Raw genomic sequence first — 112557 nt, forward strand, 5'->3', positions numbered from 1 at the left:
GTCCAGGTAGAACACCTTGTTGACGACCGTCTCGACCAGGTCGACGTCGTGGCTGATGACGATGAAGCCGCCGCGGTAGGTCTTGAGGTAGTCCCGCAGCCAGACGATCGAGTCGGCGTCGAGGTGGTTCGTCGGCTCGTCGAGCAGCAGGGTGTCCGCGTCGGAGAACAGGATGCGGGCCAGTTCGACACGGCGGCGCTGACCGCCGGAGAGCGTGTGCAGGGGCTGGCCGAGCACCCGGTCGGGCAGGTTGAGCGCGGCGGCGATGGTCGCGGCCTCGGCCTCGGCGGCGTACCCGCCCTTGGTGAGGAATTCCGTCTCCTGGCGCTCGTACTGGCGCATCGCCTTGTCACGGGTGGCGCCGGAGCCGTTGGCGATCCGCTGTTCGTTCTCGCGCATCTTGCGGATCAGCGTGTCCAGGCCGCGCGCGGAGAGGATGCGGTCGCGGGCGAGGACGTCGAGGTCGCCGGTGCGGGGGTCCTGCGGGAGGTAGCCGACCTCGCCGGAGCGGGTGACCTGGCCGCCGGCCGGGATGCCCTCACCGGCCAGGACCTTGGTCAGCGTGGTCTTGCCGGCGCCGTTGCGCCCGACCAGGCCGATGCGGTCGCCCTTGGCTACGCGGAAGGAGGCGTTCTCGATGAGGATGCGGGCACCGGCGCGCAGCTCGATGCCGGAGGCGGAGATCACGGACAGACTCCAGTGCGGGGTCGTTGGCGGGATGGGCGGCTGAGGACGTTCCCGCCGTCTAATGCGCGAGGAGAATGGCCATGGGGTCATTCTAACGGGACCGTGCAAGCACTTTTTCTGTGTTCGGGTGTTCGATCCGCGCCCGGACCCTTGCCGAGGGCCGTTGTCAGTGGTCGCTGCGAGACTTGACCGCGCATGGCATTTCCGGCAGTGATCACAAGGGAGTGAGCGGTATGGCAGGCACGAACAGCGGGCGCGCGAGCATCTATCCGACGGTGTTGTACGCCGACGCGAAGGCCGCGATCCGCCAGCTCACGGAGGCCCTGGGGTTCACGGAGCTGTCCGTGTACGAGGGGGAGGACGGCGTGGTGATGCACGCCGAGCTGGTGCAGGGCAACGGCGCGGTGATGCTCGGCTCGAAGGGCCGCGGCGGCGTCTTCGACGCGGCGATGAAGGGCGCCGGCCCGGCCGGGGTGTACGTCGTGGTGGACGACGTGGACGCACACCACCGGCGGGCCGTGGAGCACGGCGCGGAGATCCTGATGCCCCCGACGGACCAGGACTACGGCTCCCGGGACTACATGGCCCGGGACATCGAGGGCAACCTCTGGAGCTTCGGCACGTACGCGCCCGAGATACAGGGCTGAGAGGCCCTTCGGGGCCGGGCCAGGGGCCGCCGGGGGCTCAGCTGCCCCCGGTGTGCACCTGGAAGGCGGCCCTGCGGACGGCCTTGGCCAGCGCCGGGTCGGGGTGCGCGGCGGCGAGCGCCACCAGCACCTGCACGGTGCGCGGGTGTCCCACGGCCCGCACCTCGGTCAGCAGGGCGGGCACGGTCGGCTGCAGCGCGGACTCCAGGTGGCGTACGAGCATCGGCGCCTCGCCGTGGTCGGCGACGGCCGCGGCGGTGTCGACCCACAGCCAGGTGGCCTCCTCCCGGGTGAGCACCTCGTGGGCGTCCTCCGGGTCGATGCCGTCGTGCTCGGCGAGCCACAGCAGCGCGTACGGCCGCAGCGCCGGCTCGTCGACGACCGCGCGGACGTCGGGCTCGGCGGGGGCGCCGACGACGCGCAGCGCCTCGAAGGCGAGGCCGCGCAGCAGGGCGTCGTCCCCGCGGGCGGCGAGCAGCAGCTCGGTGACGGCGCTGCCGACGGTCCGGGCGGCGAGCCAGGCGCGGTACTCGGCGCGGGCCGCGTTCGGGCGGAGCTGGGCGCAGCCGCGGAGCATGCCCTCGGCCGACTGCTCGATGTTCCCGGCCGGGCTCTGCGCGGCGACGCAGATCTGCTCCAGCTTGACCCAGACCGCCCAGCTGCCCAGCGGGGTGAGCGTGGCCTGTCCGGCGCCGTAGGTGAGGGCGCCGACGGAGGCGAGGGCGTGCAGGGCCCAGTCGAGGAGGGGGGCGAGCTCGGCGTCCTGCGCGGGCTCCGCCGGGTCGGCCTCGGCGGAGGGGACCGGGGCGAGGGGCGTCGCGGGTTCGGAGCCGGCGCCGTAGGGGACCTCGCAGCGCTCGGTGCGCAGTTCGGTGACGCGCTGGCGCAGCAGGTCCAGGAGCTGCTCGACGGGGACGGGCCCGGCGGACAGCTGGAGGAAGGAGAGCACCTGCGGCATGGCCGAGACGACCTCGGCGACGGCGGCGGCCTCCTGCTCCTCGGGTTCCGGGGAGGCGAGCGACCAGGCGTCGAACAGGGCGACCCAGCCGCGCAGGACGGCGCTGTCGTCGCGGTCCCAGGCGCGCAGCCGCCAGCCGGGGCGGGCGCTGTCGCCGTGCACCTCGACGAGGCCGGCGAGGCGGGCGGTGTCCCAGTCGGCGCGGATCCGGTCCGTGGTCAGGCCCAGATCGCCGGCCGCCCGTTCGGCGGTCGTGTCGGAGAGGGTGGCCTTGCCGTCGGTGGTCGCGGCGTCTCGGCCGGGTCCGAGGGCGTTGTCGGCCCAGCGGGCGACGCGGGCCGCGGCGGCCAGTCCGGAGCGCGCCATTCTGGCCAGCTCCGCGGGGGCCGGGGTGCCCTCCGGCGGGCGGGGTGCGGGGCGGCGCGGGCGCCGCTCGTTCACAGCTGAGGGGGCGGCGGCCAGGGGTCGCGGGCGGACGAGTCGAAGCCTGGAGTCGCGCGGGATACGGGACGTCACGGGTGCAGTCTTCCGGTTGACGGTCCGAAAACCCAAACGGAATGTCACGGCGGGCTACGGGACTGGCCAACGCACGGGGTTCCGCGAAGGGTGGGGAGACGTGTTCAGGCCAGTGGTACGGGCTTAAACGGAACGGTCGCGACCGGTCCGGGCGGGCTCTGCCGCGGGCTCACATGAGGGGGGTGAGGAAGCGGCGCAGGGCCTCCTCGTAGGCCGCCGGGTCGACATTCCACATGGCGCCGTGCGGGGCCTGCGGGACGGTGTGCAGGGCCACGAGGTCGGGCCGGCGGGCGGCGAGGCGGCGGGAGGCGCCCCAGGGGGCGACGGTGTCGTCGGGACCGTGCAGGATCAGGGTCGGGACCGTCAGCCGGGCCGGGTCGGCGGCCGCGTCGCCGTCGCCGGGACCGCCGTGCAGACCGGTGCGGCCCTCGGCGGCGCGGACGGCGAGCGGCAGCAGCGGGCCGGGGGTGTGCCGGGCGGCGGCGAGGGCGCGCAGGGTCGTCCGCCAGTCCAGGACCGGGGAGTCCAGCACGAGCCCCGAGACGAGGTCGCGCAGCCCCGAGTCGGCGGCGGCGCGCAGGGCCATGGTGGCGCCGGTGGACCAGCCGAGCAGGACGACGCGTTCGGCGCCGTAGCGCACGGCGTACCGCATCGCCGCGTCCAGGTCGCGCCACTCGGTCGCGCCGAGGTGGTTCAGCCCGTCCGGGGAGCGGGGTGCGCCGAGGTCGCCGCGGTAGGCGAGGGCGAGCACGGGGAAGCGGCGGCGGTGCAGGAAACCCATGACGTTCAGGGCGTGTTCCCGGGTGGTGCCCAGGCCGTGCACGGCGATCACCCAGGTGCGCCGGGCGCCGGGGACGAACCAGGCGGGCAGGCCGCCCAGTTCGCCGGGGACGTCGATGTCGGCGTGGTCGAGGCCGAGGGCGCTGCCTGGGTCACCGACGTACAGATTCGGGGTGAGCCAGACCGCGTCGCCGGGGTTCAGCGTGCCGTGGGTGACGCGTTCCAGGCGGCGTACGACGGTGTCGGCGGAGTGCGCGGCGGTGGGCAGGACGGCGCCGACGACCGCGTGGGAGCCGTTGCCGGTCAGGCCGTGGGTGCCGGGGCGCAGGGCGGCCAGGTCGCGGGTGAGGGTGATCTGGCCGGCGGCCGTGCGGTGCACCGTGAGCCGGGGTTCGGTGGGCAGGGGCCGGCCGGGCGGCGCCTTCAGCGCGGCGTCGCTGGCGAACCGGCCGACGGCGACACTGGCGGCGCCGGCGGCCAGGGCTGCGGTGACGGCGGCGGCCGTCGCTTTGACAGTGCGCACCCGTCCAGTGTCCTGGCCATCGTCGCGACCGGCCAGTGGAGCTCATCCCCGACGTGAAGGAGGCCGTTGCCCGTACGTCCGCAGCCGTTCCCCCGCCTCCGCGACCTGTTCCTCCGTCAGGAGGGTGGGGTTGCGGCCGGGCAGCGACGAGGCCGTCAGCCACAGCCGGCACATCCACTCCAGCTGGGCCGTGCGGTCGTAGGCCTGGTCGAGGGTGGTGCCGTAGGTGAGGGTGCCGTGGTTCTGCAGGAGGCAGCCGGTGCGGTCGGCGAGGGCCGCGAGCATGTTCTCGGCCAGCGCCTCGGTGCCGTACGTCGCATAGGGGGCGACCCGGACGGCGCCGCCGAGCGCGCCCGCCATGTAGTGGACGAGGGGAAGCTCGCCGACGAGGGTGGAGACGGCCGTGGCGTGCACGGCGTGGGTGTGGACGACCGCACCGGCGTCGGTGGCGCGGTAGACGGCGAGGTGCATGGGCAGCTCGCTCGTCGGGACCAGGGCGCCGAGCACCTGCCGGCCGGTGAGGTCGACGCCCGTGACGTCGTCCGGGGTGAGCCGGTCGTAGGGCACGCCCGACGGGGTGACCAGCACGGTGTCGCCGACGCGCACGGAGACGTTGCCGGAGGTGCCGACGACCAGGCCGTCGCTCACCGTGCGGCGGGCCGTCGCCACGAGCGTCTCCCAGGCGCGCGCCTGGGCCGCACTCCCCATGCCGTCCCGCGCGTCCCGGGACCCCCGCCCGTCGCGCCGCTGCCCAGTCATGCCCCGATCCTGCCGGGTGAGCAGAATCTCTTCAACGGCTGCGCGACCCGGCCGGAGCGGCTCGCGGGCGGCAAGCCGCCGTACGGACCGCACAGTCACCCCGACATCGGACACCCCGAAGCCCCCCTCAGTTCATCTTCCGTTCACTCAGGTTTCCTACGGTCAACCGACCGATGACTTCGAACGATTGCCTGGGTAAATGGAAAACTTCTCGCTGATCCTCGCGATTGTGGTGGTAACCGCACTCGCGTTTGATTTCACGAACGGTTTTCATGACACCGCCAACGCGATGGCCACGACCATCTCGACCGGTGCACTCAAGCCCAAGGTCGCGGTGGCCATGTCCGCCGCGCTCAACCTGGTGGGCGCTTTCCTCTCCGTGGAGGTCGCCAACACGATCTCCAAGGGTCTCGTCGACGAGACCGGCATCCGTCCCGAGGTCATCTTCGCCGCGTTGGTCGGCGCGATCCTCTGGAACCTGCTGACCTGGCTGGTGGGCCTGCCCTCCAGCTCCTCCCACGCCCTGATGGGCGGTCTGATCGGCGCCACCATCGCCTCGGCCGGCTTCGACGCGGTGCACGGCGACGCGCTGGTCACCAAGGTCCTCATCCCGGCGATCGCGGCGCCGATCGTCGCGGGCGTCGCCGCGATGCTCGCGACCCGCCTCTCCTACACCGTCGGCAAGAAGGCCGACGGCAAGGCCGCCGAGAAGGGCTACCGCGCCGGCCAGATCGCCTCGGCCGGCCTGGTCTCCCTCGCCCACGGCACCAACGACGCGCAGAAGACGATGGGCATCATCACCCTCGCCCTGGTCGCCGGGGGCGCCGTGGCCCCCGACTCCGACCCGCCGGTCTGGGTCATCCTCTCCGCGGGCCTGGCCATCGCGCTGGGCACCTACCTCGGCGGCTGGCGCATCATCCGCACCATGGGCAAGGGCCTGACCGACCTTCAGCCGCAGCAGGGCTTCGCCGCCCAGACCAGCGCGGCCACGGTCATCCTGGCCTCCTCCCACCTCGGCTTCTCCCTCTCCACCACCCACTCGGTCTCCGGCGCGGTGATGGGCGCGGGCCTGGGCCGCAAGGGCGGCGTGGTCCGCTGGTCGACGGCGACCCGCATGTTCGTGGCGTGGGGCCTGACGCTGCCGGCGGCGGCGCTGGTGGGCGCGCTGGCCGAGTCGGTCACGGACCTCGGCGACTGGGGCACGGCGGTCGTGGCCGTCTTCCTGGTGGCCTCCAGCGCGGCGATCTGGAAGATCTCGCGACGCGAGGTCGTCGACGCGTCCAATGTCAACGAGCCCGAGGAGTCGCCGGGCGTGATCACCACGGCGATCGCGGCGGTGACCCCGCCTCCGACGAGCACGGTGACCGAGGACCTGACGGCCACGATCCCGTCCCCGGCGACCGCGACCACCGAGCCCGCCACTCCCCCGGCCGCGGCCGTCTGAGCCCGCGCACCCGGTACGAAGGAAGAGAACCAGCATGAAGATCGACTGGGCAGCCCTGGGCTCCGTCTTCGGTGTCAGCCTCGCGGTCACCGTGGGCCTCGTCACCCTGTTCACCCTGGGCGTCATGGGCCTGTCCCGCCAGGAACGCGCCACGACGGAGGGCGGCTCGGCCACTCTCGCGGTGACGGGCGCGTACGCCTGCTTCGCGGCGTGCGCGGCGGCGGTGGCCTACGGGATCTCCCTGATCGTGGCCTGAGGCGTACAGGTTTCTCACCCGGCCCTGCCCGCGGTCGCCCTCATGGGCGGCGGCGGGCAGGGCCGAGTCGTGCTCTGCGCGCCGTGGGACCAGGCCGATGTGGGGTTCTGCACACTCTCCCCGTGCAGGTCAACAGCAAGTTGACGGCTCTTCCGGGCCCGTGGTGGACTGCCCGAGCCATGTACGGCGGCAGAAGAGGAAGCCGGTGCGAATCCGGCGCGGTCCCGCCACTGTCACCGGGGTAGTAAGCCCCGGGAGCCAGGAACTCTCGCCGCCGGTCTCGTCGAACCAGGGCGTGGACACCCTGAGTGAGGACATATCGCCATGCCCGCTTGGCCGTTGAGGCACACCACCAGGTCGCTGCCCGACCCCACGGCCGGCTGAGCCCGTGCATGCCGATCGCGTTCACGCGTACGGCGCCGCCGCCGGCCTCTTCGGTGACCTGCTCCTCGGCGATCCCCGCCGGGGGCATCCGGTCGCCGTGTTCGGGCGGACGGCCGCAGCCGTGGAACGGCTGCTCTGGCGCGACCACCGCGGCTGGGGCACCGTCCACACCGTCGTGTGCGCCGGTGGGGTCGTGGCCCTGGGAGCGGTCGCCCGCAAGGCCGTACGTCCCTCTTCGGCCGCTTCTGTCGGCCTCACCGCCGCCGCCACCTGGGCCGTCGTCGGCGGAACCTCTCTCGTTGGGGAGGCCCGTGCCATCGGGCGGGCCCTCGAAGCGGGGGACGTCGAGGCCGCCCGGGAACGGCTGCCGCATCTGTGCGGGCGGGATCCGCAGGCGCTGGACGCGGACGGGATGGCGCGGGCCGTCGTGGAGTCGGTCGCCGAGAACACCTCCGACGCCGTCGTGGGGGCGCTCGTGTGGGGGGCCGTCGGCGGGGTGCCGGGGCTGCTCGGATTCCGGGCCGTCAACACCCTCGACGCCATGGTCGGGCACAGGTCGGCCCGGTACCGGCGGTTCGGGTGGGCCTCCGCGCGGCTCGACGACCTCGCCGGGTGGCCGGGGGCGCGGCTGACCGCCGTACTGGCCGCCGTCGCGGGGGATGATCCGCGGGCCGCGCTGCGGGCCTGGCGGGCGGACGCCGGCCGGCATCCCAGCCCCAACGCCGGGCCCGTCGAGGCCTCCTTCGCGGGCGCGCTCGGCGTGCGGCTGGGCGGGACGCTGTCGTACGGCGGCCGGGTGGAGCACCGGCCGGTGCTGAACGGGGCGGCCGGGCGGCCCGTCGCCGTCCACGACATCGAACGCGCCGCACGGCTCTCGCGCCGCGTCGGCCTGCTGGCGCTCGGCGTCACCGTCGCCGCGCGCGCCATCGTCACGACAGTGAAGGGGCGGACGACATGAGCGGGGGACTTCTCGTCGCCGGCACCACCTCCGACGCCGGCAAGAGCGTCGTCACGGCCGGGATCTGCCGGTGGCTGGTGCGGCAGGGCGTCAAGGTCGCGCCGTTCAAGGCGCAGAACATGTCCCTCAACTCGTTCGTGACGCGCGAGGGCGCCGAGATCGGGCGGGCGCAGGCCATGCAGGCGCAGGCGTGCCGGGTCGAGCCGACCGCCCTGATGAATCCCGTGCTGCTCAAGCCCGGCGGAGAGCAGAGCAGTCAGGTCGTGCTGATGGGCAAGCCCGTCGGCGAGCTCAGTGCCCGCGGGTACCACGGCGGGCGGCAGCAGAAGTTGCTCGGGACCGTGCTCGACTGTCTCGCCGAGTTGCGGGGCACGTATGACGCCGTGATCTGTGAGGGGGCGGGTTCTCCCGCCGAGATCAATCTGCGGCGGACCGACATCGTGAACATGGGGATCGCCCGTAACGCGCGGCTTCCCGTGCTCGTGGTCGGTGACATCGACCGCGGCGGGGTCTTCGCCTCCTTCTTCGGGACCGTCGCCCTGCTCTCGCCCGAGGACCAGGAACTCGTCGCCGGGTTCCTCGTCAACAAGTTCCGGGGCGATGTCAGCCTCCTGGAGCCCGGGCTCGACATGCTGCACGGCCTCACCGGGCGGCGGACGTACGGCGTCCTGCCTTTCCAGCACGGGCTGGGCATCGACGAGGAGGACGGACTGCGGGTCTCCCTGCGGGGGACCGTGCGGGAGTCGAACGTCGCGCCGCCCGCGGGTGAGGACGTGCTGCGGGTCGCTGTCTGTGCCGTCCCTCTCATGTCCAACTTCACCGACGTGGACGCGCTGGCCGCCGAACCGGGCGTCGTCGTGCGGTTCGTGGACCGGCCGGAGGAGCTCGCCGACGCCGACCTCGTCGTCGTTCCGGGGACCCGGGGGACCGTGAAGGCCCTGGAGTGGCTGCGCGAGCGGGGACTTGCGGACGCCCTCGTCCGCAGGGCCGCCGAGCAGCGGCCCGTCCTCGGCATCTGCGGTGGCTTCCAGGTCCTCGGCGAGCACATCGAGGACGAGGTCGAGAGCCGGCGCGGGCATGTGCAAGCGCTCGGAGTGCTGCCCGTGCGGGTGCGGTTCGCCCGCGAGAAGACCCTCACCCGGCCGGTCGGGGAAGCCCTCGGGGAGCACGTCGAGGGGTACGAGATCCACCACGGGGTCGCCGACATACGCGAAGGGGAACCCTTCCTGGACGGCATCCGGGTCGGCCAGACCTGGGGCACGCACTGGCACGGCTCGCTGGAGTCGGACGGGTTCCGGCGGGCGTTCCTGCGCGAGGTGGCGGCCACCGCGGGCCGTCGTTTCGTGCCGGCGCCCGACACCTCGTTCGCCGCGCTGCGCGAGGAGCAGCTCGACCGGCTCGGCGACCTGATCGAACAGCACGCGGACACCGACGCGCTCTGGCGGCTCATCGAGTCGGGCGCGCCGCAAGGACTGCCTTTCATTCCACCGGGAGCGCCCGCATGAGCACAGTGTTGTTGTTGTCGACCGCCGACACCGATCTGCTGGCGGCCCGGGCCGCTTCCGGCGCCGACTACCGGATCGGCAACCCGACCCGGGTGGATGTGGCGCGGGAGCTGCCCGGTCTGCTGGACGGCGCCGACCTCGCCGTCGTCCGGCTGCTCGGCGGGAAGCGGGCCTGGGAGGACGGGCTCGCCGCGCTGAAGGCGTCCGGTGTGCCGACCGTGCTGCTGGGCGGCGAGACCGTGCCGGACGCCGAGCTGATGGCCGAGTCGTCGGTGCCGGCCGGTGTGGTGGCCGAGGCCCTCAAGTACCTCGTCGAGGGCGGGCCCGCCAACCTCACCGAACTCGCCCGGTTCCTCTCCGACACCGTGCTGCTGACCGGCGAGGGGTTCCTCGAACCGCAGAAGATGCCCGAGTACGGCGTCCACGGCGAGCGGGCGTTCGTCGAGGGCCGGCCGACCGTCGGCGTGCTCTTCTACCGGGCCCACGAGCTGAGCGGCAACACCGCGTTCGTGGACACCCTGTGCGACGCGATCGAAGCCCGCGGCGCCAACGCCCTTGCCGTGTACTGCGGTTCGCTGCGCGGGGCGGACCCCGGGCTGTACGAGATCCTGGGGAGGACCGACACGCTCGTCGCCACCGTCCTCGCCGCCGGCGGCACCCACGCCTCGGAGGCCTCGGCGGGCGGGGACGAGGAGGCCTGGGACATCGGGGCGCTCGCCGACCTCGACGTGCCGGTCCTGCAAGGACTGTGCCTGACGTCGTCGAAGAGCACCTGGGACGGGTCCGACGCCGCCCTCTCCCCCATGGACGCGGCGATGCAGGTCGCCATCCCGGAGTTCGACGGGCGGATCATCACCGTCCCCTTCTCCTTCAAGGAGCAGGGCCCCGACGACGTCCCGGTGTACGTCGCCGACCCCGAGCGGGCCGGACGCGTCGCCGGAATCGCCGTACGGCACGCCCGGTTGAAGCACAAGGCGAACGCCGACAAAAAGCTCGCGCTCGTCTTCACCGCCTACCCGACGAAGCACTCGCGGGTCGGCAACGCGGTCGGCCTGGACACCCCCGCCTCGGCGGTGAAGGTGCTGGACGCGCTGCGGGACGCCGGGTACGGCGTCACCGAACACCCCGACAACGGCGACGAGTTGATCCACCGGCTCATCAACGCCGGCGGCCACGACGTCGAATGGCTCACCGAGGAGCAGCTGGCCACCGCGCCCGCCCGGGTGCCGCTGGCCGACTACCGGGCCTGGTTCGACAAGCTCGATGCGAAGCTTCGGGACGCCATGGTTCAGGCGTGGGGCGAGCCGCCGGGCTCGCTGTACGTCGACGGCGACGACGTCGTGCTCGCCTCCCTGCAGTTCGGGAACGTCGTCGTGATGATCCAGCCGCCGCGCGGTTTCGGCGAGAACCCGATCGCGATCTACCACGACCCCGACATGCCGCCCTCCCACCACTACATGGCCGCGTACAGGTGGCTGGAGAACTCGTTCGGCGCGGACGCGATCGTGCACATGGGCAAGCACGGCACGATGGAGTGGCTGCCGGGCAAGGGGCTCGGGCTGAGCGGCGGGTGCGCGCCGGACGCCGTCCTCGGTGACCTGCCCCTGATCTACCCGTTCATCGTCAACGACCCCGGCGAGGGCACGCAGGCCAAGCGGCGCGGACACGCCACCGTCGTCGACCATCTCGTCCCGCCGATGGCCCGCGCCGACACCTACGGCGACCTGGCCAAGCTGGAGCAGCTCCTCGACGAGTACGCGCTCGTCTCCGATCTGGACCCGACGAAGGCGCCGGCGGTGCGCGCGCAGATCTGGACGCTGGTGAAGGCGGCCGAGCTGCACCACGACCTGCACGTCGACGACCAGCCGGACGACGACGCGTTCGACGAGTTCGTCATGCACATCGACGGCTATCTGTGCGAGATCAAGGATGTGCAGATCCGCGACGGTCTGCACATCCTCGGCGGCGGGCCGGTGGGCGAGGCGCGCGTGAACCTCGTGCTCGCCGTGCTGCGCGCCTCGCAGGTGTGGGGCGGACAGGCGAACGCCCTGCCGGGTCTGCGGGCGTCGTTCGCGGCCCATTTCGGGCTCAGCGAGAAGGAGTTGCTGGCCGAGCCGGGCGCGCCCGTGAAGGCGCCGGTCGAGCTGACGGACCTCGTCGAGGGTCCGTCGCGGTCGGCCGCCGACGCCATCGACCTGCTGGAGCAGCTGTGCCGGCGGGTCGCGGAGGGCATGGAGGAGCGCGGATGGGCGGTCGCCGAGAGCCGCGCCCTGGTGCGTGCGGTGCTGGGCACCGCACTCCCGGACGCCGTCGCGGTGTTGGAGTTCGCTTGCACCGAGGTCGTGCCCCGGCTGGAGAAGACCACCGACGAGATCGGCCACATCCTCAAGGCACTCGACGGCGGATACGTCCCCGCCGGTCCGTCCGGTTCGCCGACGCGCGGACTGGTCAACGTCCTGCCGACCGGCCGCAACTTCTACTCGGTCGACCCCAAGGCCATTCCGTCCCGGCTGAGTTGGGAGGTCGGGCAGGCCCTCGCGGACTCCCTCGTGCAGCGCTACCTCCAGGACACCGGCGCATACCCGAAGTCCGTCGGCCTGACGGTCTGGGGCACGTCCGCGATGCGCACCCAGGGCGACGACATCGCCGAGATCCTGGCGCTGCTGGGCTGCCGTCCGGTGTGGGACGACGCCTCGCGCCGCGTGACCGGGTTCGAGGTGGTCCCGCTGGAGGAGCTGGGCCGGCCGCGCATCGACGTGACCGTCCGCATCTCCGGGTTCTTCCGGGACGCGTTCCCGCACGTGGTCGGGCTGATCGACGACGCGGTGCGGGCGGTGGCGGAGCTGGCGGAGCCCGCCGAGTCCAACTTCGTGCGCGCGCACGTCGACGAGGACGCCGCCGAGCACGGCGACCGGCGGCGGGCGAGCGCCCGGATCTTCGGCTCCAAGCCGGGTGCGTACGGGGCGGGGCTGCTGCCGCTGATCGACGCCCGCAACTGGCGCTCCGACGCGGACCTCGCCGAGGTGTACGCCGTCTGGGGCGGCTACGCCTACGGGCGCGGACTCGACGGGCGGGCGGCGCGCGGCGACATGGAGACGGCGTTCAAGCGGATCGCCGTCGCCGCGAAGAACGTCGACACCCGCGAGCACGACCTCGTCGACGCCGACGACTACTTCCAGTACCACGGCGGCATGGTCGCCATGGTGCGGCACCTGACCGGCGCCAACCCCGAGGCGTACGTGGGCGATTCGGCCGTCCCGGACCAGGTGAAGACGCGGACGCTCGGCGAGGAGACGCACCGGGTGTTCCGCGCCCGGGTGGTCAACCCGCGGTGGATGGCTGCCATGCGGCGGCACGGCTACAAGGGCGCCTTCGAGATGGCGGCGACCGTCGACTACCTCTTCGGCTACGACGCCACGGCGGGCGTCGTCGACGACTGGATGTACGAGAAGCTCAGCGCGGAGTACGTCTTCGACCCGGAGAACCGGGACTTCATGAAGAAGTCCAACCCGTGGGCGCTGCGCGGGATCACCGAGCGGCTCCTGGAGGCCGCCGACCGCGGGCTGTGGGCCGAGCCGGACGCCGACACGATCGAGCGGCTGCGCGCCACCTATCTGGAGCTCGAAGGCGACTTGGAGGGCGACGAGAAGTGAGTACTCCTTTCCCGTTCACGGCCGTCGTCGGCCAGGACGACCTGCGGCTCGCGCTGCTGCTGAACGCCGTGTCGCCGGCGGTGGGCGGTGTGCTGGTCCGCGGTGAGAAGGGCACCGCCAAGTCGACGGCGGTGCGGGCGCTTTCGGCGCTGCTGCCCGAGCTGGACGTCGTCTCCGGCTGCCGGTTCTCCTGCGACCCCGGCTCCCCCGACCCCGCCTGCCCGGACGGGCCGCACGAGCCGGGGGCGTTCGCGACCCGGCCCGCGCGGATGGTCGAGCTGCCGGTGGGCGCCTCCGAGGACCGGCTCGTCGGCGCGCTGGACATCGAGCGGGCGCTCGCCGAGGGCGTCAAGGCCTTCGAGCCGGGGCTCCTCGCCGACGCGCACCGCGGCATCCTCTACGTCGACGAGGTCAACCTCCTCCACGACCACCTCGTCGACCTGCTGCTGGACGCGGCGGCGATGGGCGCCTCGTACGTCGAGCGCGAGGGCGTCTCCGTACGGCACGCCTCGAAGTTCCTGCTCGTCGGGACGATGAACCCCGAAGAGGGCGAACTGCGGCCGCAGTTGCTCGACCGGTTCGGGCTGACGGTGGAGGTGGCCGCCTCACGCGAGCCCGACCAGCGGGTGGAGGTCGTACGGCGGCGGCTCGCCTACGACGACGATCCGCAGGGGTTCGCCGCGCGGTGGGCGGACGAGGAGACCGCCGTACGCGCCCGGATCGCGGCGGCGCGTGCGCTGTTGCCGTCGGTGCGGCTGGGCGACGGGGCGCTGCGGCAGATCGCGGCCACCTGCGCCGCCTTCGAGGTGGACGGCATGCGGGCCGACATCGTCATGGCGCGGACCGCCACGGCGCTGGCCGCCTGGGCCGGGCGGACGGACGTGCTCGCGGAGGACGTGCGGCAGGCGGCGCTGCTCGCGCTGCCGCACCGCCGACGCCGTAATCCCTTTGACGCGCCCGGACTCGACGAGGACAAGCTCGACGAGACGCTGGAGGAGTTCTCCGGCGAGAGCGAGGGCGACGGCGACGAGGATCCCGATCCGGACGGGCCCGGCGGGGGCGGCGGACAGCCGCCGTCCGAGGGGCCGCAGGCCGACGGCGGCTCCGGTGCGCGGCCCGAGGCCGGGGAGGGCGGCGAGCCGCAGACGTCGGGGGCTGCGGAGCAGTCCGCCGTACGCTCCTCCGAGCCGTTCCGGACGAAGGTGCTGAGCGTGCCCGGGATCGGCGAGGGCGCCGCCGGGCGGCGTTCGCGGGCGCGGACCGAGCACGGCAGGACGACAGGTGCGCGGCGGCCTCGGGGGGCCCTGACCAAGCTGCACCTGGCCGCGACCGTGCAGGCAGCCGCGCCGCACCAGCGGGCGCGGGGGCGCTCCGGGCGGGGGCTGGTGGTGCGGCGTGACGATCTGCGGCAGGCGACCCGGGAGGGGCGTGAGGGCAACCTCGTGCTGTTCGTGGTCGACGCCTCGGGGTCCATGGCCGCCCGGCAGCGGATGAGCGCGGTGAAGGGCGCCGTGCTGTCACTGCTGCTGGACGCCTACCAGCGGCGGGACAAGGTGGGGCTCGTGACGTTCCGGGGGGCGGCGGCCGAGGTGGCGTTGCCGCCGACGTCCTCGGTGGACGCGGCGGCGGTCCGGCTGGAGTCGCTGCCCACCGGTGGGCGGACGCCGCTCGCCGCCGGGCTGCTCAAGGCGCACGCCGTGCTGCGGGTGGAACGGCTGCGGGATCCGGCGCGGCGCGCGCTGGTCGTGGTGGTGACGGACGGACGGGCCACCGGGGGGCCGGAGCCCGTGGCGCTGGCCGGGCGGGCGGCTCGGTTGTTCGCGGCCGAGGGCGTCGCCTCCGTGGTCGTGGACTGCGAGTCGGGGCCGGTGCGGCTGGGGCTGGCCGGGCAGCTCGCGGGTGAACTCGGCGGTACGGCGGTGACATTGGACGAGCTACGGGCGGACAGCATCGCCGGGCTGGTGAAGGACGTACAGAGGAGGGCCGCGTAATGCCGCAGGGACAGCCGAGTGTCGTACCGGACGACGGGCTGACGACCCGTCAGCGTCGGAACCGTCCGCTGGTCGTCGTCCACACCGGGATCGGGAAGGGGAAGTCGACCGCCGCGTTCGGGCTCGCGCTGCGCGCCTGGAACCAGGGGTGGCCGATCGGGGTGTTCCAGTTCGTCAAGTCCGCGAAGTGGAAGGTCGGCGAGGAGAACGCGCTGCGGGTGCTGGACGCCAGCGGTGAGGGCGGGACCGTCGACTGGCACAAGATGGGCGAGGGGTGGTCCTGGGTTCAGCGGGATGCCCAGATGGACAACGAGGAGAAGGCCCGCGAGGGCTGGGAGCAGGTCAAGCGGGACCTCGCGGCCGAGACGTACCGGCTGTACGTGCTCGACGAGTTCGCGTACCCCATGCACTGGGGGTGGGTCGACACCGATGAGGTGATCGATGTACTGCGCGACCGGCCCGGGACCCAGCATGTCGTGATCACCGGGCGGAACGCGCCCGAGAAGCTGGTCGGCTTCGCCGATCTCGTCACCGACATGTCCAAGGTCAAGCACCCGATGGACGCGGGGCAGAAGGGGCAGAAGGGCATCGAGTGGTGAGTGCCGTTCCCCGGTTGGTCATCGCCGCGCCCTCCTCGGGCAGCGGCAAGACCACCGTCGCCACGGGGCTGATGGCCGCGTTCGCCGCGCGGGGGCTCGCCGTGTCCGCGCACAAGGTCGGGCCGGACTACATCGACCCCGGGTACCACGCGCTCGCCACCGGGCGGGTGGGGCGCAATCTCGACGCGTATCTGTGCGGGCCGGAGTTGGTCGGGCCGCTGTTCGCGCACGGTGCGCGCGGGTGCGATCTGGCGATCGTCGAGGGCGTGATGGGGATGTACGACGGGGCCGCGGGGGAGGGCGAACTGGCGTCCACCGCGCAGGTGGCGAAGTTGCTGCGGGCGCCGGTGGTGCTGGTGGTGGACGCCTCGTCGCAGTCACGGTCGGTGGCGGCGTTGGTGCACGGGTTCGCTTCCTGGGATCCGCAGGTGCGGGTCGGGGGCGTGATCCTCAACAAGGTCGCCTCGGACCGGCACGAGGAGCTGTTGCGGGAGGCGTTGGAGTCGGCCGGGGTGCCCGTGCTGGGCGTCTTGCGGCGGGCGCCGCAGGTGGACACGCCTTCCCGGCATCTCGGGCTGGTTCCGGTCGCCGAACGGCAGGCCGCCGCAGTTGACTCCGTCAGGGCGATGGCAGCGCAGGTCTCTGACGGATGTGACCTGGGCGCGCTGGAGGCACTCGCCCGTGCTGCCGGGGCCGTCCCAGGGGGCTCTGCCCCCTGGACCCCCGTCTCGCCCACCCACGACCACCCGCCTCGGTTGGACAGGAAGCGGGCGCCCGTGGTTGCCGTCGCCGGTGGGGCCGCGTTCACCTTCTCCTATGCCGAGCACACCGAACTGCTCGCCGCCGCCGGCGCGGAAGTGGTCACGTTCGATCCGCTGCGGGACGAGTCCCTCCCCGAGGGGAGTGCCGGGGTCGTCATCGGGGGCGGTTTCCCCGAGGTGTACGCCGCCGAGCTGTCCGCCAACGAGCGGCTGCGCAAGGAGGTCGCCGCCCTCGCGGAGCGAGGCGCGCCGGTGGCCGCCGAGTGCGCCGGGCTGCTGTACCTGTGCCGGGAGCTGGACGGGCAGCCCATGTGCGGCGTGCTCGACGTCACCGCCCAGATGTCCGACCGGCTCACCCTCGGCTACCGGGACGCCGTCGCCGTGAGCGACAGTGTGCTGGCGCCGGCCGGGACGCGGATGCGGGGGCACGAGTTCCATCGCACGGTCGTGGATCCGGGGTCGGGAGCGGTCCCCGCGTGGGGTGTGCGGACCCCCGAGCGGCGCGTCGAAGGCTTCGTACAACAAGGTGTGCACGCGAGTTATCTGCACACGCACTGGGCGTCCGAGCCCGGTGTGGCCCGTCGGTTCGTGGAGAGGTGCCGGACGTCATGAGCAGCAAGCTGGTCGGAGTCGGGGTGGGTCCCGGGGATCCGGAGCTGGTGACCGTCAAGGGCGTCAACGCGCTCCGGGCCGCCGAGGTCGTCGTCGTGCCCGTGATGGACAGCGGTGAGCGGGGGCGGGCCGAAGCCACCGTGCTGCACTACGTGCCCGAGGACAAGGTCGTACGGGTCGTGTTCGCGTTGAACGAGCGGACCGACCGGGCGCGGCGGGAGGCCGCCTGGGACGCCGCCGGGGAGCGGGTCGCCGAGCTGCTGCGAGGGCACGGCCAGGTCGCCTTCGCGACCATCGGCGATCCCAACGTGTACTCCACCTTCACCTACCTCGCGCAGACCGTCGTGGAGCTGGTGCCGGGGACCCGTGTCGAGACCGTGCCGGGCATCACCGCGATGCAGGATCTCGCCGCCCGGTCGGGGGCGGTGCTGACCGAGGGCACCGAACCCCTGACCCTGGTGCCGGTGACCGCCGGTTCCGCCGTGCTGAAGGACGCGCTCGCCGGGCCCGGGACGGTCGTCGCGTACAAGTTCGGGCGGCAGGCCGCCGAGGTCGCCGAGGCGCTCAGGGAGACCGGGCGGATCGGGGACGCCGTGTGGGGGTCGGCGCTCGGGCTGGCGGAGGAATCCATCCGGCCCGCCGCCGAGCTCGACGGCGAGCCGCTGCCCTACCTGTCGACGCTCATCGCTCCCGCGCGACGCGAGAGCGGGCGGGGCGGCAAGCTGTGAGACCCGCCCTCCGGGCAGACGGCGCTGCTTTGCGGACACGACCTGGCCGCGGGTCAGCTCGCGAGGCCCACCACCAGCCAGATGAAGGCCGCGCCGGCGATCGTGCACAGCACGGTCGAGCGGGCGGGGTGTTCGTGGTGGGCCTCGGGCAGGATCTCGGCGGCCGCCAGGTAGAGCAGCGCGCCGCCGAAGAAGCCGAGATAGCCGCCGAGCAGTTGCTCCGGGATGGTGACGAAGGACGTCGAGGCCGCGCCCGCCACCGGTGCCGCCGCGTCCGCGAACAGCATGAACAGGGCCCTGCGGCGGGCGTTCCCGTACAGGCTGGTGATCGTGTACGTGTTGAAGCCGTCGGCGAAGTCGTGGGCGATCACCGCCAGCGCCACGGCGGCGCCCATGCCGCCGCCGACCTGGAAGGCCGCGCCGATCGCCACGCCGTCCATGGCGCTGTGGCCGACCATCGCCGCGGCCGCCGTCAGACCGACCTCGGGGGCTCTGCCGTTGTGCTCCTCGGCGCCGTGCGCGGCCTGGCGCACCGCGAGCAGGCGCTCCACCAGATGGGCCAGCAGGAAGCCCGCCACGAACAGCAGGAGTGCGGCGGGGACGCCGAAGACCTCCGTGCCGGCCGCCTCCAGGGCCTCCGGCAGCAGGTCCAGACCGACCACGCCCAGCATCAGGCCGCCGGCCAGGCCCAGCACCAGGTGACGGCGGTCGGTCACGCGTTGCGCCGTCCAGCCGCCGGCCAGCGTCATGAGGAACGCGCCGAGCGCGACGAAGACCGCCATACGCCCTTGGTATCCGATCGACCCCCGGCCGCGCACATCCGGCCACTGCCCTGACCTCCGTCACGCCCCGTTACGACCCGCTTTGAGAGGAATCGAACCCATGGCCGATGCCCCCACCGGCAAGGTGACCTTCGTCGGTGCCGGCCCCGGCGCCGCCGATCTGCTGACGTTTCGTGCCGCACGCGCCATCGCCGAGGCCGACGTCGTGATCTGGGCCGCGAGCCTGGTCCAGGCGGAGGTTCTCGAGCACGCGCGCGAGGGTGCGGAGATCCTCGACTCGGCGACGATGTCCCTGGAGGACGTGGTCGCCGTCTACGAGCGGGCCCGGGCCGAGGGTCTGCGCGTGGCCCGTATCCACTCCGGCGATCCCGCCCTGTGGGGCGGTACGCAGGAGCAGCTCGACCGGTGCGACGAGATCGGCATCGACACCGAGATCGTGCCCGGCGTCTCCTCCTTCTCCGCCGTCGCCGCGCTCGCCCGGCGCGAGCTGACGATCCCCGAGGTCGCGCAGTCCGTGGTGCTGACCCGGCTCGGCGGCGGCAAGACGCCGATGCCGCCCGGCGAGGAGGTGCGCGAGTTCGCCAAGCACGGCACGACGATGGCGATCTTCCTGTCGGCGGCCCGCAGCGGGCAGCTGGTGCGGGAGCTGCTGGAGGGCGGCTATCCGACGGGCACCCCGGTCGTCATCGCCCACCAGGCGACCTGGCCGGAGGAGCTGGTCGTGAAGTGCACGATCGAGACGCTGGAGGAGACGGTCAAGGAGCACAAGCTCTGGAAGCACACCCTGTTCCTGGTCGGCCCGGCCCTCGACGCGCACGGCACCCGCTCGCACCTGTACCACCCGGGGCATTTCCACGGCTACCGCAAGGCCGACCCGGAGGCCCGCCGGGCCCTGCGCGAGCGGGGTGCCCGTACATGAGTCCCTCGAGTCGCCTGATCACGGTGATCGGTACCGGGACGGGCCAGGGGACGGGGACGGGTGCGCCGGTCGCCTCCGACGTGGTGTCCGGCGCCGAGCTCGTCGTCGGCGGGCGGCGGCACCTCGACGCCGTGCCGCTGCCCGCGACCGCCGACCGGATCGTCCTCGGACCACTCGCGCCGGCCCTGGACGCCATCGAGGAGTACGTCGGCAAGGACCGGCGGGTGGTCGTGCTGGCCTCCGGCGATCCCGGGTTCTTCGGGATCGTGCGGGCGCTGGCCGAGCGGTTCGGGCCGGACCGGCTGGACGTGCGGCCCGGGGTGTCCTCGGTCGCCGCGGCCTTCGCCCGCCTCGGGCTGACCTGGGACGACGCCGTCGTCGTCAGCGCGCACGGGCGGGATCCGCGGACGGCCGTCAACGCCTGCCGGGCACATCCGAAGGTCGCCGTGCTCACCGGGCCCGGCGCCGGACCCGCCGAGCTGGGGGCCGCGCTCGCGCGCAGTGCGCCCGGGCGGGTGCTCGTCGTCGCCTCCGCGCTCGGCGACCCCGGGCACGAGCGCGTGGAGCGGGTCTCCCCCGCCGAGGCCGCGCGACGGGACTGGGGGACGGCGGTCAGCGTCGTCCTGTGTCTGGACGAGACCCGGGTGCTCTCTCCCGTGCGGACGCTCGCGGGCGGCGGGCGTCCGGTGGGATGGGCGCTGGCCGAGGGCGACTTCACGCACCGCGACTCGATGATCACCAAGTTCGAGGTGCGGGCGCTGGCCCTGGCCCGGCTCGGTCCGCGCCCCGGCGACCTGGTCTGGGACGTGGGCTCCGGGTCGGGGTCCGTGGCCGTGGAGTGCGCGCGGCTCGGGGCCGCCGTCAGCGCGGTCGAGAAGGCGGCGGACGGGGTGGAACGCATCCGCGCCAACGCCGGTGCGCACGGCGTCGACGTGCACGTCGTGCACGGCAGCGCGCCCGCCGCGCTGGCCGGACTCGACACCCCCGACGCGGTGTTCGTCGGCGGGGGCGGGCGTGAGCTGCCGGAGATCGTCGGCGTGTGCGCGCGGCGGGCCCGGCGGACCGTGGTCGTCGCGATGGCCGCCCTGGACCGGGTGCCGGCGGTGCGGAGCGCGCTGACGGACGCCGGGTTCGACGTCGACGGGGTGCTGCTGCAGTCCTCGCGGCTGGCGCCGCTGCCGGGGGACGTCACCCGGCTCGCGGCGACCAACCCCGTCTTCCTGCTGTGGGGGACCCGAACCCCCGTCGGCTCAAACACCCTTGATCGAGAAGGAGTTGCTCTGTGATCGGCCTCATTTCCGCCACCGCGGCGGGGGCGGCGGCACGCGACCGGCTGGCCGCGGCGTGGCCGGAGCGCACGCGCGCCTACGACGGACCCGTCGGGGACGCCGTACGGCGGGCGTTCGCGGAGTGCGAGCAGCTCGTGTGCTTCCTGGCGACGGGAGCCGTCGTCCGGCTCGTCGCGCCGCTGCTCGGCGACAAGGCCTTCGACCCGGGTGTGGTGTGCGTCGACGAGGCCGGGCGGTTCGCCGTGTCGCTGGTCGGCGGGCACGGCGGCGGCGCCAATGAACTCGCCCGCGAGGTGGGTGAGTTGCTGGGCGCCGAGCCGGTGGTGACCACGGCCACGGACGCCGTCGGCATCCCCGGCCTGGACATCCTCGGCCTGCCCGTGGAGGGCGATGTGGCCGGCGTGACACGGGCCCTGCTCGACGGGGAGCCGGTCGCGCTGAACGCCGAGGTGGCGTGGCCGCTGCCGCCGCTGCCGTTCGCCGAGCGGGGCACGCGCGCCGTCCGGCTGACGGACCGTGCGCTCGAACCCGCCGACGGCGAGGTGCTGTTGCGTCCGCCGTCCCTCGTCGTAGGCGTCGGCGCCTCCAGGGGCGCGCCGGTCGAGGAGGTGCTCGCGCTGGTCGAGGGCGCGTTGCGGGACGCCGGGCTGTCCCCTCGCAGCGTCGCCGCGCTCGCCACGGTGGACGCCAAGCGCGACGAGCCCGGCATCGTCGGGGCCGCCGCGCGGCTCGGGGCGCCCGTGGTGACGTACTCCGCCGAGGAGTTGGCCGCCGTCGAGGTCCCGAACCCCTCCGACGCGCCGCTTGCCGCCGTCGGCACGCCCTCCGTCGCCGAGGCGGCCGCGCTGGCCGGCGGGGGTGAACTCCTCGTGCCCAAGCGGAAGTCGGAGCGCCCGGACGGCCAGCCCGCGAGGGCGACCTGCGCCGTCGTACGGCGGCCGGGACGCGGGCGGCTCGCGGTGGTGGGGCTCGGTCCCGGTGCGCGGGACCTGCTCACCCCGCGCGCGAAGGCGGAGCTGCGGCGGGCCGCGGTGCTCGTGGGGCTCGACCAGTACGTCGACCAGATCCGCGACCTGCTGCGGCCCGGCACCCGGATCCTCGCGTCGGGGCTCGGCGCCGAGGAGGAGCGGGCCCGCACGGCCGTCGCCGAGGCCCGGCGCGGGCAGGCCGTCGCGCTGATCGGCAGCGGAGACGCCGGCGTGTACGCCATGGCCTCCCCCGCGCTCGCCGAGGCGTCCGACGACATCGACGTGGTCGGGGTGCCCGGTGTGACCGCCGCGCTCGCGGCCGCAGCGATCCTCGGTGCGCCGCTCGGCCACGACCATGTGTCGATCAGCCTGTCCGACCTGCACACTCCGTGGGAGGTCATCGAGCGGCGGGTACGGGCGGCGGCCGAGGCGGACATCGTCGTCACGTTCTACAACCCCCGTTCCCGGGGCCGCGACTGGCAGCTGCCCAAGGCGCTGTCGATCCTCGCCGAGCACCGGGAGCCGACGACGCCGGTGGGCGTCGTCCGCAACGCGTCACGGCCGGACGGCAGCAGCCGGCTGACCACGCTCGCGGAGCTCGACCCGGCGTGGGTGGACATGATGACGGTCGTGACCGTCGGCAACACGGCGACCCGGGACATCGCGGGGCGCATGGTGACGCCGCGCGGCTACCGCTGGCAGGAGAGCCCGCAGCACACGCAGGAGCAGCAGGAGCAGCAGCAGGGGGCGGCACGGTGAATCCCGCGGCCCGGGTGGTCCACCCGATCGAGCAGGAGTCCTACCGGCGGCTGCGCACCCGCCTGGACACCTCGCACCTCCCGCCGCTGACCCGGGCGGTGGTGGAGCGGGTCGTCCACTCCGCCGCCGATCTCGACTACGCGAGCGATCTCGTCATGGACGAGGGTGAGTTGGCGACGGCGCACGCGGCGCTGCACGCCGGGGCGCCCGTCGTCGTGGACGTGGCGATGGTCGCGGCCGGGATCACCCGCCGCGACACCGTCTGCCGGCTCGGGGACGCCGAGTCCGGGCCGGGGCTGACCCGTTCGGCGCACGCGATTCGGCTCGCGTACGAGCAGGTCGGCCCGGGCGCCCTCTGGGTGATCGGCAACGCGCCGACCGCGCTGGAGGAGCTGCTGACCCTGGACGCCGACCCGGTGCTCGTCATCGGCCTGCCCGTCGGCTTCGTCGGCGCGGTCGAGTCCAAGGCCGCGCTCCGCGAGAGCGGGCTGCCCGCGGTCAGCAACGTGTCCGAGAAGGGCGGGTCGGCGGTCGCCTCGGCCGCGCTCAACGCCCTGCTGTACCACCCTGTTTCACAGCCCCTTGCACCACACCTTGCACCCCACGTTCCACCGTCCGTTCCGCAGTCCGAGGAGACATCGTGACCACCGCGCCGCCCGCCCTGCTCATCGCCGGCCATGGCACCCGGGACGATGCCGGAGCCGAGGCGTTCCGCGACTTCGTACGGGAGTTGGGGCGCCGCCACCCCGAACTGCCCGTCGCGGGCGGCTTCATCGAGCTGTCCCCGCCGCCCCTGGGCGACGCGGTCACGGAACTGGTGGAGCGCGGCGTACGCCGATTCGCCGCCGTGCCGCTGATGCTGGTGTCCGCCGGGCACGCCAAGGGCGACATCCCGGCGGCCCTGTCCCGCGAGAAGGAACGCCACCCGGGGATCTCCTACACGTACGGGCGTCCGCTGGGCCCGCACCCGGCGCTGCTGAACGTGCTGGAGCGGCGACTGGAGGAGGCCCTCGGCACCACGGGGCGTACCCCCGAGGACCTGGCCGACGTCACCGTGCTGCTGGTCGGCCGCGGCTCGACGGACCCGGACGCCAACGCCGAGGTGTACAAGGCGGCCCGGCTGCTGTGGGAGGGCCGCGGGTACGCGGGCGTGGAGACGGCGTTCGTGTCGCTGGCCGCGCCGGACGTGCCCAGCGGCCTCGACCGGTGCGTGAAGCTCGGCGCCAGGCGGATCGTCGTCCTGCCGTACTTCCTGTTCACCGGGATCCTGCCGGACCGGGTGCGGCACCAGAGCGAGGGCTGGGCGGCCGCGCACCCCGAGGTCGACGTGCGCGCGGCGGACGTCATCGGCCCCGAGCCGGAGCTGCTCGACCTGGTGATGGAGCGCTACGAGGAGGCCGTCAAGGGCGATCTGCGGATGAACTGCGACTCGTGCGTGTACCGGATCGCGCTGCCGGGGTTCGAGGACAAGGTGGGGCTGCCGCAGCAGCCGCACTTCCACCCGGACGACGACGACCACCACCACGACGGACACGGGCACCCTCATCACGGAGGGCACACGCACTCCCATGCACACTGACGGGCACGGGCACGATCTGCGCCACCACGGGGACGCGGAGGTACGCGACGACGGCTCGGCGCTCGTCGACCTCGCCGTGAACGTCCGCGCGAACACGCCGCCCAGCTGGCTGCGGGAGCGCATCGCCGCGTCCCTGACGGGCCTCGCGGCCTACCCGGACGGGCGGGCCGCCCGGGCGGCGGTCGCGGCCCGGCACGGGCTGCCGGTGGAGCGGGTGCTGCTGACGGCGGGCGCGGCGGAGGCGTTCGTCCTCCTCGCACGGGCCCTGAAGGTCCGTCACGCCGTCGTCGTGCACCCGCAGTTCACGGAGCCGGAGGCGGCGCTGCGGGACGCCGGGCACGGCGTGCACCGGGTGCTGCTGCGTGCTCGGGACGGCTTCCGGCTGGATCCGGCGGCCGTTCCCGAGGATGCCGACCTGGTGGTGATCGGCAATCCGACGAACCCGACGTCGGTGCTGCACCCGGCCGAGACGCTCGCCGGGCTGGCGCGGGCCGGACGGACGCTGGTGGTCGACGAGGCGTTCATGGACGCGGTGCCCGGCGAGCGGGAGGCGCTCGCCGGGCGCACGGACGTGCCCGGCCTGGTGGTGCTGCGCAGTCTGACGAAGACATGGGGGCTGGCCGGGCTCCGGATCGGCTACGTCCTCGCCGCCCCCGAGACGATCGCCGACCTGGAGCGGGCGCAGCCGCTGTGGCCGGTGTCCACGCCGGCGCTGGCGGCGGCGCAGGCGTGCATGGGCGCCCAGGCGCTGGCGGAGGCCGCGCACGCCGCCCATCGCATCGCCGCGGACCGCGCCCATCTCGTCGCCGGGCTCGAGGAGTTCGCCGCCGACGGAGTAAGCGTCGTGGGGCCCGCCCACGGTCCCTTCGTCCTCGTACGAATGCCCCGGGCCGCCGCCGTCCGCGGGCGGCTGCGCACCCTGGGGTTCGCGGTCCGGCGCGGGGACACCTTCCCGGGGCTGGACGCGCAGTGGCTGCGTCTTGCGGTACGGGACCGGGCGACGGTGAACCGTTTCCTCCAGGCACTGGACCAGGCCCTGGCACTGACCCGGGAATGAGGGCGGGGCGCGGACACCCGGGGGACGTCCGGGTCCGTGTCCGTGCCTTCGCCCGTCCGGTCAGCCGCGGCGGCGGGCCAGCGCCACCGCTCCCCCGCCCGCGAGCAGCAGCGCCACGGCGCCGCCCGCGAGGTACGGGATCGTCGAACTGCCCCCGGTCTGCGCAAGGTCCGCCTGTGCGGGCGCGCCCTGCGCCTTCACGTCACCGGCCGGGGCGCGGCTCGACCCGACGGACTGGTCCTGCCCCTGTCCCTCTTGCTGTCCCTGTCCCTGTCCCTGTCCCTCCCCCTGCTCCTGCTCCTGCCCCTGTTGCGGTGCGGCGGGTGTCTCGCAGGTGGCCTCGGCGAGGGTCAGGGTGCCGGTGACGTGGGCGACGTTGAGGTTCAACGGGTTGATGGAGACGGTGAGTTCGAGGGCGGTGGCGGCTGCCGTGCGGGACGTCGTCTCACGCTTGGACAGGTCCAGGCGGACCTCGCCCACGCCCGGCACCTTCACGTCCGTCGTGCCGCCCGTGCTCACCGACACCTTCTTGCCCAGGACCGTCACCGAGCCGAGCAGGTTGGCGGCGGCGACCGGGGCCTTGCCGGCCGCGCAGGTCGCCTTCGAGGTGATGGCGCCGACCTCGATGAGGGAGAGCAGCGGGAGCCCGGGAACGTGCAGCTCGGCGTGGGCGAGGCGGGTGGAGGCCTCGGCCGACGCGCCGTCGACCGTCGCCTTGGCCTCGGCGACGTCCGCGCGCAGAACGCTGAAGGGCTTTGTGCCGTCGACGCCGTTCAACTCGGCGGTGAGCGCGGTCTTCTCGGCGCTCTGCGGGGCCCGCACCTCGTTGAGGGAGACGGCGAGGGGGACGGCGGCGGTCTTGTCGAGCAGGGCCACGTCGAGGCCGGTGCGCAGGACCGCCGCGCTCGCCCGGCCCTGGTCGCCCCTCGCGTGGGCGGGGCCCGCGCCGGTCAGGGCCGCGGGACCTGCGGCCAGGGCCGTGGCCGCCACGACGGTGGCGACGCGACGGGCGCGTGCGGGCATGCGGAAGGTGTTGCCGTTCAAGGGTGGGACCCCCAGAAGAGACGCTTCGGGACCCCGCAAGAATTACGTACGAAGGGTGAACGGTCAGCAGGCTGACGCGAGTTCACTCCAACGTGAGTTTTCCGTGCGCATCTTCGAATCCATCGGCACGTACGTTCTCCACAACCCCCCGCGCACCGCGCTCAGCTCACCACCGTCCCGTTCAGCACCACCCGGCGCGGCGCCGCCAGCACCTGCACGTCCGCGCGCGGGTCCGTGTCGTAGACGACGAGGTCCGCCGGGGCGCCCTCGTCCAGGCCGGGGCGTCCGAGCCACGCGCGTGCGCCCCAGGTCGTCGCCGAGAGCGCCTGGACCGGCGGGATGCCCGCCGTGACCAGTTCGGCGACCTCCGCGGCCACCAGACCGTGCGGCAGGGTGCCGCCGGCGTCCGTGCCGACGAAGACCGGGATGCCGGCGTCGTAGGCGTCGCGCACGGTGTCGTAGCGGCGTTCGTGGAGGCCGCGCAGATGGGCCGCCCAGCGCGGGAACTTGGCCTCGCCACCGGAGGCGAGCTGCGGGAACGTCGCGATGTTCACGAGCGTGGGGACGATCGCCACGCCGCGCTCCACGAACAGCGGGATCAGCTCCTGGGTGAGGCCCGTCGCGTGCTCGATGCAGTCGATGCCCGACTCGACCAGGTCGCGCAGCGAGCTCTCGGCGAAGCAGTGGGCCGTGACCCGCGCGCCCAGCCGATGGGCCTCGGCGATGGCCGCCTCGGCCGCGTCCCGGGGCCAGCTGGGGGCGAGATCGCCCACCTCACGGTCGATCCAGTCGCCGACCAGCTTGACCCAGCCGTCGCCGCGCCGGGCCTCCTGGGCGACGTACGCGACCAGGTCGTCGGGCTCGATCTCGTGGGCGTAGCCGCGGATGTAGCGGCGGGTGCGGGCGATGTGCCGGCCCGCCCGGACGATCTTCGGGAGGTCCTCGCGGTCGTCGACCCAGCGGGTGTCGGAGGGCGAGCCGGCGTCACGGATCAGCAGGGTGCCCGCCTCGCGGTCGGTCAGCGCCTGTTTCTCGGCGACGTCCGGCTCGACCGGCCCGTGCGGGCCCAGGCCCACATGGCAGTGCGCGTCGACGAGGCCGGGCAGCGCCCAGCCCTCGACGGTGCGGATGTCGCGGGCGCCGGCGGGACGGTCGTAGGAGATCCGGCCGCCCACCACCCACACCTCGTCACGGACCTGGTCCTCGTCCCGGCCGACGAGGACTCGGCCCTTCACGTGCAGCACCGCGCGATCGCTCATGTACAGCACCCTAGGGCGCTACTTCTCCGGGCCGCCCACCTGGTCCGAGGTCTCCTCCTCCACCTGCGCCATCGCCGGGTCGAGGAGGCGGGAGAGGAAGTGGCGGGTGCGCTCGTGGCTCGGGTTGCCGATGACGTCGGCCGGGGCGCCGTCCTCGACGATCACACCGCCGTCCATGAAGACGACCCGGTCGGCGACCTCGCGGGCGAAGGTCATCTCGTGGGTCACCACCATCATCGTCATGCCCTCGTTCGCGAGCATGCGCATGACGGCGAGGACGTCCCCCACGAGCTCCGGGTCGAGCGCCGACGTCGGCTCGTCGAACAGCATCACCTCGGGGCCCATGGCGAGGGCGCGGGCGATCGCGACGCGCTGCTGCTGGCCGCCGGAGAGGGAGGCGGGGTAGGCCGTCGCCTTCTCCGACAGCCCCACCCGCTCCAGGTTCTCGGCGGCCACCTTCGCCGCCTCCGCCTTGCCGCGCCGGAGCACGCGGCGCTGCGGCAGCGTGAGGTTCTCGGTCACCGACAGGTGCGGGAAGAGGTTGAACTGCTGGAAGACCATGCCGATACGACGGCGTACGGCGTCGATGTCGACATCGGGGTCGGTGAGCTCGGTGCCGCCGACGAAGACCTGACCCTTGGTCGGCTCCTCCAGCAGGTTCACGCAGCGCAGGAGCGTCGACTTGCCCGAGCCGGACGGGCCGATCACGCAGACGACGTCGCCCTGGCCGATCTCCAAATCGATGCCGCGCAGCACCTCGTTGTCGCCGAAGGACTTGTGCAGCCCGCGTACGTCGATCTCGGTCCGGCTCATTTCACGGCCTCCTGGGCCTTCGCCTCCATACGGCGCACGACGAAGCCGAGCGGGATGGTCACCAGCAGATAGCAGAGGCCGGCGACCAGGATCGGCGTGGAGTTGGCCTTCTCGCTGGCGAGGTCACGGCCGAACTTGGACAGTTCGCGTTCCTCCAGGGTCACCCCGAGGAGCAGGACCAGGGAGGAGTCCTTGAAGAGGATCACGAGCTCGTTGGTGAGCGGCGGCAGGATGATGCGGAACGCCTGCGGGATGATGATGGAGATCATGGCCCGCCCGGGCGAGAAGCCCAGCGACCGGGCCGCCTCCAGCTGCCCCTTGGGCACCGCCTGGATGCCCGCCCGGAAGGTCTCCGCCATGTACGCGGCTCCCACCAGGCCGAGCGCGAGGGCGGCCTTGCCGTAGGTGCCGCCGATGATCTCCGTGCCGGGGAAGGCCAGCGGTACGGCCACGCCGATGAAGACGAAGATCAGCAGGGCGGGCAGCCCACGGAAGATCTCGATGTAGACGCCGGCGACCCACCGGTAGGGGCCGACCGACGACAACCGCATCAGGGCGATGACGAGACCGAGCACGAGCCCGAGCGCGAACCCGGACAGCGTGTACAGCACGGTGTTCTTCAGCGCGAGCGTGATGACGTCGGGGAACATCTCCTTCGCGATGTCCCACTGGGCGAACTGGTTCTTCAGCCGGCCCCAGTCGGCGGTGACCGCGAAGACGATCACCGCCGCGACGAACACCGCGTACTGCACGCCACGCGACAGACTGCGCTTCTGGCGCCGGGTCAGGCCCTTTTTCCTCGGCTGGAGTCGTACGTCCGTATCAGCCATGGGTCAGGAGGCCGAGGCCGAAGGCGAGGCCGGGGCTGCGGTGGACGCGGCGGGGGACGCGGCCGACGCGTCGTAGGGGCCGATCCACTGCTCGTACAGTTTCTTGTAGGTGCCGTCGGCCTTCGCGTCCGCCAGCGCCTTGTTGACGGCGGCCAGCAGCTTGGCGTTGCCCTTCTTCACCGTGAAGCCGTACTGCTCACCGGTGTTGAGGTTGTCGACGACCTTGAAGGCGTCGGCGTTGGCCTTGTCCTTCAGCCAGCCCTACACGACCGGGTAGTCGATGATGACGGCCTTGACCTGGCCGGTGCGCAGACCGTTGAGGACGGCGTCGGAGGACTCGAAGGAGACCGGGTCGAAGCCCTGCTTCTGGGCGTAGTCCTCGCCGGTGGTCTGCGCCTGCGCGCCGAGCTTGAGGCCCTTGGCCTTGACGTCGGCGAGCGAGGTGACGCCCGCGCCCTTGTCGACCAGGACGGCCTGGGTGGCGTCGAAGTAGGGGTCGGAGAAGTCGACGTTCTTCTTGCGCTCCTCGGTGATCGTCATGCCGGCCGCGGCCAGGTCGCACTGGCCGGAGTTCAGGAAGGCGCCGGTCTTGAAGTTCTCGAACGGCGTGTCGACGATCTTCTGCTTCACGCTCAGGTCCTTGGCGACCAGGTCGATCAGGGACACGTCGAAGCCCTGCACCTTGCCGTCGATCTCCGACTGGAAGGGCGGGTAGGGCAGGTGGGTGCAGGTGGTGAGCTGGCCCGCCTTGACGAGCTCGACTCCGCCGGCGGCGGTCTTGGAGCCGCTGCCACCGTCGTCGGTGGAGGTGCAGGCAGCTACGAGCATCAGCCCGGCCGTCGCGGTGACGGCGGCCTGGAGGCGGATCCGGCGCCGGGGGAGGGTGATCACGGCGGGCCTTCCTGTAAGAGAACTATGGGTTCCGATTATAAGGAGAAGTTTGGGTGCCTCAAATCAAACCGATGGTTACAGGGCCGCCCGACCTAAGAACTCGGCAGCGAGGAGGGCGAGTCGGGTGCCGGTTACCCTCGTCACCTCTACCCCGTGAGTGAAGAGAGCACCCCCGTGACCCACCCGTTCCTGGATCTCGCCCCGCTGAGCGCCGCACGCTTCGCCTCGATCGAGGACCGGGTGGCCCGGCTGCTGGACACCCGGCAGGACGTCGTGATCATGCAGGGCGAGGCGCTGCTGCCGCTGGAGGGCGCGATCCGCGCCACGGCCGGCCCGGGCACCACGGCCCTCAACGTGATCACCGGCCCGTATGGGCAGACCTTCGGCGACTGGCTGCGGGACTGCGGCGCGAGGGTGATCGACCTGGCGGTGCCCTTCCACACGGCGGTGACGGCCGCGCAGATCCGGGAGGCGCTCGCCGAGCACCCGGAGATCGACTTCGTCTCCCTGGTGCACGCGGAGGCGGCGACCGGCAACACCAACCCGGTCGCGGAGATCGGCGAGGTGGTGCGGGAGCACGGCGCGCTGTTCTACCTGGACGCGGTCGCCTCGATCGGCGCGGAGCCGGTGCTGCCGGACGCGTGGGGTGTGGACCTGTGCGTGATCGGCGCGCAGAAGGCGATGGGCGGCCCGGCGGGCGTGTCGGCGGTGTCGGTGAGCGAGCGGGCGTGGGCCCGGATGTCCGCGAACCCGAAGGCCCCGCGCCGCTCCTACCTGTCCCTGCTGGACTGGAAGCAGCGCTGGATCGACGGCGGCCGCAAGACCCTGCTGCACGCCCCGGCCCAGCTGGAGATGCTGGCCCTGGAGGCCTGTGTCGAACGGATCGAGACGGAGGGCCTGACGACGGTGATGGCCCGCCACGCCTTCGCCGCGTCGGCCACCCGCGCGGGCGTGCTGGCGCTGGGCGGCGGCCTCGAGCCGTATGTGTACGACGCGACGCAGGCGGCCCCGGTCGCCACGACGCTGCGCGTCCCGCCGGGCGTGGTGGCGTCGGAACTGGTGACCCGGGCCCTGGAGAGCGACCCGGCGCTCCCGCTGGCCGCGGGCGGCGGCGCCCTGGCCAAGGAGATGATCCGGGTCAACCACTACGGGGGCGACGCGACCGTGGACGTGGTGCGGGCGTGCCTGACGGCACTGGGCACCGCGCTGGCGGAGAAGGGGCTGACCGTGGATCCGGCAGGGGCCCGGCGGGGCGCCGAGGCCGCCTGGCGGTAGGCACGGGTCCCTCCCCCGCGGGGGAGGCCCGACACCCCGCTCGCCGGCCGGGCGTTGTCAGTGGCCGCCTGACACACTCGCCGCATGACTGCCGACACGCCCCGGACCCTCCCCGACGGCCGCCCCGTCCCGCTCCTGACCGGTGATGAACTCCCCATGCTGGAGAGCTGGCTGGCGTTTCACCGGGCCACGCTCGAGTTGAAGTGCGCGGGACTGGACGACGCGCAGGTGCGGCAGCAGGCCGCCGCGCCGTCCGAGTTGACCTTGCTCGGACTGGTTCAGCATCTCGCCGAGGTCGAACGGAACTGGTTCCAGCGGGCGTTCGCCGGGCTGGACGTGCCGCCGGTCTTCGAGGAGGGGAGCGGGTACGCCCTCGATGCCTCGCGGGGGCTCGACGAGGCGCTGGCGCTCTGGCGGCGGGAGATCGCGCGGGGGCGCGAGCTGATCGCCGGACGGTCGCTGGAGGACACCGGGCGGATCCCCGACGGCCCGATGGCCGGCCTCGAGATCAGCCTGCGCTGGGCGATCATCCACATGATCGAGGAGTACGCCCGGCACAACGGCCACGCGGACATTCTCCGGGAGCGTATCGACGGGGTGACCGGAGCCTGAATCCAACAGCGACGAAGCGGCGATTCGGGAATTCAGCCCGAGTTGTGCGGGAGTTTCATTGCGAGGATAGCTTTCCTGAGTCTTCTGCCCGGATTCCCTGCGGCTAAACGCAGGGAATTTCCGGCCGGTTACGAACGCGTGACACATCGCACAACAGGTGCGATATGTGCGTTTTACGGGGGTGGATAAGGGACGTATCGGTCAACTGTCCATGCAGCATCACGGAATCACCACGGCCCCTCCATGCGTTATTGAATTTCCCTGGGTAAGTTCAATCCGCATGACTGCCGCACAAGCAGACCTACGTATCGACCGTCCGTCGGTGGCGGACGGGGCCGCGCTCTGGCGTATCGCAAAGGAATCCGGAACGCTCGATCTGAACTCCTCCTACAGCTATCTGCTGTGGTGCCGCGACTTCGCCGCCACCTCGGCGGTGGTGCGGGCGGAGGGCGGGGACGGCGGCGAACCGGTCGGGTTCGTCACCGGGTACGTACGGCCGGAGGACCCGGGGACCCTGCTGGTCTGGCAGGTCGCGGTCGACGCCGCGTACCGCGGTCACGGACTCGCCGCCGCGCTGCTCGACGGGCTGACCGCGCGGGTCGCCGCCGAACGGCCGCTCACCACCGTCGAGACCACGATCACGCCCGGCAACACCGCGTCCGAGCGGCTGTTCACCTCGTTCGCCGACCGGCACGGTGCGGCCGTCACCCGCGAGGTGCTGTTCGGCGCCGGGCTGTTCCCCGACGGCCCGCACGACCCCGAAGTGCTGTACCGCATCGGGCCCCTCTCCCTCAGCGCCCTGTGACCGACCCCTCCCCCACCCCCCCCACGGCTTTCCCCCACCTCTTTTCCCCCCCACTTTCCCCCCGCGCCCTCTCTCCTTCTCACCCCACACCAAGGAGTGTTTCGTCGTGACCATCACCCAGCCCGACCTCAGCGTCTTCGAGACCCTCGAGTCCGAGGTACGCAGCTACTGCCGCGGCTGGCCCGCCGTCTTCGACCGTGCGCAGGGCAGCCGCATGTACGACGAGGACGGCCACCGGTACCTGGACTTCTTCGCCGGCGCCGGGTCACTGAACTACGGCCATAACAACCCCGTACTGAAACGGGCGTTGGTCGACTATCTGATGCGGGACGGCGTCACGCACGGGCTCGACATGTCCACCGTCGCCAAGCGGACCTTCCTGCAGACCTTCCAGGATCTGGTGCTGCGCCCGCGCGACCTGCACTACAAGGTGATGTTCCCGGGCCCGACCGGCACCAACGCCGTGGAGTCCGCGCTGAAGCTGGCGCGGAAGGTGAAGGGACGCGAGGCCATCGTCTCGTTCACGAACGCCTTCCACGGGATGTCGCTCGGCTCGCTCGCCGTGACCGGCAACGCCTTCAAGCGGGCCGGGGCCGGGATCCCGCTGGTGCACGGCACGCCCATGCCGTTCGACAACTACTTCGAGGGGACCGTCCCGGACTTCCTCTGGTTCGAGCGGCTTCTCGAGGACCAGGGGTCCGGGCTGAACAAGCCCGCCGCCGTGATCGTCGAGACCGTGCAGGGCGAGGGCGGCATCAACGTCGCGCGTCCGGAGTGGCTGCGGGCGCTGAAGGAGCTGTGCGAACGGCAGGACATGCTGCTGATCGTCGACGACATCCAGATGGGATGCGGGCGCACCGGGGCCTTCTTCTCCTTCGAGGAGGCCGGGGTCACGCCCGACATCGTCACCCTGTCCAAGTCCATCAGCGGATACGGGCTGCCGATGTCGCTGTGCCTGTTCAGGCCCGAGTTGGACATCTGGGAGCCGGGCGAGCACAACGGCACCTTCCGCGGCAACAACCCGGCGTTCGTCACCGCCACGGCGGCCCTGGAGACGTACTGGGCCGACGGGTCCGCGATGGAGAAGCAGACCCGGGCGCGGGGCGAGCAGATCGAGCAGGCACTCATCTCGATCACCGAGGAGAACCTCGCCGACATCAGGGAGTACCGGGGCCGTGGACTCGTGTGGGGCCTGGAGTTCCACGAGAAGGCGCGGGCCGGGCGGGTCGCGCGACGCGCCTTCGAGCTCGGGCTGCTGATCGAGACGTCGGGCCCGGAGAGCGAGGTGGTCAAGCTGCTGCCGGCCCTGACCATCACCCCCGAGGAGCTGGACGAGGGCATGAGCGTCGTCGCCCGCGCCGTCCGGGAAACCGCCTGACGTATACGGAAACCGTCTGGCACCCGCGCGAACCCACCAACCCCGCACACCCACGATCTCCCCGTTTCACCTACCTAGGAGGCATCGCACCACCGTGATCGTCCGTTCGTTCAAGGACATCGAAGGCACCGACCGGCATGTACGGGCGGCGTCCGGCACCTGGGAGAGCAAACGCATCGTCCTCGCCCGGGAACGGGTCGGGTTCTCGCTGCACGAAACGATTCTGTACGCGGGCACCGAGACGTCGATGTGGTACGCGAACCACATCGAGGCCGTCGTCTGCGTCGAGGGCGAGGCCGAGCTGACCGACCACGAGACCGGGCGGACGCACAGCATCACGCCCGGAACCATGTACCTCCTCGACGGACATGAGCGGCACACGCTGCGCGTCAAGGAGGACTTCCGCTGCCTCTGCGTGTTCAACCCGCCCGTGACCGGACGGGAGGACCACGACGAGAACGGCGTCTACCCCCTGCTGACCGAGCCCGAGGAGGTGTGAGCACCGTGACCACGCTCACCGATCTGTATCCCACCCGTGGCACCACCGAGGTGTCCGTGCCCCGCCAGGACCCCGTCGTCTGGGGCTCCCCCGACGCCCCCGGCCCGATCGCGACGGCCGACCTCCAGGCGTACGAGCGCGACGGCTTCCTCTCCGTCGACCAGCTGATCAGCGACGACGAGGCGGCCGTCTGCCGGCGGGAGCTGGAGCGGCTCGTCGCCGACCCGGAGATCCGCGCCGACGAGCGGTCCATCGTCGAGCCGCGGTCCAAGGAGATCCGGTCCGTCTTCGAGGTGCACAGGCTGAGCCCGGTGTTCGCCGCCCTGGTGCGCGACGAGCGGGTCGTCGGGCGGGCGCGGCAGATCCTCGGCTCGGACGTGTACGTCCACCAGTCGCGGATCAACGTCAAGCCGGGCTTCGGGGCCGGGGGCTTCTACTGGCACTCGGACTTCGAGACCTGGCACGCCGAGGACGGTCTGCCGAACATGCGGACGGTGTCCGTCTCGATCGCGCTGACCGAGAACTACGCCACCAACGGCGGGCTCATGATCATGCCGGGCTCGCACCGGACGTTCCTCGGCTGTGCCGGGGCCACGCCCGAGGACAACTACAAGAAGTCGCTGCAGATGCAGGACGCGGGCACGCCGTCCGACGAGGCGCTGACCGCGATGGCGAGCGACTACGGCATCAAGCTGTTCACCGGGAAGGCCGGTTCGGCGACCTGGTTCGACTGCAATGCCATGCACGGGTCCGGCGACAACATCACGCCGTTCCCGCGCAGCAACGTGTTCATCGTGTTCAACAGCGTGGAGAACACGGCCGTGGAGCCGTTCGCGGCTCCGATACGGCGGCCGGAGTTCATCGGAGCAAGGGATTTCACTCCGGTCCGCTGACGACCTCTGCCGACGCCCCGGCGGCTGCCGACCCGGGCAGTCGCGGGTCGGCAGTGCGGGTCGGGGCGTCAGCGCGACAGCGCGTCCAGCAGGCGGTCGACGTCGGCGGGTGTGTTGTACAGGTGGAAGGAGGCGCGCAGGTTGCCGGAGCGGTCGGAGACCTGGATGCCGGCGGCACCCAACTCGGTCTGCCGGTAGCCCAGTTCGGGCACGGAGACGATCGCGGAGCCGGGCGCGGGAAGCGGCTCGTGACCGAGGGCGGCGAGTCCCGTGCGGAAGCGGTCGGCGAGGGCGCGGTCGTGGGCGCCGATCGCCGTCACGCCGAGTTCCTCGACCAGTTCGAGGGAGCGGCGCAGTCCGGCGTAGGTGAACAGGGCGTGCGTCAGGTCGAACCGCCGTGCCGAGTGGGCGGGTTCGGCCACCGGGCCGTAACAGCTGTCCCAGGGTTCCTCGCCCGCGACCCAGCCCGCGAGGATCGGCGACAGCCCGCCGAAGTCCTCCGGGACCACGAGGAAGGCCGCGCCGTGCGGGCCGAGCAGCCACTTGAAGGAGACGGCGGCGGAGAAGTCGTGCGCGTCGGCGTCGGCCGGCAGCCAGCCGGCGGCCTGCGAGAAGTCGACGTAGGTGCGCGCCCCGTGCGCACGGGCGGCCTCGCGCAGGGCCGGCAGGTCGGCGATCCGGCCGTCGGCGGACTGGGCGGCGCTGACCGCGACCAGCGCCGTGCCGGGGCGGACGGATTCAGCGATCCGCTCCAGCGGCACGGCGCGGACCTTGAGGTCGCCGCGGACGTGGAACGGGTTGAGCACGGAGGTGAAGTCGTCCTCGGCGGTAAGCACTTCGGCGCCCGCGGGAAGCGAGGCGGCGATCACGCCGGTGTGCGCGGCGACCGAGGCGCCCAGCGCCACCCGGGTGACCGGGACGCCGGCCAGCCGGGCGTACGCGGCCCGGCAGGCCTCCACGTCCTGGTGCAGCGGAGTGAGCGGCCTGCCCTCGGCCCGCAGCAGCGCCGCCTCGTGCAGGGCGGCGACGGTGCGGGCGGGCAGCAGGCCGTTGCTCGCGGTGTTGAGGTACGTGGTCTTCGGGGTGAACTCGGCGCGGACGAGGCTCTCGAAGGTCTCCATGGTCTGCATGAGTCCACTGTGCGGCCGCGTGAACCATCAGTCCATTGCGGATTTCTACGCGAATCCACAAAGGAACGCTTATGGATGGGCCCCGGCCTGCGGTTTTTCAGCCTGCCTGGTCAGCTCGGCCTCAGCCTTGCTGCGGCACCGCGCACCCGTCCGGACCGCAGGCCTGTGCGCCGCCGTCGTCGATCAGCTTCAGCGGGGAGCGGTCGCCCCAGGCCTGGGTCAGGGCCTGGGTGAAGACCTCGGCGGGCTGGGCGCCGGAGACGCCGTAGGCGCGGTCGAGGACGAAGAAGGGCACGCCGTTCGCGCCGAGCTGGGCGGCCTCACGCTCGTCGGCGCGGACCTCGTCGGCGTAGCGGGCCGGGTCGGCGAGGACCGTGCGGGCGGCGTCGGCGTCGAGACCGGCCTCGACGGCCAGTTCCACGAGCCGCTCCTCGCCCTCGGCGAACAGTGACCGCTCCTCGGCGAAGTTGGCCCGGTAGAGGATCTGGATCAGCTCGTCCTGCCGGCCGTGCTCCTTGGCGAAGTGCAGCAGGCGGTGCATGTCGAAGGTGTTGCCGTGGTCGCGGTCGCGGGTGCGGTAGTCGAGGCCCTCGGCGGCGGCCTGGGCGCCCAGGTTCTCCTCGCCGGCCTGCGCCTGCGCCTCGCTCATGCCGTACTTCTTGGTGAGCATGGCCAGGACGGGCTGGACGTCGCCCTTGGCGCGGCCGGGGTCCAGCTCGAAGGAACGGTGCACCACCTCGACCTGGTCGCGGTGCGGGAAGGCCTCCAGAGCCTTCTCGAAGCGGGCCTTGCCTACGTAGCACCAAGGGCACGCGATGTCGGACCAGATCTCGACCTTCATGTTCTCTCCAGCTCGTACGGGTACGGAGGCTCCCCCCGCCGGGTACGTGAACGTTCAATCAGAGCGGATCATTCCCCGGGCACGCAGTAGCGCAGAAAGAGATGGTGATCGCCCTGCGCGGGCGGGTTCTGCGGGTCCGGGAACCAGCCCTGACGTGCGTAGAAGGCCTGGGCCCGCCGGTTGCCGGCATGCACGTCGAGCACCGCCGTGCGCCGGCCGTCCGCCCGCCACTGCTCCACGCAGGCCGTGTGCAGGGCCGTGCCGATGCCGCCGCGCCAGTGGTCGGGGTCGACATGGAACTGGAACAGCTTGACGGTGTCCGCCCCCGCCCCCTGGGGCGTACGGAACGAGGCGAGGCCGACGATCCGCCCCCGCTCGACGACGCAGAGCACCTGGCCGTCGGGCCGCTCGATGGCGGTGCGCCAGTTCGCGAGCCAGTCGGTGCCGTCCTGCGGGATCCCGTCGGGGTAGTAGGTCGCCCGGGCGCGGGCGTGCAGGGCGGCGACGGTCTCCGCCTCGGCGGGCACGGCGGTGCGGATCACCCGGCCTCCCGTGACGCGTTCTTCGATCATGCAACCGAGGACGTGCCGACCCGTCCCCCGGTTCCGGCCCGGCCGAACCGGGTGCGGTGGGCGGGGTGCGTGTGCGGGTGCGGGTGCGTGTGCGTGTGCGCTCAGCTTCCGTCTCTCAGGTCGTCCGGCCACTCGGTCCTGAACTCGAGGTGGTCGTACGTCACGACGCACCCGTCCCCCATCGGCGACTGCGTCATGAACCCGATGAGGGCCGCGCCGGTCTCCTTCTCCTCGCCGAGCGTGAACAGCCGGACGAAGGTCCAGCGCTTGCCGTCCCGGGAGGCGTGGAAGGCGAAGGCACGACCGGTCCTGCTCACCCGCAGCCAGACCGAACTCCCCTCCACGGTGAAGGAGTTGGCGTCGTCGGAGTGCCCCCGGGTGACCACCGTGCAGACGGTCGCCACATCCGGGGAGTACTCCAGACAGAGCTTGGCCCAGGCCCGTTCACCGACATGGACGTACAACGCCCCCGCGTCGAAGGCCCAGTTGAACCCGACGGTGACGCGGGCGATGAGCTGGAAGTCCCCTTCGGGCGCCCCGAGCAGCCGGGGCGCGTCGGCAGCGGGGTCCAGCGCCTCCCCGGTGGGCGGCACGAAGCGGTCCTGCCGAGCCCCGGCCCACCCGATCAACACCCTGTCCTCATACAACCAGTGCCCGTCGGGGCCGTACGTACGGAGGGGGAAGGGCAGTTCGGGAAGGGAGACGTCCATGGGCCGATTATCCAGGGTGGGTGGAGCTGTCCGGGGGCGCGGGGCCCATCGGTTTACGGCTCCGCCGCGGGGGCGCGACCGGCCACCACGAACGAACCCGCAGTCGACGATCCACCGCACCCCCACGGCGCCCACGGCGCCCCCGCGGAGCGCTACCGCTCCAGGCGGCCGTTGAACCGCCGGGGCAGCCCCAGCTCGTTCTCGTCCCGCAGCTCCACCGGCAGCAGCGCGGCCGGAGCATTCTGATAGGCGACGGGCCGCAGCCACCGCTCGATGGCGGTCCCGCCGACAGACGTGGACGTGGACGTGGTGGCCGGGTACGGCCCCCCGTGATGCTGAGCGGGCGCGACGGCAACGCCGGTAGGCCACCCGTTCACCAGCACGCGTCCGGCGAGCGGCGTCAGCTCGGCGAGCATCTCCGCCCCCCGTCCCTGGCCGGCGGCCTCCGCCTCGGACAGCTGAACCGTCGCCGTCAGGTTCCCCGGCAGCCGCGACAGAACCGCCTTGACCTCGCCCTCGTCGTCGTAGCGGGCCACGACGGTGACCGGTCCGAAGCACTCCTCCAGCAGCAGATCGTGCTCCCCCTCGGCGGCGAGCCGAGCAGCGGGCACGGTCAGGAAGCCCGCGCTGACGGTGTGCTCCCCGCCCGCGCCGGGCGTCACCGGCGACTCCACGTCGGCCAGCTCCGCGCGCTCGGCGACCCCGGCGATGAAGTTGTCCCGCATCCGGTGGTCGAGCAGGACGCCCGCGTCGGTGTCGCTCACCGCGTCCGTCAGCGACTTGACCAGGCCGTCGCCGGCCGCACCGGACGGCACCAGCACCAGCCCGGGCTTGACGCAGAACTGCCCGACGCCCAGCGTCATGGACCCGGCGAGCCCGGCGCCGATGGTCTCGGCGCGCTCGGCGGCGGCCTCCTCCGTCACCACGACGGGGTTGAGCGAGCCCAGCTCACCGTGGAACGGGATCGGCACAGGCCGGGCGGCGGCCGCGTCGAACAGCGCCCGCCCGCCCCGGATGGAGCCCGTGAAGCCCGCGGCGGTGACCAGCGGGTGCTTGATCAGCTCGACGCCGGCCTCGAAGCCGTGCACGAGACCGAGCACGCCCTGAGGGATCTTGTGCTCGGCGGCGGCGTGCCGCAGCACCTTGGCGACCAGTTCGGACAGCGCCGGGTGGTCGGGGTGCGACTTGACGACGACCGGGTTGCCGGCCGCGAGCGCGCTCGCGGTGTCGCCGCCCGCGACGGAGAAGGCGAAGGGGAAGTTGGACGCCGAGTACACGGCGACCACACCGAGCGGCACCTTGTAGCGGCGCAGGTCGGGGATGGGCGGGGTGGCGGTGTCGTCGGGGTGGTTGATGACGACGTCCAGGAAGGCGCCCTCGTCGACGATGTCGGCGAAGGCCCGCAGCTGGTAGCAGGTGCGGGCGAGCTCGCCGTTCAGCCGGACCGGGCCGAGCGCGGTCTCGGCGTCGGCCACCTCGACGAGCGTGTCCTTGGCCGCCTGGAGCCGGTCGGCGGCGGAGCGCAGGAAGGCGGCGCGGACGGTGCGGTCGGCGAGTGAGCCGCGCGCGTCGTGGGCGGCGCGGACGACGGTGTCGACCTCCTGGGCCGTGGCCTCCACCGCAACCTGTTCACGCTGCTTCCCGGTTCGGGGGTCGACACTCCAGACTGGTGCTGCTGCCACCGCGGGTCCCTCCACGCTTGGTACTGACCATGTTCGGTACAGGCTCTGGTACTGGCTCACCCACCAGGGATGTTCGATATGCTGAACGCTGTCTCTGATGGTGAATATGCTGTTGGAGACTATATCTTCAGCTTCTCGTCGAACGAAGGGGTCAAGGGCGATGTCGGCTGGCGAGACGGGGGGCGGGGCGCAGGTCAAGTCCGCGGTGCGGACGGTTGAGCTGCTGGAATACTTCGCCGGCCGCCCAGGAATGCACTCCCTGGCATCGGTCCAGGAGGCCGTCGGATATCCCAAGTCCAGTCTCTACATGTTGCTGCGCACCCTGGTGGAGCTGGGCTGGGTGGAGACCGACGCGACGGGCACACGGTACGGCATCGGCGTGCGGGCGCTGCTCGTCGGCACCTCCTACATCGACGGCGACGAGGTCGTCGCGGCGTCCCGGCCGACCCTGGACCGGCTCTCCGACGACACCACCGAGACCATCCACCTCGCCCGCCTCGACGGCACGAACGTCGTCTACCTCGCGACCCGCCAGTCCCAGCACTACCTGCGCCCCTTCACCCGCGTCGGCCGCCGGCTGCCCGCCCACTCCACCTCCCTCGGCAAGGCGCTGCTCAGCACCTACACCGACGAGCAGGTCCGCAAGATGCTGCCGGAGACGCTCCCGGCGCTGACCGAGCACACCATCACCGACCGCGAGAAGCTCATCGAGGAGCTGCACCAGGTCCGCGAGCAGGGCATCGCGGTGGACCGCGAGGAGAACACGCTGGGCCTGCGCTGCTTCGGCGTGGCGATCCCGTACCGCACGCCGGCCCGGGACGCGATCAGCTGCTCGGTGCCGGTGGCCAGGCTCACGCCCGCGCACGAGCAGCTGGTGAAGGACGCCCTGTTCGACGCGCGCGACCGGCTCACGCTGGCGACCCGTCGCCTCTGAGGGCGGGCCGGGCGCCGACGTAGGCTCTGAAACATGCTGATCACCCTGCGCCAGGTCCACGACAGCGATCTGCCGGTGTTCTACCGGCAGATGAACGACCCCGAGTCCCTCAGAATGGCCGCTTTCACCCCGAAGGATCCGGCCGACCGGGACGCCTTCGACAGCCACTGGAAGACGATCCGCTCCTCGTCCGCCGTGCTGCGCACGGTCCTCGCCGACGGGGACGTCGTCGGCAGCACGGCGGTGTACGGGGAGCCGGGCGAGCGCGAGGTGACGTACTGGGTGGACCGGGCGTACTGGGGCCGGGGCATCGCCACGGCCGCGCTGCTGGGCCTGCTCCGCGAGGTCGGGGAGCGTCCGCTGTTCGCGCGGGCGGCGGCCGACAACGCCGGCTCCCTGCGGGTGCTGGAAAAGTGCGGCTTCCGGCCGACCGCGTGGGCCACCGGCTACGCGCACGCGCGGGGCGAGGAGATCGAGGAGGTCGTGCTGCGGCTGGAGTCCTGAACCGGCCCCGGACGACCGGGCCCGCGAGCACGGGCCCTGGGACCCCACATGAACGGACGATGAGAATCCAGGCGGACGGGAACGATCGATCTCTTCCCGTTCGTCTTTCTCATCGCCATGAACAAGACGATCAGGCGCGCCTCGGTCTTCGCGCTGCTGCTGGTGTTGGCCCTGCTGGTCCGGGCCACCTGGGTGCAGTTCTACGAGGGCCAGGCACTCGCGGACGACAAGGACAACCGGCGCAACGCGATCGAGACGTACGCGGAGCCGCTCGGGAACATCGTCGTGGCCGGAAAGGCGATCACCGGCTCGGCCGTCACGTCGGGCGGCGATCTCAGATACAAGCGCACGTACAGAGACGGCGAGCTGTACGCGGCGGTGACGGGCTACGCCTCGCAGAGCTACGCCCCGACGCAGCTCGAAGGCATCTACACGAGCCTGCTCAACGGCACGGACACCCGCCTGAAGACGGCGCTGGACACGGTCACGAACAAGCGGGCCGACCCGGGCAACGTGATCACCACGATCGCCCCGGACGTGCAGAAGGCGGCGTACGACGCGCTCGGCGACAAGAAGGGCGCCGCCGTCGCGATCGACCCGAAGACCGGCCAGATCCTCGCGGTCGTGTCGACCCCGTCGTACGACCCGTCGTCGCTGACCGACGCCAACACCGCCGGGACCGCCTGGAAGCAGCTGAACGCGGACCCCGACAAGCCGCTCACCAACCGGGCGCTGCGCCAGCCGCTCGCGCCGGGCTCCACCTTCAAGCTGGTCGTGGCGGCGGCCGCGCTGGAGGACGGGCTGTACTCGTCGGTGGACGAGAAGACCGACAGCGCGGACCCGTACAGGTTGCCGGGCACGCGGAGGGACCTGAGCAACGAGAACCCCTCCGCGCCCTGCGAGAACGCCACGATCCGGATCGCCCTGCAGTACTCCTGCAACAACGTGTTCGCGCACATGGCCGTGCAGCTGGGGCAGGACAAGCTGAGGGCGATGGCCGAGAAGTTCGGCTTCAACGACGACAGCCAGGACGTGCCGGTGCGGGCGTACCCGAGCGTGTATCCGTCCGGCATGGACGAGTCGTCCACGGCGCTGACCGGCATCGGCCAGTTCGACGTGACCGCGACCCCGTTGCAGATGGCCATGGTGTCGGCCGCCATCGCCAACGGCGGCAAGCTGGTCTCGCCGCACATGGTCTCGCAGATCACCAACGGCGGCGGCGACGTCCTGGAGGACTACGACGACAAGGCGTCCACGAAGGAGATCGTCAGCTCCGACACCGCCGAGCAGTTGCAGTCGGCGATGCAGACGGTCGTCGAGAAGGGCACGGGCACGAACGCGCTCATCGACGGCGTCACCGTCGGCGGCAAGACGGGCACCGCACAGAACGGCGAGAACAACAGCAAGGCGCCGTACGCCTGGTTCACGTCGTACGGCAAGTCCGACTCGTCGGGCAAGGAGGTCGCCGTGGCGGTCGTGGTCGAGCAGTCGGACGCGGCGCGTTCCGAGGTCAGCGGCAACGGACTGGCCGCCCCCGTCGCGAAGGCGATGATGGAGGCGGCACTGAAGAACTAGGGCGAAACCCGCCCTAGACCGTCAAAGAGGTCACTTCACGCCCAGGATCTGCTCGATCGGGTCGATCGCGAAGTACACCACGAACAGCGCCGACGCCCCCCACAGCAGCCAGTGCACGTCCTTCGCCTTGCCGAGGACCGTCTTGATGACGACGTACGCCAGGAAGCCCGCGCCGATGCCGTTGGTGATCGAGTACGTGAACGGCATCACGGCGATGGTGAGGAACGCCGGGATGGCGATCTCGTACTTGTCCCAGTCGATGCTCTTGACCTGCGTCATCATCAGGAAGCCGACGGCGACCAGGGCCGGCGCCGCCGCCTGGAGGGGGACGATGGTGAGGACCGGCGTCAGGAACAGGGCGAGGGCGAAGAGGCCGCCGGTGACCAGGTTGGAGAAGCCGGTGCGCGACCCCTCGCCGACGCCGGCCGCCGACTCGATGTAGGAGGTCGCGGAGGACGACGAGGCCGCGCCGCCCGCGACCGCCGCCGCGCCGTCGATGAGCAGCACGCGGCCCAGGTTGGGCACCTCGCCCTTCTCGTTCAGCAGTCCGGCCTCCGCGCTGATGCCGACGACCGTGCCCATGGTGTCGAAGAAGTCGGACAGGATGAGCGTGAAGACCAGCAGGACGACCGTGATGGCGCTGGTCTCGCCGAACGCGCCGAACAGGCTGAAGTGACCGATCAGCCCGAAGTCGGGGGTGCCGACCAGCTTGTCGGGCCACGAGGGCGTGGTCAGGCCCCAGGACTTGATGTCGGCGATCGAGTTGATGACGATCGCGAGCACCGTCATGGTCACGATGCTGATCAGGATCGCGCCCTTGACCTTGCGGGCGAGCAGCCCGATCGTCAGCAGCACGCCGAGGCAGAAGACGAGGATCGGCCAGCCGCTGAGCGTGCCGGTGCCGCCGAGCTGCACGGGGACGGTGGTGTTCGCGGAGTCGGGGATCCGGCTGACGAAACCGGCGTCGACGAAGCCGATGAAGGCGATGAACAGACCGATGCCGACGCTGATCGCCTGCTTGAGCGGCTGCGGGATGGCGTGCATGACGGCCTCGCGCAGACCGGTCATCACCAGGACGCAGATCAGCAGGCCTTCCAGGACGATGAGGCCCATCGCATCGTCCCAGCTCATCAGCGGGGCGATCTGGAAGGCGACGACCGCGTTCAGGCCGAGGCCCGCGGCGAGCGCCAGGGGCAGGTTGCCGCCGACGCCCATCACGATCGTCATGACGGCCGCCACCAGGGCGGTCGCGGTGGTCAGTTGGACGGTGTCGAGCTGGTGCCCGAACTTGTCCTTGGCGCTGCCCAGAATGATCGGATTCAGGACAAGGATGTAGGCCATGGTGAAGAACGTGGCGAAGCCGCCGCGTATCTCCCGGCCGAAGGTGGATCCCCGTTCGGAGATCTTGAAGAACCGGTCGACGCTGCTCGCCGCGGCCGGCGGGGCAGCTGGCCGGTCGGCCGCCTTCTTCGTCTCGGACATGACTGGTACTCCTAGGTGCCTGAATGATCTGGGTGCGGATGCTGGCTGGATTGTTCCGTCGTTGAACCCTCTTCGGGTTTTCGCCGTGTTACGGAATCGAGTTCCGCTCTTGTTCGGCCTGCCACATGATGTTCGAACCCCCGTACCAAACCAAGCGGTCGACCACTGCTACGCTTCCCGATCTCGTCCCGACAACCTCCTCGGGATCCCCATGTCATTCACATGACACGCACAGGCCGCACCCCGACGGGTGCCAGAAGTCGCATCGAGAAGAGGTCACCCGTGGGCACAGTCGTCGACGACGCCGCCTCCGTGGAATTCCATGCCTTCTTCGACCGTCACTACGCGGAACTGTCCCGCCTCGCCCATCTGTTGACCGGTGAGGCGGATGCCGCCGACGACCTGGCGGCGGACGCGCTCCTCGCGCTGTGGAACCGCTGGGACCGGGTGCGCGCGGCCGACCATCCGGTGGCGTACGCCCGTGGCGTCGTCGCCAACCTGGCCCGCACCCGTATCCGCAGCGCCGTCCGTGAGCGCCGCCGGATCGCCCTGTTCTGGTCGCAGCGCGAGGAGAAGACGGAGAACCCCGACATCGCGGGCGTGGTGGACGTCCAGTCGGCGCTGCGTAGACTGCCGTTCCGCAAACGGGCCTGTGTGGTGCTGCGGCACGCCTTCGACCTCTCGGAGAAGGACACCGCGCTCGCCCTCGGGGTCTCGGTGGGTACGGTGAAGAGCCAGACCTCCAAGGGAATGGCCGAGCTGCAGAAGCTGCTCGGCGCCAGGGGAACTCCGCTCAAGGTGCCCGCGATGGTGCGCACCGGTGAGGCCACGGCCTCGGGAAGGGACCGATGACGATGCAGCGGGACGTACACGACGAACTGCGCGCCCGGCTGCACGGGGCGGCCGAGGCACATGAGCCCGACCGGGCGCGCATCCTGGCCCGGGTCGAGCGCGGTATGGCGGGGCAGTCACTGGACCGGTCCGACCATCGGGCGACCCGCCCGCCGCTGTGGGGCTGGGTGCGGATCGTGGGGGCCACGGCCGCGGTCGCGAGCATGCTCGCGGTCGGCGGCTACGCGGTCGCGTCCGCGGTGAAGGACGACACCCCGCCCCAGCAGACGGTCTCCGTGTCACCGCCCCCGATCGAGTCGCCGGACGCGACGAGCCGCCCCCCGGCCTCGCCGAAGGCCACGCCGAGTTCCGGCGGCGGCGCGAAGGGCCCGGCGAAGCCGAGCGCCTCCCCGACCCACGCCGCGCAGGCCACGCCCTCCGCACCCGCGGCCGAACTGCCGGCGAAGAACGACGAGGAGGACGGCCCGCTGTGGTCGGACGGCTCGGTCGACCCGCACAGCAACGACTTCTGGGCGCAGAGCAACGTCACCCTGAAGACGTCCGAGGTGCTCACCGAGCTCACCGTGCAGCTGAAGGTCGCGCAGACCGGCGGGGTCTCGTCGGCGGGCGCCTGGCGCTCCCTGCCCGAGGACGACTTCACCTTCACGGTCGCCGAGCGGGACGGCTTCCTGGTCTACACCTGGGTGCTCAAGGAGGGCCGTACGGTCGCCAAGGGCGACTGGGTGTTCGCCGGGCAGTACAACCACGACCGCGGCGGCCGGGACGCCAAGGGCGACACCTACGCCATCAAGGGCAAGTCGGACACGCGGCAGGGTTCCGTGGGCGGCGACTTCGCCGCCCACGAGAACGGCGAGGGCGACTCGTAGGACGAGGCGAGGGCGACCCGTAGGACCGGTCGAGAGAGCCTCGTAAAAACTTCTGAAACAGCGGCAACCCTTTCCTCACCGGTGACGACCACCAGGCACAAGAGTCACCACGCACTCGAGGACCGGGCCCATGACCGCCGCACCGGCACACCCGCCTCCGAGTGAACGTTCGAGCACGACGGAGCACTCCTTGAGCACGCACAAGAGACGACCCCTCACGCGCCGACGTGTGCTCGGGGCGTCCGCGATCGGTGTCGCCGCCACCGGCGCGGCCGTCGCGGGCGGCGCCGGCCTCCTGTCGTCCGCGTCCGCCGCGGCCTTCGGCTACCGGGACGACGGCGGGAACTATGTCGTCGACACGGGATCCTCGCTGGTCTTCAAGGTGTCGAAGACCACCGGCGACCTCACCTCACTTCTCTACAAGGGCAAGGAGTACGAGGGCTACGGCGGCAAGCACTCGCACGTCGAGTCCGGCCTCGGCGCCTCCGCCGTCACCGTCGAGCAGTCCGGCCCGACGATCCTGATCAAAGTCGCGCACGGCCCGATCACCCAGTGGTACGCGGCCCGCAGCGGCCAGAACAACATCTACCTCTGGACGAACAAGGCCGACGCCTCCTTCACCGCGACCCGGTACATCGTCCGGCTCAGGCCCGGGATGTTCCCCAACACCGGCTCCGACTCCTGGATCGAGGCCTCCGACACGATCATCGAGGCCGGTGACGTGTGGCGGCGCGCGGACGGCACGACCCACTCCAAGCACTACTCGGGCAGGCGCACGATCGACTACGACCACGTCGGCTTCACGACGGGTTCGGTCGGCCTGTACCTCGTCCGCTCCAACCACGAGAAGGCCTCCGGCGGCCCCTTCTACCGGTCCCTGCTGCGCCACTCCAACGACAAGGGCGCGGGCCTCTACGAGATCCTGCACTACAACGAGGCCCAGACCGAGGCGGAACGGTTCGGACTGCAGGGTCCGTACGTCCTGGCCTTCACCGACGGCGCCGCGCCGTCCCCGTCGTTGTTCCAGGACAAGCTGGACACCTCCTGGGTGGACGGCCTCGGCATCACCGGCTGGGTCGGCAGGGCGGGCCGTGGCAAGGTCGCGGGCGTGGGCCTGAAGGGCATGGACGCGAGCCACCCCTACACGGTCGGCTTCGCCAACCCCGCCGCGCAGTACTGGGCGAAGGCCGCCGCCGGAACGGGCGCGTTCTCGTGCAAGGGCATGCTCCCGGGCACCTACACCCTGACCGTCCACAAGGGCGAACTCGCCGTCCACACCGAGACGGTGAAGGTGACAGCGGGCGCGACGACGACCCTGCACACCCTCTCGATCACCGGCGACCCGTCTGCCGCGAAGACGCTCTGGCGGCTCGGCGACTGGGACGGCACCCCCGGCGAGTTCAAGAACGCCAAGCTCATGACGTACGCCCACCCGTCCGACGCCCGCGCCGCGAAGTGGACGGGGAACGTCACGATCGGCGGCGCCGACGCGGCCGCGTCCTTCCCGGCGTACGTGTGGAAGGACGTCAATGACGGCGTCCTGCTCTACTTCAAGCTGACCGGGGAGCAGGCGGCGGCCGCGCACACGCTCCGGATCGGCGTCACGGACGCGTTCGCGAACGGCCGCCCGCGGGTGTCGGTGAACGACTGGGTGTCGCCCGTTCCGGCGGCCGTCACCCAGCCCTCGACCCGCTCCCTGACGACGGGGTCCTACCGGGGCAACAACCACACCTTCACGTACAACGTCCCGGCGAGTGCCTGGAAGACGGACGTGACGCAGTACAACGTGCTGAAGCTCTCCATCGTGAGCGGTTCGAGCGGTACGACGTTCCTGAGTCCGGGCACGTCCTTCGACTGCATCGACCTGCTCGCCTGAGAACGTGCCGGCCCGAGCCCCTCTCGGGGCGGCACAAGGAGACGCCCCCACCGCTGGAACCCGGTGGGGGCGTCTCCGTGTCCGCCCCTGCGCGACGGGGCGGGCGGGACTTTCGAAACACGCCCTAGTTCATCGTCGTGCCGATGGTCGTCGACCCCGTGGTCAGGAACGTCGTCGTCGGCAGGGAGCCGTCCGGCCTCCGGGGGCCGTACGCCGTCGTCGCGTCCGTCGACTTGAAGGCCGGCGTGGAAACACCGCCGTCCCAGTTGTTGGCCGCGGAAACGGCCGCAGACCCCAGCTTGTCCAGCCCGCCCCTGTTGCCCACCGCGAGGTTGCGGGCGAGCCGGGCCTTGCCGGTGGCGAAGTAGAAACCCGTTTTCGCGTTGGCGTAGGCGGTGTTGCGGTTCAGCAGGATCGCGCCGGTGTTGGAGTTCTCGGTGAAACCGTTCAGCGTGTTGTCCCAGGCGGCGTTGGCGTTGACGAGGTGCGCCACCGCGACGCCCCCGCCACCCAGCTTGAAACCGTTTCCGTTGCCGTCGAAGGCGGAGTCGCCCCAGCGGTTCCTGCCGTTGCCGAAGGCCCACGAGTGCTCGACGGTGACCGGGGTGGAGAACTGCCACAGGTCGAGGCCGTCGTCCGAGTTGTTGTACAACCGCGCCCCGGTGATCCTGTTGCCGGTTCCCGAGCCGAACTTGATGGCGATGCCGTCCGCGTTCTGCCCGTGCCCTGCGGCATCGTAGTTGCCGTAACTGTCCAGGTTCTGCACGAGGTTGTTCACCGTGCCGTCGCCGCGCAGGGTGAACCCGGAGTCGCCGTTGTTCGCGGTGACCAGGTTCTTGAAGATGCCGCCGGTCGACGAGGTGACGACGAGGCCCTGGGCGGGCGAGGACTGGAAGGTGAGGTTCTGCACGGTCCAGTAGCTGCCGTAGATCCCGGCGAGCCATGACCCCGCGGGCAGCTTCGAGCCGTCGATCCTCACCTTCTCGCTGCCGTACGCGCGCAACGTGATGCGGGCGGAACTCGTGCCGCCGGCCGTCGACTTGAGCGTGGCCGTCGGATAGTACGTACCGGCCCGGACCTGGATGACGGTGCCGGCGACCGCGTTCCTCACCGCCGACTCCAGCTGAGCGGTGGTGGACACGGTGACCGTCGACGAGGCGGCCTCGGCGCCGCCGTTCGACAGACCGAGGTACACGCCGCCCGCCCCCGCGGAAACGGCCACCGCGGCGGCGATCGAGAGGGTGCGCGTCCTGCGGTGACGTCCGGTGCTCAAACGCACGGGGCGTTCCTTTCGCTGAGGCCGATGGGACGAAACGGGCCGGAGGGGCCGCCCGGCCCGTTTCTGCCCACCAGTCGCCGCCGCGGCCGGAAAGGGTTGCCGCGCGCCCGCGACAAGGATCGAAACTTTCGCTCGCTGCCGCCCCGGCCTCACCGATTGACGGCCCGATCCCCGCTGGTGACACTCCGAAGGCACTGCACCCCACAGAAACACCCAAAGGAAACCCAAAACCCCCACACTCACACAGGAAGTGTCATGCGCCGCCTGGGTATCGTCCGCACACTGCTCCTGGCCCTCTTCCTCACCTTGCTGACCGCCCCGCCCGGCACGGCGGCGGCCACCACTCCCGGAGCCCCACCCGTGCACCACCCGAAGTACGCCGGCTACCTCTTCGCCTACTTCACCGGCGAGGGAACGGCCGACGGCGAACAGATCCGCTACGCCCTCAGCCGGGGCAACGACCCTTTGCACTGGCGGGAGTTGAACGGCGCACGCCCGGTCCTCACCTCGACCATCGGGGAGAAGGGCCTGCGCGACCCGTTCGTGATCCGCTCCCCCAAGGGTGACAAGTTCTTCCTCATCGCCACCGACCTGCGCATGTACCAGAACAGCAGCGGCAGTTGGGACGACGTCCAGCGCCACGGCAGCAAGTCGATCATGATCTGGGACTCGACCGACCTGGTTCACTGGACCGACCAGCGGCTGGTGAAGGTGGCCCCCGACAACGCGGGCAACACCTGGGCGCCGGAGGCCTACTGGGACGACAGCCTCGGCGAGTACGTCGTCTTCTGGGCGTCCAAGCTGTACGCCGACGACGACCCCCGGCACACCGGATCGACGTACAACAAGATGCTGTACGCGACGACGAAGGACTTCCGCGCCTTCAGCGCGCCGAAGGTCTGGGACGACCCGGGTTACTCGGTCATCGACTCCACGGTCGTGAAGCACAAGGACACCTACTACCGCTACACGAAGGACGAGCGCGATGCGTCCTCCAGCTCGCCCTGCTCGAAGTTCATCACGGGCGAGAAGTCGACGAGCCTCACCTCGACGAAGTACGACTTCGTCGCCGACTGCATCGGCAGCGGCTCGATCAGCCGGGGCGAGGGGCCGACGGTCTTCAAGTCCAACACCGAGGACAAGTGGTACCTGTTCATCGACGAGTACGGCGCCCGCGGCTATGTCCCCTTCGAGACGACCGACCTCGACTCGGGCCGCTGGACCATGTCGAAGGACTACCAGCTCCCGGCGAGCCCCCGGCACGGCACGGTCCTGCCGGTGACCCAGCGGGAGTACGACCGGCTGCTGACCGCGTACCCGAGCACCCCCACCTCGATCGTGGACGCGACGGCGAAGCACCAGAAGGGGTACGCCGTCGTCACCGAGTCGGCCTCGAAGGTCGTCCTGCCGATGGAGGCGGGGGCCGATCTGCGCGGCCTCGCCCCGAAGCTGTGGGTGGCCGAGGGCGCCTCGGTGACCCCGCGCTCCGGCACGCGTCGCGACTTCCGCACGCCGCAGACGTACACCGTCACGGCCCCCGACGGAACGCGCCACACGTGGACCGTGGAGGCCGACCGACGGTGACGGTGCGTCAGCTGACGAAGTACGTCGGGTTCGGGAGCTTGTACTTCTTGTCGGCGTAGCCGCCGTCGAGGTCCGAGTACTGGTCGCCGAAGTTGGCGATGATCTCGTACCCGAGGTCGTCCTCGATGTGCTTGCGCGTGCCGGATTTGTACTGCACGGTCGTGCAGGTCCAGGTGCCCGGCGTCGCGCAGGCACTGAGGTAGGACGGCGGGTTGGCCGCGTCCTTGAGGAAGACGTGGGCGGCGTCGAGGTTCACGTCGGCGCCGACCTTCTTCAGGTTCTCGACGGCCGAGGCGCGCTGCGACTCCTTCAGGCCCGAGTTGTAGAAGACCTCGACGCCCTTGGCCTTCGCGTACCGCACCAGCTCGGGGCTGCCGAAGACGGCCGGACGGTTGGCCTGCGCCACGTACTCGGCCCAAGTGGTCGAGTTGTACGTGTAGTTGGTCTTCTTCTCGTAGTCGAGGCTGAGCAGCAGCGTGTCGTCGATGTCGAAGACGACCGCGGGCTTCTCCCCCTTCTTGACCGCCTTGCGGGCGGCCTTGTCGATGTACTTCCTGGCGGCCTTGTCGATGCTCGCGAGGTCCTTGGCGTACGGGCTGACCGGCGACGCCTGGTACACGCCGTTCGCGTCCGGCGCGGTGCCGTAGTAGGTGTCGATGTCCTTCACCAGGAGCCCGATGTTGTAGGGCTCGTGGGTGGAGTTGGCCGTGGACTGGCCGGCCGTCGCCGCGCCGGCGCCATACAGGGCGCCGGCAGCGACGGCACAGGCGGCGCTGACGGCCGCGATGCGCAGTGACTTATGCATGACAGGCTTTCTACGCGCGTCACGCGGTCGAGCGCGAGACCCGTTGCCCGATCGATACCCGTTCGGCCGGCAAAAAACGGGTCAAGCGGTCGGGTCAGGCGCCCAAGTGGCCCCGGGGCCGGTCAGTTCATCGTCGCTCCGATGGTCGTCGAGCCGGTCGTCAGGAACGTGGTGGCGGGCAGGGTGCCGCTGGAGCTGCGGGCGTTGTACGTGCTGCTCGCGTCCGTGGACCTGAAGCCGGGGGTGGAGACGCCGGAGTCCCAGTTGTTGCCGGACGAGGAGACCTTCGAGCCCTTGCTGACCGCGCCGCCGCCGTTGCCGACCGCGAGGTTCTTGCCGAGCTTGGCGGAGCTGGTGGCGAAGTAGTAGCCCCACTTGCTGTTGGCGTAGGCCGTGGTGCGGTTGATGACGATCGCCCCGGTGTTGGAGTTCTCGGTGAAACCGTTTCCGGCGTTTCCCCAGGCGGCCGAGTTGTTGATGACATGCGCGACGGTGACGCCGTTACCGCCCAGCTTGTAGCCGTTGCCGTTGCCCTCGAAGGCGGAGTCGCCCCAGCGGTTGACGCCGTTGCCGAAGGACCAGGTGTGTTCGATGGTGACCGGGGAGGAGAAGGACCAGAGGTCGATGCCGTCGTCCGAGTTGTTGTAGAGCCGGGCTCCGGTGACGAGGTTGCCGGTGCCGGAGCCGAACTTGATGGCCACCCCGTCCGCGTTCTGGCCGTGGTTGGCGGCGTCGTAGTTGCCGTAACTGTCCAGGTTCTTCACGGTGTTGTTGACCGTCCCGTCACCGGTGAGCGTGAAGCCGGAGTCGCCGCCGTTGATGGTCTTGACGTTGTTCCAGTTGGTGCCGGTGCAGGACTGGCAGACGACCGCGCTGTCCGGGGAGTTCTGGAAGGTGATGTTGGAGACGTTCCAGTAGTCGGCGGTCAGCTTGAAGATCCAGCCGCCGGAGGGCAGCGACGACCCGTCGATCTTCACCGTCTCCGAGCCGTACGCGGTGAGCGTGATGGGCGAGGAGGAACTGCCGTTGGCCGTGGACTGGAGGGTGGCCGTCGGGTAGTAGGTGCCGCCGCGGACCTGGATGACGGTGCCGGCGGTGGCGTTCTTGATGGCGTTGGACAGGTCGGTGGAGTTGCTGACGACCACGGTGGCGGCCTGTGCCTGGGTGGGCAGGGCGACGGCGAGTCCGGCGCCCAGGGACAGGGCGGCGAGGGCCGTGAGAGCGGTACGACGAGACATGGAGTGCGGTCCTTTCTCGTGCGGGTGGGGGGGGATGGTGCGGTGATTCAGAGGACGGAGTCGAGCCAGGTGAAGACCTCGTCCTGCATACGGTCGACGAAGACATGGCCGAGGTCGGGCCAGGTCCTGAGGTGCAACCGCTCCTCGGCGTGACGGGAGCGCCAGACGGCGCGCAGCTTGTCGTGGGCCACCCGTACGCCGTCGGCGGGGAAGAGGGGGTCCAGCGCGCCGCTGAAGAACAGCATCGGCCTGGGTGCGGCGATGCTCGCCACGTCGGGGAAGTCGAGGTACCGGGGAAGGCCCGGGTGGAGCATGTAATAGGAGGACTGCCCGCGCAGGGTGTTGTTGCCGGGCACCATCATTTCCTTCAGGCCGGTCATCCAGCACACGGAGGCGGTGGCCGCGATGGCGTCGGTCAGCGCGGCCGTCTGCCAGGCGCGGAAGGCGCCCATGGAGAACCCGACGGCCCCGACCCGGCGGGCGTCCACGCGGTCGAGGCCCGCCAGGAACCCCGCGGCCCGGGCGTCCTCGCGGGCCATGAGCCCGGCGAGCGAGGAGCCGAGGTTGAAGAAGTTGGAGGCGAGGGCCTGTTGCTGGTCGTAGGCGAGAGGCCCGCGGTCGCCCCAGCCGAGGGCGTCCGCGCACAGTACGACGTATCCCCGCCGGGCCAGCTCGTCGCCGACGAAGCGTCCGCTGAAGTACTTCTGCGCCCACGCCTGCGCGGAGGCGAGCCGCACGTCGTCGTACCAGGGCCGGACCAGCTTCTCCTTGCCGATGTCGAACTTCGCCCCGTGGTCGTGCAGGAGCAGCACCGCCGGGAAGGGGCCGGGGCCGTCGGGGGTGAGCAGGGCGGCCCGGACCCGCTCGTGGCGGGTGAGGGAGAGCGTCACCAACCGGCCCGTGTAGCCGTCCTGTTGGACGGGCGGGCCGAACTCGGGGGCGTACGGCGCCCCGTCCTCCCGTTCGACGACGAGCAGCTCCTCGACCTTGGTGCGAGCCGCCCGGCGCCAGGCGCGAAAGTCGCGGAGCGGGGAGTCTCCCCAGGCCAGGGGGAAGGTCAGCGCGGCCTTGAGGGCGGGGTGGAAGTCGGGGAGCGGTCCGACGGCCGCCTCGGCCGCGCCGGTGGCCACTCCCCCGGTCAGCAGCGCGGCCCCTGTCCCGACCACGAACGCCCGCCGACCCACCGGGTCATGGACGCCGCTCATACGGCCTCCAGTCCCCGAGATAGGTCCGCCGGGTGTGCGTCGCCGCCTCCTCGGCGGTCAGTTGCGGACGGTTCTCCGGCACCGAGATCACCGCGCCCGGACCGGAGTTGGCGTACTCGCGAAAGCGCATGGTCTGCCAGGGGTAGGCGTCACGCATGTTGGTGTACGGGGTCACCGCGTCGATCCCGGAACCGATCCACGTGTCCCGCACGACCAGCGAGGGCCAGGCGGTCGTCTCGTACGACGGCACCCAGGGCCGCGCGATCTTGTACGCCGCGTCCTCGGCGCCTGAGGTGATCCGGCCCCGGAGGGCGAGGAAGCCGTAGGGGTTGGCGCGGGCGGTGGCGGGGGCGAAGACCATGCCCTTGGGGGTGAAGGTCACGTCCCGTTGGAGGGTGTGGAAGTGGCAGGCGTCGAAGACCGCCCGGGCCCGGCCGAAGACGAAGTCGACGTCTCCTTCGATGTAGCAGTGGCGGTAGTACTGCCGGTCGAAGGCGTCCAGCGCGGTGGTGTCCGCGAACAGGGTGTCCTGGTGGGCGAGGAGCCGGACGTCCTCGAAGTGGCTGCGGTCGCCGGTGACGTAGGCGGCGACGGCCTGGGTGCCGGTGATGTCCGGGTGGTCGGCGCGCAGCCAGTCGTTGGCGAGGGTGAGGTCGCGGACGGTGAGGCCGGGGGCGGCGGAGGTGAAGGTGGCGGAGCCCGCGGTGCCGTAGGTGCCCGAGCCGTCGGGCTTCGGTGTGCCGTTGGCGTTGTTGTAGACGATCACGGCGGCGCGTGGATCCCGGCTCGCACCTCGTAGGGTCAACTCCCCCTTTTCCGCAGGGATGTTGACGACCTGACGGTAAGTGCCCGGGTGCACGACGATCGTCCAGCCGGGGCCGTCGACCGCGTCCACGGCCGCCTGCAGCGAGTCGCCCGGGCGGACGTGCAGGACACGGCGGGTGTGGGCGAAGGCCGGAGTCGTCGCCATGAGGGCGCCGCCGGTGAGGCCCGCGAGAAGAGTGCGTCTGCGCAGCATGTCAGCACTCCCCCTTCCAGGGCTCCCAGTCGCCGAGGTAGGCCTCGCGGGTCGCCGACTCGGCCTGTTCGGCGGTGAGTTGGGGGCGGTTCTCCGGCACGGAGACCACCGCTCCGGGGCCGCTGTTGCGGTATTCGGCGAACCGCTGGTTCTGCCAGGGGAAGGAGTTCGACATGTTGGTGTAGGGCGCCACCGCGTCGAGGCCGGCGTCGAGGCGGGTGTCGCGGACGGTGAGGCTCGGGCGGGCGGTGGTGTCGGAGCTGGGGACCCAGGGGCGGGCCAGTTTGTAGAAGGCGTCCGGGGCCGCGCTGCTGACCCGGCTCCGGCTGACCAGGTAACCGAGCGGGTTGGCGCCGGCCGTGGACGGCGCGAAGACGAAGCCGTAGGGCGCGGCGGCCAGGTCGGTGCGGTTCAGGGTGCGGAAGTGACAGTGCTCGTAGACGGCCGTCGCCCGGCCGAAGACGAAGTCGACGTCTCCCTCGGCGTAGCAGTGCGCGTAGTACTGGCGGGCGAAGACGCCGAGGGCGATGGAGTCGGCGTACAGGGTGTCCTGGTGGCCGAGGAAGCGGCAGTGGTGGAAGGCGGAGCGATCGCCCTGGACCTTGATGGCGACGGCCTGGGTGCCGGTGATGTCGGGGTGGTCGGCGCGCAGCCAGTCGTTGGCGAAGGTGATCCAGCGGGCGGTGAAGCCGTCGGCCTGCACGGTGGTGGTGGCCGATCCGGTGGTGCCGTAGGTGCCGCCGCCGGGCTTGGGGGTGCCGGCCGCGTTGTCGTAGACGATGACGACGTCACGGGGGTTCTCGGAGGCGCCGATCCAGGTGGCCTCGGTGCGGGTGACGTCGACGGCGACCGTTTCCCGGTACACGCCCGGTGCGAGGACGAGGGTCCAGCCGCTGCCGGTGGTGGCGGCGACGGCGGCGCGGACGGAGGTGAAGTCGCCCTGGCCGTCCGGGGCGACGTACAGGGTCCGGGGGGTGCGACGGGCGGCGGGGCTGCCGTAGCGGCCGAAGGGGCGGCGCCGTCCGGTGGCTGCCCGCGCGGGCGGGGCGGCGAGGCCGAGGGCGGCGACCGTGCCGACGCTCGCGGCGAGGAATCCCCTTCTGGAAAGGGGGAGTTGACCGAGGTGGGGCGAGGGCATGCGGGTGCTCCTTCGCGGTGCGGCGGTACGGCTCTGCGGGGACGGGCCGGGACGGAGGGGGACGGGCCGGGGTGGCGACGGGTGCCGCCGCCCCGGCCGTCGTACAAAAGGGTTGGCCGGACTGGCCGGACTGGCCGGGTCGGTCGGATCGGCCAGGTCGGTCGGGTCGGGTCGGGTCGGGTCGGGTCAGCCCAGGCGGCCGGCGCCCGCGCCGCAGTCCACGATCCGCGGGACCGCCTGTGCCGGGTCGACCTTGGTGCGCAGGGTCGGGGTCCAGCCCGCGCCGGACTGCAGGACCTCGCCGGGGATCTCCGCGTTGTGCACCGCGATCAGGTCGGTCAGCGTGCCGTTGACGTAGTTGTCGTCGGCGGTGACCGGAGAGACGTTCCACCGCTTCAGCGCCTTGGCCGCGCTGACCCCCTGCGGCAGCGTGAACGCGTTGTGCTGGGCGACGAGTTGGGACTCCTTGCCGATGCCGAAGCTGTAGGCGTAGGAGTCGTTGCCGACGAAGTGGTTGTTGTAGGAGTCCACTTGGCCGAAGCGGACGCGGGGCGCGCGCTCGACCAGGTTCGAGAACTGGTTGTGGTGAAAGGTCACCTTGAGGTGGCCCCGGTCGCCGGCGGCCGTCGACTCGCTGTCGCTGTTGCCGATGAGGATCGTCTTGTCGTGCTCGGTGAAGACGTTCCAGGAGGCGGTGACGTAGTCGGCGCCCCGGACGATGTCCAGCTCTCCGTCGTGCTGCTGGTAGAGCATGCCGAAGTAGGTCGGCGCGGCGCTGTCCGGGTGCGTGCCGTCGGTGAACGTGTTGTGGTCCAGCCAGACATGCGTGGAGCCGTACACGACGGCGGTGTCGTACTCGGAGTTCCAGTTGCCCTTGGCGCCGTCGGTCGGGTCCCACTGCGGGAAGCAGTCGATGGGCGACTCGAAGGCCAGGTTCCGGATGATCACGTTGTCGACGGCCTTGATCTGCAGGCTGACGCCCTTGAACCCGGCGTTCCTGCCGATGCCGACGATGGTGGTGTTGGCCGGGATGTTCGCCTTGATGGCCTTGTCCTGGTTGGCCTGGGAGGTGCGACGCAGCCCCTCCGGGCTGTCGTCGGGCTCGGCGCTCAGGTCGGTGTCCAGCCCCCAGGCCTCGGGCGAGTACTTGGCGAGGTAGGCGTCGAAGTCGTAGCCGGGTGCGGCGAAGGCGTCGCACCCCTCGGCGACGGCGTCGATGACGCCCTTCACCTTGATGATCTTCGGCGCGGTCCCGCCGGCGGCGAGGGCGGCCTTGAACTCGGCCCAGGTGGTGACGGTGTACACATGGGCGGCGTCGGCGGCCGACCCACCGGTGGTCCCGGTCCCGTAGGACCCCCAACCGTCCTTGACGCCCAGGACCTGCCGGCCGAGATCACGGGAGGCGGAGTGGGAGGCCTGGGACTGGGACTGGACCTGGGGCTGGGCGGAGGCCGTGCCGGTGACGGACAGCACCAGTGCGGTGCACCCCACCAGAGCAGCTATGACGCGTCCATGACATGACTGTGTACGCACTGTGCGGGTCTCCTCTGAGTGAAAGAGCGGTGCGTGTTCCGAGAGCGGTGACGAAAGCGGCGCGGGTTACGGAAGCGGCGCGGGTTACGAAAGCGGCGCGGGCCAGGTGATCCAGGACGTGGGGATCTCGTCGTGCAGCCGGACGACGTCCCGCGGCCCGAGCACCCGCGTCCGCAGCAGCTCCCGGGCGACGAGTCGCGCCACGGCGATCGCGCCCGGCGGATTGAAGTGCGTGTTGTCCTGCTCGGTCGCGGTCCAGTTGAAGTACGTCTTCGTCGCCTCGACCCCGAGCTGCTGCCACAGCGCGAGCGAGAGGGCCTGGACGTCGAGCAGCGCCACCCGCTCCGACTCGGCGAGCGCGCGCATGGCGGCGGGATACTCGCCGTGCGTCGGCAGGGCGTTCCCCTCGGCGTCGAACCTGCGGCGCTCGACCGGCGTGGCGAGCACGGGCCGCGCGCCCTTCGCACGGGCGCCGTCGATGTACATCCGCAGGTAGTCCTGGTACGTCGTCCAGGGCTCGGTGTACCGCGTCGGGTCGGTGGTCTTCTCGTCGTTGTGCGCGAACTGGATCAGCAGGAAGTCCCCCGGCCGGATCGCGGCGAGGACGGCGTCGAGCCGGCCTTCGTCGACGAAGCTCTTGGAACTGCGTCCGTTCACGGCGTGGTTGGCGACCGGCCGGTCCTTGTGCAGAAAGAACGGCAACGCCATGCCCCACCCGGTCTCGGGAGCGGCGTCGGAGTACTTCTGGGCAGCGGTGGAGTCACCGGCGATGAACAGCGTGCGGGGCCGGGATCCACCGGCGTGGGCAGGAACGGCTCCTGCCAGCCCGAGAGGAAGGGCGGCGAGGGCCGCCGAGGTGACCTGTCTACGGCTAAGGGACACGAACGTGCACCTCTCAACAGGGGGTTTATGGATGTGAAGGGGCGCGGGGAACCGCGCGACCAGGCCCGACCGGCCGGCAGTTCCCCACGAACCGAAACCACACGAGCTATCCGTGGTTCTTCTTCCAGTCGGCCTGCGCAGCGTTCAGCTGCTCGGCCAACGTGTCCAGGAATTCCTTTGCGCTCATCTTTCCGAGCAGCACCTTCTGGTAGTTCGGCTCGTTGTCCGCCTTCGAGATCGTGTTCCAGTCGGGCAGGTAGTACGGGAACTGCACGATCTTGGTGCCGGCTCCGTTGAGCGCCTCGGCGGCCAGCTTCGTCGGCTCGGCCTGCTGGATCCACGCGTCCTTCGCGGCCTCGGTGTTCGCCGGGATCTGCCCCGCGGCCTTGTTGTACTTGGAGTTCTCCTCGTGCGAGACGGCGAACTCCACGAACTTCCAGGCGGCCGTCTTGTTCTTGCCGCCCTTGAAGACGCTCAGCCCGTCGACGGGGTTGGAGACCTGCACACGGGCGCCGTTGTCCTGGGTCGGGCTGGGGATGCCGCGGAACTTGTCCGCGCCCAGGGCCTTCAGGTGGTCCTGGTAGGAGCCGAGGTTGTGGCTGAGCATGCCGATGGTGCCGCTGTCCCACTGGGCGACCATCTTGGTGAAGTCGTTGTTGACGTCGGCGGACGGGGTGTCCTTCTTGTACAGGGCAACGTACTTCTCCAGCGCGGCGACGAGCTTCGGGTCGTTGACGGTGGTCTTGTCGCCGTTCCAGAAGGTGTCGACGCCGGACTGGCTGTACGCCGCGTCCAGGGCCGGCGCGATGGATCCCTCACCGCCGCGGATGGTGAAGCCGAACTCGTTCTTGCTCTTGTTCGTGAGCTTGTCGGCGGCCTCGTAGAACTTCGTCCACGTGGTCGGCGCGTCCAGACCGGCCTTCTGGAACAGGTCGGTGCGGTACCACAGGGTGCCGTTGTTGGACGAGGTCGGGATCTGGTAGAGCTCCTTGCCGCCGCCGGCCGACCGGCTGCTGGCCAACAGGTTCTGGCTCAGCTTGCCCTTCAGGGCGCTCTTGTCCAGCCGGCTGTCCAGCGGCTCCAGTGCGCCCTGCACCGCAACCTCGGCGAGCATCGCGGTGCCCACCCCGCCGACGTCGGGCAGACCGCCGCCCTGGATGGCGGTGTCGTACTTGGACTGGGCGCTCGAGGCCGGGATCCCGACGTACTTGACCTTGATGTCCGGGTTGGCCTTCTCGAAGTCGGCGATGATCTCCTTCCAGATGTCGGTGCGGACACCGCCGTTGTTGTCCCAGAAGGTGATCTCGCCCTTGCCGGAGCCCTCGCCTCCCTTGTCCCCCGCGGCGCCGCTGCCGTCGTCACCACACGCGGTGGCGGTCAGCGCGAGCACGGAGCCCAGGGCGACGGCCAGGGCGGCGCGCCTGCTTCTGCGGATGCTGCTCTTCATGTGGTCGGCTCTCTTCTTCTGGATCCCAACGGAAGATATGAAGTTGTGGGGGGTCATGGGGGTGTTCACCGGACGGTCGGGGCGTTGCCCGGCACGGTCGGGTGGTCGCCCGGCACGGTCTGTGTGAGCGCGTCGCCGATCCGTGCCTGCGGCCCGGAGAACCGGGTGACCAGCGCGGGAACGGCCGCCGCCGGGTCAAGCCGGTAGGCGTAGAACTCCCGCGGGTCGAAGGCGGCGCCCCACTCGTCGGTGCGCCCGCTCGTGTTGCGCAGGATCGACCCGCGCTCGACCAGCTCGGCCGTCGCGTCGGCCTGGTAGGGATGCTGGACGCCGTCGTAGTAACTGTTCTCGATGACCATCTTCGTGTGGCCCCGCGACCAGTTCCCGTACGTCCACACCGGGTCGCCGTCGGCCACCTGCGCCGACATGTAGTTGTTGTAGAGGTGGGCGTAGGCGCAGTTGTCGGCCGAGGGGTTGCGCTGTTTCGTGCCCGTGAACCAGTTGTGGTCGATGGTGATCTGGGTGAGCACGTTGGTCGTCCAGCCGATGCCGAACGCCTTGTTGTGGTTGCTGAAACGGTTGTAGGAGACGGTGATGTACTGGCTGTCCTTGCGGATGTCGAGCAGTCCGTCGCCCATGTGCGTCAAGGTGTTGTGGTCGATCCAGACGTGGTCGACGGTGTCCATCTGGATCGCGTCGAAGTCGGTCGTCTTGCCGTCCCAGTCGCCCTCGACGTAGGAGTCCCGGATCGTCAGGTTGCGGATGATCACGTTGTGCGTGCCGGGGTTCAGGTGCAGTTCGCCGTGCACGATCTCGCCGGTGTCGCCGACGCCGATGATCGTCTTGTTCGAGGTCACGACGATGTCGGAGCCGAAGGGCTCGACGGCCACCGCGCCCTTGACCCGGATGACGTAGGGCTCCTCGGCGGCCGCGTACTTCGCGAGCTGGGCCTGGTCGGTCACGGTGACGACCTTGCCGCCGGCGCCTCCGGTGGTGCCCCCGGCGAGGGAGGCGAAACCGTGGGCCCGGTCGGTCCAGCGAGCCGCCGCGGACGTCGAGTCGGAGAACGAGGTCGTCGAGGCGGAGGACGAGGTCGGGGACGTCGAGGACGTGGCGGCGACGGTGGTCGTCGGCCGGACGGCGGCCCTCGCCTCGCCGACCGCGCCGAGGCCGAGCGCCGCCACCAGGCCGGCCACGGTCGCCATGACCAACCCGGGTCTCGGCAAGCGCTTGCTAGGGAAGTGCGTCATTGCGGCTCCCAACAGGCGTACAGAACAGGTGGGTTAAAGAGGTCTGATCCGGAACTCGTTGAACGTGGCGGCCCCCGCGTGCCCGGTTCCGACCGGCGCGACGGCGAAGAGGCCGAGCAGGGCGCCGACCCAGCGCCAGGGAGTGGCGGCGAAGACGGGGCCGGACCGGCGCAGGCCGTCGCCGACGTCGTAGGCGAAACGGCAGCGGGCGCCCGCGCCGATCTCGATCCGCAGTCGGGCCCGCCCGTCGGGGGCGAGCCGCGGGTGAGCGGCGTCGCGTTCCCTCTCGGCGACCTGTTCGGCGAACCGGTGCACGAGGTGGACGGCGCCGTCGGCGCCGCGCTGAAGGCCGATCCAGCCGAAGGCGTCGCCGAGAACCGCGAGCCCGGCGCGGGCGCCCGGGTCCTCGCTGTGCAGCCGCAGCTCCACCTCCACGGCGGACGGGACGCCGGGCAGTCGTTGGGTGAGGATGTTCGGCAGGGTGCGCAGGTCGTTCGCGTGGGCCGTCCGTACGCAGGTCAGGCGCAGTCCGTCGGCGGAGTGCTGGGTGGCGAGGCCGTCATGGGGGTTGGCCGTCCACGACCACTGGCGGCCGAAGCGTCCGCCGGGGAAGTCGTCGTCCGCAGCGGGCGCGGCGGTCGGCTGCGCGGGCAGGTCGGGCCGCCGGTGCCGGAGGACGGGGGCGCCCTCGTCGCCGATGACCGGCCAGCCGTCCGAGCCCCAGCCCATCGGCTGAAGGTGGACGACGCGGCCGTACGCGCCGCGCTGCTGGAAGTGCACGAACCAGTCCTCGCCGGCCGGGGTGCGCACCCAGCCGCCCTGGTGGGGGCCGTTGACCTGGGTGTCCTGCTGCTCCAGGACGACCCGCTCCTCGTAGGGGCCGAAGAAGTCCCGGGCGCGGAAGGCGCCCTGCCAGCCGGTCTCCACTCCCCCGGCGGGGGCGAGGATCCAGAACCAGCCGTCGTGCCGGTAGAGCTTCGGGCCTTCGAGGGTGAACCAGCCGGGGATGCGGTCCCCGTCGACGATCACCTTTCCCTCGTCCAGGACGGCCGTCCCCTCGGGGTGCATGCGATGGCCGGTGAGCCGGTTCTTGACGCCCGCGCGGGACTTCGCCCAGGCGTGGACGAGATACGCCTCGCCGCTGCCGTCGTCCCACAGGGGGCAGGGGTCGATGAGTCCCTTGCCCTCCTTCACCAGGTGCGGGCGGGTCCAAGGGCCCCTGATCTCAGGTGAGTTGACCTGGAAGATGCCCTGGTCGGGGTCGCCCCAGAAAATCCAGAAACGGTCGTCGTGCCATCTCAACGCCGGTGCCCAGACCCCGCAGTCGTGGCGGGGAGTCCTGAACTCCTCTGCGGGTTCAAGTCGTTCGAGGGCGTGTCCGACCAGGGTCCAGTTGACCAGGTCGCGCGAGTGCAGCAGCGGCAGGCCGGGGGCGCGGCCGAAGCTGGAGGCGGTGAGGTAGAAGTCGTCGCCGACGCGCACGACGTCGGGGTCGGACCAGTCGGCGTTCAGGATCGGGTTCGTGTAGGTGCCGTGCTGCTCGTGGGTCACTGGCTGACCGCCTTCCGGACCAGTGCCGCCGCCTCGTCCCGGTCCAGGCGGCCGTCGGCGACGACGGTGACGACGCGCCGTACGGCCGTCTCGCCGGGCGGGATCGGCAGCCGCTCGGCAGAGGCCAGCGAGGAGCCGACGCCCGGGTACTCGCCGGTGCGCACGAACCAGGGGTCGCGGCGGGTGGTGTCGGTGGCGCCCGCGAAGACGAGGGTCCAGCCGGCGCCGGCCAGGGCGAGCCAGTCGGCGCGCCCGCCGTGGGCCGCGGCCTCGCCCTCGGTGTCGGCGGTGAAGACCTGCGGGGCCCCGGCCTCCTTCCGGGCGCGCCAGAAGAAGCCGCCGTAGGCCGCGCCGGGGCGGCCGTTCGTCGCCGGACTGCCGATCGACAGCGGGCCGGAGGTGACGTTGGTGAGGGAGAAGGTGAAGTCCAACGCCCAGGCGGTGTCGGTGAGTTCGGTGGCCGCGACCGTGCGGCGCTCACGCAGCAGCTCGGCCCCGGCGGCGACCCAGCGCAGTTCCTCGACGAAGCCGTCGGGGTCGCGCAGCTGGAAGGAGCCGTGGCGCTGGGCGCCGTGGTTGTCGAGCTCGGTCGGGCCCTGACCCCGGACGTAGGTCCGGCCGCCCCAGAAGTTGTGCCCCTCGACGTCGGGTACGGCTACACCGACGCCGAGGTGGTGTGTGTGGTCGGCCGGGCTCAGTTCGGTGACCGCCGTGCCGGCCAGGGTGGTGACGGGGTGCAGGTAGGGGCGTGGGGAGAGCCGGGCGGGCAGTTCGGGGCGGGTGACGTAGCGGCCGACCGGGCGGCCTGCGACGCGCAGGACGACCGGTGCGTCGGGTGCCGGTGCGGTCATCAGGGGCTCACCTCTTTCGGATGCGCGGTCGTGAACGCCCAGGGGGCGCCCAGTTCGGAGTAGAGGGCGAGGGTGTCGGCGGCGGCCGCGACGAGGCCGTCGATGCCGGGGACGACCCGCCGGTCCTCGTCGGGCAGCAGGCGCCAGGCGTCGTCCGGCAGCTGGACCGGGTCGGGGGCGGTCCGGATCGCCTCGACGACCCGCATGAACGACTCGGTCGCGGCGGGCGGGACGAGCAGTGCGGCCCCGTCGGTGAGGTGGTCGACGAGGTTCTCCAGCAGGTCGGTGCGGCCGTACTCGTACTCCTCGGGGCCGTGGTCGGCGCGCTGGAGCAGGACGCGGTCCTGCTTGTACCAGTACGTGATCCGGCCGCGGCTGCCGTGGACGACGACGTACGGGTCGTCGGGGTCCTCGGCGCACAGGGTGGCCGCGACGACGATTCGACCGCCGTCGGCGGTGGTGACGCGGACGCAGGAGGTGTCGTCGGACTCGATGGCGTTGGCGTGCGCCAGCTCCGTCTCGATGCCGGTGACGTCCTCGGCGCGGGTCGCTCCGGCCAGCGCGAGGGCGGTGGCGACGGCGTGCGCGAGGGGGTTGGTGAGCGCCCCGTCGATCACGTCGACGCCGTTCAGCCGCCGCTTGCCCGCCCAGGGCGCCCGCCGGTAGTACGACTCGGCGCGCGCCCAGGCCCCGGCTCCGCCGACGCCGGCCACCTCGCCGATCGCGCCGTCGGCGATCAGAGTGCGGATCGCGGGCACGGCGTGCGAGCCCAGGGACTGGAAGCCGATCTGGCAGACCACGCCGGCCTCGGCGACCCCGTCGGCCATCCGGCGGAACTCGGCGTAGGACGGCGCGGGCGGCTTCTCCAGGAGCAGGTGCACGCCCTTGCGGGCCGCGGTCAGGGCCAGGTCGGTGTGGGTGGGGATGGGGGTGCAGACGACGGCGATCCGGGCGCCGGTGGCGTCCAGCAGCGCGCCGAAGTCGGCGGACTGCTCGGGCGTGCCGAGGCCCTCGGGGATCTCGTCCGGGGTCAGCGGGGTCAGCTCGCAGATGCCCGCCAGCCGGACGATCCCCTTGTCCTGGAGTCGGCGGATGTTGTCCAGGTGCCAGCGGCCGTGGCCGCGCGCGCCCGCGAGGACGATGGGGACGGCGGTGCCTGTGGTGCCTGAAGTGCCTGTGGTGCTCATGGGATCCTCCCTGCGCCCGCGCCGCGTGCCACCTCGCGGTCGGCCGCCGCGGCGCTGTCGATCTTTTGGTGCAGGGTAGGCGTCCAGCCGACGTCCGCCGTGAGATCACGCTCGCTGCCGCTGTTGTAGGCGTTGTGGATCGCCAGGAGGTCGACGGGCCAGCCGTTGAAGAGGGTGCCGCTCTGGTGCAGGGCGCTGCCGTTCCAGCTCTTGACCAGGTCGGCGGCCTCCACGTGCCCGGGGGTGTGGAAGGCGTTGTTCTCTGCGTAGATCGCGGACTCGGTGGACACACCGAGGGAGTACCGGTACTCGCCGCCCTCCGGGACCACGTATCGGTTGTCGTACACGTGCACCTGCCCGAAACGGACCCGCGGCGCGCGCTGGACGACGGACTCGAACTGGTTGTGGTGCAGGGTCACCCGGAGCTTTCCGCGGTCGCCGGTGGCCGTGTCGCCGTTGCCGATGAGCATCGCCTTGTCATGGTCGGCGAACCGGCTCCAGGAGACGGTGACCAGGTCGGAGCCGCCTGTGATGTCGAGCAGACCGTCGTGGCGGAGGTAGTTGCGGGCGAAGTGGGCAGGCTCGTCCTCGTCCGGGTGGCCCTTGTCGCTCGCGGTGACGTGGTCGACCCAGACATGGGTCGCGCCGGTCAGCCAGATGTTGTCGTACGCCGTCTTCCAGTCGCCGAGGCCGCCGGTGTTGGGCTGCCAGACGGGGAAGCAGTCGTAGGCGTCGCGCAGGTCGAGGTTGCGCAGGATGACGTTGTCCGCGTTCCTGACCTGGAGGCTCGCGCCCTTGAGGACGGCTCCCCTGCCGAGGCCGACGATGGTGGTGTTCGAGCCGACCGGCAGCACGACCCGCTCCGCCTGCCGGGCGGCCGACGCCTGCCGGGCCTCCTCCTGCGGGCCGCTCGGCTTGGCGGAGCCCCAGGTGCGGGGGTCGTAGGCGGTGAGGTACCGCTTCAGGGCGTAGCCGTCGGTGGCGTAGTCGGCGCAGTCCAGGCGGTGGCCGTCGGCGTCGGTGTTGGCGTCGATCGTCCCGGCGATCTTGATGATCTTCGGGGTGTCGCTGCCGCCGTCGAGGGCGCGGACGAGTCCGGCGCGGTCGGTGACGGTGTGGACGTGGGCGTCGTCAGCGGCAGATCCGCCGGTGGTACCGGTGCCGTACGCGGCCCAGCCGTCGTCGGCGGCGAGGGTGTCGCGGCTGATGTCGCGGGACTCTGCGTGGGCGGGGACGCAGAGGGCCCCCAACGCCACCCCCACCACCCCTATCTGGCGGAGCCTCAGCTGACGCCTGCTCATCCCTTCACCGCCCCTGCGCTGAACCCGGTGATCAGCCACTTCTGGATGAAGGCGAAGACGATCACCACGGGCACGGCGGCGATGATGCCGCCCGCGGCCAGCGCGCCCAGGTCGACGCTGTCCGCGCTCATCAGGGTGTTCAGGCCGACCGGAATCGTCTGCTTGCTCTGGTCGGAGAGGAACATCAGGGCGAACAGGAAGTGGTTCCAGGCGTGCACGAAGGCGAAGGAGCCGACGGCGATCAGTCCCGGTCGCAGCAGGGGGAGGACGACGATGCGGAAGGCGGTGAACCGGTTGCAGCCGTCGACCCAGGCGGCCTCCTCCAGGGAGTAGGGCACGTTCCGGATGAAGCCGCTGATCAGGATCATCGACAGAGGCAGCTGGAAGACGGTCTCGGCAATGATCACGCTCGACAGCGAGTTGATCATCTTCAGCTCGGCGAAGATCTGGAAGAGCGGCACCAGAAGCAGCGCGCCCGGCACGAACTGGGTGCACAGCAGGGCGAGCATGAAGCCGCGCTTGATCTTGAAGTCGAAGCGGGCGAGGGCGTAACCGCCGGCCAGGGCGACGCCGGTCGTCAGCAGCAGGGTCGCCACGCCGGTGATCAGGCTGTTCTGGAAGTAGATCCCGAAGTCCCGCTCGTTCCACACCTTCTCGAAGTGGTCGAAGGTCATCGGCCAGGGCACGAGCGAGGTCGAGCCCGCCGGGCGGAGCGCGAAGAGCAGGATCCAGTAGAAGGGGACAAGGGTGAAGACCAGGTAGATCCCCAGCGGGACGTAGATCTGCCAGCGGGGCGCCTCGTCCCAGGCGCGCTTCTTCCCGGGCGGCCGTCGGTCGGCGGCGGCGGGCACGCGCACGGGGGCGGGTGCGATGTCGGTGGCCTCCTTGGTGATCACTTGTCGCCTCCTCCGAACTTGCTCAGCCGCAGATAGACCATCGAGCAGAAGAGCAGGATCACGAACGCGACCGTGGTGAGGGCGGACGCGTAGCCGAAGTTGTGGGCGTCGACGCTGGTGTTGGCGATGTAGAGCGGGAGGGTGGTGGTCTCCCCCGCGGGGCCGCCGCCGGTGAGCGTGTACAGCAGGTCGACGTTGTTGAACTCCCACACCGCGCGCAGCAGCGTGGACAGGACGATGGCGTCCTTCAGATGGGGCAGGGTGATGTGCCAGAACTGCTTGATCCTGCCGGCCCCGTCGACCTCGGCGGCCTCGTACAGGTCCTTGGAGACGGACTGGAGGTCGGCGAGGATGAGGATCGCGAAGAAGGGGACACCGCGCCACAGGTCGGCGACGATCGCCGCCGGGAAGACGGTGGAGGTGTCCGACAGCCAGCTCGTGCCGTACTCGCCGATGCCCATGTCCGCGAGGTAACGGGTGATGCCGGTCTGGGAGTTGTAGAGCAGCACCCAGATCGCGGAGGTCAGCACGCCGGAGACGGCCCACGGCGAGAAGACCAGGGCGCGGCCGAGCGAGCGCCCCACGAAGGTCTGGTTGACGATCAGCGCCAGGGCCAGACCGAACAGCAGCTGCAGTCCGACCTCGACGACGACCCATTTGGCGCTGAAGGTCAGCGTGTCCCAGAACTGCGGGTCGTCGGTGAAGGCGTGGACGAAGTTGTCGAAGCCGGCGTAGCCGTTCCGCCATGGTTTGGTGGGGTTGTAGTTCTGCAGGCTGTAGTAGAAGACGCTGATGACCGGGTAGGCGATGAAGCCCAGCATCAGCAGGGCCGCCGGCGCGATGAGCAGATACGGCAGTCTGCGCGGCGTGGCGGAGGCACGGCGCCGCCGGGGTGGCGCGGGCGGTTTCGCCACGGCTGCGGCTTGGGCCATGACAGGGTCTCCGTTCTCGGTACGTCGTGCGGAGGTCGTACAGGAAGCGCTTTCTCGACGTGCGGAGGTTGCCCCTTTCGCGGTACGGGGTGCCTCTTGTTGCTGTGGAGCGGCCGCGGATGCGTCTTGGCCGGTCGCGCCCACGCGGCGGAGCCTCATATCGATAGAGCCCCGCGCCCCTGAGTGGGCCCGGTCAGCCTGCGTACGGGTCTGGAACCTTGCCCGGCCGTGCCAGGAACTCGAAGTCGCAGCCGGTGTCGGCCTGGGTGATCTGTTCGTTGTAGAGCGCTCCGTAACCGCGCTCGTAACGGGTGGGCGGCGGCGTCCAGTTGGCCCTGCGCCGCTCCAGCTCCTCGTCGTCCACGTTGAGTTGGAGGGTGCGGGCCTCGACGTCGAGGGTGATCGAGTCGCCCGTGCGCACCAGGGCCAGCGGTCCGCCGACGTACGACTCGGGCGCCACGTGCAGCACGCACGCGCCGTAACTCGTCCCGCTCATCCGGGCGTCGGAGATCCGCACCATGTCCCGCACGCCCTGCTTGAGCAGATGATCGGGGATGGGCAGCATGCCGTACTCGGGCATGCCCGGACCGCCCTTGGGGCCGGAGCCCCGCAGCACCAGGACCGTGTCGGCGGTGATGCCCAACTCGGGGTCGTTGATGGTGCGTTGCATGGTCCTGTAGTCGTCGAAGACGACCGCGGATCCGGTGTGCTTGAGCAGCTGCGGCTCGGCGGAGATGTGCTTGATGACGGCGCCGTCCGGGCACAGGTTGCCGCGCAGTACGGCGACCCCGCCCTCGGCGGCGACCGGGTTGTCCCGGAGCCGGATGACGTCGTCGTGGTGGACCTGCGCGCCGGCGAGCTGCTCGCGCAGGGTGTCGAACGAGACCGTCGGGCGGTCGAGGTGGAGCAGGTCCGGGATCCGGGAGAGGAAGCCGGGCAGGCCGCCCGCGAAGTGGAAGTCCTCCATGAGGTACTTCTGGCCGCCGGGGCGGACGTTGGCGAGGACGGGAACCGTGCGGGCGATCCGGTCGAAGTCGTCGAGGGTGAGCCTGACGCCCGCACGGCCGGCCATGGCGATGAGGTGGATGACGGCGTTCGTCGAACCGCCGAGGCCGAGGACGGTCGTCACCGCGTCCTCGAAGGCGTCGCTGGTGAGGATGTCGGAGAGGACGCGCCCCTTGTGGACTTGTTCAACGATCCTCATGCCGGACGATGCGGCCATCCGATCGTGCCCGGAGTCCACGGCCGGGATGCTCGACGCACCCGGCACCGTCACCCCCAGCGCCTCCGCCGCGGCCGTCAGCGTGGACGCCGTGCCCATCGTCATACAGTGACCCGGCGAACGGGCGAGGCCGTTCTCCAGCTCGGCCAGCTCGCAGTCGCCGATCACGCCGGCCCGCTTGTCGTCCCAGTACTTCCACATGTCGGTGCCCGAGCCGAGGACCTCGTTGCGCCAGTGGCCCGGCAGCATGGGCCCGGCCGGCACGAAGACGGTGGGCAGGTCGACGCTCGCCGCGCCCATGAGCAGCGCGGGGGTCGTCTTGTCGCAGCCGCCCATCAGCACGGCGCCGTCGACCGGGTAGGAGCGCAGCAACTCCTCGGTCTCCATGGCGAGCAGGTTGCGGTAGAGCATCGGGGTCGGCTTCTGGAAGGTCTCGCTGAGCGTGGCGACCGGGAACTCCAGCGGGAAACCGCCCGCCTGCCACACGCCCCGCTTCACGGCCTGGGCGCGGTCGCGCAGGTGGACGTGGCAGGGGTTGATGTCGGACCAGGTGTTGAGGATCGCGATGACCGGCTTGCCGAGGTGTTCCTCGGGGAGGTAGCCGAGCTGGCGGGTGCGGGCGCGGTGGCTGAAGGAGCGCAGGCCGTCGGTGCCGTACCACTGGTGGCTTCGGAGTTCCTCCGGACGCTTCGCCGAAGGATGCTTCACCACAGGTTGCCCGGCGGCGGGGGTGGTCTCGTCCGCCGGGCTGACGGCATGATCGTCGAAGCGCTTCATATGGACCATCCGGCGACTATGGCGGCGACCTCGGCGCGCTCGTCCTCGGGCAGCGGCCGGCTCGGGGGGCGGACCTCGCGGCGGCACAGGCCAAGGGAGGCAAGGGCCTCCTTGACGATGGTGACGTTGTTGGCGGAGCCGCTCGCGGCGCGCAGCTCCTCGAAGCGCCTGATCTGTTCCCACACCTTCATCGCGGCCGGATAGTCCCCGGATCGAAGCGCTTCGATCATGTTCAGCGAAACGGCGGGGGCGACATTGACCAGCCCGGACGTGAAGCCGGTGGCGCCCGCGGAGAAGTAGGAGGGGGCGTACGGCTCGGCGAGGCCGGCGACCCAGACGAAGCGTTCCAGGCCGGCGTCGCGCGCGAAGGCGGCGAAGCGGGCGGCGTCCGGGACGGCGTACTTGACGCCGACGACGTTGGGACAGGCGTCGGCGAGCTCGGCCAGGCGCTCGCCGTGCAGCTGCGTGTTGCGGATGTACGGGACGACGCCGAGTTCGGGCACCGCCTGCGCGATCTCCCGGTGGTAGTCGACCCAGCCGCGCTGCGAGACATAGGGGTGGACGGGCTGGTGGACCATCACCATCTGCGCGCCCAGCTCCCGGGCGTGCCGGGCGGAGGCGACGGCGGTGGGGACGTCGTGTCCGACGCCGACGAGGATGACGGAACGATCCCCCGCCTCGTCCATCGTCAACTCCGTGACCAGGCGGCGCTCCTCGGGGGTGAGGGCGTAGAACTCGCCGGTGTTGCCGTTCGGGGTGAGGGTGGTGATCCCGCCGTCGAGCAGACGGCGCAGCAGGGCCCGGTGGGCGTCCTGGTCGATGGAGCCGTCCTGGGCGAACGGGGTCACCGGGATGGCCACCACGTCGGCCAGGGCCGCACGCTGGGTCTCGAACGCCACGCTGCTCATTCCTGACCTTTCTCTGCCTGGGCCCCTTCGAGGGTCCCGTCGTCGGTCTCGGGGAACGCCCGGTGCACGAAGGACGCGATGTGGGCGTGCAGGGCGCGGGCCGCGCCGTCCGCGTCGCCGTCCAGGGCCAGCCGCAGGATCTCGCGGTGCTCGCCGGCCTCGCGCTCCCAGGAGGGCGAGGCGGCCCAGGCGACGGCGGAGACCAGGGCTGCCTGGTCGCGGACCTCGTCGAGCATCCGGCCGAGCAGCGGGTTGCCGCACGGCAGGTAGAGCGCGCGGTGGAACTCCCGGTTGGCCAGGGACCGTTCGGCGGTGTCGGTCGCCGCGTCGGCCATCGTCAGCGCATCGCGGGCCGCGTCCAGGGAGGCGCCGCGCCGTACCGCCCGCCGCAGCGCCTCGGGTTCGAGGAGCAGCCGGACGTCGTAGACCTCGCGCGCCATGTCCGCGTCCACCATGCGCACCGTGACGCCCTTGTACTGGCTCATGACGACCAGTCCGGTGCCGGCCAGGGTCTTGAGGGCCTCGCGCACCGGGGTCTTGGAGACCCCGAACTGCGCGGCGAGCTCGGTCTCGACCAGGGCCTGACCGGGCGTCAGCCGCCCGGTGAGGATGCGGCGTTTGATCTCCTCCAGCACGTACTGCGTGCGGGAGGGGATCGGCGTGGGCACAGAGGTCATGCGCGCCTCTCGGAAGTCGCGTATCTGATCTCGGATCTCGCGTATCGCGTCTCATATATGACGTACGAAGTACGACGCGTTGAAGGTAGGAGGGCCCCTGTGATTCGTCAATGCTTCTGACAAAGGAAGTGTCAAAAGAGGTGTGGGACGGGGTCGTTGGGAAGGGGCGCCGGAAGGGCGGGTCGGGACCCGGGGGGTCAGAAGGGGATGGTCTCGCCCTCGCGTGCGGTGCGGGTGGGGCCGTCGAAGACGACGGCGGCCCGCTCGGTCGCGGCCTTCCGGGTCAGGGCGGGCCCGACGTGGGTGATGTACAGCTCCCGCACCCCCGCCTTGCGGGCGGCGTCGCCGGCGTCCTCCGGCGTGAGATGGACCTGCTGTTCGCGTTCGCCTTCGCGATGCCGGTCGAGATCCGCCTCGCACAGGAACAGGTCGGCCCCAGAGGCGAGTTCGGTGAGCGCGTCGCACGGCCCGCTGTCCCCCGAGTACGCGAAGACGCTTCCCTGGCACTCGGCGCGCAGCCCGTACGCCTCGGTGTCGTGCGCCATGGCGCGCGAGGTCAGGCGCACGTTCCAGTGCCGTACGGTGTGCCCGTCGAACAGGGGCCTGAAGTCGAGGACCTCGCTCAGGAACCGTACGTCCGAGCGGCCGAGGAAGCCGGCCAGGCGACGGGCGCAGTCGAGCGGCGCGTACACCGGGATCGGGGCCGGCGGGGTCATTCCACCGTAGGCGAGCGCGTGGGCGGCGGCGAGGAGATCGGCGCTGTGGTCGGCGTGCAGGTGGGAGATCCAGATCGCCGTGAGCCGGTCGGGATCCGTGTGCCGTTGCAACTCCGCGAACGTCCCGAACCCGGCGTCCACCCAGACCTCGGTCCCCGCCCCGCGCAGCAGATAGCCGGAGCAGGGGCGGCCCGGCCCCGGGTACGGAGAGGCGGTGCCGAGGACGGTGAGGCTGAGGGGCATACGGGGAGCGTACGGTTCGCGACTGCCGGGCACGCCCTGATTGGGTCCGTCTACGACACGATCATCGGGTCGGTCTGGACCTGTCCTACGGCGTCCGGCGCGGGTCCCGTCCGCTCAGTCCGACCGCCCGGTCGAGCAGCGGGGCGTCGTCCGGGACGGGCACGACGGGGCCGAAGATGCCGTTCCCGCGGTCCGACGCCTCGGCGGCCGCCCGCAGGAAGTCGTGCGAGGTGCGCAGCGCGGCCGGGTCGGGCGCGTACTCCTGCCCGGTGGCCCGGGCCAGGTCCCAGCCATGGATGACGAGTTCGTCGACGGCCACGGCGCCCGCGACCGCGCCGGGCAGGTCGACGCCGCCCGCGCGGGTCATGCCGGTCCAGGCGGCCGGGTCGCGCCAGGCGTCGGCGAGTTCGTCGAGCACCTTGGGCAGTTCCTCGCGCCAGCCGGGGCCGATGTCCGTCGCGGTGGTGTCCGGCGGGGTGTCGGTCGTGGACCCGAGGTCCTTGCGGGCGGCGTCGCGGAAGGCGCCGGCGAGGCCGGTCAGATGCCCGAGCAGGTTACGGACCGCGGCGCCCGGGCAGGGCGTCGGATCCGCGAGCTGCTCGTCACGGACGCCCGCCGCGAGGCGCGCGATGATCCGGGCCTGCGGTTCGAGGTCAAGAATCGTCGTATCGGTCATGGAGGGTAGACCGGCCGCCCGCCGAGAACTCATCGGCCGGGGTCCGCCCCGGGTCCGCCCGAGGGCCGTCCGCCGCGCGTAGGGCACCTGCCCGATGCGGGGAGGGCCGCCTTAGACCCACGATGACCAGGCATGACAAAGAACTGGTCCGTGGTGCGCGTCCTGCGGGACCGCGACGCGGCGATCTGTCTGGCGGCGCTGGTGGTCTCCGGCTTCGGTACGTCGGCGTTGTGGCTGGCGTCCGGTGTGTGGGTCAAGGACCTCACCGGCTCGAACGGGCTTGCGGCGCTCTGTGTGCTCGCGCTGTGGGCTCCCACCCTGGCCGGTCCGCTGCTGGGCACGCTCGCCGACCGCACCCGTCGCCGACCCTTGCTCGTCGCGCTCAACCTGGGCCCGGCCGCCCTGCTCCTCACCGTCCTCGCCGTCGACTCCCCCGGCCGGCTGTGGCTGCTGTTCACGGTGCTGGTGCTGTACGGCGCCGCCTCGGTGGTGGCCGACGCGGCCGAGTCCGGGCTCGTCGCCGCCGCCGTCGCCCCGGAGCTGCTCGGCGACTTCAACGGGCTGCGCACGACGGCCGTGGAGGGCATGAAGCTGGTCGCTCCCCTGGCGGGCGCGGGCTTGTACGCGGCGTACGGCGGCCCGAGCGTGGCGCTGCTGGACGCCGCGAGTTTCGTCGCCGCGGCCGGGCTGTACGCGTGCGTGCGCGTGTGTGAGGAACGGCCGCGGCGGGCCCCGGGCGGCCTGCGGGCGCGGACCGCCGAGGGCGCGCGCTTCCTGTGGGGGCACCCGGCGCTGCGCCCGCTGGTCCTGGCCGGCGGTACGACGATGCTGTTCGCGGGTGTCAACGGCGCGCTGGTCTACGCCGTCGTCGAGGGCCTCGGCCGCTCCCCCTCGTACGCGGGCGCGCTGTACGCCGTCCAGGGCGCCGGTTCGGTCGCGGTGGGGCTGCTGTCGGGGCCCGCCCTGCGGTGGCTGGGGGAACGCCGGTTCGCCGCGTACGGCATCGGTCTGACGGCGGTGGCGGTCGCCGCGCGGGCCGTCCCCTCGGACCCGCTGGCCCTGGTGTGCGGCGCGGCCGTCGGGGCGGGGCTGCCCTGTGTGCTGATCGCCGCGCTGACCGCCGTACAGCGGGAGACGCCGGACGCGCTGCTCGGCCGGGTCACCGCCACGGCCGGGACGCTGATGTACGCGCCGAACGCCGTCGGGCTCGCGGCGGGGGCGGCACTGGTCGAACTCGTCGACCACCGCCCCCTGTTGCTCGCCCTGGGCGTATGCCTGACGGCGACCGCCGCCCCGCTCCTTCAGCGCCCGGCGAGCGCCGAGCGCACCGCTTCCAGGTCGCCGTCCGACGCCAACCCTGCGTGATACAGCCGCAGTTCCGTCGCGCCGAGGTCCCGGGCCTGGGCGGCGTCGGCGGAGAGGGTGCCCGGGCTGCCGCCCATGCCGGAGACGACGCCGAGGTTGGCGGCGACGACCGCGTCCGCGCGGCCCTGTTCGACGAAGGGCGTCAGCAGGGCGGGCCCGCCGGCGCAGGGCACGACGACGCCGTCCGCGACGGACAGGATGTGCGCGGGGTCGACGCCCGCGTTGGCGCCCACGTGGTACGTGACGGGGTCGGCGTGCAGCAGGACCTGGAAGCCGTCGGGCGCGGCGGCGCGCACCGCCCCGACCGCGGTCTCCTGGAGCGTGCGGGCGGTGTCGTCGCGCCACGCGCGCGTGGCCGCCGCCGTCTCCTGCCCGAGCAGCTTCTCCACCCCCGCCCAGCCCCCGTCGTCGGGCGCCCCCCGCCAGAGCGGCTCCAGCGCCTCTCGTACGGCGGCGGCGAGCGCGTCGGCGTCCAGGCCCTGGGCGCCGTAGCCGGCCCGGCAGGCGGGGCAGAAGCAGAGCGCCATCAGGTACTGGCCGGCGTCCCCGAGGCCGACGCCGCCGGTCTTGTCGTGGGCGTGCAGATGCTGCAGCCCGTACCAGCCGAGGGACTCCAGTTCGGTGCCGCCCGCGCCGGGGCGTACGGCGGCCTCGGCGGCGAGGTCGACGAGGTACGCGCGCGTGGCGGGCTGTGCGATGCAGGGGGCCCACGGGTAGCGGTCGCCGTAGGCGTTGACGACGGAGGTGTCCGGATGGTCGGCGCCCAGGCGGGAGTTGTGCGCCAGGACCACCCAGGTGTGCACGTCGAGCCCGGCCCCCGCGAGCGCCTCGGCGGCCTCCCCGTAGGCGTCGCCCGGAGCCCAGTCGCCGGCCGGGTACGGGCGCAGGGCGCGGCCCTCCCAGCGGGCGTCCGGCGGGTACAGCACGGCGGCGTGCTCGGCGGTGACGATGCGGTGGCGCGGGTGGCGGGGGGTGAGGGCGCGGGTGGAGTGGTAGGCGGCGGCGAGGGTCACCTGCTCCACGCCGAGCGCGGCGATACGGGCCGGGGCCGCGGGATCGCCGATGACGTCCCAGGGGTAGACGAACGTCGACGCCTTCATTACTTGTCCTCCTCCAGCAGCGCGTGGCCGCGTTCGATCACCTCGGCGAGTCGCTTGACATGATCCTCGCTCGGTTCGTGCAGCGGCGGGCGGACTTCCCCGACGTCGAGGCCGCCCAGCCGGACGCCGGCCTTGACGAGGGAGACGGCGTAACCGCGGCCCTGGGCGCGCAGTTCGACGAACGGCCGGTAGAAGCCGTCGAGGAGGCGGTGGGCGGTGGTGTCGTCGCCGGTGGTGAGGGCCCGGTGGAAGGCGAGGGCGATCTCGGGGGCGAAGCAGAACACGGCCGAGGAGTAGAGGGTGACGCCGAGGGCCCGGTAGGCGAGCTGGGTCTGTTCGGCGGTCGGCAGGCCGTTGAAGTAGAGGAAGTCGCCGGGGACCTCGGTGCGGACGGCGCTGATGATCCGCTGCATCAGGTCGAGGTCGCCGAGGCCGTCCTTGAGGCCGATGATCCCCTCGGTGCGGGCCAGTGCGACGACGGTCTTCGGGGTGAAGACGGCGTTGTCGCGCTGGTAGACGATCACGGGGAGCCGGGTCGCCGCCGTCACCTCCCGGTAGTGGCGCAGCAGGCCCTCCTGGGCGGCGACGACGAGGTAGGGCGGCAGGGCGAGCAGGCCGTCCGCTCCGGCCGTCTCCGCCAGCCCGGCGTAGCGCACGGCGAGCGCGGTCCCGTAGCCGACGCCGGCGATCACCGGCACCCGCCCGTCGGTCTCCTCGACGGCCGCCCGTACGCACCGCTCGAACTCCTCCGGGGTGAGCGCGTGGAACTCGCCGGTGCCGCAGCAGGCGAAGACGGCCGCGGCGCCGGCGTCCACTCCGCGGCGGACGTGGGCGCGGTAGACGTCGAGGTCGAGGGCGCCGTCGGGGCCGTAGGCGGTGACGGGGAAGAACAGCGGTCCGCTGGGGACGCGGAGGCGGGCGGCGAGCGGGGCTGACGTCACAGGCTCTCCCGAGTCCATATTCTTGAGCAGCGTCCATATTCCTGAACGAGCTCACGCTAAGGTGCCCTATCGAGCCCGGTCAAGCCGACCAACCCCCATGACACCAGCAGTTTTGCCGGCCATGCAGGACACTTGACGGGTGCCGCCGCGGCTCCTTAGCGTGTCCATGAATGTGAACTATGGCCACGCATGCGTCCGTCATTGCGAACAGTCCCGCGACCGATCCAAGGAGACCCGAGGATGCCCGCTCCGCGCACCGTCCTGCTCACCGGCGCCGCAGGCGGCCTCGGCACCCTGATGCGGGACCTGCTGCCGGCCTACGGCTACGAGCTGCGCCTGTTCGACCTGCGCCCGATCGACGGCGAGCCGGACGCGATCGTCGCGGACCTGGCCGACCGGGAGGCGGTCCGGGAGGCCGTGCGGGGCGTCGACGCGATCCTCCACCTCGCCGGCATCTCCCTGGAAGCCCCGTTCGAGAAGATCCTCAAGGCGAACATCGAGGGCACCTACCACCTGTACGAGGCGGCCCGCGAAGAGGGCGTCGGCCGGATCGTCTTCGCCTCCTCCAACCACGCGGTCGGCTTCACCCCCCGCCCCCAGGGCGACGACCCTCTGATCCCGGTCGACACCCCGCACCGCCCGGACACCTTCTACGGCCTGTCCAAGTCCTTCGGCGAGGACCTCGCCCAGCTCTACTGGGACAAGCACGGCCTGGAGAGCGTGTCGGTGCGCATCGGCTCCTGCTTCGCCGAGCCGACCGGCGTGCGGATGCTGTCGGTGTGGATGAGCCCCGCCGACGGCGCCCGCCTCTTCCACGCGGCCCTGACCGCCGAGGACGTCGGCCACACGATCGTGTACGGCTCCTCCGCGAACACCCGGCTGTGGTGGGACCTGAGCTCCGCGCGGGCGCTCGGCTACGAGCCGCAGGACGACTCCGAGCCGTACGCCGAGAAGCTGATCGCCGAGCAGGGCGAGCTGGACCCGGAGAACATCGCCCACGCCCACCTGGGCGGCCACTTCGTCAGCGACCCGCCGATCTGGCCGTACTGACTCATCGCCGTATCGGCCTTACTGGCCTTACCGGCCGTACCGGCCGTACCGGCCGAGAAGCACACCTCGCGGGCGGCGGGCGGGCACCGAACGGGCCCGCCCGCCGCCGTATCCGGGCACGCGCGCTGCCCGAACCCACCCGTCCCCCGGCTCCGCCGCAGGTCCGAGGCGGGCGGCCGGGACGGGAAACGGGCCGACCCGGGCAGCAACGGGCCTGCAACAGGCCTGGTCAGTGCCGCGCACCCGCTGTAGAACTTCCCCCATGGGCCGCACCGGGCCCGAACGGGCAGGACGGCGGGAGAGCGAGGTGACGGCATGACCCCGAGAACGGCGGAGGAGCGCCAGCGCGAGATCGTGCGCACCGCGCGGGCCACCGGCTCGGTCGACGTCGCCGCGCTCGCCGCCGAGCTGGGCGTGGCCAGGGAGACCGTACGGCGGGATCTGCGCGCCCTGGAGGACCACGGGCTGGTGCGCCGTACGCACGGCGGCGCCTATCCCGTGGAGAGCGCCGGCTTCGAGACCACGCTGGCCTTCCGCGCCACCAGCCACGTACCCGAGAAGCGCCGGATCGCCGCCGCGGCGGCCGCCCTGGCCGGGGACGCGGAGACCGTCTTCGTCGACGAGGGCTTCACCCCGCAGCTCATCGCCGAGGCGCTGCCCAGGGACCGGCCGCTGACCGTGGTCACCGCGTCCCTGCCGGTCGCGGGCGCGCTCGCCGGGAGGGAGAACACGTCCGTGCTGCTGCTCGGCGGCCGGGTCCGCTCCGGCACGCTGGCCACGGTCGACCACTGGACGACGAAGATGCTGGCCGGCTTCGTCGTCGACCTCGCCTATCTCGGCGCCAACGGCATCTCCCGCGAGCACGGTCTGACCACCCCGGACCCGGCCGTGGGCGAGGTCAAGGCGCAGGCCGTGCGGGCGGCTCGGCGCGTGGTCTTCGCGGGCGTCCACACCAAGTTCGGCGCGGTCAGCTTCTGCCGGTTCGCCGAGGTGAGCGTGCTGGAGACGATCGTGACGAGCACCCTGCTCCCGACGGCCGAGGCCCACCGCTACTCCTTGCTGGGGCCCCAGGTCATCCGGGTTTGAAAAACCAACCCACCCCCCGTATGAACCGACCCGGTTTGTAAATCCAACTCACCCCCTAGGGCACCCCCATGCCGCTCGGCGCCCTAGATCTCCCCTTACGTCCAGGAGCGATCCATGCGAACCCAGAGCCGACGGAGGCCGCGAGCCACACTCGCCGCGGTCGCCGCAGGGACGCTGCTCGCCCCGCTGCTCTCCGGCTGCTGGTCCGGGGCAGGCGGGGCGGGTTCCGGCGGCGACTCCATCAACGTCCTCATGGTCAACAACCCGCAGATGACGGAGTTGCAGAAGCTCACCGCCGGCCACTTCACCAAGGAGACCGGCATCAAGGTCAGCTTCACCGTCCTGCCGGAGAACGACGTCCGCGACAAGATCAGCCAGGACTTCGCCAACCAGGCGGGCCAGTACGACGTGGCGACCTTGTCGAACTACGAGATACCGATCTACGCCCGCAACGGCTGGCTGCAGGCGATGGACGCCCACATCGCGAAGGACCCCGGCTACGACGAGCGCGACATCCTGAAACCGATCGCCGAATCCCTCACCGCGGACGACGGCAAGCTCTACGGCCAGCCCTTCTACGGCGAGTCGTCCTTCCTGATGTACCGCAAGGACGTGTTCGCGGCGAAGGGCCTGACGATGCCCGCGCACCCCACCTGGCAGCAGGTCGCCGACCTCGCGGCGAAGGCGGACGGTGCCGAGCCCGGCATGAAGGGCATCTGTCTGCGCGGACTGCCCGGCTGGGGCGAGGTGATGGCGCCCCTGACGACCGTCGTGAACACCTTCGGCGGCACCTGGTTCGACAAGAACTGGAAGGCACAGCTGGAATTCACCGGAGTTTCGAGAAGGCGACGAAACTCTGCACCGGTTTGGTGCACGACGCACGTTGAGCCCGGCGTGCCCGTTCTGGCCCCGCCGGGTTCCTCAACTGCATGACCTCGTCAGGGCAAGGTCGCCATTTGGCATCCTCCCCGGCCGGAGCCGAAGGATTCCAACCCTCTCAGGCTGAGGTTCACGGGCGCTCGACCACTGCTGTGATGTCACCCCTCCGGCGTACCCCGCCGCGACTCGCCCAGCATATATGCCAGATAGGCCTTCTGGGGCCTGTTGCCCACAAGCAGGCAACTGATCGGCGAGCAGCTCGGCTGGTCGAACGTGCCGGCCGGCAAGCGGGCGTCGACGTACGCGAACGCCGACTACGTGCAGGTGGCCGCCGCCTTCCAGGAGATGACGAAGCAGGCCATCGAGGGGGCGAAACCCAACGACCCCGGGGTGCAGCCGCGGCCCGCGCCCGGCATCCAGTTCGTCGGCATCCCCGAGTTCACCGACCTCGGCACCAGGGTCTCCCAGGAGATCAGCGCGGCCATCGCCGGACGCCAGTCCGTCGAGTCGGCCCTGAGGAAGTCCGAGAAGATCGCCGAGCGGATCTCCGAGGAGTACGAGGGACGATGACCGCGACGACGACGGCCCCGCCGACCACCGCACCCGTACGCCCTCTGCGGCAGTCCTCCGACCGGCTGCGCGCCTGGGCGACCCGGGCTCCGCTGCTGCCCGCCCTGGTCTTCATGATCGTGGTCACCCAGCTCCCCTTCGTGGCGACGCTGGTGATCTCCTTCTTCGACTGGAACGCCCTCTACCCCAAGGCCCGCCGCTTCACCGGCCTCGACAACTACCACCAGGTCCTCACCGACGCCGACCTGCGCCACTCGGTGTGGACGACCGTGCTGCTGACGGCGGCCGTGGTGCTGGTCAGCCTGGTGCTCGGGCTGGCGCTGGCGCTGCTCCTGGACCGCCGGTTCCGCGGCCGGGGCGTGGTCCGCACGCTGCTGATCGCGCCCTTCCTGGTGGTCCCGGTGGCCGCGGCCCTGCTGTGGAAGCACGTCCTCTACAACCCCGAATACGGCCTGTTCAACGGGTTGTTGCACTACGTGGGAGGTCCACAGCCCGACTGGATCTCCGACACGCCGCTGCTCGCCGTCGAGGCCTCCCTCGTCTGGCAGTGGACGCCGTTCATGATGCTGATCCTGCTGGCCGGACTGCAGAGCCGGGACCAGCAGCAGATCGAGGCGGCGCGGGTGGACGGCGCGAGCGACTGGCAGATCTTCCGCCACCTCACCCTGCCCCACCTGCGCCGGTATCTGGAGCTGGGCGCCCTGCTCGGCTCGATCTACATCGTGCAGAACTTCGACGCCGTCTTCACCCTCACCTCCGGCGGCCTGGGCACCGCCAACCTGCCCTACACCGTCTACCAGAGCTTCTACCAGGCCCACGAGAACGGCCTCGCCTCGGCCGCGGGCGTCCTGGTGGTCATCGGCTCGATCGTCATCGCGACCTTCGCCCTGAGGGTCGTCTCGTCCCTGTTCCGCGAGGAGGCGTCCCGCTCATGAACGTCGTACGCCGAGGCGGCCTCGGGCTGTTGGCCTGGGCAGCCGGGATCGTGTTCTTCCTGCCCGTCGCCTGGATGGCCCTGACGTCCTTGCACTCCGAACAGGACGCGGCGACCAACCCGCCGTCCTTCGCCGCCTCGCTCACCCTCGACGGCTACCGCGAGTTCTTCGGCACGGGCGGCGGCGCGAGCCCCTGGCCGGCGCTGGCCAACTCGACGGTGGCGTCCCTCGGGTCGACCGTCCTCGTCCTGCTCCTCGCCCTCCCGGCGGCCTACGCGCTGTCGATCCGTCCGGTGAAGAAGTGGACGGACGTCCTGTTCTTCTTCCTGTCGACGAAGATGCTGCCGGTGGTGGCGGGCCTGCTGCCGATCTACCTGTTCGCGAAGAACGCGGGTCTGCTGGACAACATCTGGCTGCTGGTCGTGCTGTACACCTCCATGAACCTGCCGATCGCGGTGTGGATGATGCAGTCGTTCCTGTCCGAGGTCCCGGTGGCGATCATCGAGGCCGCACGGGTGGACGGGGCCCGGCTGCCGACGATCCTCGCGCGCGTGGTCGCCCCGATCGCGCTGCCGGGCATCGCGGCGACGGCCCTGATCTGCTTCATCTTCAGCTGGAACGAGCTGCTGTTCGCGCGGGTGCTGACGGGTGTGGTCGCGGAGACCGCCCCCGTCTTCCTCACCGGATTCATCACCAGCCAGGGGCTGTTCCTGGCGAAGGTGTGCGCCGCGTCGCTCGTCATCTCCCTGCCGGTGCTCGCCGCGGGGTTCGCCGCCCAGGACAAACTGGTCCAGGGCCTGTCCTTGGGAGCCGTGAAATGAAGGCCGCCGTCATCGAGTCCGTGGGCCGCGCCGTCGTCACCGAGGTCCCCGACCCGACGCCCGGGCCGCGCGAGGTGGTCGTCGAGGTCGCCGCCTGCGGGCTGTGCGGCACCGATCTGCACATCCTGGGGGGCGAGTTCGCGCCCAAGCTGCCGATCGTGCCGGGGCACGAGTTCGCGGGCACGGTGGTCGGGGTGGGCGCCCAGGTCACGGAGGTCGCCGTCGGCGACCGGGTGGCGGTCGACCCGTCGCTGTACTGCCACGAGTGCCGCTACTGCCGCACCGGCCACAACAACCTCTGTGAACGGTGGGCCGCGATCGGCGTCACCACGGCCGGCGGCGCCGCGCAGTACGCGGTGGCGCCGGTGGCGAACTGCGTACGGCTGCCCGAGCACGTGCGCACCCAGGACGCGGCGCTGGTGGAGCCGCTGTCGTGCGCGGTGCGCGGCTACGACGTGCTCCGCGCGCGGCTGGGCGCGCATGTGCTGATCTACGGCTCGGGGACGATGGGGCTGATGATGCTGGAGCTGGCCAAGCGCACGGGCGCGGCCAGCGTGGACGTGGTGGACGTGAACCCGGCGCGCCTGGAGACGGCCCGGCGGCTCGGCGTCTCCGGGGCGGCGGCGAGCCCGGACGAGCTGGAGCGTCCGCAGGGGTGGGACCTGGTCGTGGACGCGACGGGCAACGCGGCGGCGATCCAGGACGGCCTGGACCGGGTGGCGAAGGCGGGGACGTTCCTGCAGTTCGGCGTCGCCGACTACGCGACCAGGGTCACGATCGACCCGTACCGGATCTACAACCAGGAGATCACCGTCACGGGGTCCATGGCGGTCCTGCACAGCTTCGAGCGGGCGGCCGAGCTGTTCGCGAACGGGGTGCTGGACCCGGAGGTCTTCATCAGCGACCGGATCCCGCTGGAGCGCTACCCGCAGGCGCTGGAGCAGTTCGCGGCGGGGGTCGGGCGCAAGATCGTGGTGGTGCCCTGACCGGGCGTTCTCCGGTTCCCTCACCCGGGCAGCGGCTTCGGGCGCGGGTAAGGGAACGGCAAAGTGGTCTCAGTCGTTCACGGGGCATGACAGCTATGACCCCCGGCTCGAACATCCCTCTCTCCGTCGCCCGCGTGACGGTGGACGTCGCCGCCCCGGTGCGACTCGACGTTTCGGGCCTGCTGCTCACCGCAGACGGCAAGGTGCGCTCGGACGACGACTTCATCTTCTACAACCAGCCCCACGGCCCGGGCGTGACGTACCGCTCCGGCGGGGGCACGGCGCCCGACGCGATCATCGTCGACACGGCCGCGCTCCCGCCCGGCATCGAGAAGATCGTCGTCACCGCGAGCCCGGACGCCGCGGGCCAGACGTTCCAGGGCGTCGAGCCGACGGCGACGATCCGCAGCGCGGACGACGACCATGTGCTGGCCACCTTCACGCCCCCGCAGCTCGGCAGCGAGACGGCGCTGGTCGTCGTGGAGATCTATCTGCGAGGCGGCGCCTGGAAGGCCCGCGCGGTCGGTCAGGGGTACGCCAACGGTCTGGCCGGCATCGCCACCGACTTCGGTGTCACGGTGGAGGAGCCCGCGCCGGCCGCCGCCCCGGCCCAGCCGGTCGCCCCTCCCCCGCCGCCGATGCAGGCCCCGGTCGCGCCGCAGGCCCCGCCCATGGACCCGCGGCTCACCGCTCCCGCCCCGCCGGCCGCTCCCCCGGCCCCGCCCGCCGCGGCCCCGGGCACCGGGAAGATCAACCTCGACAAGGGCCGCGTCAGCCTGCAGAAGAACCAGACGGTGTCCCTCATGAAGGGCGGCCGTCCGCTGCTCTCGCAGGTCAAGATGGGTCTGGGCTGGGAGCCCGCGTTCCGTGGCAAGGACATCGACCTGGACGCCTCGGTCATCGCCTACGGCCCCCAGCGCAACCACATCGACAGCTGCTACTTCGGCAAGCTCTCCATCGTGAACGGCGCGATCAAGCACTCCGGCGACAACCTCACCGGCGAGGGCGGCGGAGACGACGAGGTGATCGTCGTCGACCTCGGGCGCCTCCCCCAGGAGGTGTCCGGTCTGGTCTTCACGGTGAACTCCTTCTCCGGCCAGAAGTTCACGGAGGTCGCCAAGGCGTACTGCCGGCTGCTGGACGCCTCGACCGGCGAGGAGCTCGTCCGTTTCGACCTCACCGGCGCCGAACCGCAGACGGGCGTGCTGATGGCCAAGCTGATCCGGCAGTTCTCCGGCGAGTGGGAGATGACGGCCATGGGCGACTTCGTCAAGGCCCGCACGGTACGGAACATGGTGAAGCCGGGCGCCCAGGCACTGTAGGACCTGTCCGGCCGCGTTCGCGTGGCGGCTCCGCTCCGCGCGCCCGCATCCCCTCGCCCGTGTCTTTCGCCCGTACCCGCTCGGCCAAGGGCGCCCGCCTGCACGGGGGCGCCCGCCGCCGTCACCGCGCGGGTCGCAGACCCTCCGTCAGCAGCGACACATAGCGGCGGATGGCGCTGCTGTCCCCCTTCGCCAGCTCCGACGCCGTCGCCACCCCGTGCGCGAGGCGCAGTACGTCGATCGGCTCGATGTCCGCCCGCAGCGTCCCCTCCCGCTGTGCCGCCTCCACCAGCCGGGCCGCCGCGTCCTTCATGTGCGTGCCGCAGGCGGTGACCGCGGTCGCGCTGCCGTCCGCGACGGTGGAGCCCAGCAGGGCCTTCATGCCGCGGACCTGGATCGTGCCGACGCACAGCTCGTTGAGCCACGCCACCAGCGCCTCGCCCGGCGGGAGTTCCCCGGCGAGTTCGTCGGCCCGCACGGCGAGCGCCTCGATCCGGTCGAGGTAGGCCGCCTCCAGCAGCGCCTGCCGGGTCGGGAAGTGCCGGTACAGCGTGCCCGATCCGACGCCCGCCCGCTTGGCGATGTCGTCGAGGGAGGCGCCCTCCCCATGCTCGGCGAAGGCCTCCGCCGCCACCTTCAGCAGGCGCTCGTAGTTGCGGCGAGCGTCCGCGCGCATGGGTCTTCCTTGCGTCATCCAGTTACTCCTTGCGGGCAGCACGCCCCGGACCGGCCGTACTGCCCGCATGCTCCACCACATCCCGCGGGGACACCAGACGGGGAGTGTCCGTGCCCGCCCGCACGGCACGGCACGGCGCGGCGCGGTGCGGCGCGGTGCGGCGCGGTGCGGCGCTGTTCTGTGCGGACTCCGCTCGCGGACGGTCAGAACAGCGCGCTGTAGGCGTTGAGTGCGGGCTGGCCGCCCAGGTGCGCGTACAGCACCGTGGAGTCGGCGGCGATCTCACCGCGTGCGACCACGTCGACGAGCCCGGCCATCGACTTCCCCTCGTAGACGGGGTCGGTGACCATGCCCTCCGTGCGCGCGGCGAGTCGCATCGCCTCCAGCGTGGTCTCGTCCGGGACGCCGTAGACGCCCGCGTGGTAACGCTCGTCGAGTTCGACGTCCTCGACCGTCAACTCCCGCTCGACTCCTATCAGTTGCCCTGCGCTCTGCGCGATGCGGGCGATCTGCTCGCGGGTCCGGGCGGGCTCGGCCGAGGCGTCGATCCCGAGAACGCGCCGGGGGCGCCCGCCCGCCTGCTCCAGCGCGGCGAACCCGGCGACCATGCCGGCCTGGGTCGACCCGGTCACGGAACACACGACGACGGTGTCGAAGAAGACGCCCGTCTCCCGCTCCTGCTCGGCGACCTCGTACGCCCAGCGGGCGAAGCCGAGCCCGCCGAGCGGATGGTCGGACGCCCCGGCCGGGATGGCGTACGGCTTGCCGCCCGACTCCTCGACCTCCCGGAGCGCCTGTTCCCAGCTCTCCTTGAAGCCGATCCCGAACCCGGCCCGGACGAGTCGCACATCGGCGCCGGCGAGGCGGCTGATCAGGATGTTGCCGACCTTGTCGTACACGGGGTCGGGCCACTCCACCCAGCTCTCCTGCACCAGCACGCACTTCAGTCCGGCGCGGGCGGCGCAGGCGGCGACCTGACGGGTGTGGTTGGACTGCACCCCGCCGATCGACACGAGGGTGTCGCAGCCCTGCGCGAGCGCGTCGGCGACCAGGTACTCCAGCTTGCGGGTCTTGTTCCCGCCGTACGCGATCCCGGAGTTGCAGTCCTCACGCTTGGCCCAGAGGGCGGCCCCGCCGAGGTGAGCGGTGAGCCGTTCCAGGGGGTGGACGGGCGACGGGCCGAAGAGAAGCGGGTAGCGGCCGTAGGAGGAAAGGGACTTCGGGGCCATGAGGACTCCTTGGCTCAGTCGGTGTCGGCCAGGTCGGCCAGGGTCCGCCAGATCTCGGCCGTGACGCGGACCGCCTCGTCCACGTCGCCGGCCGCGCAGGCCTCGATCAGCTGTCCGTGCAGCCCTGCCGAACGGCAGGCGCCGCCCTCCCCGAAGCGCCGTCGCTCCAGTCGCCGGATGAGCGGGGTGTAGCGGGCGATCGTGGCGGCGGCCGCGCGGTTGGCGGCGGCGCGGACGAGGATGTCGTGCAGTTCGTCGTCGGCGCGCAGGGCGGCGTCCACGTTCCCGGTGCGCACGGCGGCGGCGAACCGCTCGTTGGCCGCGCGCATCCCCTCGACGTCCGCCGCGAACAGCCGGCGCACCGCGACCCGGGCGACCAGCTCGTGCATGGCGCCGACGACGGCCGCCGCGTCGCGTACGTCGGAGGCGACGACAGGGGTGACGCGCGTGTAGCTCTGCGGCTTGCTCTCCAGCAGCCCCTCGTCGACCAGCCGCGCGAACGCCTCCCGCACCGGGGCCCTGGACAGCCCCAGCCGCTCGGCGAGATCGGCGTCGCGCACCACCGCGCCGGGGGCGATGTCCCCGGCGACGATGGCGTCCCGGATCGCCGCGTAGGCGCGGTCCCTGAGCAGAGTGCGGGGCACGGCTTCCACGGACTGAAATGTTAGATATCAGTTCGGGCGCACACAAGGGAGCAGCACCCCGGAGCCCGTCGCCTACCGGCTCTCCGGCCGCAGACGCAACACTGCTCTCAGCCATTCCACTTCATCAGAAATACATACGATTGGCGCACGTACACGCGGTCCGTCCGTGATTCCGCCGATTGAACCTGTGGAGGCGCATTGGCGCGCGCCTATTGCCCCGCCGTTCCGGGCGTCCCTACAGTGACCGCTGCGACCGGTCGGCGGTTCTGACCAAACCGCCCGGTCCTGCAGTCGAACGAACGGGCGGGTAACCGTCGTACGGGGGAACGAAAATTGAGACTGCCATCGGACAGAATAAACGATCATGAAGAGACGCGTGCCTGCTGCGGAGGATTCAGCATTCCGCCATGGGTGTGGGACGCGGATCTGTCACTTCTGACGGAGCGTGAGCTCGCAGTGCTCGCCGCGCTGGGGTCCTGCCAGCCGAACACGGTAATCGCCGACCGTCTCTGCATCACGGAACGGACCGTGAAAAAGCACGTCACCAGCATCTTCGCCAAGTTGGAGATCACATCGCGGACGGAAGCAGCCGTCATCGCGATATTCAGGGGATAGCCGGGCAGTACCCTTTAGGACACTAGCCTCGATTGCCGGGCACATGACACATTCACAGGGTCAACACCAACAACAGGGGAGAATAAACTGTGTCTGCGTCAACTCTGGTAATGGAACCCATAGCCGCCGAAGAATCGGTTCAGGCAAAGGCCGTCAGCGCCTACACGAACGCGTCGATCGGCGCGTACGTGGCCGCGACCACCGCGCCCGCACGTGCCATCGCCTCGCTCAGGACGAAGGTCGACAAGGGTCTGGTGCGCTACGACGCCTGGTTCCTGATCTTCACCGCCGTCATCCTCGCCCTGGGCGCGACCATCTTCGCCGGGCTGGTCATCTGGTGTGTGGTGAAGCAGCACAAGAGGTTCACCGGCAGCTGGTCCTTCAAGAACTTCGGTCTGAAGGTCAGCGCCGAATGCGTGTAGCCGCTTGACCGCACGGTTCACCCGGCGCCCAGGAAGCTCGCCCGGCGGTAGCGGGCTTCCTGGGCACCGACCTGGTCGACGAAATCGGTAAAGGATCAACGCGATCATGTCCCTGCTGAATGTCAACGACGTCAGTTATTCCTACGACGGCATTGTCAACGTCCTCCTGGATGTGTCCTTCACGGTCGAGGAAGGCACGATCGTCGGTCTCGTCGGCCCCAACGGCTCCGGCAAGTCCACCCTGATCAGAAACATCTTCGACCTCGTACGGCTTCAGTCCGGGTCCATTCGGATCGGCGGCCATGAGCACGCCCGGCCCGAGGCGAAGCAGCGGGGCATGTATCTGTCCAGCAACGACTATCTGCCGGAATTCCTCACCGCCCGCGAGTACATCTCCATGATGGGCAGCCTGTTCGACCTCGAAGCGGACCACGACGAGGCCATCGGCCTGTTCCGGAGGTTCTCCATGGAGGGTCGCTACGACGATCTCATCGAGGACTATTCGCACGGCATGCGCAAGAAAACGCAACTGGTGTCCGCGCTCGTCATGCGCCGGCCGCTGACCGTCATCGACGAGACCCTCAACGGCATCGACCTCGAAGCGCTGCACCTGGCCGAGAAAGAGTTCCGACAGGTCCGTGACGCGGGCGGCTCCATCCTGCTGTGCACGCACGACTTCGCCGTGCTGGAACGCCTGGCCGACAGGACCCTCTTCCTCGACCTCGGCCACGTGGTGTACGACGAGCCGACGAAGGATCTGGTCGAGGAACACGGATCACTGGCCGCCATGGTGTTCGACTACCTCGAAACGTCCCAGCGATGACGGCGGTACGACTCAAGCAGTCCGCCGTCCTGGCCCGGATGCTCCTCGTCTTCTTCCGCCGCCGGGTCCTGCGGGCCGGCGTCCTGAAGTCCACCCCGGTCAGAGTGTTCGTCCTGGCGGCGGCCGTGCTGCTGCTGGGCGTCATGTGCACCGCCGCTTACTTCTTCCTGCGCCCCCTGGCCGACGAAGCACCCGTGTGGCGGCTGCTGTTCGACACCTCGACGGTGTCCCTCGTGCTGTGGGTGCAGATCGCGTTTCTGCTGGTGAAGGTGTTGTTCATCAATGCCGAAGGGATGCTCCAGCTCAGTTATCAGCTCCCGGTCACCAACCGGGAACGCGCGACGGCGTTCCTCATGTACGAAGCGGCGATGACCGCCGTCGTGGCCGCCGCCGGCCTGGTCTCCCTCTCCGTCAGCGCGCTGATCCTGCTCGGCCCGTCCGCGACCGGATACATCACGGCATCGGTCGTCCTGCCGGTCGCGCTGACCTACCTGGTGCTCTCCGTTCTCTACCAGTTGCTGACCCGGATGTGGATGCTGGTGGGGCTCAGCCGGATGGCGGGCCTCCTCAACGTGCTGGTCCTGTTCTCGGTACTCGCCTTCTACTCCGCGCAGATGACCTCGATGATCCAGGACGTCTCCGGCGCGTATCTGGACAAGCGGACCGAGTACACCTGGGTCACGTCGGTGTCCTGGGGGTGGAACGAGCTCGGGCCCTGGACGACCCTGGCCGCCGTGGCCGCGCTGTCGGCCCTGCTCGTGGTCCTGGCCTTCGCGCTCGCCCCCAACCAGCACGTACGCCAGTCCCGCTACCTGAAACTCCCCGGAAGCGTCCGGCTGCGAGGCGTTCTGGGGCCTTACGACTGGTGTCTGCTGCGCAGCGCGCAGACCGTCGCCGCCGCCGCGATGGCGGTCGCCGTGTTCGTCTACCTGCTGCTGGCCAAACCGTCGACGAACCCCATGTGGGGCCTTGCCGCCCTGTCCTTCGGCGGCCTGTACCAGTTCACCGCCACCCAGCCGTTGCGGATGCTGCCCGGCGCCCGCGCGTCGGCCTGGCAGGTCTACGCACGGCTCATCCGGGCGCAGACGGTCCTGCTCGCCGTGTTCGCCGTGCCGGCTCTGGCGATCACGTCGGCGGTCCATCCGGACCGGTTCCTCTCCAGTTCAGTGGCGCTGGCCTCCTGCCTGGGCGGCTCGGTCATGACCACATGCATCAGCGTCGTGTTCCCGGCGGAGAAGGACAACCCGTTCTCCGTGTTCCTGGGGCTGTCCGTGGTCACCGTCGTGCTGGGCCTTTCAGTGATCGGACTGGGCATGCTCAGCCTCCCGCCCTGGGCCGTGGTGGCCTGCCTTGCCGGGGGGGCCGTCGCGTTCGTCTGGTACGCGGTACAAGGAATTCACGCAAGCGAGTCGAGGAGAAGGAATGCTCAAGGCACGGTCGGTCGTGAAAGCCGCCATCGGGGCCGCGCTGCTCACTCTGGTCACGGTGGCGGCGACCCTGCTCGCCCTCATGTTCTCAACGGGCAGTGACGAGTTCGGCGAAAAGAAAGCGTTCTTCGGGTCGATGGTCTTCGAGACGGTGAAGAAGAACGACGGGGCGACGGGCATCACCACCGGCATCGACAATCCGCTCCCCATCATCGTCCTGTTCCTTCTCCTCACCGTCATCCTGACGATGGCCCAGATCATCTACCGGGGGTTGAAGCAGCGCCGTGAACAACTCCTCAACGAGATGCCCGGCAACTGACCTGAAACTGCGCACCGTCGGCTGGACGGTCGCCGCCCAGGTATGGCCCCTGCTGGTGTTCGCCGGCGTCCTTCTGGCCGCGGCTCTGGCCTGGATGGCGCGCTCCGGCGACCCCGTTCCGGCCGAAATGGCGTGGCTGCTGCTGGCCAAACCAGCCGCGCTGGGCCTCGTGGCACCCTTCGCCCTGCACGAGTCGGCCCACGCCCTCGTCCTCAAACGGATCCGCACCGTTACGCACATCGCGATCGAGCGGACGGCGTGGCGCACGTCGGTGATCCCGGAAGGGACCATGACAGCACGGCAGACAACCGTCGTGGCCCTGGCCGGACCGGCTGCCTGCGTCGCGGTGGGCGCCTTTCTGTGGCTGTCCGGCCTCGACCGTCCGTTGGCCTGGTGGTACCTGGCGCACATCGGGTTCCTGCTGCCGTTCTTCGGCGACGGCCGGGCCCTCCTCCACGCTCTGCACGCGCCCCGGAGGCCGCCCGCGGACGCGAGTTGAGACCTCCGCCCCATGACGGCCGGCGGGCCGGCCGGCGAAACCCCGGTGCCGGACGCGGTGCCGGACGCGGGGGCCGGAAGTGGGGGCCGGAAGTGGGGCCCGGCCACTCGGCCGCCCCCCGCTTCCGCACCCCGTGCCCCGCCGTCGCCCTGCCCCCCCCTCGGGAGGACGGCCGACCACCGGTTCAGGGCCGGCGCCCTGCCCACCGCCAGGCCGCGCGGCTCGGTCGGCTCCCGCCGGCGCTCAGGCCGCCCACGGCCACTTCGTGTCCCGGGCGGCCTCCAGCAGGGGCACCATCCGGAACCCCGCGTCCGAGAGCCCGCCGAAGGTGTGCCGGTTCGCCGTCCCCGACGGACCGTGGCCCACGCGGTACCCGGCCAGGTTCCAGGTGTAGACCGGCACGTGCGCCGGGATCTGCTGGGTCGGGTCACCGTGGTGGCTGAAGGCGTACTGCTCGTCGGTGACGATCAGCACCCGGTCCTGCCCGCGATAGTGCGCGCGGACCGCGCTGGTGGTGTCGGTGCCGCCCAGGTCGCCGAAGCGGCCGAGGATCTTGAGCACCGACTCGCCCTTGCCGAACGTCAGGCGCCGGCTCGTGGTCCCGAACTCGACGAGGTCCGCCTGCGCCGCCCGCAGCGCGAGCGCCGTGCCGAAGACCGCCGCCGCGTCGGCCCGGTTGAGTTCGGAACGGTCGGACAGCCGGGAGTAGAACATCGAGCCCGAACGGTCGACCAGCACCAGCGTGCGGCCCGGCAGCGCGGGCACGTTGGCCAGCGAGTGGCCGAGCGCCTGCTCCAGCGGATACGACCAGCGCAGCGACGGCGCGTGCTGGCACGCGGCGAGATACCGGAAGGGGAACTGCCGCGAGCGCGCGACCTCGGCCGGGTCGCTGATCCGCGCGGCGACCTGGGCCGCCACCTCGTCCGAGACGCCGGCCTCGTCGAAGTTGCGCAGGTTGCGCACCAGCGCCATGGCGCTCATGGACGGGATCACGGCCTCCCAGGCCGCCTTGTCCATCGGCCCCTGCAGCCAGCCCGCCAGCGCCTCCCACGTCATCCCGGCCGCCGCGAGCCGCTCGGCGCCGCCCTCCGACGTCACCACCGCACGCCGGTCCTCGACGGGCAGCGCGATCAGCTCGCGGTGCGCGGCCAGGACCCGGTTGGAGGCGGGCGGCACGGCGTCGTCCGGGTGGTGCCGGCGGTCCAGGGCGTACTGGAACAGCTCGCCCTGCCACGGCTTGGCCGGGTCCGGGGACGCGTGCACCAGGTTGAGGATGTCGCCGAACCGGTAGCCCTTGGAGGCGGTGTCGTACTTCAGCAGCGACTTGCCGCTGTAGAGCCGCCGTACGGCGTCGGCGATGCCGCGCTTGACGGGCTTGGGTACGTTGCGGCCGTGGACGGCCGTCCAGTACGCGAGCAGCTCACCGGGCTCGTCGGGCCGCTGGAGCACGCAGGCCACGACCTGCCGGTTGGACGGGCCGTCCGTGGCGCCCGCGTCCAGGCGTGCCTTCACGTACTCGGCGGCGCCCACGAGGGAGGCCGTACGGAGGTTGCCCTCGCCGCGCAGCCAGCCGAGCAGACCGGCCGTCCAGGACGGGTCGCTGACGGCGAGCTCGCGCACGAGGTTCGTGAAGCGGTCGTCGCGGACGGCGCCGGTCTCGTAGAAGGTCTGCTGCGACACGAAGTGGGAGACCGCCAGCAGGAAGAGCTCGGAGCGCGCGTCGCGCTCACGGCCGCGGCCGCCCTCGAAGGTACGCAGCACCCGGCCCGTCGACGTGACGCGCGAGGTGGGCTGTGTCTTGGCGGCACGGGTGTTGAATCGAGCCATGGTGAATTCCCCCCGAATTCAATGGAGTTCCGGAGGAAGGCACGGCAAAAGGTGGACGCCCGAGATCAGGAGTCGGCGACGGACTTAGCCAGATGCTCTACCCAATTGAGCTACACCGACCCGAAGTCGATGACGGGACTCGAACCCGCAACCGTCCGATCCAATGAAGTAACCGTTGCCTGCGCACCGGGCATCCACCCCATGCTGCGCCTCCCGAGATCAAGACGGCGGCGGCGTGGATTTCTGTTGCAAAGAAGTAGCCGCTGCCTTCGCACCGGGAGGTGCGCTTTCGTGATCTCACTGTAGGAGGCACAGCTCGGGAGGAGCGAGCGAATTACCTTCAGCCGCGCTTCTGCCGCTTCCAGGGTCCGGTGATGGCCAGCATGATGCCCGGGGTCTGGATGTTGGCGTACAGGGTGTGGCCGTCGGGGGAGAAGGTGACGCCGGTGAACTCGCTGTACTCCGGCTTCTCCGCGGTGCCGATGTTGAGCTCGTTGCGGGCGATGGGGTAGGTGCGGCCGCTGTCGGTGGCGCCGAACAGGTGCTGGACGCCCTCACCGTCCTCGGCGATGACGAGCCCGCCGTACGGGGAGACGGTGATGTTGTCGGGGCCGTCGAAGGCGCCGTCGACGGACGGGTCGGGGTTCACGCCGAGCAGGACCTTCAGGGTCAGCGTGCGACGCTTGGGGTCGTAGAACCAGACGGCGCCATCGTGCTGCACCGGGCTCTCGTCACGGGCGTACGAGGAGACGATGTAGGTGCCGCCGTCGCCCCACCACATGCCCTCCAGCTTGCGGGCGCGGGTGACCTGGCCGTCGGTGAACTGCTTGCGGACGGATGTCGTCTTCGCGTCGCGGTCGGGGACGACGACCCAGTCGACGCCGTACACCGTGCCGATCTTCGTGGCGCGCGAGAGGTCGTCGATGAACTTGCCGCCGGAGTCGAAGCACTTGAAGGCCTCGAGGACGCCGGCGTCGTCGGCGAGGGTGCGCAGCTTGCCGCGGCCGTGGTGGAAGCCCGCCGGCGGGGTCCAGCGGTAGAGCAGGCCGTTGGGGCCGGAGGCGTCCTCGGTGAGGTAGGCGTGGCCGCGCTTGGGGTCGATGACGACGGCCTCGTGAGCGTACCGGCCGAGCGCCTTGATCGGCTTCGGGCCCCGGTTGGCGCGGCGGTCCTCGGGGTCGACCTCGAAGACGTAGCCGTGGTCCTTGGTCATGCCGTTCTGGCCGGCCTTGTCCTCGGTCTCCTCGCAGGTCAGCCAGGTGTCCCAAGGGGTGCTGCCGCCCGCGCAGTTGGTGGACGTGCCGGCGATGCCGACCCACTCGGCGACATGGCCGCCGGGGCGCACCTCGACGACCGTGCAGCCGCCGGAGGCCGCCGGGTCGTAGACGAGGCCCTCGGTGAGCGGGACCGGGTACTTCCAGTTCGCCCGCGGGCCCTTGAGCTCGTGGTTGTTGACGAGGAGGGTCGCGCCGCGCGGGCCGCAGAAGGCGGCCGTGCCGTCGTGGTTGGACGGGGTGCTCTCGCCCGACTCCAGCGTGGTCCTGCCGCTGTAGGTGATGACGCGGTACTTGAACCCGGCGGGCAGCGCGAGGAGGCCGTCGGGGTCGGGGAGCAGCGGCCCGTAGCCGACCCCGCGGTGTCCGGCCGCCGACTCCTGCGCCGCGCCCGCCGTGTCTGCCGTGTCTGCCGTGTCTGCCGCGGAGTCGACGTCGGAGGACGCGAGGGCGTTCGGCGCGGTGGCGAGGGCGCTGACGCTGCCCGCCAGCGCGACCCCGGCACCGGTGACCGCGGATTTTCTGGCGAAGTCCCTGCGGGTGAGCGACATGGTGTCTCCTGAGACTCGAAAAGTGCCGTGGAGGGTGGCGGACCTGGGTTCGGCGCCACCGTCCCGCCCATGTCTGAACGGGAGTTGAACGGAGAGCGGCGTCGAAGGACCCGGTTCCATGAACCCGTACGGATCACCCCACGGGAGCCCCAAGGAAGCCCCCGGGAAGAGTCAGCCGCCCTGCTGGGAGCGTGCCTTGAACGCCGCCTTGCGGGCTTCTTTCGCGATGCGCTTGTCCGGGTGCAGGCGTCCCATCGCCTCCAGGACCTCCGGGGTCGCCGGGTGGTCGACGCGCCAGGCCGCGGCGAAGAAGCCGCTGTGCTGCTGGGCCAGCCCCTCGACGAGGGCCTGGAGTTCGTCGGAGTTGCCCTCGGCGGCGAGCTGCGCGGCGAGGGTGTCGATGGTGAGCCAGAAGACCAGGTCCTCGGACGGCGCGGGGACGTCCGGCGCGCCGATTTCGCTCAGCCAGACGCGGGCGAGGCCGCCGAGTTCGGCGTCGTCGAGGACCTCGCGCACGGCGGGCTCTGCTGGCGCGCCGACGAGGGAGAGGGCCTGCTGGCAGCGCAGCCGACGCAGCGGGGCGCCGGGGTCCGCGCCGCGGGCCGCGGCCAGCAACTCCCGTGCGGCGGCGAGGGGTTCGCGGCGGGCGAGCCACTGTTCGGTCTCGGCGAGGGCGGCGCGCGAGCTGTAGCCGGCGCTGCCGTCGAGAAGGGCGTCGGCGCCCTTGTCGGCGAGGTCGCCGACGGCGGGGGCCGCGAAGCCGGCCTCCAGCAGCCGGGCGCGCAGCCCGTACAGGCCGAGCGGGGTAAGGCGGACCATGCCGTAGCGGGTGACGTCGGTCTCGTCGACCGGGGCGGCGGGCTCGTCGGCCTCCGCGTCCGTGTCCCCCATCAGGGCGTCGTCGACGGGCTGGTAGGCGACCAAACCGATCGGCTCCAGCAGCCGGAACTGGTCGTCGAGCCGCATCATCGCGTCGGAGACCTGCTCCAGGACGTCGTTGGTGGGCTCGTTCATGTCGCCGGGGATGATCATCGAGGCGGCGAGCGCGGGGAGCGGGACGGGGGCGTCGCCGGGGCCGTCCTCGCCGGCGGTCAGCAGGTAGAGGTTGCCGAGCACACCGTCGAGGAACTCGGCCTCGGCCTCGGGGTCCCAGTCCAGCTTGGAGAAGTCGACGGCGCCGCCCTCGTCCATGACGTCGATCAGTGCGTCGAGGTCGGGTACGGCGGCGTCGGCGATCACGGACTCCAGGGCGCCGAGCCAGACGGCGAGGATGTCGTGCGGGGAGCCGCCGGTGAGCAGGGCCAGGTCCTCGCCGGCCGTGACGGTGTCGGCCTGCTCGTCGACGACCTCCAAGAGCCCGGTGTCCATGGCGACCCGCCAGGCCTCGCTCGCCTCGGCGGCGGCGTCGTCCCCGGTCAGTCCGAGCGCCTCCGCGGCGGCCGGCAGCTGCTCCTCGACGAGCTGGCCGCCCGCGTCGACGCGGGTGTCGGGACCGGCCCACCGGGCGAGCAGGGCGGCCCGGGAGAGCAACGGCGTGGACAGGGCGTCGCGCGCCAGCTCCGCTTCGGTGTGCAGCCGCACCGGCGGCAGGGGGGAGCTGTCTGACATCGGCTGGTTCTCCTCGGGCGCGTCGTGCCACCGGCCCGCTGGGGGCACTGGGCCACTCAGCCTAGACGGATATGGACCCATGCCGCCCGGTTCATCTCCCCGTCGGCCTGCGTACATGGCTGAAACCTTGACAACTGGCGTGACCAGGCAGGAGATTGACGCGCGTAGAAATCCACTGGACACCTGTGCACTGGACTTCTACGCGCGTCATGTTCCGCCCCACCGGTCGTGGCCCCTCGTGTCCGCGCTCCACGCTCGCTTTCACGCTTGTTTCCCCCCTCGTTCGACCCCCGGTTCCACCGGGTTCCACCCTGCTCCACCTCGCTCGACTCGCTCCACCTCGCTCGACCTCGTTCCGCCCGTTCCATCTCGTTCCACCTCGTTCCGGCGCTCACGTACGTCCCCGGAGGGATTCCGTTGCCGAGCAAGAAGTCCGCGCGTCTCGCCGCGCTCACCGTCGCCGCCGTCTGTTCCGCGGCCTCCACCGTCGCCCTCACCCTGCCCGCGCACGCGGACACGGTGGCCATTCACGACATCCAGGGCACGACCCGGATATCGCCGTACGCCGGCAAGGCGGTCACGGGTGTGGCCGGAATCGTCACCGGCGTACGCACCTACGGCTCGTCCAGAGGTTTCTGGATCCAGGATCCGAACCCGGACGCCGACCCGGCCACCAGTGAGGGCGTCTTCGTCTTCACCGGCTCCACCCCGAAGGTCGCCGTCGGCGACTCCGTCACGGTCACCGGCACGGTCTCGGAGTTCGTCCCGGGCGGCGCCTCGACCGGCAACCAGTCGATCACCGAGATCACCAAGGCGACGGTGACGGTCCTGTCCAGCGGCAACGCCGTTCCGGCCGCGACCGTCGTGAACGCGAAGTCGGTCCCGGCCGCGTACGCCCCGGCCGGCGACGCCGCGGCGAGCAACTCGATCAACGGCCTGGCCCTGCGGCCCGCCACGTACGCCCTGGACTACTACGAGTCCCTGGAGGGCATGAACGTCCAGGTCGCCGACGCGCGCGTGGTCACCGCCACCGACCCGTACTCCGAGCTGTGGGTCACGGTGAAGCCGCACGAGCACCGCACCCACCGCGGTGGCACGCTGTACGGCTCCTACGACGCGCAGAACACCGGCCGCCTGCAGATCCAGTCGCTGGGTGCGACGGCCGACTTCCCGAAGGCGAACGTCGGCGACACGCTGACCGGCACCACGGCCGGCCCGCTGGACTTCAACCAGTTCGGCGGCTACACCCTGGTGGCGAACTCGCTGGGCACGCTGAAGAGCGGCGGCCTGCAGCGCGAGACGACGCAGAAGCAGTCACGCGGCGAGCTGGCGGTCGCGACGTACAACGTCGAGAACCTCGACCCGTCCGACAAGACCTTCGACGCACACGCCGCCGCGATCGTGAACAACCTGCAGTCGCCCGACATCGTGTCCCTGGAGGAGATCCAGGACAACAACGGTGCGACGGACGACGGCACGGTCGCCGCCGACGTGACGGTGAACAAGCTGATCGACGCGATCGTCGCGGCGGGCGGCCCGAAGTACGACTGGCGCTCGATCAGCCCGGTCAACGACCAGGACGGCGGCGAGCCCGGCGGCAACATCCGCCAGGTGCTCCTGTTCAACCCGGAGCGCGTGTCGTTCGTCGACCGCGCGGGCGGCGACTCCACCACCCCGGTGGGCGTCACCAAGGTGCACGGCAGGGCGCAGCTGACGGCCTCCCCCGGCCGTATCGACCCGGCGAACGAGGCCTGGAAGTCCAGCCGCAAGCCGCTGGCCGGCGAGTTCGTCTTCCGTGGCCGCACGGTCTTCGTGATCGCCAACCACCTGAACTCCAAGGGCGGCGACCAGGGGCTGACCTCGCAGTACCAGCCCCCGGTGCGCAGCTCGGAGACCCAGCGCCACGCCCAGGCGACGCTGGTCAACGCGTTCGTCAAGAGCATCCTGGACGTCCAGAAGAACGCGGACGTCATCGCGCTCGGCGACATGAACGACTTCGAGTTCTCCGACACGGCCAAGATCCTGGAGAGTGACGGCGAGCTCTGGTCGGCGATCAAGTCGCTGCCGAAGAGCGAGCGTTACACCTACGACTACCAGGGCAACCAGCAGGTCCTGGACCAGATCCTGATCAGCCCGTCGATCCGGCGGTCCTGCAAGTTCGAGTACGACAGCGTGCACGTCAACTCGGAGTTCAACGACCAGATCAGCGACCACGACCCGCAGGTGCTGCGCTTCCGCCCGTAACGGCCCGGCCCTGCTCAGGACTGGCTGAACACGCCGTTCAGCCAGTCCTGCCAGGCGGCTTCGCACTCCTTGATGTCGGCGCCCGGGGTGAAGTCGTGCAGGGAGATGCCGACCGGGTGGCCCCAGTGGTTGCGCCCGAAGATGCGGGTCAGGCCCCGGTCCGTGCGCAGCCCGATGAAGTACGGGTCGCGGAAGTCGACCACGGCGTCGAACTCGTCGGGCCCCCGGACCGTCACCCGGGTGCCCGCCACGACGTCCTCCCCGACGCCGAGCGCCCGTCCGACCGCGGCGAGGGCGTCAGGGGCCTTGGAGGCCTCGGGCCCGTCGAAGGTGGCGAAGGCGGCGGGCCGGGGCGCGAAGTGCGCCAGGTACTCCCGCAGGGTGTGCAGATAGAAGTCGGTGTGCTTGGCGGCGCCGTCGTACTGGTTGTCCCAGTCGTCGACGAAGATGCCGCTGTGCACGTACCGCACCCAGGCGCGCCGGCCCTCGTCCCGCGGCTCGATGGTGTAGTCGAGCTGGTTGAGCGTCTGCTCGGCGATGCCGTCGACGTCCTCGACGCGGTTGGTGTAGCGGTGCGGCGGGTCCCAGGCGGTGACCTTGGACCCGAAGGGCCCCGTGCCGCCTACCCGCGGCTCGGGCGGCTCCATCGGCCACAGATACCCTCCGGTCCCCGTGGTGATCGCCGCCCACACCTCCTCGGGCGTGGCGTCGACCTCGAACTCGCGGGCGATCTCGAATTCCTTGGACATGGTGGGCTCCTGCCTAGTCCTGCTCGGTTGCCTTGAGGGTGGGATGGACGGCCACGACGATCCGGTGGTCGCGCCCGTCCTCGGTGCCGGGTGCGTCGTACTTGCGGATCAGCGCGGTGACGCCCGCCGTCAGCTCCTGGACGAACGCGGCCCGTTCCGCCGCCGAGGCGAAGCGCACCTCGCCGTCCAGCGCGTAGGTGGCGAGCCGCTTGCGGGCCTTCGCCGCACCGGTGATCAGCGAGCCGACGTCCCGCACCAGCCGGGCGCCGAGCGCGAGCAGCCAGCGCGCGGACAGCTGGTCCCGGAAGCGGTCGGGATCCGGCTGCACGGCGGCGAGCGCGAGCGGCGAGATCACATACGACGCGGCGGTGGCCTGCATGAGCCGCTCGGTGACGTTGCCCTTGCGGCGCTCCCCGGCCAGCTCGACCAGGCCGTGCCGCTCCAGCGCCTTGAGGTGGTAGTTCACCTTCTGCCGGGGCAGTCCGACCTTGCCGGCCAGCATCGCGGCCGACGCGGGTCCGGCCGCGAGCTCGGCGAGCAGCCTGGCCCGTATGGGGTCCAGGGAGACGGCTGCGGCCTCGGGGTCCTCGATCACGGTGACGTCCAGCATGCGTCCACCGTCTCACCGAACACTTTTTTTGTCCAGGCGAATCGAATGTTCGGTGAGGGGCGGACCAGCTGCCGGCCGCCGCCTGCCGACTGCCGACTGCCGCCTGCCGCAAAGGGTTCGGCCCGGCACCCCCTGCGAGGTGCCGGGCCGAACCCGTTCTTCATGCGCTGTGCGCTGTGTGCCGTGTGACTGGGGCCGGTGGTCAGCGCCTGGCCCGGCGCCTCCCGAGCCACCCCGCCGCCACGAGGGCCACTCCCGCCGCACCCACGATCACGATCGGCCGCGGGTGCCGCATCGCGAACCGCACGGGCCCCCGGACCGGGGCGGGAGCCCGGTCCTCCACCGCGTGACCGGCGTGCGTCGCCCTGTGCTGGACGGCGTGGACGGTGTCGGTCGCGCGGCTTGCGCGCTCCTGTACCTGGTGCCCCGCCTGGGAGGCCGTGCTGCGCAGTTGCACGGTCATCGCTCCGGCGCGGTCCATCAGGTCGGCGGCGCGCGCCCGGGTGCGCCCGCGTATGTCCGCCTTGGACGCCAACTCCTCGACCGTGGCCCCCAGTTGGTGCCTGGTCTGCTCGATCTGCCGTCGCAGGTCCGCAGCTGTCCTGTCCGTCATCGGTGCGCCCTTTCCCTGATCTCCTCGACGTCGGCCCGGACGCTGCCGAGGGTCTCCTCGGGAGTGGGCGGCGCGGCCCGGCGCATTTGGGTGCGGCCGGCTGCGCCCAGCAGGGCGGCGATAGCGAACAGCACGGCCGTCACGATGAGCGCCGCCGCCCAGACGGGCAGCGTCAGCGAGAGGGCGGCGACGGCCGTGCCGGCGAGGGCGAGCAGGCCGGCGTAGGCGAACGCGCCCGCGGCGCCGAGCAGGCCGCCGCCACGCTTGGCGCGCCGCCCCTTCTCGGCGAACTCCTCCTTGGCGAGGGCCAGTTCCTGCCGTACCAGCCGGGAGAGCTGCTCGGTGGCCCGGCCGACGAGTTCGCCGACGCTGTGATGCCCGTCGTAGCGGACGTCGACGCGGACGTCGTCGCGGACGGGCCGGATGTCCGTGGTCCCGGTCACGGGGTTCCGCCTCCTCTCGGTTCCGGTCCTATGGATCTCCGGTCCCGTGGGTTGTGTTCCTGACGGTTCTGTTCCTGACGGATCTGGTCCCGTCGGGTCTGTTCCTGTCGGTCCCGGAAACATCCGGGTACCCCGGCCGGACGCCGTTACCCGTGCGGGGCGCCTCCGGGACCGTGCTCGCCGAGCCCGGCCGGCCGGCTCGGCCATCAGTCGCGGCAGTCCGGCAACGGGGCCGTCTCCGCGGCGAGTTCGGGCACGGTCCGGAGACGCCGAGCTCGTCGGGGCCGAGGGGCGGCAGGGATCGCCGTGCGGCCGCGACGCGACGCCACGCGACCACAACCCGACCACAACTTCGTAGAGACTCTTACCGATACCTCGTACGAAATTTAAGTGGTGCTTCGTCGTGGCCCGGTCGACACTACCCCCATGGCGACCACCTCCTCCGTTCCCCCTCCCTTCGGCCGCGCACTCTGCGCGATGATCACGCCCTTCACCGGCTCCGGCGCGCTCGATCTCGACGGCGCGCAGGGGCTCGCCGACGGGCTGGTGTCGGCCGGCTGCGACGGCCTGGTGCTCTCCGGGACGACGGGCGAGTCGCCGACCACCTCCGACGCCGAGAAGGCGGACCTGGTGGCGGCGGTGCGGGAGGCGGTGGGCGAGCGGGCGTCGATCGTGGCGGGGGTGGGGACCTTCGACACCCGCCACACCGTCCACCTCGCGACGGCCGCCGAGAAGGCCGGCGCGGACGGAGTCCTTGTCGTCAGCCCGTACTACAGCAGACCCCCGCAGGACGCCCTGGAGGCGCACTTCCGGGAGGTCGCGGACGCGTCCGGGCTGCCGGTCATGCTGTACGACATCCCCGGCCGCACCGGCACCCGGATCGAACCCGACACCCTGCTCCGGCTCGCCGAGCACCCCCGGATCGTCGCGGTCAAGGACTGCTCCTACGACTTCCTCGGCGCGCAAAAGGTGCTCTCCCGGACCGAGTTGGCGTACTACGCGGGCTGCGACGAGCACAATCTCGCGCTTTATGCGGTCGGCGCGGCGGGCTATGTCAGCACGGTCGCCAACGTGGTTCCCGCCCAACTCCGCGCAGTTCTCGACGCGTTCGACTCCGGTGATACCGCCGAGGCGGCCCTGCTCCAGCAACGCGCCACGGAACTGGTGGAGTTGATGATGGCATCCGGTCTGCCCGGCACGGTCACCGCCAAGGGGCTGCTCGCTGAACTCGGGTTGCCGGCCGGTCCCGTGCGGGCGCCGCTCAGGCCCGCCGACCGGGAGACGGTCGACGGGCTGCGCGCGGCCTACGAACGGCTGGTGGGCTGAACCGCCCGGTGGATGCCCGGCGAGGGCCAGTCAGCGGTCCGCAACCTTGGTGGAGCGATAGCCGCTGAGCGGCACGACCTTCTCACTGTCCGGTGTCACCAGCACCAGCCGCTGGCGGGACTCATTGCCGTCCGGGCTGTCATCCCAGGCGACGAGCGAGGAGTGAGGCCTCGGGCTCGTCGATGCGGTGCCAGCGGCCCGCGGCCTTGACCAGGGCGTTCTGGAGCAGGTCCTCACCGGCGTGCCGGTCTCCGCCGCTGAGCAGGACGGCCGTCCTCAGCAGGGCCGACGACCTGCTGTCCACGAACTGTCGGAAGCTCTCCAGCGCTTCGGCATCCATCGTCACCTTCTCTTCCCCCGGGAGCGGACCCGTCTGCCCGGTCCCTGTGCCCCTTGTGACGCACGTGGCCCGCCCCCGCTATGCCCACGGTCCGCGGGAAATTCCGTCGGACGCGCGGCGGTGCTGTCGTACGGTGAGCGCATGAGTCGGCCGGTGCTCTACCTCGATGTCGACGGTCCCCTGAATCCGTACGCCGCCAAGCCGTCGAAGCGGCCGGTGGGCTATACGACGATCAGGGCGTCCGTGGGCCGGGCGCGGCCGCTGCGGGTCTGGCTGCACCCCGGGCACGGCGCCGCCCTGCTGCGCCTCCCCTACGACCTGTGCTGGGCCACGACCTGGATGGCCGAGGCCAACCGCTGGATCGCCCCCGTGATCGGGCTGCCCGAGCTTCCGTACGTCGACTTCGGCGCGGTGCTGTTCGCCCATCGGCCCGACGGCGTCCACTGGAAGACGGAGGCGATCGTCGCCCACGCGGCGGGCCGCCCCTTCGCCTGGGTGGACGACGAGCAGTCCCCCGCCGACGCGGCCTACGTCACCGCCCACCACCTCGCCCCGGCCCTGCTGCACCACGTGAACCCCCGCGTCGGCCTGCGCGAGGAGGACTTCACGGCACTGGCGGAGTTCGCGGCAGGACTGCCCACATGACACAGCGCCCTCCCGCGGTGGGCGGGGGGACGCTGCGTGTGTCGGACGCGACCGGCTGCGGCGGTCAGTTGTGGCTGATCAGTTGTGGCTGTGCAGGATTTCGTTCAGGCCGCCCCAGACCGCGTTGTTCGGGCGGGCCTCGACCGCGCCGGTGACCGAGTTGCGGCGGAAGAGGATGTTGGAGGCGCCGGAGAGCTCACGGGCCTTGACGATCTGGCCGTCGGGCATCGTGACCCGGGTGCCCGCGGTGACGTACAGGCCGGCCTCGACGACGCACTCGTCGCCCAGCGCGATGCCGACGCCCGCCTCGGCGCCGATGAGGCAGCGCTCGCCGATGGCGATGATCACGTTGCCGCCGCCGGACAGCGTGCCCATGGTGGACGCGCCGCCGCCGATGTCCGAGCCGTCGCCGACGATGACGCCCGCGGAGATGCGGCCCTCGACCATCGAGGTGCCGAGCGTGCCCGCGTTGAAGTTGACGAAGCCCTCGTGCATGACCGTGGTGCCCTCGGCGAGGTGCGCGCCGAGACGGACCCGGTCGGCGTCGGCGATGCGGACGCCCTTCGGGGCGACGTAGTCCGTCATGCGCGGGAACTTGTCGATGGAGGTGACCTGGAGGTGCAGGCCCTCGGCGCGGGCGTTCAGACGGACCTGCTCGACGGCGTCGACGGCGACCGGGCCGAGCGAGGTCCAGGCGACGTTGGCGAGGAGACCGAAGATGCCGTCCAGGCTCTGCCCGTGCGGCCTGACCAGGCGGTGCGAGAGCAGGTGCAGACGCAGATAGACGTCGTGCGTGTCGATCGGCTTCTCGTCGAGGGAGGAGATGACCGTGCGGACCGCGACGACCTCGACGCCCCGACGGGCGTCCGGACCGATCGCCTTCGCCGCGCCCTCGCCGAGCAGTTCCACGGCCTTCTCGGCGGACAGGCGCTCGGTGCCGGACGGGCCGGGCTCCGCGAAGAGCGCGGGCGCGGGGAACCAGGTGTCCAGGACGGTGCCGTCGGCGGCGAGGGTGGCGAGGCCGGCGGCCGCGGCGCCGGTGGTGCGGGGAGCAGTCGTGTCGGTCATACGGGCAACCTAACCGGCGGGGGGCCGTGGAGGCCAACCCGCACAGCGGTGTCTCAGGTGGCGGGCTGTGGACCCCGCCGACCTGGTGCGTTCACGCCGGGAAACCAGGGAACCGACGGTCGGCGGGCCGGTCGGCGGGCCCCTGTCAGCGGGCCGGGGTCATGAGCCGCGCGAGCGCCTCGCGTGCGTACTCCTCGTCGTAGGGCGCGTCCGTCAGCAGCACCTGCAGACAGATCCCGTCCATCAGCGCGACCAGCGCGCGTGCGGTGAGGGGGTCGGTGCGGGGGGCGAGGAGGGCGGCGAGGTCGTCGGCCCACTCGGCGGCGACAGGACGCAGCGCCGGGCGGCGCAGGGCGGCCAGGTAGAGCTCGTACTCCAGCTCGACGCCGGTGCGGTCGCCCGCCAGCCATTCGCCGAGCAGCTTGGCCAGTTCGGCGGGCAGGTCGACGCGCGCGTCGGTCAGTCCGCCGCGCGAGGCGACGGCCTTGGTGAATCCCTCGCCCGCCTGCCGCAGGGCCGCCGTCATCAACTCGTCGAGGGTGGCGAAGTGGTAGGTGGTGGAGCCGAGCGGCACGTCCGCCTCGGCGGCGACCGAGCGGTGACTCAGCCCGGCGAGGCCCTTCTCGCCGACGACCCGGATCGCCGCGTCGATGATCCGCTGGCGCCGTTCGGGGTCGTAGCGGCGGGGCATCAGTGCGCACCCCCGAGGTTCAGCACGACGACTCCCCCGACGATCAGCAGGATGCCGACGGCCTTGGTGGGCGTCAGGGCCTCCCCGAACAGGGCCAGCCCCAGGACGGCGATGGCCGCGGTGCCGACCCCGGCCCAGATCGCGTACGCCGTGCCGATCCCCACGGTCTTCAGCGTCTGGGCGAGGAGAAGGAAGGAGACGACGTAGCCGACGGCCGTGATCAGCGAGGGCCAGAGCCTGCTGAATCCCTCGCTGTACTTCATGGCGGTCGTCGCCGCCACCTCGGCGGCGATGGCGCCGGCCAACGTCACATATCCCATGCGTACGATCGTACACAACGATGCGTACACCCGTACACATGATGCTCCGTGATTCGAAAGCGTTATAGAAAGCGCTCGACCAAACGGCTGAAGGCGAGCCACAGGTTCCACTACTGTTTCACCGTTCACACACCGGGCCATCGCAGCCGCGGCCGCCGTCAGGGAAGTGCCGCTGGAGGAACAGCGCATGCCAGAAAACAAGTCCCGGCCGTCCCAGGACCAACCCTGGGAGAACGGCTGGGCCCCGGACACCTCCCGGGCACCCGGAACACGACGCCTGTGGCTGGCCGGCGGTCTCGCCGTGGCCACCATCGTGGCGTGCGTGACCGCAATCGCCTTGAACGACAGGCCTGCTGACGAGAAGAACACGGAAGCGCGCGAGGGACAGACACTGTCGGACGGCGAGACGGCGGGCGGCCTAATCTCCTTCGCCACGCCCTCCGCGAGCGGGTCGACGACACCGGCGGGGAGCAAGCCGGGCACGTCCGCGTCCGCATCGCCGACGCCCTCGCCCTCGTCCTCCCCCCGGCCGCAGGGCAGTTCGTCTCCGCACGCCTCGGCCAAGCCTCCGGCGTCGCCGACGCGGAAGCCGTCCAGCCCGGCAACGTCCGGCTACGAGCGGTCGGTACAGGCGGTCAACTACCCCGACCGCTACTGGCATGTGAGCGACGGTCTGGTCCGACTCGACGCGCCGGGCGGCTCGGAGTTCCGCGAGGACTCCACGTTCACCGTGGTCAAGGGGCTGTACAACAGCTCCTGCTACACGTTCAAGACGCACGACGGCAGGTACCTGCGTCACCGCGACTTCATCCTGCGCGCCGAACGCAACGACGGCTCCGCGCTGTTCAAGCAGGACGCCACCTTCTGCCCGGGATACTCCGGGTATTCGGGCGGGGTGCTGCTCCAGTCGGTGAACTACCCCAACTACGCGCTGCGCCACAAGAACTTCCAGCTGCGCCTGGACCCGTACGGCTACAACACCGCCAACCGGCAGGACTTCATGTTCCGCCTCGTCGACGGCCTCGGCTGAGCGCAGTCGGCGCCGCATACAGGTGTGGCCCCCGGCAGCTGCCGGGGGCCACACCTGTCAGGCCGTCAGACGTTCGTCGGACGTTCGTCAGACGTTGAAGCCGAGCGCGCGCAGCTGCTCGCGCCCGTCGTCCGTGATCTTGTCCGGGCCCCACGGCGGCATCCAGACCCAGTTGATGCGCAGCTCGTTGACCAGGCCGTCGGTGGCGGACTTCGCCTGGTCCTCGATGACGTCCGTCAACGGGCAGGCCGCGGAGGTCAGGGTCATGTCGATCGTCGCGATGTTCGCGTCGTCGATGTGAATGCCGTAGATCAGCCCGAGGTTGACGACGTCGATGCCCAGTTCGGGGTCGACGACGTCGTACAGCGCCTCGCGGAGTTCCTCCTCCGAGGCCGGCTTCATCTCAACGGTCTCGCTCATGCCGTCTTCCTTTCGGCGTCGGCTCCGCCCAGGGCCTGGGCCGTCGCGTCCTTCCACGCCATCCAGCTGAGGAGGGCGCACTTGACCCGGGCCGGGTACTTGGAGACGCCGGCGAACGCGACCGCGTCCTCCAGCACCTCCTCCATCACGTCGTCGGGCTCGATCCGGCCCTTGGACTGCATCAGCTCCAGGAAGGTCTCCTGGATCCGCTGCGCCTCGGCCAGATCCTTGCCGACCAGCAGGTCGTTCAGAACGGACGCGCTGGCCTGGCTGATGGAACAGCCCTGGCCCTCGTAGCTGACGTCCTCGATCTTCGTGCCGTCGTACTTCACGCGCAGGGTGATCTCGTCGCCGCAGGTCGGGTTCACATGGTGCACCTCGGCGTCGCCATCGCGCAGACCACGCCCGTGCGGGTGCTTGTAGTGGTCCAGGATGACTTCCTGGTACATCGAGTCCAGCTTCATGCGTCGCTCGCCAACCCCTCAGCCGAAGAAGTTCCGTACGTGCTCCAGTCCGTCGACCAGAGCATCGATCTCGGCCGGCGTGGAGTACAGATAGAACGACGCTCGCGTGGTCGCGGGAATTCCGTACCGCAGGCAGACGGGGCGGGCGCAGTGGTGACCCACCCGGACCGCGATGCCCTGCTCGTCCAGCACCTGGCCCACGTCGTGCGGGTGGATGTCGCCGAGCGTGAAGGAGATCGCCGCGCCCCGGTCCTCGGCCGTCGACGGGCCGATGATCCGCAGGTCGGGGACCTCGCCGAGCCGCTTCACCGCATACTCGGTGAGCGCGTGCTCATGGGCGAGGATCTTGTCCATGCCGATCGCGGACAGGTAGTCGATGGCCGCGCCCAGCCCGACCGCCTGCGCGACCGGCGGGGTGCCCGCCTCGAACTTGTGCGGGGCCGGCGCGTAGGTCGAGGAGTGCATCGACACCGTCTCGATCATCTCGCCGCCGCCGAGGAACGGGGGAAGGTCCTCCAGCAGCTCCTGGCGACCCCACAGGACGCCGATGCCGGTCGGGGCGCACATCTTGTGGCCGGTGAAGGCCACGAAGTCGGCCTGCAGCGCCTGCACGTCCAGCGGCATGTGCGGCGCGGCCTGCGAGGCGTCGATGCAGACGAGCGCACCGACCTCCTGCGCCCGGCGCACTATCGCCTCGACCGGGTTCACCGTGCCCAGGATGTTCGACACCAGCACAAAGGAGACGATCTTCGTCTTCTCGGTGATGATCTCGTCGATGTTGGACAGGTCGAGGCGGCCGTCGTCGGTGAGGCCGAACCACTTCAGCTTCGCGCCCGTGCGCTGCGACAGCAGCTGCCACGGCACGATGTTGGAGTGGTGCTCCATCTCCGTGATGACGATCTCGGTCTCGTGGTCCACGCGGTAGGGCTCGTCGGCCCAGCCCAGCATGTTCGCCACGAGGTTGAGCGACTCGGAGGCGTTCTTGGTGAAGATCACCTCGTCGCGGCTCGGCGCGTTGATGAACGACGCGACCTTGTCACGCGCGCCCTCGTACAGCGCCGTGGCCTCCTCGGCGAGCACATGCACACCGCGGTGGACGTTGGCGTTGTAGCGCTCGTAGTACTCGTTCAGGGCGTCCAGCACCTGGCGCGGCTTCTGCGACGTCGCCGCGTTGTCCAGGTACACGAGCTTCTTACCGTCGTGGATCTGGCGGTCCAGGATGGGGAAGTCCTTGCGGAGCGCCTCGGTGTCGAGGAGACCCGGCAGCTGCGTCACGCTGATACGCCACCCTTCGTGTATGCCTCGTAGCCCTCTTCCTCCAGCTTGTCGGCGAGTTCGGCGCCGCCGGACTCGACGATCCGGCCCGCGGAGAAGACGTGGACGAAGTCGGGCTTGATGTAGCGCAGGATGCGCGTGTAGTGCGTGATCAGCAGGGTGCCGACCTCGCCGGTCTCGCGGACGCGGTTGACGCCCTCGGAGACGACCCGCAGGGCGTCGACGTCCAGACCGGAGTCCGTCTCGTCGAGGATCGCGACCTTCGGCTTGAGCAGCTCCAGCTGAAGGATCTCGTGGCGCTTCTTCTCACCGCCGGAGAAGCCCTCGTTGACGTTGCGCTCGGCGAAGGACGGGTCCATGGAGAGGCGCTCCATGGTCTCCTTGACCTCCTTCACCCAGGTACGCAGCTTGGGGGCCTCGCCGCGGATGGCCGTGGCGGACGTACGGAGGAAGTTCGACACGGAGACGCCGGGAACCTCGACCGGGTACTGCATCGCGAGGAACAGGCCCGCGCGGGCGCGCTCGTCGACGGACATCTCCAGGACGTCCTCGCCGTCGAGGGTGACGGTGCCGCCGGTGATCGTGTACTTCGGGTGACCCGCGAGCGAGTAGGCGAGGGTCGACTTGCCGGAGCCGTTGGGGCCCATGATGGCGTGCGTCTCGCCCTGCTTCACGGTGAGGTCGACGCCCTTGAGGATCTCCTTCGTGGCGTTGTCGGCCTCGACGGTGACGTGCAGGTCTCGGATTTCAAGCGTTGCCATGGGTGCCTCAGGACTCCTGGGTGAGGGAGACGAGCACGTCGTCCCCTTCGATCTTTACGGGGTATACGGGGACAGGGCGCGTCGCGGGAAGGCCGGATGGCTTGCCGGTGCGCAGGTCGAAACTGGAGCCGTGCAGCCAGCACTCGATCTGGCAGTCCTCCACCTCGCCCTCCGAGAGCGAGACGTTCGCGTGGGAGCAGACGTCGTGGATGGCGAACACCTCCCCCTCGGTGCGGACGACCGAGACCGGCGTGCCGTCGAGTTCCACCCGCTTCGGGGTGTCCTCCTCCAGCTCGCTCAGTCCGCAGGCCCGAATGAATCGGGCAGGGTCGGGGGCCATCAGACGGTGGCCTCCAGCTCGGTCTCGATCCTGGCGAGCAGGCGCTCCTCGATGTCGTCGACACCGATCTGCTGGACCAGCTCGGCGAAGAAACCGCGGACCACCAGGCGACGGGCCTCGTCGGCCGGGATACCGCGGGCCATCAGGTAGAAGAGCTGCTCGTCGTCGAACCGGCCGGTGGCGGAGGCGTGCCCGGCGCCGACGATCTCGCCGGTCTCGATCTCCAGGTTCGGCACGGAGTCGACCCGGGCGCCGTCGGTCAGCACCAGGTTGCGGTTCATCTCGTAGGTGTCCGTGCCCTCGGCCTTGGCCTCGATGAGCACGTCGCCGATCCACACCGCGTGGGCGGCCTCGCCCTGGAGGGCGCCCTTGTAGACGACGTTGGACTTGCAGTGCGGGACGTTGTGGTCGACCAGCAGACGGTGCTCCTGGTGCTGACCGGCGTCCGTGAAGTACAGACCGAGCAGCTCGGCCTCGCCGCCGGTGCCGGCGTACGCGACGCGCGGGTGCAGGCGGACCAGGTCGCCGCCGAAGGTCACGACGACCGACTTGAAGCTCGCGTCCCGTCCGATGAGCGCGTTGTGCTGGGCCACGTGCACGGCCTTGTCGTCCCAGTCCTGGACCGAGACGACGGTCAGCTTCGCGCCGTCGCCGAGGATGTAGTCGACGTTGGCGGCGATCACGGCGTCACCGGTGTGGTCGAGGACGACGACGGCCTCGGCGAAGGCGCCCAGCTCGATGACCTGGTGGCCGTAGGCCACCCCGCCCTCGCCATGCACCGCGATGCGGATCGGCTCGGTGAGCACCGTCTCCTTGGGGACGGTGACCACGCCGGCCTTCTCGAACGCGGAGTACGCCTGGGCGGCGACCCGGTCCACGGGGGTGCCGGCCTTGCCGAGCCGCTGGTCGTCGCGGTCCACGAGTTCGACGGTGACGCCCTCGGGGGCCTCGACGGCGACCTTGACGGCCTCGCCGGTCGCGACGGCGGTGCCGTCGTGCAGCCCGCGCAGCCGCTCGAGCGGCGTGAACCGCCACTCCTCCTCACGGCCGTGCGGGACCGGGAAGTCCGCGACGTCGAAGGACGGCGGCGCGCTCATGCGCGTGGCGACGGTCGACTCGGCGGCCACCGCGATCTGGCCGGCGGTCGTGGAGCCCACCGGGATGTTCTGAGCCTCAGCCATGGCTGTCGGTCTGCTCTCTTCCTACGTCAGTTTCGATCCCCGGCCCGCCTCGGAGGCGGGCCGAATACTGCTCGGGCGGCGGGTCAGCCGACCGCGCCTTCCATCTGCAGCTCGATCAGCCGGTTGAGTTCGAGGGCGTACTCCATGGGCAGCTCCTTCGCGATGGGCTCGACGAAGCCGCGCACGATCATCGCCATCGCCTCGAACTCGCTGAGGCCTCGGCTCATCAGGTAGAAGAGCTGGTCCTCGGAGACCTTGGAGACGGTCGCCTCGTGGCCCATGGACACGTCGTCCTCGCGGACGTCCACGTAGGGGTACGTGTCGGAGCGGGAGATGGTGTCGACGAGCAGCGCGTCGCACAGCACGTTCGACTTGGAGCCGTGGGCGCCCTCGCCGATCTCGACGAGACCGCGGTAGGACGTACGACCGCCACCACGCGCCACGGACTTCGACACGATGTTGGAGGAGGTGTTCGGCGCCATGTGGACCATCTTGGAGCCGGCGTCCTGGTGCTGCCCCTCGCCCGCGAAGGCGATGGACAGTGTCTCGCCCTTGGCGTGCTCGCCCATCAGGTAGACGGCCGGGTACTTCATCGTCACCTTGGAGCCGATGTTGCCGTCGATCCACTCCATGGTCGCGCCCTCGTACGCCACGGCACGCTTGGTGACCAGGTTGTAGACGTTGTTCGACCAGTTCTGGATGGTCGTGTAACGGCAGCGGGCGTTCTTCTTGACGATGATCTCGACGACCGCGGAGTGCAGCGAGTCCGACTTGTAGATCGGGGCCGTACAACCCTCGACGTAGTGCACGTAGGCGCCCTCGTCGACGATGATCAGGGTCCGCTCGAACTGGCCCATGTTCTCCGTGTTGATGCGGAAGTAGGCCTGGAGCGGGATCTCCACGTGCACGCCCGGCGGCACGTAGATGAAGGAGCCGCCCGACCACACCGCGGTGTTCAGCGACGCGAACTTGTTGTCGCCGGCCGGGATGACGGTCGCGAAGTACTCCTTGAAGAGCTCCGGGTGCTCCTTCAGGGCGGTGTCGGTGTCCATGAAGATGACACCCTGCGCCTCGAGCTCTTCGTTGATCTGGTGGTAGACGACCTCGGACTCGTACTGGGCCGCGACACCGGCGACGAGGCGCTGCTTCTCCGCCTCCGGGATGCCGAGCTTGTCGTACGTGTTCTTGATGTCCTCGGGCAGGTCCTCCCAGGACTCCGCCTGCTTCTCCGTGGAGCGCACGAAGTACTTGATGTTGTCGAAGTCGATGCCCGAGAGGTCCGAGCCCCAGTTGGGCATGGGCTTCTTCTCGAAGA

102 protein-coding genes, 5 pseudogenes and 1 riboswitch (2 of these 108 running past the window's edge) are annotated in these 112557 nt (G+C 71.1%); of the genes and pseudogenes, 47 read left to right on the forward strand and 60 right to left on the reverse strand.

Going from position 1 to position 112557, the window contains the following annotated elements:
* Positions 1-687: the start of an ABC-F family ATP-binding cassette domain-containing protein gene (locus tag ACZ5SK_RS00285; RefSeq protein WP_079663163.1), read on the reverse strand. The gene continues 912 nt to the left of window position 1, outside the view; only the first 687 of its 1599 coding nucleotides appear in the window; it begins with the start codon at positions 685-687; its stop codon lies off the left edge, out of view.
* 233 nt (positions 688-920) lie between these two features.
* Between ACZ5SK_RS00285 and ACZ5SK_RS00290 the strand changes: the two genes are divergently transcribed.
* Entirely contained in the window at positions 921-1334 is a 414-nt protein-coding gene (locus ACZ5SK_RS00290) for a VOC family protein (RefSeq protein ID WP_334583595.1), read from the forward strand.
* Between the two features lie 37 nt (positions 1335-1371).
* Here the strand turns inward: ACZ5SK_RS00290 and ACZ5SK_RS00295 are convergent, their stop codons facing one another.
* From ACZ5SK_RS00295 to ACZ5SK_RS00305, 3 genes are all read right to left on the reverse strand, one after another.
* Positions 1372-2808: a hypothetical protein gene (locus tag ACZ5SK_RS00295; RefSeq protein WP_334583596.1), complete on the reverse strand. Its 1437-nt coding sequence runs from the start codon at positions 2806-2808 to the stop codon at positions 1372-1374.
* Positions 2809-2977: 169 nt separating this feature from the next.
* Positions 2978-4111 carry an alpha/beta hydrolase gene (locus ACZ5SK_RS00300; protein WP_361700397.1) on the reverse strand — a complete coding sequence of 378 codons (1134 nt, stop codon included), beginning with the start codon at positions 4109-4111 and terminating at the stop codon, positions 2978-2980.
* Positions 4112-4153: 42 nt separating this feature from the next.
* Complete coding sequence (locus tag ACZ5SK_RS00305) at positions 4154-4870, reverse strand: class II aldolase/adducin family protein (RefSeq protein WP_334583598.1); 717 nt, start codon at positions 4868-4870, stop codon at positions 4154-4156.
* 199 nt (positions 4871-5069) lie between these two features.
* On the opposite strand from ACZ5SK_RS00305, the gene ACZ5SK_RS00310 reads away from it, so the two are divergent.
* From ACZ5SK_RS00310 to cobI, 9 genes are all read left to right on the forward strand, one after another.
* A complete protein-coding gene (locus tag ACZ5SK_RS00310; protein ID WP_334583599.1) occupies positions 5070-6314 on the forward strand; it encodes an inorganic phosphate transporter in 1245 nt (414 codons plus the stop codon).
* A gap of 34 nt (positions 6315-6348) precedes the next feature.
* Positions 6349-6570, forward strand: a complete 222-nt coding sequence (locus tag ACZ5SK_RS00315; RefSeq protein ID WP_361700393.1) for a hypothetical protein — start codon at positions 6349-6351, stop codon at positions 6568-6570.
* 147 nt (positions 6571-6717) lie between these two features.
* A riboswitch (cobalamin riboswitch) is annotated at positions 6718-6857 on the forward strand.
* A 101-nt stretch (positions 6858-6958) separates the two neighbouring features.
* Entirely contained in the window at positions 6959-7912 is a 954-nt protein-coding gene (locus tag ACZ5SK_RS00320; RefSeq protein WP_361700390.1) for a cobalamin biosynthesis protein, read from the forward strand.
* Positions 7909-9417 carry a cobyric acid synthase gene (locus ACZ5SK_RS00325; RefSeq protein WP_468158763.1) on the forward strand — a complete coding sequence of 503 codons (1509 nt, stop codon included), beginning with the start codon at positions 7909-7911 and terminating at the stop codon, positions 9415-9417. Before ACZ5SK_RS00320 ends, ACZ5SK_RS00325 begins: the two co-directional genes overlap by 4 nt.
* Entirely contained in the window at positions 9414-13070 is a 3657-nt protein-coding gene (cobN, locus tag ACZ5SK_RS00330; protein WP_334583603.1) for a cobaltochelatase subunit CobN, read from the forward strand. The genes ACZ5SK_RS00325 and cobN overlap by 4 nt, the downstream gene beginning before the upstream one ends.
* Positions 13067-15061 carry a putative cobaltochelatase gene (locus tag ACZ5SK_RS00335; protein WP_334583604.1) on the forward strand — a complete coding sequence of 665 codons (1995 nt, stop codon included), beginning with the start codon at positions 13067-13069 and terminating at the stop codon, positions 15059-15061. The genes cobN and ACZ5SK_RS00335 overlap by 4 nt, the downstream gene beginning before the upstream one ends.
* Entirely contained in the window at positions 15061-15660 is a 600-nt protein-coding gene (gene cobO / locus ACZ5SK_RS00340; RefSeq protein ID WP_468415125.1) for a cob(I)yrinic acid a,c-diamide adenosyltransferase, read from the forward strand. The genes ACZ5SK_RS00335 and cobO overlap by 1 nt, the downstream gene beginning before the upstream one ends.
* A complete protein-coding gene (locus tag ACZ5SK_RS00345; protein ID WP_468415126.1) occupies positions 15654-17033 on the forward strand; it encodes a cobyrinate a,c-diamide synthase in 1380 nt (459 codons plus the stop codon). Before cobO ends, ACZ5SK_RS00345 begins: the two co-directional genes overlap by 7 nt.
* On the forward strand, positions 17030-17761 hold the full coding sequence (gene cobI, locus ACZ5SK_RS00350) for a precorrin-2 C(20)-methyltransferase (RefSeq protein ID WP_361700380.1): 732 nt from the start codon (positions 17030-17032) through the stop codon (positions 17759-17761). Before ACZ5SK_RS00345 ends, cobI begins: the two co-directional genes overlap by 4 nt.
* A gap of 53 nt (positions 17762-17814) precedes the next feature.
* Here the strand turns inward: cobI and ACZ5SK_RS00355 are convergent, their stop codons facing one another.
* Entirely contained in the window at positions 17815-18543 is a 729-nt protein-coding gene (locus ACZ5SK_RS00355) for a ZIP family metal transporter (RefSeq protein WP_468574996.1), read from the reverse strand.
* A 100-nt stretch (positions 18544-18643) separates the two neighbouring features.
* Here ACZ5SK_RS00355 and cobM point away from each other — a divergent pair, with 100 nt between their 5' ends.
* The 6 genes from cobM to cobC are packed head-to-tail and all read left to right on the forward strand — an operon-like array spanning position 18644 to position 25114.
* The gene (gene cobM / locus ACZ5SK_RS00360; protein WP_468574998.1) at positions 18644-19462 is read left to right on the forward strand and encodes a precorrin-4 C(11)-methyltransferase; all 819 of its coding nucleotides are present in this window, start codon (positions 18644-18646) and stop codon (positions 19460-19462) included.
* Complete coding sequence (gene cbiE, locus ACZ5SK_RS00365) at positions 19459-20748, forward strand: precorrin-6y C5,15-methyltransferase (decarboxylating) subunit CbiE (protein WP_468574999.1); 1290 nt, start codon at positions 19459-19461, stop codon at positions 20746-20748. The genes cobM and cbiE overlap by 4 nt, the downstream gene beginning before the upstream one ends.
* Entirely contained in the window at positions 20745-22478 is a 1734-nt protein-coding gene (gene cobJ / locus ACZ5SK_RS00370; RefSeq protein ID WP_468575001.1) for a precorrin-3B C(17)-methyltransferase, read from the forward strand. Before cbiE ends, cobJ begins: the two co-directional genes overlap by 4 nt.
* Positions 22475-23122 (forward strand): precorrin-8X methylmutase, encoded by a 648-nt coding sequence (locus tag ACZ5SK_RS00375; protein WP_334583613.1) that lies wholly within the window; start codon positions 22475-22477, stop codon positions 23120-23122. The genes cobJ and ACZ5SK_RS00375 overlap by 4 nt, the downstream gene beginning before the upstream one ends.
* Complete coding sequence (locus ACZ5SK_RS00380) at positions 23119-24057, forward strand: sirohydrochlorin chelatase (RefSeq protein ID WP_334583614.1); 939 nt, start codon at positions 23119-23121, stop codon at positions 24055-24057. The genes ACZ5SK_RS00375 and ACZ5SK_RS00380 overlap by 4 nt, the downstream gene beginning before the upstream one ends.
* On the forward strand, positions 24047-25114 hold the full coding sequence (cobC, locus tag ACZ5SK_RS00385) for an Rv2231c family pyridoxal phosphate-dependent protein CobC (RefSeq protein ID WP_457493583.1): 1068 nt from the start codon (positions 24047-24049) through the stop codon (positions 25112-25114). Before ACZ5SK_RS00380 ends, cobC begins: the two co-directional genes overlap by 11 nt.
* Before the next feature lie 60 nt (positions 25115-25174).
* On the opposite strand, the gene ACZ5SK_RS00390 is transcribed toward cobC, so the two are convergent.
* The 5 genes and pseudogenes from ACZ5SK_RS00390 to ACZ5SK_RS00410 all read right to left on the reverse strand — a co-directional run bounded on the left by ACZ5SK_RS00390 (position 25175) and on the right by ACZ5SK_RS00410 (position 29951).
* The gene (locus ACZ5SK_RS00390) at positions 25175-26158 is read right to left on the reverse strand and encodes an SCO1860 family LAETG-anchored protein (RefSeq protein WP_468575003.1); all 984 of its coding nucleotides are present in this window, start codon (positions 26156-26158) and stop codon (positions 25175-25177) included.
* Positions 26159-26319: 161 nt separating this feature from the next.
* The gene (locus tag ACZ5SK_RS00395) at positions 26320-27417 is read right to left on the reverse strand and encodes an amidohydrolase family protein (RefSeq protein WP_468415134.1); all 1098 of its coding nucleotides are present in this window, start codon (positions 27415-27417) and stop codon (positions 26320-26322) included.
* A gap of 18 nt (positions 27418-27435) precedes the next feature.
* Positions 27436-28230, reverse strand: coding sequence for an amino acid ABC transporter ATP-binding protein (locus ACZ5SK_RS00400; RefSeq protein ID WP_334583618.1), 795 nt, complete (start codon positions 28228-28230; stop codon positions 27436-27438).
* The gene (locus tag ACZ5SK_RS00405) at positions 28227-29060 is read right to left on the reverse strand and encodes an amino acid ABC transporter permease (RefSeq protein ID WP_334583619.1); all 834 of its coding nucleotides are present in this window, start codon (positions 29058-29060) and stop codon (positions 28227-28229) included. Before ACZ5SK_RS00405 ends, ACZ5SK_RS00400 begins: the two co-directional genes overlap by 4 nt.
* Positions 29061-29063: 3 nt before the next feature.
* Positions 29064-29951 (reverse strand): annotated as a pseudogene (locus ACZ5SK_RS00410) (transporter substrate-binding domain-containing protein).
* 153 nt (positions 29952-30104) lie between these two features.
* Here ACZ5SK_RS00410 and ACZ5SK_RS00415 point away from each other — a divergent pair.
* The 6 genes from ACZ5SK_RS00415 (at position 30105) to thpD (ending at position 35413) form a co-directional block, all read left to right on the forward strand.
* Entirely contained in the window at positions 30105-31226 is a 1122-nt protein-coding gene (locus ACZ5SK_RS00415; RefSeq protein ID WP_361700366.1) for a pyridoxal-phosphate-dependent aminotransferase family protein, read from the forward strand.
* A gap of 84 nt (positions 31227-31310) precedes the next feature.
* A complete protein-coding gene (locus ACZ5SK_RS00420; RefSeq protein WP_361700363.1) occupies positions 31311-31838 on the forward strand; it encodes a DinB family protein in 528 nt (175 codons plus the stop codon).
* A 280-nt stretch (positions 31839-32118) separates the two neighbouring features.
* On the forward strand, positions 32119-32643 hold the full coding sequence (gene ectA / locus ACZ5SK_RS00425; RefSeq protein WP_361700360.1) for a diaminobutyrate acetyltransferase: 525 nt from the start codon (positions 32119-32121) through the stop codon (positions 32641-32643).
* A gap of 106 nt (positions 32644-32749) precedes the next feature.
* Positions 32750-34021, forward strand: coding sequence for a diaminobutyrate--2-oxoglutarate transaminase (gene ectB, locus ACZ5SK_RS00430; RefSeq protein ID WP_361700357.1), 1272 nt, complete (start codon positions 32750-32752; stop codon positions 34019-34021).
* Positions 34022-34115: 94 nt separating this feature from the next.
* Complete coding sequence (locus ACZ5SK_RS00435) at positions 34116-34520, forward strand: ectoine synthase (protein ID WP_079663136.1); 405 nt, start codon at positions 34116-34118, stop codon at positions 34518-34520.
* Positions 34517-35413 (forward strand): ectoine hydroxylase, encoded by an 897-nt coding sequence (thpD, locus tag ACZ5SK_RS00440; protein ID WP_361700354.1) that lies wholly within the window; start codon positions 34517-34519, stop codon positions 35411-35413. Before ACZ5SK_RS00435 ends, thpD begins: the two co-directional genes overlap by 4 nt.
* A gap of 68 nt (positions 35414-35481) precedes the next feature.
* Here thpD and ACZ5SK_RS00445 read toward each other — a convergent pair whose 3' ends face one another.
* From ACZ5SK_RS00445 to ACZ5SK_RS00465, 5 genes are all read right to left on the reverse strand, one after another.
* Positions 35482-36543, reverse strand: a complete 1062-nt coding sequence (locus ACZ5SK_RS00445; RefSeq protein WP_361700351.1) for an aminotransferase class V-fold PLP-dependent enzyme — start codon at positions 36541-36543, stop codon at positions 35482-35484.
* Positions 36544-36664: 121 nt separating this feature from the next.
* A complete protein-coding gene (locus tag ACZ5SK_RS00450; RefSeq protein ID WP_361700348.1) occupies positions 36665-37384 on the reverse strand; it encodes a DsbA family oxidoreductase in 720 nt (239 codons plus the stop codon).
* Between the two features lie 68 nt (positions 37385-37452).
* On the reverse strand, positions 37453-37956 hold the full coding sequence (locus ACZ5SK_RS00455) for a GNAT family N-acetyltransferase (RefSeq protein ID WP_457493587.1): 504 nt from the start codon (positions 37954-37956) through the stop codon (positions 37453-37455).
* Positions 37957-38057: 101 nt separating this feature from the next.
* The gene (locus tag ACZ5SK_RS00460; protein ID WP_468155812.1) at positions 38058-38666 is read right to left on the reverse strand and encodes a DUF1349 domain-containing protein; all 609 of its coding nucleotides are present in this window, start codon (positions 38664-38666) and stop codon (positions 38058-38060) included.
* 152 nt (positions 38667-38818) lie between these two features.
* Positions 38819-40348 carry an aldehyde dehydrogenase (NADP(+)) gene (locus tag ACZ5SK_RS00465; protein WP_334583628.1) on the reverse strand — a complete coding sequence of 510 codons (1530 nt, stop codon included), beginning with the start codon at positions 40346-40348 and terminating at the stop codon, positions 38819-38821.
* Positions 40349-40508: 160 nt separating this feature from the next.
* On the opposite strand from ACZ5SK_RS00465, the gene ACZ5SK_RS00470 reads away from it, so the two are divergent.
* The 3 genes from ACZ5SK_RS00470 to ACZ5SK_RS00480 all read left to right on the forward strand — a co-directional run bounded on the left by ACZ5SK_RS00470 (position 40509) and on the right by ACZ5SK_RS00480 (position 43361).
* Positions 40509-41282, forward strand: coding sequence for an IclR family transcriptional regulator (locus ACZ5SK_RS00470; RefSeq protein ID WP_334583629.1), 774 nt, complete (start codon positions 40509-40511; stop codon positions 41280-41282).
* Positions 41283-41315: 33 nt separating this feature from the next.
* The gene (locus tag ACZ5SK_RS00475; protein WP_334583630.1) at positions 41316-41786 is read left to right on the forward strand and encodes a GNAT family N-acetyltransferase; all 471 of its coding nucleotides are present in this window, start codon (positions 41316-41318) and stop codon (positions 41784-41786) included.
* A 117-nt stretch (positions 41787-41903) separates the two neighbouring features.
* Positions 41904-43361 carry a peptidoglycan D,D-transpeptidase FtsI family protein gene (locus ACZ5SK_RS00480; RefSeq protein WP_468575007.1) on the forward strand — a complete coding sequence of 486 codons (1458 nt, stop codon included), beginning with the start codon at positions 41904-41906 and terminating at the stop codon, positions 43359-43361.
* 30 nt (positions 43362-43391) lie between these two features.
* Here the strand turns inward: ACZ5SK_RS00480 and ACZ5SK_RS00485 are convergent, their stop codons facing one another.
* Positions 43392-44843 (reverse strand): NCS2 family permease, encoded by a 1452-nt coding sequence (locus ACZ5SK_RS00485; RefSeq protein ID WP_334583632.1) that lies wholly within the window; start codon positions 44841-44843, stop codon positions 43392-43394.
* A gap of 282 nt (positions 44844-45125) precedes the next feature.
* Here ACZ5SK_RS00485 and ACZ5SK_RS00490 point away from each other — a divergent pair, with 282 nt between their 5' ends.
* From ACZ5SK_RS00490 to ACZ5SK_RS00500, 3 genes are all read left to right on the forward strand, one after another.
* Positions 45126-45695: a SigE family RNA polymerase sigma factor gene (locus ACZ5SK_RS00490; RefSeq protein WP_079663127.1), complete on the forward strand. Its 570-nt coding sequence runs from the start codon at positions 45126-45128 to the stop codon at positions 45693-45695.
* Positions 45692-46561 (forward strand): hypothetical protein, encoded by an 870-nt coding sequence (locus ACZ5SK_RS00495; RefSeq protein ID WP_334583633.1) that lies wholly within the window; start codon positions 45692-45694, stop codon positions 46559-46561. Before ACZ5SK_RS00490 ends, ACZ5SK_RS00495 begins: the two co-directional genes overlap by 4 nt.
* A 190-nt stretch (positions 46562-46751) precedes the next feature.
* On the forward strand, positions 46752-48437 hold the full coding sequence (locus ACZ5SK_RS00500; RefSeq protein ID WP_361700335.1) for a rhamnogalacturonan lyase B N-terminal domain-containing protein: 1686 nt from the start codon (positions 46752-46754) through the stop codon (positions 48435-48437).
* 124 nt (positions 48438-48561) lie between these two features.
* Here ACZ5SK_RS00500 and ACZ5SK_RS00505 read toward each other — a convergent pair whose 3' ends face one another.
* Positions 48562-49716, reverse strand: a complete 1155-nt coding sequence (locus ACZ5SK_RS00505) for a right-handed parallel beta-helix repeat-containing protein (protein ID WP_334583635.1) — start codon at positions 49714-49716, stop codon at positions 48562-48564.
* A gap of 255 nt (positions 49717-49971) precedes the next feature.
* On the opposite strand from ACZ5SK_RS00505, the pseudogene ACZ5SK_RS00510 reads away from it, so the two are divergent.
* Positions 49972-51288, forward strand: a pseudogene (locus ACZ5SK_RS00510) (glycoside hydrolase family 43 protein); the annotation flags it as partial.
* Positions 51289-51307: 19 nt separating this feature from the next.
* Here ACZ5SK_RS00510 and ACZ5SK_RS00515 read toward each other — a convergent pair.
* The 20 genes and pseudogenes from ACZ5SK_RS00515 to ACZ5SK_RS00610 all read right to left on the reverse strand — a co-directional run bounded on the left by ACZ5SK_RS00515 (position 51308) and on the right by ACZ5SK_RS00610 (position 73753).
* A complete protein-coding gene (locus tag ACZ5SK_RS00515) occupies positions 51308-52105 on the reverse strand; it encodes an HAD family acid phosphatase (protein WP_334583636.1) in 798 nt (265 codons plus the stop codon).
* A 122-nt stretch (positions 52106-52227) separates the two neighbouring features.
* Positions 52228-53343: a right-handed parallel beta-helix repeat-containing protein gene (locus ACZ5SK_RS00520; protein ID WP_334583637.1), complete on the reverse strand. Its 1116-nt coding sequence runs from the start codon at positions 53341-53343 to the stop codon at positions 52228-52230.
* A gap of 47 nt (positions 53344-53390) precedes the next feature.
* Positions 53391-54548, reverse strand: coding sequence for a dienelactone hydrolase family protein (locus tag ACZ5SK_RS00525; RefSeq protein WP_334583638.1), 1158 nt, complete (start codon positions 54546-54548; stop codon positions 53391-53393).
* Positions 54532-55563 carry a pectinesterase family protein gene (locus ACZ5SK_RS00530; protein ID WP_334583849.1) on the reverse strand — a complete coding sequence of 344 codons (1032 nt, stop codon included), beginning with the start codon at positions 55561-55563 and terminating at the stop codon, positions 54532-54534. Before ACZ5SK_RS00530 ends, ACZ5SK_RS00525 begins: the two co-directional genes overlap by 17 nt.
* A 4-nt stretch (positions 55564-55567) precedes the next feature.
* Positions 55568-56704, reverse strand: a complete 1137-nt coding sequence (locus tag ACZ5SK_RS00535) for a pectinesterase family protein (RefSeq protein ID WP_334583639.1) — start codon at positions 56702-56704, stop codon at positions 55568-55570.
* Positions 56705-56890: 186 nt separating this feature from the next.
* On the reverse strand, positions 56891-58237 hold the full coding sequence (locus ACZ5SK_RS00540; RefSeq protein ID WP_457493589.1) for a pectate lyase family protein: 1347 nt from the start codon (positions 58235-58237) through the stop codon (positions 56891-56893).
* Between the two features lie 84 nt (positions 58238-58321).
* Positions 58322-59119, reverse strand: a complete 798-nt coding sequence (locus ACZ5SK_RS00545; RefSeq protein ID WP_334583641.1) for a rhamnogalacturonan acetylesterase — start codon at positions 59117-59119, stop codon at positions 58322-58324.
* Between the two features lie 106 nt (positions 59120-59225).
* Positions 59226-60566, reverse strand: a complete 1341-nt coding sequence (locus tag ACZ5SK_RS00550) for an ABC transporter substrate-binding protein (RefSeq protein WP_334583642.1) — start codon at positions 60564-60566, stop codon at positions 59226-59228.
* A gap of 92 nt (positions 60567-60658) precedes the next feature.
* Positions 60659-61816, reverse strand: a pseudogene (locus ACZ5SK_RS00555) (pectate lyase family protein); the annotation flags it as partial.
* A 33-nt stretch (positions 61817-61849) separates the two neighbouring features.
* Positions 61850-63367: a glycoside hydrolase family 43 protein gene (locus ACZ5SK_RS00560; RefSeq protein WP_334583643.1), complete on the reverse strand. Its 1518-nt coding sequence runs from the start codon at positions 63365-63367 to the stop codon at positions 61850-61852.
* On the reverse strand, positions 63364-64218 hold the full coding sequence (locus ACZ5SK_RS00565; RefSeq protein WP_334583644.1) for a DUF6807 domain-containing protein: 855 nt from the start codon (positions 64216-64218) through the stop codon (positions 63364-63366). The genes ACZ5SK_RS00560 and ACZ5SK_RS00565 overlap by 4 nt, the downstream gene beginning before the upstream one ends.
* Positions 64218-65405, reverse strand: a complete 1188-nt coding sequence (locus ACZ5SK_RS00570) for a Gfo/Idh/MocA family protein (protein ID WP_334583645.1) — start codon at positions 65403-65405, stop codon at positions 64218-64220. The genes ACZ5SK_RS00565 and ACZ5SK_RS00570 overlap by 1 nt, the downstream gene beginning before the upstream one ends.
* On the reverse strand, positions 65402-66706 hold the full coding sequence (locus tag ACZ5SK_RS00575) for a pectate lyase family protein (protein ID WP_334583646.1): 1305 nt from the start codon (positions 66704-66706) through the stop codon (positions 65402-65404). Before ACZ5SK_RS00575 ends, ACZ5SK_RS00570 begins: the two co-directional genes overlap by 4 nt.
* The gene (locus ACZ5SK_RS00580; RefSeq protein ID WP_334583647.1) at positions 66703-67602 is read right to left on the reverse strand and encodes a carbohydrate ABC transporter permease; all 900 of its coding nucleotides are present in this window, start codon (positions 67600-67602) and stop codon (positions 66703-66705) included. Before ACZ5SK_RS00580 ends, ACZ5SK_RS00575 begins: the two co-directional genes overlap by 4 nt.
* Positions 67599-68534, reverse strand: a complete 936-nt coding sequence (locus tag ACZ5SK_RS00585) for a carbohydrate ABC transporter permease (protein ID WP_334583648.1) — start codon at positions 68532-68534, stop codon at positions 67599-67601. The genes ACZ5SK_RS00580 and ACZ5SK_RS00585 overlap by 4 nt, the downstream gene beginning before the upstream one ends.
* A 193-nt stretch (positions 68535-68727) precedes the next feature.
* A complete protein-coding gene (gene araD, locus ACZ5SK_RS00590; protein ID WP_457493682.1) occupies positions 68728-70533 on the reverse strand; it encodes an L-arabinonate dehydratase in 1806 nt (601 codons plus the stop codon).
* On the reverse strand, positions 70530-71441 hold the full coding sequence (locus tag ACZ5SK_RS00595; RefSeq protein WP_334583650.1) for a dihydrodipicolinate synthase family protein: 912 nt from the start codon (positions 71439-71441) through the stop codon (positions 70530-70532). The genes araD and ACZ5SK_RS00595 overlap by 4 nt, the downstream gene beginning before the upstream one ends.
* Entirely contained in the window at positions 71438-72118 is a 681-nt protein-coding gene (locus tag ACZ5SK_RS00600; protein WP_334583651.1) for a GntR family transcriptional regulator, read from the reverse strand. Before ACZ5SK_RS00600 ends, ACZ5SK_RS00595 begins: the two co-directional genes overlap by 4 nt.
* Positions 72119-72315: 197 nt before the next feature.
* Positions 72316-73077 (reverse strand): MBL fold metallo-hydrolase, encoded by a 762-nt coding sequence (locus ACZ5SK_RS00605; protein ID WP_334583652.1) that lies wholly within the window; start codon positions 73075-73077, stop codon positions 72316-72318.
* Between the two features lie 85 nt (positions 73078-73162).
* The gene (locus tag ACZ5SK_RS00610) at positions 73163-73753 is read right to left on the reverse strand and encodes a TIGR03086 family metal-binding protein (RefSeq protein ID WP_334583653.1); all 591 of its coding nucleotides are present in this window, start codon (positions 73751-73753) and stop codon (positions 73163-73165) included.
* Positions 73754-73885: 132 nt separating this feature from the next.
* On the opposite strand from ACZ5SK_RS00610, the gene ACZ5SK_RS00615 reads away from it, so the two are divergent.
* On the forward strand, positions 73886-75118 hold the full coding sequence (locus tag ACZ5SK_RS00615; protein ID WP_334583654.1) for an MFS transporter: 1233 nt from the start codon (positions 73886-73888) through the stop codon (positions 75116-75118).
* Here ACZ5SK_RS00615 and ACZ5SK_RS00620 read toward each other — a convergent pair.
* Both ACZ5SK_RS00620 and ACZ5SK_RS00625 read right to left on the reverse strand, forming a co-directional pair.
* On the reverse strand, positions 75055-76218 hold the full coding sequence (locus tag ACZ5SK_RS00620) for a hypothetical protein (protein WP_334583655.1): 1164 nt from the start codon (positions 76216-76218) through the stop codon (positions 75055-75057). The genes ACZ5SK_RS00615 and ACZ5SK_RS00620 overlap by 64 nt on opposite strands.
* Positions 76218-77177, reverse strand: a complete 960-nt coding sequence (locus tag ACZ5SK_RS00625; RefSeq protein ID WP_361700311.1) for a 5-dehydro-4-deoxyglucarate dehydratase — start codon at positions 77175-77177, stop codon at positions 76218-76220. The genes ACZ5SK_RS00620 and ACZ5SK_RS00625 overlap by 1 nt, the downstream gene beginning before the upstream one ends.
* Positions 77178-77399: 222 nt before the next feature.
* Here ACZ5SK_RS00625 and ACZ5SK_RS00630 point away from each other — a divergent pair, with 222 nt between their 5' ends.
* The 7 genes and pseudogenes from ACZ5SK_RS00630 to ACZ5SK_RS00660 all read left to right on the forward strand — a co-directional run bounded on the left by ACZ5SK_RS00630 (position 77400) and on the right by ACZ5SK_RS00660 (position 84808).
* A complete protein-coding gene (locus ACZ5SK_RS00630; RefSeq protein WP_079663106.1) occupies positions 77400-78209 on the forward strand; it encodes an NAD-dependent epimerase/dehydratase family protein in 810 nt (269 codons plus the stop codon).
* A 315-nt stretch (positions 78210-78524) separates the two neighbouring features.
* Entirely contained in the window at positions 78525-79295 is a 771-nt protein-coding gene (locus ACZ5SK_RS00635) for a DeoR/GlpR family DNA-binding transcription regulator (RefSeq protein ID WP_361700308.1), read from the forward strand.
* Positions 79296-79409: 114 nt separating this feature from the next.
* Positions 79410-80744: pseudogene (locus ACZ5SK_RS00640) on the forward strand (ABC transporter substrate-binding protein).
* Positions 80741-81679, forward strand: a complete 939-nt coding sequence (locus ACZ5SK_RS00645; RefSeq protein WP_468575016.1) for a carbohydrate ABC transporter permease — start codon at positions 80741-80743, stop codon at positions 81677-81679. The pseudogene ACZ5SK_RS00640 and the gene ACZ5SK_RS00645 overlap by 4 nt, the downstream one beginning before the upstream one ends.
* Entirely contained in the window at positions 81676-82500 is an 825-nt protein-coding gene (locus ACZ5SK_RS00650; protein WP_334583660.1) for a carbohydrate ABC transporter permease, read from the forward strand. The genes ACZ5SK_RS00645 and ACZ5SK_RS00650 overlap by 4 nt, the downstream gene beginning before the upstream one ends.
* A complete protein-coding gene (locus tag ACZ5SK_RS00655; protein WP_334583661.1) occupies positions 82497-83486 on the forward strand; it encodes a zinc-dependent alcohol dehydrogenase family protein in 990 nt (329 codons plus the stop codon). The genes ACZ5SK_RS00650 and ACZ5SK_RS00655 overlap by 4 nt, the downstream gene beginning before the upstream one ends.
* Before the next feature lie 95 nt (positions 83487-83581).
* Positions 83582-84808 (forward strand): TerD family protein, encoded by a 1227-nt coding sequence (locus tag ACZ5SK_RS00660; protein WP_361700483.1) that lies wholly within the window; start codon positions 83582-83584, stop codon positions 84806-84808.
* Positions 84809-84929: 121 nt separating this feature from the next.
* Here the strand turns inward: ACZ5SK_RS00660 and ACZ5SK_RS00665 are convergent, their stop codons facing one another.
* The 3 genes from ACZ5SK_RS00665 to ACZ5SK_RS00675 all read right to left on the reverse strand — a co-directional run bounded on the left by ACZ5SK_RS00665 (position 84930) and on the right by ACZ5SK_RS00675 (position 87357).
* Entirely contained in the window at positions 84930-85502 is a 573-nt protein-coding gene (locus ACZ5SK_RS00665; protein WP_334583662.1) for a TetR/AcrR family transcriptional regulator, read from the reverse strand.
* 185 nt (positions 85503-85687) lie between these two features.
* Positions 85688-86713 carry a 1-aminocyclopropane-1-carboxylate deaminase gene (locus ACZ5SK_RS00670; RefSeq protein WP_334583663.1) on the reverse strand — a complete coding sequence of 342 codons (1026 nt, stop codon included), beginning with the start codon at positions 86711-86713 and terminating at the stop codon, positions 85688-85690.
* A 14-nt stretch (positions 86714-86727) separates the two neighbouring features.
* Positions 86728-87357 carry a GntR family transcriptional regulator gene (locus ACZ5SK_RS00675; RefSeq protein WP_334583851.1) on the reverse strand — a complete coding sequence of 210 codons (630 nt, stop codon included), beginning with the start codon at positions 87355-87357 and terminating at the stop codon, positions 86728-86730.
* Between the two features lie 411 nt (positions 87358-87768).
* On the opposite strand from ACZ5SK_RS00675, the gene ACZ5SK_RS00680 reads away from it, so the two are divergent.
* The 6 genes from ACZ5SK_RS00680 to ACZ5SK_RS00705 all read left to right on the forward strand — a co-directional run bounded on the left by ACZ5SK_RS00680 (position 87769) and on the right by ACZ5SK_RS00705 (position 91462).
* Positions 87769-87972 (forward strand): response regulator transcription factor, encoded by a 204-nt coding sequence (locus tag ACZ5SK_RS00680; protein ID WP_334583852.1) that lies wholly within the window; start codon positions 87769-87771, stop codon positions 87970-87972.
* A 110-nt stretch (positions 87973-88082) separates the two neighbouring features.
* Positions 88083-88394, forward strand: a complete 312-nt coding sequence (locus ACZ5SK_RS00685; RefSeq protein ID WP_334583664.1) for a hypothetical protein — start codon at positions 88083-88085, stop codon at positions 88392-88394.
* Positions 88395-88500: 106 nt separating this feature from the next.
* A complete protein-coding gene (locus tag ACZ5SK_RS00690; protein WP_334583665.1) occupies positions 88501-89217 on the forward strand; it encodes an ABC transporter ATP-binding protein in 717 nt (238 codons plus the stop codon).
* Positions 89214-90746, forward strand: a complete 1533-nt coding sequence (locus ACZ5SK_RS00695; protein ID WP_334583666.1) for a hypothetical protein — start codon at positions 89214-89216, stop codon at positions 90744-90746. The genes ACZ5SK_RS00690 and ACZ5SK_RS00695 overlap by 4 nt, the downstream gene beginning before the upstream one ends.
* Positions 90727-90963, forward strand: a complete 237-nt coding sequence (locus ACZ5SK_RS00700; protein WP_468575020.1) for a hypothetical protein — start codon at positions 90727-90729, stop codon at positions 90961-90963. Before ACZ5SK_RS00695 ends, ACZ5SK_RS00700 begins: the two co-directional genes overlap by 20 nt.
* Positions 90929-91462, forward strand: coding sequence for a zinc metalloprotease (locus ACZ5SK_RS00705; protein ID WP_334583668.1), 534 nt, complete (start codon positions 90929-90931; stop codon positions 91460-91462). Before ACZ5SK_RS00700 ends, ACZ5SK_RS00705 begins: the two co-directional genes overlap by 35 nt.
* Positions 91463-91705: 243 nt before the next feature.
* On the opposite strand, the gene ACZ5SK_RS00710 is transcribed toward ACZ5SK_RS00705, so the two are convergent.
* The 3 genes from ACZ5SK_RS00710 to ACZ5SK_RS00720 form a co-directional block, all read right to left on the reverse strand.
* Positions 91706-93289, reverse strand: coding sequence for a TROVE domain-containing protein (locus ACZ5SK_RS00710; RefSeq protein WP_468575021.1), 1584 nt, complete (start codon positions 93287-93289; stop codon positions 91706-91708).
* Positions 93290-93629: 340 nt separating this feature from the next.
* Positions 93630-95114, reverse strand: a complete 1485-nt coding sequence (locus ACZ5SK_RS00715; protein WP_361700296.1) for an alkaline phosphatase PhoX — start codon at positions 95112-95114, stop codon at positions 93630-93632.
* 171 nt (positions 95115-95285) lie between these two features.
* Positions 95286-96722, reverse strand: a complete 1437-nt coding sequence (locus ACZ5SK_RS00720) for a hypothetical protein (RefSeq protein ID WP_468575023.1) — start codon at positions 96720-96722, stop codon at positions 95286-95288.
* A gap of 417 nt (positions 96723-97139) precedes the next feature.
* Between ACZ5SK_RS00720 and ACZ5SK_RS00725 the strand changes: the two genes are divergently transcribed.
* Positions 97140-98966, forward strand: a complete 1827-nt coding sequence (locus ACZ5SK_RS00725; RefSeq protein WP_361700290.1) for an endonuclease/exonuclease/phosphatase family protein — start codon at positions 97140-97142, stop codon at positions 98964-98966.
* 14 nt (positions 98967-98980) lie between these two features.
* Here ACZ5SK_RS00725 and ACZ5SK_RS00730 read toward each other — a convergent pair whose 3' ends face one another.
* The 4 genes from ACZ5SK_RS00730 to ACZ5SK_RS00745 all read right to left on the reverse strand — a co-directional run bounded on the left by ACZ5SK_RS00730 (position 98981) and on the right by ACZ5SK_RS00745 (position 101381).
* Positions 98981-99715 (reverse strand): SRPBCC family protein, encoded by a 735-nt coding sequence (locus ACZ5SK_RS00730; RefSeq protein ID WP_361700287.1) that lies wholly within the window; start codon positions 99713-99715, stop codon positions 98981-98983.
* A 13-nt stretch (positions 99716-99728) separates the two neighbouring features.
* Positions 99729-100325, reverse strand: a complete 597-nt coding sequence (locus ACZ5SK_RS00735) for an ArsR/SmtB family transcription factor (protein ID WP_334583674.1) — start codon at positions 100323-100325, stop codon at positions 99729-99731.
* Between the two features lie 202 nt (positions 100326-100527).
* On the reverse strand, positions 100528-100938 hold the full coding sequence (locus ACZ5SK_RS00740) for a DUF3618 domain-containing protein (RefSeq protein ID WP_334583675.1): 411 nt from the start codon (positions 100936-100938) through the stop codon (positions 100528-100530).
* Positions 100935-101381 (reverse strand): phage holin family protein, encoded by a 447-nt coding sequence (locus ACZ5SK_RS00745; RefSeq protein WP_443041393.1) that lies wholly within the window; start codon positions 101379-101381, stop codon positions 100935-100937. The genes ACZ5SK_RS00740 and ACZ5SK_RS00745 overlap by 4 nt, the downstream gene beginning before the upstream one ends.
* A gap of 426 nt (positions 101382-101807) precedes the next feature.
* On the opposite strand from ACZ5SK_RS00745, the gene dapA reads away from it, so the two are divergent.
* Positions 101808-102707, forward strand: coding sequence for a 4-hydroxy-tetrahydrodipicolinate synthase (gene dapA, locus ACZ5SK_RS00750; RefSeq protein ID WP_334583676.1), 900 nt, complete (start codon positions 101808-101810; stop codon positions 102705-102707).
* Between the two features lie 166 nt (positions 102708-102873).
* Here the strand turns inward: dapA and ACZ5SK_RS00755 are convergent.
* Positions 102874-103047 (reverse strand): annotated as a pseudogene (locus ACZ5SK_RS00755) (SigE family RNA polymerase sigma factor); the annotation flags it as partial.
* Between the two features lie 141 nt (positions 103048-103188).
* On the opposite strand from ACZ5SK_RS00755, the gene ACZ5SK_RS00760 reads away from it, so the two are divergent.
* Positions 103189-103692, forward strand: coding sequence for an HAD domain-containing protein (locus tag ACZ5SK_RS00760; protein WP_334583677.1), 504 nt, complete (start codon positions 103189-103191; stop codon positions 103690-103692).
* 78 nt (positions 103693-103770) lie between these two features.
* On the opposite strand, the gene dapD is transcribed toward ACZ5SK_RS00760, so the two are convergent.
* The 3 genes from dapD to ACZ5SK_RS00775 form a co-directional block, all read right to left on the reverse strand.
* Positions 103771-104760 carry a 2,3,4,5-tetrahydropyridine-2,6-dicarboxylate N-succinyltransferase gene (gene dapD, locus ACZ5SK_RS00765; protein ID WP_334583678.1) on the reverse strand — a complete coding sequence of 330 codons (990 nt, stop codon included), beginning with the start codon at positions 104758-104760 and terminating at the stop codon, positions 103771-103773.
* A 145-nt stretch (positions 104761-104905) separates the two neighbouring features.
* Positions 104906-105451: a TetR/AcrR family transcriptional regulator gene (locus ACZ5SK_RS00770; protein WP_334583679.1), complete on the reverse strand. Its 546-nt coding sequence runs from the start codon at positions 105449-105451 to the stop codon at positions 104906-104908.
* Positions 105451-105771: a DMT family transporter gene (locus ACZ5SK_RS00775; protein WP_334583680.1), complete on the reverse strand. Its 321-nt coding sequence runs from the start codon at positions 105769-105771 to the stop codon at positions 105451-105453. The genes ACZ5SK_RS00770 and ACZ5SK_RS00775 overlap by 1 nt, the downstream gene beginning before the upstream one ends.
* 187 nt (positions 105772-105958) lie before the next feature.
* Between ACZ5SK_RS00775 and ACZ5SK_RS00780 the strand changes: the two genes are divergently transcribed.
* The gene (locus ACZ5SK_RS00780) at positions 105959-106801 is read left to right on the forward strand and encodes an AbfB domain-containing protein (RefSeq protein ID WP_457493593.1); all 843 of its coding nucleotides are present in this window, start codon (positions 105959-105961) and stop codon (positions 106799-106801) included.
* Between the two features lie 87 nt (positions 106802-106888).
* Here ACZ5SK_RS00780 and ACZ5SK_RS00785 read toward each other — a convergent pair whose 3' ends face one another.
* The 7 genes from ACZ5SK_RS00785 to sufB form a co-directional block, all read right to left on the reverse strand.
* On the reverse strand, positions 106889-107221 hold the full coding sequence (locus ACZ5SK_RS00785; protein WP_037743875.1) for a metal-sulfur cluster assembly factor: 333 nt from the start codon (positions 107219-107221) through the stop codon (positions 106889-106891).
* Positions 107218-107685 carry a Fe-S cluster assembly sulfur transfer protein SufU gene (gene sufU, locus ACZ5SK_RS00790; RefSeq protein ID WP_079663084.1) on the reverse strand — a complete coding sequence of 156 codons (468 nt, stop codon included), beginning with the start codon at positions 107683-107685 and terminating at the stop codon, positions 107218-107220. Before sufU ends, ACZ5SK_RS00785 begins: the two co-directional genes overlap by 4 nt.
* 18 nt (positions 107686-107703) lie before the next feature.
* Positions 107704-108960 (reverse strand): cysteine desulfurase, encoded by a 1257-nt coding sequence (locus ACZ5SK_RS00795; protein ID WP_079663083.1) that lies wholly within the window; start codon positions 108958-108960, stop codon positions 107704-107706.
* On the reverse strand, positions 108957-109721 hold the full coding sequence (gene sufC / locus ACZ5SK_RS00800) for a Fe-S cluster assembly ATPase SufC (RefSeq protein ID WP_334583682.1): 765 nt from the start codon (positions 109719-109721) through the stop codon (positions 108957-108959). The genes ACZ5SK_RS00795 and sufC overlap by 4 nt, the downstream gene beginning before the upstream one ends.
* 7 nt (positions 109722-109728) lie before the next feature.
* On the reverse strand, positions 109729-110061 hold the full coding sequence (locus ACZ5SK_RS00805) for a non-heme iron oxygenase ferredoxin subunit (protein WP_334583683.1): 333 nt from the start codon (positions 110059-110061) through the stop codon (positions 109729-109731).
* Complete coding sequence (gene sufD, locus ACZ5SK_RS00810) at positions 110061-111242, reverse strand: Fe-S cluster assembly protein SufD (protein ID WP_334583684.1); 1182 nt, start codon at positions 111240-111242, stop codon at positions 110061-110063. The genes ACZ5SK_RS00805 and sufD overlap by 1 nt, the downstream gene beginning before the upstream one ends.
* A gap of 83 nt (positions 111243-111325) precedes the next feature.
* Positions 111326-112557 carry the 3' portion of a Fe-S cluster assembly protein SufB gene (sufB, locus tag ACZ5SK_RS00815; protein WP_079663079.1) on the reverse strand. It continues 190 nt past the right edge of the window, so 1232 of the gene's 1422 nt are visible here — the last part of the coding sequence; the start codon falls outside the window, past its right edge — the gene reads right to left on this strand; it ends in the stop codon at positions 111326-111328.

It is taken from the genome of Streptomyces sp. NPDC031474 (genome assembly GCF_055581185.1).

Coding starts and splice junctions, on each gene's coding strand:
- ACZ5SK_RS00290 (WP_334583595.1), top strand. CDS start 921: ATGGCAGGCACGAACAGCGGGCGCGCGAGCATCTATCCGACGGTGTTG.
- ACZ5SK_RS00305 (WP_334583598.1), bottom strand. CDS start 4,870: ATGACTGGGCAGCGGCGCGACGGGCGGGGGTCCCGGGACGCGCGGGAC.
- ACZ5SK_RS00310 (WP_334583599.1), top strand. CDS start 5,070: ATGGAAAACTTCTCGCTGATCCTCGCGATTGTGGTGGTAACCGCACTC.
- ACZ5SK_RS00315 (WP_361700393.1), top strand. CDS start 6,349: ATGAAGATCGACTGGGCAGCCCTGGGCTCCGTCTTCGGTGTCAGCCTC.
- ACZ5SK_RS00325 (WP_468158763.1), top strand. CDS start 7,909: ATGAGCGGGGGACTTCTCGTCGCCGGCACCACCTCCGACGCCGGCAAG.
- cobN (WP_334583603.1), top strand. CDS start 9,414: ATGAGCACAGTGTTGTTGTTGTCGACCGCCGACACCGATCTGCTGGCG.
- cobO (WP_468415125.1), top strand. CDS start 15,061: ATGCCGCAGGGACAGCCGAGTGTCGTACCGGACGACGGGCTGACGACC.
- cobI (WP_361700380.1), top strand. CDS start 17,030: ATGAGCAGCAAGCTGGTCGGAGTCGGGGTGGGTCCCGGGGATCCGGAG.
- ACZ5SK_RS00355 (WP_468574996.1), bottom strand. CDS start 18,543: ATGGCGGTCTTCGTCGCGCTCGGCGCGTTCCTCATGACGCTGGCCGGC.
- cobM (WP_468574998.1), top strand. CDS start 18,644: ATGGCCGATGCCCCCACCGGCAAGGTGACCTTCGTCGGTGCCGGCCCC.
- cbiE (WP_468574999.1), top strand. CDS start 19,459: ATGAGTCCCTCGAGTCGCCTGATCACGGTGATCGGTACCGGGACGGGC.
- cobC (WP_457493583.1), top strand. CDS start 24,047: ATGCACACTGACGGGCACGGGCACGATCTGCGCCACCACGGGGACGCG.
- ACZ5SK_RS00395 (WP_468415134.1), bottom strand. CDS start 27,417: ATGAGCGATCGCGCGGTGCTGCACGTGAAGGGCCGAGTCCTCGTCGGC.
- ACZ5SK_RS00400 (WP_334583618.1), bottom strand. CDS start 28,230: ATGAGCCGGACCGAGATCGACGTACGCGGGCTGCACAAGTCCTTCGGC.
- ACZ5SK_RS00405 (WP_334583619.1), bottom strand. CDS start 29,060: ATGGCTGATACGGACGTACGACTCCAGCCGAGGAAAAAGGGCCTGACC.
- ACZ5SK_RS00420 (WP_361700363.1), top strand. CDS start 31,311: ATGACTGCCGACACGCCCCGGACCCTCCCCGACGGCCGCCCCGTCCCG.
- ectA (WP_361700360.1), top strand. CDS start 32,119: ATGACTGCCGCACAAGCAGACCTACGTATCGACCGTCCGTCGGTGGCG.
- ACZ5SK_RS00445 (WP_361700351.1), bottom strand. CDS start 36,543: ATGCAGACCATGGAGACCTTCGAGAGCCTCGTCCGCGCCGAGTTCACC.
- ACZ5SK_RS00450 (WP_361700348.1), bottom strand. CDS start 37,384: ATGAAGGTCGAGATCTGGTCCGACATCGCGTGCCCTTGGTGCTACGTA.
- ACZ5SK_RS00455 (WP_457493587.1), bottom strand. CDS start 37,956: ATGATCGAAGAACGCGTCACGGGAGGCCGGGTGATCCGCACCGCCGTG.
- ACZ5SK_RS00460 (WP_468155812.1), bottom strand. CDS start 38,666: ATGGACGTCTCCCTTCCCGAACTGCCCTTCCCCCTCCGTACGTACGGC.
- ACZ5SK_RS00470 (WP_334583629.1), top strand. CDS start 40,509: ATGTCGGCTGGCGAGACGGGGGGCGGGGCGCAGGTCAAGTCCGCGGTG.
- ACZ5SK_RS00475 (WP_334583630.1), top strand. CDS start 41,316: ATGCTGATCACCCTGCGCCAGGTCCACGACAGCGATCTGCCGGTGTTC.
- ACZ5SK_RS00480 (WP_468575007.1), top strand. CDS start 41,904: ATGAACAAGACGATCAGGCGCGCCTCGGTCTTCGCGCTGCTGCTGGTG.
- ACZ5SK_RS00485 (WP_334583632.1), bottom strand. CDS start 44,843: ATGTCCGAGACGAAGAAGGCGGCCGACCGGCCAGCTGCCCCGCCGGCC.
- ACZ5SK_RS00495 (WP_334583633.1), top strand. CDS start 45,692: ATGACGATGCAGCGGGACGTACACGACGAACTGCGCGCCCGGCTGCAC.
- ACZ5SK_RS00515 (WP_334583636.1), bottom strand. CDS start 52,105: ATGCATAAGTCACTGCGCATCGCGGCCGTCAGCGCCGCCTGTGCCGTC.
- ACZ5SK_RS00520 (WP_334583637.1), bottom strand. CDS start 53,343: ATGTCTCGTCGTACCGCTCTCACGGCCCTCGCCGCCCTGTCCCTGGGC.
- ACZ5SK_RS00525 (WP_334583638.1), bottom strand. CDS start 54,548: ATGAGCGGCGTCCATGACCCGGTGGGTCGGCGGGCGTTCGTGGTCGGG.
- ACZ5SK_RS00535 (WP_334583639.1), bottom strand. CDS start 56,704: ATGCCCTCGCCCCACCTCGGTCAACTCCCCCTTTCCAGAAGGGGATTC.
- ACZ5SK_RS00550 (WP_334583642.1), bottom strand. CDS start 60,566: ATGAAGAGCAGCATCCGCAGAAGCAGGCGCGCCGCCCTGGCCGTCGCC.
- ACZ5SK_RS00565 (WP_334583644.1), bottom strand. CDS start 64,218: ATGACCGCACCGGCACCCGACGCACCGGTCGTCCTGCGCGTCGCAGGC.
- ACZ5SK_RS00570 (WP_334583645.1), bottom strand. CDS start 65,405: ATGAGCACCACAGGCACTTCAGGCACCACAGGCACCGCCGTCCCCATC.
- ACZ5SK_RS00575 (WP_334583646.1), bottom strand. CDS start 66,706: ATGAGCAGGCGTCAGCTGAGGCTCCGCCAGATAGGGGTGGTGGGGGTG.
- ACZ5SK_RS00585 (WP_334583648.1), bottom strand. CDS start 68,534: ATGGCCCAAGCCGCAGCCGTGGCGAAACCGCCCGCGCCACCCCGGCGG.
- araD (WP_457493682.1), bottom strand. CDS start 70,533: ATGAAGCGCTTCGACGATCATGCCGTCAGCCCGGCGGACGAGACCACC.
- ACZ5SK_RS00595 (WP_334583650.1), bottom strand. CDS start 71,441: ATGAGCAGCGTGGCGTTCGAGACCCAGCGTGCGGCCCTGGCCGACGTG.
- ACZ5SK_RS00600 (WP_334583651.1), bottom strand. CDS start 72,118: ATGACCTCTGTGCCCACGCCGATCCCCTCCCGCACGCAGTACGTGCTG.
- ACZ5SK_RS00605 (WP_334583652.1), bottom strand. CDS start 73,077: ATGCCCCTCAGCCTCACCGTCCTCGGCACCGCCTCTCCGTACCCGGGG.
- ACZ5SK_RS00610 (WP_334583653.1), bottom strand. CDS start 73,753: ATGACCGATACGACGATTCTTGACCTCGAACCGCAGGCCCGGATCATC.
- ACZ5SK_RS00615 (WP_334583654.1), top strand. CDS start 73,886: ATGACAAAGAACTGGTCCGTGGTGCGCGTCCTGCGGGACCGCGACGCG.
- ACZ5SK_RS00620 (WP_334583655.1), bottom strand. CDS start 76,218: ATGAAGGCGTCGACGTTCGTCTACCCCTGGGACGTCATCGGCGATCCC.
- ACZ5SK_RS00625 (WP_361700311.1), bottom strand. CDS start 77,177: ATGGACTCGGGAGAGCCTGTGACGTCAGCCCCGCTCGCCGCCCGCCTC.
- ACZ5SK_RS00630 (WP_079663106.1), top strand. CDS start 77,400: ATGCCCGCTCCGCGCACCGTCCTGCTCACCGGCGCCGCAGGCGGCCTC.
- ACZ5SK_RS00635 (WP_361700308.1), top strand. CDS start 78,525: ATGACCCCGAGAACGGCGGAGGAGCGCCAGCGCGAGATCGTGCGCACC.
- ACZ5SK_RS00645 (WP_468575016.1), top strand. CDS start 80,741: ATGACCGCGACGACGACGGCCCCGCCGACCACCGCACCCGTACGCCCT.
- ACZ5SK_RS00650 (WP_334583660.1), top strand. CDS start 81,676: ATGAACGTCGTACGCCGAGGCGGCCTCGGGCTGTTGGCCTGGGCAGCC.
- ACZ5SK_RS00655 (WP_334583661.1), top strand. CDS start 82,497: ATGAAGGCCGCCGTCATCGAGTCCGTGGGCCGCGCCGTCGTCACCGAG.
- ACZ5SK_RS00660 (WP_361700483.1), top strand. CDS start 83,582: ATGACCCCCGGCTCGAACATCCCTCTCTCCGTCGCCCGCGTGACGGTG.
- ACZ5SK_RS00665 (WP_334583662.1), bottom strand. CDS start 85,502: ATGACGCAAGGAAGACCCATGCGCGCGGACGCTCGCCGCAACTACGAG.
- ACZ5SK_RS00670 (WP_334583663.1), bottom strand. CDS start 86,713: ATGGCCCCGAAGTCCCTTTCCTCCTACGGCCGCTACCCGCTTCTCTTC.
- ACZ5SK_RS00685 (WP_334583664.1), top strand. CDS start 88,083: ATGGAACCCATAGCCGCCGAAGAATCGGTTCAGGCAAAGGCCGTCAGC.
- ACZ5SK_RS00690 (WP_334583665.1), top strand. CDS start 88,501: ATGTCCCTGCTGAATGTCAACGACGTCAGTTATTCCTACGACGGCATT.
- ACZ5SK_RS00695 (WP_334583666.1), top strand. CDS start 89,214: ATGACGGCGGTACGACTCAAGCAGTCCGCCGTCCTGGCCCGGATGCTC.
- ACZ5SK_RS00700 (WP_468575020.1), top strand. CDS start 90,727: ATGTTCTCAACGGGCAGTGACGAGTTCGGCGAAAAGAAAGCGTTCTTC.
- ACZ5SK_RS00710 (WP_468575021.1), bottom strand. CDS start 93,289: ATGGCTCGATTCAACACCCGTGCCGCCAAGACACAGCCCACCTCGCGC.
- ACZ5SK_RS00715 (WP_361700296.1), bottom strand. CDS start 95,114: ATGTCGCTCACCCGCAGGGACTTCGCCAGAAAATCCGCGGTCACCGGT.
- ACZ5SK_RS00720 (WP_468575023.1), bottom strand. CDS start 96,722: ATGTCAGACAGCTCCCCCCTGCCGCCGGTGCGGCTGCACACCGAAGCG.
- ACZ5SK_RS00730 (WP_361700287.1), bottom strand. CDS start 99,715: ATGTCCAAGGAATTCGAGATCGCCCGCGAGTTCGAGGTCGACGCCACG.
- ACZ5SK_RS00735 (WP_334583674.1), bottom strand. CDS start 100,325: ATGCTGGACGTCACCGTGATCGAGGACCCCGAGGCCGCAGCCGTCTCC.
- ACZ5SK_RS00740 (WP_334583675.1), bottom strand. CDS start 100,938: ATGACGGACAGGACAGCTGCGGACCTGCGACGGCAGATCGAGCAGACC.
- dapA (WP_334583676.1), top strand. CDS start 101,808: ATGGCGACCACCTCCTCCGTTCCCCCTCCCTTCGGCCGCGCACTCTGC.
- ACZ5SK_RS00760 (WP_334583677.1), top strand. CDS start 103,189: ATGAGTCGGCCGGTGCTCTACCTCGATGTCGACGGTCCCCTGAATCCG.
- dapD (WP_334583678.1), bottom strand. CDS start 104,760: ATGACCGACACGACTGCTCCCCGCACCACCGGCGCCGCGGCCGCCGGC.
- ACZ5SK_RS00770 (WP_334583679.1), bottom strand. CDS start 105,451: ATGCCCCGCCGCTACGACCCCGAACGGCGCCAGCGGATCATCGACGCG.
- ACZ5SK_RS00775 (WP_334583680.1), bottom strand. CDS start 105,771: ATGGGATATGTGACGTTGGCCGGCGCCATCGCCGCCGAGGTGGCGGCG.
- ACZ5SK_RS00780 (WP_457493593.1), top strand. CDS start 105,959: ATGCCAGAAAACAAGTCCCGGCCGTCCCAGGACCAACCCTGGGAGAAC.
- ACZ5SK_RS00785 (WP_037743875.1), bottom strand. CDS start 107,221: ATGAGCGAGACCGTTGAGATGAAGCCGGCCTCGGAGGAGGAACTCCGC.
- sufU (WP_079663084.1), bottom strand. CDS start 107,685: ATGAAGCTGGACTCGATGTACCAGGAAGTCATCCTGGACCACTACAAG.
- sufC (WP_334583682.1), bottom strand. CDS start 109,721: ATGGCAACGCTTGAAATCCGAGACCTGCACGTCACCGTCGAGGCCGAC.
- ACZ5SK_RS00805 (WP_334583683.1), bottom strand. CDS start 110,061: ATGGCCCCCGACCCTGCCCGATTCATTCGGGCCTGCGGACTGAGCGAG.
- sufD (WP_334583684.1), bottom strand. CDS start 111,242: ATGGCTGAGGCTCAGAACATCCCGGTGGGCTCCACGACCGCCGGCCAG.